General features: G+C 64.5%; 99 protein-coding genes and 1 riboswitch (2 of these 100 only partly in view). Of the genes, 44 read left to right on the forward strand and 55 right to left on the reverse strand.

Annotation, left to right across the window (positions count from 1 at the left end; translation table 11 throughout):
• From YU3_RS0100830 to YU3_RS0100845, 4 genes are all read right to left on the reverse strand, one after another.
• Window positions 1-24: the 5' portion of a fumarylacetoacetate hydrolase family protein gene (locus tag YU3_RS0100830; protein WP_027164440.1), read on the reverse strand. Its footprint begins 852 nt before the window's first position; the window shows 24 of its 876 coding nt (coding positions 1-24); it begins with the start codon at window positions 22-24; the stop codon falls past the left edge of the window.
• Window positions 25-262: 238 nt separating this feature from the next.
• The gene (gene hpaD / locus YU3_RS0100835) at window positions 263-1,243 is read right to left on the reverse strand and encodes a 3,4-dihydroxyphenylacetate 2,3-dioxygenase (protein ID WP_027164441.1); all 981 of its coding nucleotides are present in this window, start codon (window positions 1,241-1,243) and stop codon (window positions 263-265) included.
• A 12-nt stretch (window positions 1,244-1,255) separates the two neighbouring features.
• On the reverse strand, window positions 1,256-2,773 hold the full coding sequence (gene hpaE / locus YU3_RS0100840; RefSeq protein ID WP_027164442.1) for a 5-carboxymethyl-2-hydroxymuconate semialdehyde dehydrogenase: 1,518 nt from the start codon (window positions 2,771-2,773) through the stop codon (window positions 1,256-1,258).
• Between the two features lie 48 nt (window positions 2,774-2,821).
• On the reverse strand, window positions 2,822-3,208 hold the full coding sequence (locus tag YU3_RS0100845; protein WP_027164443.1) for a 5-carboxymethyl-2-hydroxymuconate Delta-isomerase: 387 nt from the start codon (window positions 3,206-3,208) through the stop codon (window positions 2,822-2,824).
• A gap of 224 nt (window positions 3,209-3,432) precedes the next feature.
• Here YU3_RS0100845 and hpaR point away from each other — a divergent pair, with 224 nt between their 5' ends.
• A complete protein-coding gene (hpaR, locus tag YU3_RS0100850) occupies window positions 3,433-3,837 on the forward strand; it encodes a homoprotocatechuate degradation operon regulator HpaR (RefSeq protein ID WP_245273386.1) in 405 nt (134 codons plus the stop codon).
• Between the two features lie 182 nt (window positions 3,838-4,019).
• Here the strand turns inward: hpaR and YU3_RS0100855 are convergent, their stop codons facing one another.
• Window positions 4,020-4,529, reverse strand: a complete 510-nt coding sequence (locus tag YU3_RS0100855) for a flavin reductase (protein WP_027164445.1) — start codon at window positions 4,527-4,529, stop codon at window positions 4,020-4,022.
• Window positions 4,530-4,541: 12 nt separating this feature from the next.
• A complete protein-coding gene (locus YU3_RS0100860; RefSeq protein WP_027164446.1) occupies window positions 4,542-6,086 on the reverse strand; it encodes a 4-hydroxyphenylacetate 3-hydroxylase N-terminal domain-containing protein in 1,545 nt (514 codons plus the stop codon).
• Between the two features lie 94 nt (window positions 6,087-6,180).
• Between YU3_RS0100860 and YU3_RS0100865 the strand changes: the two genes are divergently transcribed.
• Entirely contained in the window at window positions 6,181-7,059 is an 879-nt protein-coding gene (locus YU3_RS0100865) for a helix-turn-helix domain-containing protein (protein WP_027164447.1), read from the forward strand.
• 47 nt (window positions 7,060-7,106) lie between these two features.
• Here YU3_RS0100865 and YU3_RS0100870 read toward each other — a convergent pair whose 3' ends face one another.
• From YU3_RS0100870 to YU3_RS0100885, 4 genes are read right to left on the reverse strand one after another with little or no spacing between them, the layout of a single operon-like run.
• Window positions 7,107-8,465 carry an aminotransferase class III-fold pyridoxal phosphate-dependent enzyme gene (locus tag YU3_RS0100870; RefSeq protein WP_027164448.1) on the reverse strand — a complete coding sequence of 453 codons (1,359 nt, stop codon included), beginning with the start codon at window positions 8,463-8,465 and terminating at the stop codon, window positions 7,107-7,109.
• Window positions 8,466-8,488: 23 nt separating this feature from the next.
• Entirely contained in the window at window positions 8,489-9,154 is a 666-nt protein-coding gene (locus tag YU3_RS0100875; protein ID WP_027164449.1) for an HAD-IA family hydrolase, read from the reverse strand.
• Window positions 9,151-10,404, reverse strand: coding sequence for a Tm-1-like ATP-binding domain-containing protein (locus YU3_RS0100880; protein WP_027164450.1), 1,254 nt, complete (start codon window positions 10,402-10,404; stop codon window positions 9,151-9,153). The genes YU3_RS0100875 and YU3_RS0100880 overlap by 4 nt, the downstream gene beginning before the upstream one ends.
• Window positions 10,405-10,431: 27 nt before the next feature.
• Window positions 10,432-11,196 (reverse strand): IclR family transcriptional regulator, encoded by a 765-nt coding sequence (locus tag YU3_RS0100885; RefSeq protein WP_027164451.1) that lies wholly within the window; start codon window positions 11,194-11,196, stop codon window positions 10,432-10,434.
• Window positions 11,197-11,362: 166 nt separating this feature from the next.
• Between YU3_RS0100885 and YU3_RS0100890 the strand changes: the two genes are divergently transcribed.
• The 3 genes from YU3_RS0100890 to YU3_RS0100900 are packed head-to-tail and all read left to right on the forward strand — an operon-like array spanning window position 11,363 to window position 14,686.
• Window positions 11,363-12,820: an APC family permease gene (locus tag YU3_RS0100890; RefSeq protein ID WP_198021623.1), complete on the forward strand. Its 1,458-nt coding sequence runs from the start codon at window positions 11,363-11,365 to the stop codon at window positions 12,818-12,820.
• Window positions 12,821-12,875: 55 nt separating this feature from the next.
• A complete protein-coding gene (locus YU3_RS0100895) occupies window positions 12,876-13,193 on the forward strand; it encodes a cytochrome P450 (protein WP_027164453.1) in 318 nt (105 codons plus the stop codon).
• A gap of 2 nt (window positions 13,194-13,195) precedes the next feature.
• The gene (locus tag YU3_RS0100900; protein ID WP_036257611.1) at window positions 13,196-14,686 is read left to right on the forward strand and encodes an aldehyde dehydrogenase; all 1,491 of its coding nucleotides are present in this window, start codon (window positions 13,196-13,198) and stop codon (window positions 14,684-14,686) included.
• On the opposite strand, the gene YU3_RS0100905 is transcribed toward YU3_RS0100900, so the two are convergent.
• Complete coding sequence (locus YU3_RS0100905) at window positions 14,683-16,266, reverse strand: GMC family oxidoreductase N-terminal domain-containing protein (protein WP_027164455.1); 1,584 nt, start codon at window positions 16,264-16,266, stop codon at window positions 14,683-14,685. The two genes, YU3_RS0100900 and YU3_RS0100905, sit on opposite strands and share 4 nt — an antisense overlap.
• Before the next feature lie 4 nt (window positions 16,267-16,270).
• Window positions 16,271-17,773 carry an aldehyde dehydrogenase family protein gene (locus YU3_RS0100910; RefSeq protein WP_084507883.1) on the reverse strand — a complete coding sequence of 501 codons (1,503 nt, stop codon included), beginning with the start codon at window positions 17,771-17,773 and terminating at the stop codon, window positions 16,271-16,273.
• Window positions 17,774-17,976: 203 nt separating this feature from the next.
• Here YU3_RS0100910 and YU3_RS0100915 point away from each other — a divergent pair, with 203 nt between their 5' ends.
• The 10 genes from YU3_RS0100915 (at window position 17,977) to YU3_RS0100960 (ending at window position 26,420) form a co-directional block, all read left to right on the forward strand.
• A complete protein-coding gene (locus YU3_RS0100915) occupies window positions 17,977-18,873 on the forward strand; it encodes a hypothetical protein (RefSeq protein WP_027164457.1) in 897 nt (298 codons plus the stop codon).
• A gap of 38 nt (window positions 18,874-18,911) precedes the next feature.
• Window positions 18,912-19,499, forward strand: coding sequence for a YceI family protein (locus YU3_RS0100920; protein ID WP_027164458.1), 588 nt, complete (start codon window positions 18,912-18,914; stop codon window positions 19,497-19,499).
• Between the two features lie 185 nt (window positions 19,500-19,684).
• Window positions 19,685-20,473, forward strand: coding sequence for an SDR family oxidoreductase (locus YU3_RS0100925; RefSeq protein WP_027164459.1), 789 nt, complete (start codon window positions 19,685-19,687; stop codon window positions 20,471-20,473).
• 13 nt (window positions 20,474-20,486) lie between these two features.
• The gene (locus YU3_RS0100930) at window positions 20,487-21,281 is read left to right on the forward strand and encodes a MoaF C-terminal domain-containing protein (protein ID WP_027164460.1); all 795 of its coding nucleotides are present in this window, start codon (window positions 20,487-20,489) and stop codon (window positions 21,279-21,281) included.
• Between the two features lie 17 nt (window positions 21,282-21,298).
• Window positions 21,299-21,691 carry a nuclear transport factor 2 family protein gene (locus YU3_RS0100935; RefSeq protein ID WP_027164461.1) on the forward strand — a complete coding sequence of 131 codons (393 nt, stop codon included), beginning with the start codon at window positions 21,299-21,301 and terminating at the stop codon, window positions 21,689-21,691.
• A gap of 69 nt (window positions 21,692-21,760) precedes the next feature.
• Complete coding sequence (locus YU3_RS0100940; RefSeq protein ID WP_027164462.1) at window positions 21,761-22,969, forward strand: amino acid ABC transporter substrate-binding protein; 1,209 nt, start codon at window positions 21,761-21,763, stop codon at window positions 22,967-22,969.
• 153 nt (window positions 22,970-23,122) lie between these two features.
• Window positions 23,123-23,842 carry an ABC transporter ATP-binding protein gene (locus YU3_RS0100945; RefSeq protein WP_245273388.1) on the forward strand — a complete coding sequence of 240 codons (720 nt, stop codon included), beginning with the start codon at window positions 23,123-23,125 and terminating at the stop codon, window positions 23,840-23,842.
• The gene (locus YU3_RS0100950; protein ID WP_027164464.1) at window positions 23,835-24,545 is read left to right on the forward strand and encodes an ABC transporter ATP-binding protein; all 711 of its coding nucleotides are present in this window, start codon (window positions 23,835-23,837) and stop codon (window positions 24,543-24,545) included. Before YU3_RS0100945 ends, YU3_RS0100950 begins: the two co-directional genes overlap by 8 nt.
• Window positions 24,546-24,549: 4 nt before the next feature.
• Complete coding sequence (locus YU3_RS0100955; RefSeq protein WP_027164465.1) at window positions 24,550-25,443, forward strand: branched-chain amino acid ABC transporter permease; 894 nt, start codon at window positions 24,550-24,552, stop codon at window positions 25,441-25,443.
• 5 nt (window positions 25,444-25,448) lie between these two features.
• Entirely contained in the window at window positions 25,449-26,420 is a 972-nt protein-coding gene (locus YU3_RS0100960; RefSeq protein WP_027164466.1) for a branched-chain amino acid ABC transporter permease, read from the forward strand.
• 3 nt (window positions 26,421-26,423) lie between these two features.
• On the opposite strand, the gene YU3_RS0100965 is transcribed toward YU3_RS0100960, so the two are convergent.
• A complete protein-coding gene (locus tag YU3_RS0100965; RefSeq protein WP_027164467.1) occupies window positions 26,424-27,326 on the reverse strand; it encodes a LysR family transcriptional regulator in 903 nt (300 codons plus the stop codon).
• A 100-nt stretch (window positions 27,327-27,426) separates the two neighbouring features.
• Between YU3_RS0100965 and YU3_RS0100970 the strand changes: the two genes are divergently transcribed.
• The 5 genes from YU3_RS0100970 (at window position 27,427) to ssuD (ending at window position 32,640) form a co-directional block, all read left to right on the forward strand.
• Window positions 27,427-28,413, forward strand: a complete 987-nt coding sequence (locus YU3_RS0100970) for a zinc-dependent alcohol dehydrogenase family protein (protein ID WP_027164468.1) — start codon at window positions 27,427-27,429, stop codon at window positions 28,411-28,413.
• A 309-nt stretch (window positions 28,414-28,722) separates the two neighbouring features.
• Window positions 28,723-29,730 (forward strand): taurine ABC transporter substrate-binding protein, encoded by a 1,008-nt coding sequence (tauA, locus tag YU3_RS0100975; RefSeq protein WP_027164469.1) that lies wholly within the window; start codon window positions 28,723-28,725, stop codon window positions 29,728-29,730.
• Window positions 29,731-29,798: 68 nt separating this feature from the next.
• Complete coding sequence (locus tag YU3_RS0100980) at window positions 29,799-30,593, forward strand: ABC transporter ATP-binding protein (RefSeq protein ID WP_027164470.1); 795 nt, start codon at window positions 29,799-29,801, stop codon at window positions 30,591-30,593.
• The gene (locus tag YU3_RS0100985) at window positions 30,590-31,438 is read left to right on the forward strand and encodes an ABC transporter permease subunit (RefSeq protein WP_027164471.1); all 849 of its coding nucleotides are present in this window, start codon (window positions 30,590-30,592) and stop codon (window positions 31,436-31,438) included. Before YU3_RS0100980 ends, YU3_RS0100985 begins: the two co-directional genes overlap by 4 nt.
• A gap of 44 nt (window positions 31,439-31,482) precedes the next feature.
• The gene (ssuD, locus tag YU3_RS0100990) at window positions 31,483-32,640 is read left to right on the forward strand and encodes an FMNH2-dependent alkanesulfonate monooxygenase (protein WP_027164472.1); all 1,158 of its coding nucleotides are present in this window, start codon (window positions 31,483-31,485) and stop codon (window positions 32,638-32,640) included.
• 66 nt (window positions 32,641-32,706) lie between these two features.
• Here ssuD and YU3_RS0100995 read toward each other — a convergent pair whose 3' ends face one another.
• The 3 genes from YU3_RS0100995 to YU3_RS0101010 all read right to left on the reverse strand — a co-directional run bounded on the left by YU3_RS0100995 (window position 32,707) and on the right by YU3_RS0101010 (window position 38,474).
• Complete coding sequence (locus tag YU3_RS0100995; RefSeq protein WP_027164473.1) at window positions 32,707-33,654, reverse strand: helix-turn-helix domain-containing protein; 948 nt, start codon at window positions 33,652-33,654, stop codon at window positions 32,707-32,709.
• Between the two features lie 191 nt (window positions 33,655-33,845).
• Window positions 33,846-37,250 (reverse strand): acyl-[ACP]--phospholipid O-acyltransferase, encoded by a 3,405-nt coding sequence (locus tag YU3_RS0101000; protein ID WP_027164474.1) that lies wholly within the window; start codon window positions 37,248-37,250, stop codon window positions 33,846-33,848.
• A 477-nt stretch (window positions 37,251-37,727) separates the two neighbouring features.
• Window positions 37,728-38,474, reverse strand: coding sequence for an IclR family transcriptional regulator (locus YU3_RS0101010; RefSeq protein ID WP_027164475.1), 747 nt, complete (start codon window positions 38,472-38,474; stop codon window positions 37,728-37,730).
• Window positions 38,475-38,632: 158 nt separating this feature from the next.
• Here YU3_RS0101010 and YU3_RS0101015 point away from each other — a divergent pair, with 158 nt between their 5' ends.
• From YU3_RS0101015 to YU3_RS0101055, 9 genes are all read left to right on the forward strand, one after another.
• A complete protein-coding gene (locus tag YU3_RS0101015) occupies window positions 38,633-40,027 on the forward strand; it encodes a transaminase (RefSeq protein WP_084507886.1) in 1,395 nt (464 codons plus the stop codon).
• Window positions 40,028-40,029: 2 nt separating this feature from the next.
• Window positions 40,030-40,827, forward strand: a complete 798-nt coding sequence (locus tag YU3_RS0101020; RefSeq protein WP_036257623.1) for an SDR family oxidoreductase — start codon at window positions 40,030-40,032, stop codon at window positions 40,825-40,827.
• Window positions 40,824-41,594, forward strand: a complete 771-nt coding sequence (locus YU3_RS0101025; protein WP_027164478.1) for an SDR family oxidoreductase — start codon at window positions 40,824-40,826, stop codon at window positions 41,592-41,594. Before YU3_RS0101020 ends, YU3_RS0101025 begins: the two co-directional genes overlap by 4 nt.
• Window positions 41,595-41,660: 66 nt before the next feature.
• Window positions 41,661-43,325: an amidohydrolase gene (locus YU3_RS0101030; RefSeq protein WP_027164479.1), complete on the forward strand. Its 1,665-nt coding sequence runs from the start codon at window positions 41,661-41,663 to the stop codon at window positions 43,323-43,325.
• Window positions 43,312-44,397 carry a GTP-binding protein gene (locus YU3_RS0101035; RefSeq protein ID WP_027164480.1) on the forward strand — a complete coding sequence of 362 codons (1,086 nt, stop codon included), beginning with the start codon at window positions 43,312-43,314 and terminating at the stop codon, window positions 44,395-44,397. The genes YU3_RS0101030 and YU3_RS0101035 overlap by 14 nt, the downstream gene beginning before the upstream one ends.
• Window positions 44,398-44,431: 34 nt before the next feature.
• On the forward strand, window positions 44,432-45,616 hold the full coding sequence (locus YU3_RS0101040) for an ABC transporter substrate-binding protein (RefSeq protein ID WP_245273389.1): 1,185 nt from the start codon (window positions 44,432-44,434) through the stop codon (window positions 45,614-45,616).
• A gap of 60 nt (window positions 45,617-45,676) precedes the next feature.
• The gene (locus tag YU3_RS0101045; protein ID WP_027164482.1) at window positions 45,677-46,546 is read left to right on the forward strand and encodes a branched-chain amino acid ABC transporter permease; all 870 of its coding nucleotides are present in this window, start codon (window positions 45,677-45,679) and stop codon (window positions 46,544-46,546) included.
• The gene (locus tag YU3_RS0101050; RefSeq protein ID WP_027164483.1) at window positions 46,533-48,251 is read left to right on the forward strand and encodes an ATP-binding cassette domain-containing protein; all 1,719 of its coding nucleotides are present in this window, start codon (window positions 46,533-46,535) and stop codon (window positions 48,249-48,251) included. Before YU3_RS0101045 ends, YU3_RS0101050 begins: the two co-directional genes overlap by 14 nt.
• Window positions 48,248-48,961 (forward strand): ABC transporter ATP-binding protein, encoded by a 714-nt coding sequence (locus YU3_RS0101055; protein WP_027164484.1) that lies wholly within the window; start codon window positions 48,248-48,250, stop codon window positions 48,959-48,961. The genes YU3_RS0101050 and YU3_RS0101055 overlap by 4 nt, the downstream gene beginning before the upstream one ends.
• Before the next feature lie 5 nt (window positions 48,962-48,966).
• Here the strand turns inward: YU3_RS0101055 and YU3_RS0101060 are convergent, their stop codons facing one another.
• The 10 genes from YU3_RS0101060 to mtnK all read right to left on the reverse strand — a co-directional run bounded on the left by YU3_RS0101060 (window position 48,967) and on the right by mtnK (window position 59,771).
• Window positions 48,967-49,668, reverse strand: coding sequence for an MgtC/SapB family protein (locus tag YU3_RS0101060; protein WP_245273390.1), 702 nt, complete (start codon window positions 49,666-49,668; stop codon window positions 48,967-48,969).
• A gap of 237 nt (window positions 49,669-49,905) precedes the next feature.
• Window positions 49,906-50,064 (reverse strand): hypothetical protein, encoded by a 159-nt coding sequence (locus tag YU3_RS0101065; protein WP_027164486.1) that lies wholly within the window; start codon window positions 50,062-50,064, stop codon window positions 49,906-49,908.
• A 135-nt stretch (window positions 50,065-50,199) separates the two neighbouring features.
• Window positions 50,200-51,264, reverse strand: a complete 1,065-nt coding sequence (gene fba / locus YU3_RS0101070; RefSeq protein WP_027164487.1) for a class II fructose-bisphosphate aldolase — start codon at window positions 51,262-51,264, stop codon at window positions 50,200-50,202.
• 184 nt (window positions 51,265-51,448) lie between these two features.
• The gene (locus YU3_RS0101075) at window positions 51,449-51,916 is read right to left on the reverse strand and encodes a 6,7-dimethyl-8-ribityllumazine synthase (RefSeq protein ID WP_027164488.1); all 468 of its coding nucleotides are present in this window, start codon (window positions 51,914-51,916) and stop codon (window positions 51,449-51,451) included.
• A 77-nt stretch (window positions 51,917-51,993) separates the two neighbouring features.
• Window positions 51,994-52,139: riboswitch (FMN riboswitch) on the reverse strand.
• 126 nt (window positions 52,140-52,265) lie between these two features.
• The gene (locus tag YU3_RS0101080) at window positions 52,266-54,554 is read right to left on the reverse strand and encodes a xanthine dehydrogenase family protein molybdopterin-binding subunit (protein ID WP_027164489.1); all 2,289 of its coding nucleotides are present in this window, start codon (window positions 54,552-54,554) and stop codon (window positions 52,266-52,268) included.
• A gap of 9 nt (window positions 54,555-54,563) precedes the next feature.
• On the reverse strand, window positions 54,564-55,550 hold the full coding sequence (locus tag YU3_RS0101085; protein ID WP_027164490.1) for a xanthine dehydrogenase family protein subunit M: 987 nt from the start codon (window positions 55,548-55,550) through the stop codon (window positions 54,564-54,566).
• A 3-nt stretch (window positions 55,551-55,553) separates the two neighbouring features.
• Window positions 55,554-56,213 (reverse strand): 2Fe-2S iron-sulfur cluster-binding protein, encoded by a 660-nt coding sequence (locus YU3_RS0101090; protein WP_027164491.1) that lies wholly within the window; start codon window positions 56,211-56,213, stop codon window positions 55,554-55,556.
• A gap of 134 nt (window positions 56,214-56,347) precedes the next feature.
• Window positions 56,348-57,232 (reverse strand): AraC family transcriptional regulator, encoded by an 885-nt coding sequence (locus tag YU3_RS0101095; RefSeq protein WP_027164492.1) that lies wholly within the window; start codon window positions 57,230-57,232, stop codon window positions 56,348-56,350.
• 179 nt (window positions 57,233-57,411) lie between these two features.
• Complete coding sequence (gene mtnA / locus YU3_RS0101100) at window positions 57,412-58,506, reverse strand: S-methyl-5-thioribose-1-phosphate isomerase (protein ID WP_027164493.1); 1,095 nt, start codon at window positions 58,504-58,506, stop codon at window positions 57,412-57,414.
• On the reverse strand, window positions 58,503-59,771 hold the full coding sequence (gene mtnK / locus YU3_RS0101105; protein WP_027164494.1) for an S-methyl-5-thioribose kinase: 1,269 nt from the start codon (window positions 59,769-59,771) through the stop codon (window positions 58,503-58,505). Before mtnK ends, mtnA begins: the two co-directional genes overlap by 4 nt.
• A gap of 136 nt (window positions 59,772-59,907) precedes the next feature.
• Between mtnK and YU3_RS0101110 the strand changes: the two genes are divergently transcribed.
• From YU3_RS0101110 to YU3_RS0101125, 3 genes are all read left to right on the forward strand, one after another.
• On the forward strand, window positions 59,908-61,419 hold the full coding sequence (locus tag YU3_RS0101110; RefSeq protein ID WP_027164495.1) for a sugar ABC transporter ATP-binding protein: 1,512 nt from the start codon (window positions 59,908-59,910) through the stop codon (window positions 61,417-61,419).
• A gap of 173 nt (window positions 61,420-61,592) precedes the next feature.
• Window positions 61,593-62,585 carry an ABC transporter permease gene (locus YU3_RS0101120; protein ID WP_027164496.1) on the forward strand — a complete coding sequence of 331 codons (993 nt, stop codon included), beginning with the start codon at window positions 61,593-61,595 and terminating at the stop codon, window positions 62,583-62,585.
• Window positions 62,586-62,624: 39 nt separating this feature from the next.
• Window positions 62,625-63,677 (forward strand): substrate-binding domain-containing protein, encoded by a 1,053-nt coding sequence (locus YU3_RS0101125; protein ID WP_027164497.1) that lies wholly within the window; start codon window positions 62,625-62,627, stop codon window positions 63,675-63,677.
• Between the two features lie 76 nt (window positions 63,678-63,753).
• Here the strand turns inward: YU3_RS0101125 and YU3_RS0101130 are convergent, their stop codons facing one another.
• A complete protein-coding gene (locus YU3_RS0101130) occupies window positions 63,754-63,945 on the reverse strand; it encodes a DUF1127 domain-containing protein (protein WP_198021628.1) in 192 nt (63 codons plus the stop codon).
• A 170-nt stretch (window positions 63,946-64,115) separates the two neighbouring features.
• Here YU3_RS0101130 and YU3_RS0101135 point away from each other — a divergent pair, with 170 nt between their 5' ends.
• A complete protein-coding gene (locus tag YU3_RS0101135) occupies window positions 64,116-65,633 on the forward strand; it encodes a winged helix-turn-helix domain-containing protein (protein ID WP_027164499.1) in 1,518 nt (505 codons plus the stop codon).
• A gap of 13 nt (window positions 65,634-65,646) precedes the next feature.
• On the opposite strand, the gene YU3_RS0101140 is transcribed toward YU3_RS0101135, so the two are convergent.
• From YU3_RS0101140 to YU3_RS0101150, 3 genes are all read right to left on the reverse strand, one after another.
• A complete protein-coding gene (locus YU3_RS0101140; protein ID WP_036257631.1) occupies window positions 65,647-66,711 on the reverse strand; it encodes a D-alanine--D-alanine ligase family protein in 1,065 nt (354 codons plus the stop codon).
• 222 nt (window positions 66,712-66,933) lie between these two features.
• Window positions 66,934-68,988, reverse strand: a complete 2,055-nt coding sequence (locus tag YU3_RS0101145) for a bifunctional aldolase/short-chain dehydrogenase (protein WP_027164501.1) — start codon at window positions 68,986-68,988, stop codon at window positions 66,934-66,936.
• Between the two features lie 87 nt (window positions 68,989-69,075).
• A complete protein-coding gene (locus YU3_RS0101150; RefSeq protein WP_027164502.1) occupies window positions 69,076-70,044 on the reverse strand; it encodes a sugar-binding transcriptional regulator in 969 nt (322 codons plus the stop codon).
• Window positions 70,045-70,248: 204 nt separating this feature from the next.
• On the opposite strand from YU3_RS0101150, the gene YU3_RS0101155 reads away from it, so the two are divergent.
• The 5 genes from YU3_RS0101155 (at window position 70,249) to YU3_RS0101180 (ending at window position 79,171) form a co-directional block, all read left to right on the forward strand.
• Complete coding sequence (locus YU3_RS0101155; protein WP_027164503.1) at window positions 70,249-71,889, forward strand: acyl-CoA synthetase; 1,641 nt, start codon at window positions 70,249-70,251, stop codon at window positions 71,887-71,889.
• A 448-nt stretch (window positions 71,890-72,337) separates the two neighbouring features.
• Window positions 72,338-72,943 (forward strand): TetR family transcriptional regulator, encoded by a 606-nt coding sequence (locus tag YU3_RS0101160; protein WP_027164504.1) that lies wholly within the window; start codon window positions 72,338-72,340, stop codon window positions 72,941-72,943.
• Between the two features lie 54 nt (window positions 72,944-72,997).
• Window positions 72,998-74,164, forward strand: a complete 1,167-nt coding sequence (locus tag YU3_RS0101165) for an efflux RND transporter periplasmic adaptor subunit (protein ID WP_051333809.1) — start codon at window positions 72,998-73,000, stop codon at window positions 74,162-74,164.
• A gap of 312 nt (window positions 74,165-74,476) precedes the next feature.
• A complete protein-coding gene (locus YU3_RS0101170; protein WP_027164506.1) occupies window positions 74,477-77,629 on the forward strand; it encodes an efflux RND transporter permease subunit in 3,153 nt (1,050 codons plus the stop codon).
• A gap of 192 nt (window positions 77,630-77,821) precedes the next feature.
• Window positions 77,822-79,171: an LLM class flavin-dependent oxidoreductase gene (locus YU3_RS0101180; protein ID WP_027164507.1), complete on the forward strand. Its 1,350-nt coding sequence runs from the start codon at window positions 77,822-77,824 to the stop codon at window positions 79,169-79,171.
• A 73-nt stretch (window positions 79,172-79,244) separates the two neighbouring features.
• On the opposite strand, the gene YU3_RS0101185 is transcribed toward YU3_RS0101180, so the two are convergent.
• From YU3_RS0101185 to YU3_RS0101260, 16 genes are all read right to left on the reverse strand, one after another.
• Window positions 79,245-80,954: an APC family permease gene (locus YU3_RS0101185; protein ID WP_027164508.1), complete on the reverse strand. Its 1,710-nt coding sequence runs from the start codon at window positions 80,952-80,954 to the stop codon at window positions 79,245-79,247.
• Between the two features lie 248 nt (window positions 80,955-81,202).
• Window positions 81,203-83,572 (reverse strand): aminomethyltransferase family protein, encoded by a 2,370-nt coding sequence (locus tag YU3_RS0101190; RefSeq protein ID WP_027164509.1) that lies wholly within the window; start codon window positions 83,570-83,572, stop codon window positions 81,203-81,205.
• Between the two features lie 134 nt (window positions 83,573-83,706).
• Window positions 83,707-84,330, reverse strand: a complete 624-nt coding sequence (locus YU3_RS0101195; protein WP_027164510.1) for a sarcosine oxidase subunit gamma — start codon at window positions 84,328-84,330, stop codon at window positions 83,707-83,709.
• Entirely contained in the window at window positions 84,323-87,304 is a 2,982-nt protein-coding gene (locus tag YU3_RS0101200; RefSeq protein ID WP_027164511.1) for a sarcosine oxidase subunit alpha, read from the reverse strand. The genes YU3_RS0101195 and YU3_RS0101200 overlap by 8 nt, the downstream gene beginning before the upstream one ends.
• The gene (locus YU3_RS0101205; protein WP_027164512.1) at window positions 87,304-87,579 is read right to left on the reverse strand and encodes a sarcosine oxidase subunit delta; all 276 of its coding nucleotides are present in this window, start codon (window positions 87,577-87,579) and stop codon (window positions 87,304-87,306) included. The genes YU3_RS0101200 and YU3_RS0101205 overlap by 1 nt, the downstream gene beginning before the upstream one ends.
• 16 nt (window positions 87,580-87,595) lie before the next feature.
• Window positions 87,596-88,849 carry a sarcosine oxidase subunit beta family protein gene (locus YU3_RS0101210; protein WP_027164513.1) on the reverse strand — a complete coding sequence of 418 codons (1,254 nt, stop codon included), beginning with the start codon at window positions 88,847-88,849 and terminating at the stop codon, window positions 87,596-87,598.
• Window positions 88,850-88,884: 35 nt separating this feature from the next.
• A complete protein-coding gene (gene glnT / locus YU3_RS0101215; RefSeq protein WP_027164514.1) occupies window positions 88,885-90,192 on the reverse strand; it encodes a type III glutamate--ammonia ligase in 1,308 nt (435 codons plus the stop codon).
• Between the two features lie 34 nt (window positions 90,193-90,226).
• On the reverse strand, window positions 90,227-91,555 hold the full coding sequence (locus YU3_RS0101220) for an FMN-binding glutamate synthase family protein (RefSeq protein ID WP_027164515.1): 1,329 nt from the start codon (window positions 91,553-91,555) through the stop codon (window positions 90,227-90,229).
• A gap of 6 nt (window positions 91,556-91,561) precedes the next feature.
• Window positions 91,562-92,293, reverse strand: coding sequence for a GXGXG domain-containing protein (locus YU3_RS0101225; protein ID WP_027164516.1), 732 nt, complete (start codon window positions 92,291-92,293; stop codon window positions 91,562-91,564).
• A 4-nt stretch (window positions 92,294-92,297) separates the two neighbouring features.
• Entirely contained in the window at window positions 92,298-93,194 is an 897-nt protein-coding gene (locus YU3_RS0101230; protein ID WP_027164517.1) for a glutamine amidotransferase family protein, read from the reverse strand.
• An 86-nt stretch (window positions 93,195-93,280) separates the two neighbouring features.
• Entirely contained in the window at window positions 93,281-93,610 is a 330-nt protein-coding gene (locus tag YU3_RS0101235) for a hypothetical protein (protein WP_027164518.1), read from the reverse strand.
• Window positions 93,607-94,296 (reverse strand): hypothetical protein, encoded by a 690-nt coding sequence (locus YU3_RS0101240; RefSeq protein WP_027164519.1) that lies wholly within the window; start codon window positions 94,294-94,296, stop codon window positions 93,607-93,609. The genes YU3_RS0101235 and YU3_RS0101240 overlap by 4 nt, the downstream gene beginning before the upstream one ends.
• Window positions 94,297-94,342: 46 nt before the next feature.
• Window positions 94,343-95,749, reverse strand: coding sequence for an APC family permease (locus YU3_RS0101245; protein WP_027164520.1), 1,407 nt, complete (start codon window positions 95,747-95,749; stop codon window positions 94,343-94,345).
• A 12-nt stretch (window positions 95,750-95,761) separates the two neighbouring features.
• Window positions 95,762-95,923: a hypothetical protein gene (locus YU3_RS40340; RefSeq protein ID WP_027164521.1), complete on the reverse strand. Its 162-nt coding sequence runs from the start codon at window positions 95,921-95,923 to the stop codon at window positions 95,762-95,764.
• A 25-nt stretch (window positions 95,924-95,948) separates the two neighbouring features.
• On the reverse strand, window positions 95,949-96,326 hold the full coding sequence (locus YU3_RS0101255) for a hypothetical protein (RefSeq protein WP_027164522.1): 378 nt from the start codon (window positions 96,324-96,326) through the stop codon (window positions 95,949-95,951).
• Window positions 96,327-96,337: 11 nt separating this feature from the next.
• Window positions 96,338-96,625: a hypothetical protein gene (locus YU3_RS0101260; protein ID WP_027164523.1), complete on the reverse strand. Its 288-nt coding sequence runs from the start codon at window positions 96,623-96,625 to the stop codon at window positions 96,338-96,340.
• Between the two features lie 296 nt (window positions 96,626-96,921).
• Here YU3_RS0101260 and YU3_RS0101265 point away from each other — a divergent pair, with 296 nt between their 5' ends.
• From YU3_RS0101265 to YU3_RS0101280, 4 genes are read left to right on the forward strand one after another with little or no spacing between them, the layout of a single operon-like run.
• Window positions 96,922-98,055 (forward strand): aminomethyltransferase family protein, encoded by a 1,134-nt coding sequence (locus tag YU3_RS0101265; protein WP_027164524.1) that lies wholly within the window; start codon window positions 96,922-96,924, stop codon window positions 98,053-98,055.
• A gap of 44 nt (window positions 98,056-98,099) precedes the next feature.
• Window positions 98,100-98,696 carry a dimethylamine monooxygenase subunit DmmA family protein gene (locus YU3_RS0101270; protein ID WP_027164525.1) on the forward strand — a complete coding sequence of 199 codons (597 nt, stop codon included), beginning with the start codon at window positions 98,100-98,102 and terminating at the stop codon, window positions 98,694-98,696.
• Window positions 98,693-99,658: a PDR/VanB family oxidoreductase gene (locus tag YU3_RS0101275; protein ID WP_027164526.1), complete on the forward strand. Its 966-nt coding sequence runs from the start codon at window positions 98,693-98,695 to the stop codon at window positions 99,656-99,658. Before YU3_RS0101270 ends, YU3_RS0101275 begins: the two co-directional genes overlap by 4 nt.
• A gap of 9 nt (window positions 99,659-99,667) precedes the next feature.
• Entirely contained in the window at window positions 99,668-100,708 is a 1,041-nt protein-coding gene (locus tag YU3_RS0101280; protein ID WP_027164527.1) for a DUF3445 domain-containing protein, read from the forward strand.
• Window positions 100,709-100,859: 151 nt separating this feature from the next.
• On the opposite strand, the gene YU3_RS0101285 is transcribed toward YU3_RS0101280, so the two are convergent.
• The gene (locus tag YU3_RS0101285) at window positions 100,860-101,582 is read right to left on the reverse strand and encodes an XRE family transcriptional regulator (RefSeq protein ID WP_027164528.1); all 723 of its coding nucleotides are present in this window, start codon (window positions 101,580-101,582) and stop codon (window positions 100,860-100,862) included.
• Between the two features lie 251 nt (window positions 101,583-101,833).
• Here YU3_RS0101285 and YU3_RS0101290 point away from each other — a divergent pair, with 251 nt between their 5' ends.
• Window positions 101,834-103,192, forward strand: coding sequence for an NAD(P)/FAD-dependent oxidoreductase (locus YU3_RS0101290; protein WP_027164529.1), 1,359 nt, complete (start codon window positions 101,834-101,836; stop codon window positions 103,190-103,192).
• A gap of 83 nt (window positions 103,193-103,275) precedes the next feature.
• Here YU3_RS0101290 and YU3_RS0101295 read toward each other — a convergent pair whose 3' ends face one another.
• The 3 genes from YU3_RS0101295 to YU3_RS0101305 all read right to left on the reverse strand — a co-directional run bounded on the left by YU3_RS0101295 (window position 103,276) and on the right by YU3_RS0101305 (window position 106,794).
• Complete coding sequence (locus YU3_RS0101295; RefSeq protein WP_027164530.1) at window positions 103,276-104,040, reverse strand: SDR family oxidoreductase; 765 nt, start codon at window positions 104,038-104,040, stop codon at window positions 103,276-103,278.
• 91 nt (window positions 104,041-104,131) lie between these two features.
• Window positions 104,132-104,929 carry a DUF427 domain-containing protein gene (locus YU3_RS0101300; protein WP_027164531.1) on the reverse strand — a complete coding sequence of 266 codons (798 nt, stop codon included), beginning with the start codon at window positions 104,927-104,929 and terminating at the stop codon, window positions 104,132-104,134.
• Window positions 104,930-105,135: 206 nt separating this feature from the next.
• Complete coding sequence (locus YU3_RS0101305) at window positions 105,136-106,794, reverse strand: ABC transporter substrate-binding protein (protein WP_027164532.1); 1,659 nt, start codon at window positions 106,792-106,794, stop codon at window positions 105,136-105,138.
• Between the two features lie 126 nt (window positions 106,795-106,920).
• Here YU3_RS0101305 and YU3_RS0101310 point away from each other — a divergent pair, with 126 nt between their 5' ends.
• Window positions 106,921-107,832, forward strand: coding sequence for a LysR family transcriptional regulator (locus tag YU3_RS0101310; protein ID WP_027164533.1), 912 nt, complete (start codon window positions 106,921-106,923; stop codon window positions 107,830-107,832).
• 6 nt (window positions 107,833-107,838) lie between these two features.
• Here the strand turns inward: YU3_RS0101310 and YU3_RS0101315 are convergent, their stop codons facing one another.
• From YU3_RS0101315 to YU3_RS0101335, 5 genes are all read right to left on the reverse strand, one after another.
• Complete coding sequence (locus YU3_RS0101315) at window positions 107,839-109,872, reverse strand: ABC transporter ATP-binding protein (RefSeq protein ID WP_027164534.1); 2,034 nt, start codon at window positions 109,870-109,872, stop codon at window positions 107,839-107,841.
• The gene (locus YU3_RS0101320) at window positions 109,865-110,755 is read right to left on the reverse strand and encodes an ABC transporter permease (RefSeq protein WP_027164535.1); all 891 of its coding nucleotides are present in this window, start codon (window positions 110,753-110,755) and stop codon (window positions 109,865-109,867) included. The genes YU3_RS0101315 and YU3_RS0101320 overlap by 8 nt, the downstream gene beginning before the upstream one ends.
• On the reverse strand, window positions 110,752-111,705 hold the full coding sequence (locus YU3_RS0101325) for an ABC transporter permease (RefSeq protein ID WP_156913276.1): 954 nt from the start codon (window positions 111,703-111,705) through the stop codon (window positions 110,752-110,754). The genes YU3_RS0101320 and YU3_RS0101325 overlap by 4 nt, the downstream gene beginning before the upstream one ends.
• Before the next feature lie 70 nt (window positions 111,706-111,775).
• Entirely contained in the window at window positions 111,776-113,440 is a 1,665-nt protein-coding gene (locus tag YU3_RS0101330) for an ABC transporter substrate-binding protein (RefSeq protein WP_027164537.1), read from the reverse strand.
• 251 nt (window positions 113,441-113,691) lie between these two features.
• Window positions 113,692-114,786, reverse strand: the 3' portion of a protein-coding gene (locus tag YU3_RS0101335; protein WP_027164538.1) for a mandelate racemase/muconate lactonizing enzyme family protein. The gene runs 90 nt beyond the window's last position; only the last 1,095 of its 1,185 coding nucleotides appear in the window; the start codon falls outside the window, past its right edge; its stop codon occupies window positions 113,692-113,694.

The raw sequence follows: 114,786 nt of genomic DNA on the forward strand, positions 1-114,786 counted from the left end.
GGTGGCGAGCCGTGCCGCGCTCATGCTGACATTCCGGTTCTATTGGCCAACCGGAAACGTCGAGTTCTACGGCGCCCCCCTCTGTCCTGCCGGACATCTCCCCCTTGAGGGGGGAGATTGGCTAGCCGCGCAGTCGGCGCTTGTCTTGCAACGTTGAAAGTTGGCGAGAGTCGGCGTGACATCTGATCTCCCCCCTTGAGGGGGAGATGTCCGGCAGGACAGAGAGGGGGGTGACGGAACGCGGACATCTCCCAACAGCCCGTCAAGGCGCCACGATCGGCGAGGCCGCCAGATCCGACTTTCGCGGCTCAACACCCGCAAACACGCTGCCTTCCTCGAACCAGCTTCGTGGCGCCGGCGCGCCCCACAGCGTCTGGCGCTGCGGGTCTTTCAGATCCCATTTGATCGGCTCCAGATCCGGATCGACCGTCTGGTAGTCCGAGCAATAGATCTCGATGCGATGATTGTCGGGATCGCGGATGTAGAGGAAGAAGGCGTTGGAGATGCCGTGCCGTCCAGGCCCGCGCTCGATATTGCCGACATAGCCGGTGGTCGCCATCAGGTCGAGCAGGTCGATGATGTTGAGCGGCGTCGGCACCCAGAAGGCAACGTGGTGCAGACGCGGGCCGAGGCCATTGGTGAACGCGATGTCGTGGACCCCGCCCTTGCGGTGCATCCAGGCCGCCCAGAACCTTCCCGTCTCGGCATCCTCGGTATACTCGGTCACACGGAAGCCCAGCGCGTTGTAGAAGTCCACCGATTCATCGACGTTGGGCGAGAAGCAGTTGAAGTGGTCGATGCGCAGCGGCTTCACACCCTTGTATAAAGCGTATTTCTGGTGGATCGGCGCCAGCCGCTCCATCCTGGAATAGAATTCGAGCGGGATGCCGTGCGGGTCGCGGGTGCGGAAGGTGCGCGACTGGTAGGGCCGTTCGACCCATTCCACCGGCAGGCCTTTGCCTTTGAAGAAATGCTCTGCCTTGTCGAGGTCCTCATCCGAAAAAACCTTGAAGCCGAGGTCGCGCGCTTCGGGTGTCGTCGCCTTGCGCAGCACGATGCAGTGATGGCCGCGCTCTTCCATGGCGCGCAGGTAGATGGCGCCGCTGGTCTCGTCGGTCACCTGAAGGCCCAGCGTATCGACATAGAACGCGCGGGATTTCGCCAAATCCGTCACAGCCAGCTCGACATGGCTGAGCCGCACGACGTTGAAGGCGGGGTAGAGGTTGGGTTGGGGCAGGGCCATTTGTGTCTCCGCTCAGCCGCCGAGCTTCTGGATCGAATGCGGCGCCGTGGCGAACGCGATGTTCTTGGTTTCCATGTAGAAGTCGAACGACCAGTCGCCGCCGTCGCGGCCGATGCCCGAGCTTTTCACCCCGCCGAACGGCGTCGGCAAATGCCGCACATTCTCCGAGTTCACCCAGATCATGCCGGCGTCGAGCGCGTCGGTGAAGCGCAAGGCGCGGGTGACGTTGGAGGTCCACAGATAACCGGTGAGCCCGTATTGCGTATCGTTGGCAAGCGCCAGTGCCTCGGCCTCGTCCTTGAACGGAATGGCGGTGAGAACCGGACCGAAGATCTCCTCCTGCGCGATGCGCATCTTGTTGGTGGCGCCGACGAACAGCGTTGGGCTGATATAGCAGCCACCGCCCGGCCCGGCGAACTTGCCGCCGCCGGCGGCAACCACCGCGCCTTCCGATTTGCCGATCTCGATGTACGACAGAACCTTCTCCTCATGCACCGGATGGATCAGCGGGCCGACCACGGTCTCGGGATCGAGCGGATGGCCGATCCTGATGCGCCTGGCTTTCTCCGCCACCAGATCGGTGAACTTGTCGTGCACGGAAGCCTCGACCAGCAGGCGCGACGACGAGGTGCAGCGCTCGCCGTTCAGCGAATAGATCATGAAGACGGCGGCATCGGCCGCACGCTCCAGATCGGCGTCGGCGAAGACGATCACAGGGTTCTTGCCGCCGAGCTCGAAATGCACGCGCTTCAGCGTTTCAGCGCCCTGGCGCATGATCATCGAGCCGGTGCGGCTTTCGCCGACGAAGCCGATCGCCTTGATATCCGGATGTTCGGTCAGCGCGCGCCCGGCATCCTCGCCAAAGCCGTTGACCAGATTCCACACCCCTTTGGGGAGGCCCACTTCCTCGGCGATCTCGACCAGCAGCCGCGCCGTCAGCGGCGACAGCTCCGCCGGCTTGTGGACGATGGTGCAGCCGGCAGCGAGCGCCGGCGCTATCTTCCAGGTCGACAGCATGAAGGGCGTGTTCCACGGCGTGATCACGCCGACCGGGCCGATCGGCACACGCGTCGTCATGTTGACCTGGTTCGGCGCCCTCAGCGATCGGCCGTCGCGGGCTTCCGGCGCGCGGTCGGCATAGAAACGGAAATTCTCGGCGCCGCGCAGCGCCGCCTTGGCCATGAACTTGAGCGACTGGCCGGTGTCCATGCATTCGACAAAGGCGATCTCCTCGGCGCGCGCCACGATGGCGTCGGCAATTTTGTGCAGCAGCTTCTTGCGCGCGTCGCCGGAGATCGCGGCCCAATCCTTGAAGGCGGCCTTCGCCGCCTTGGCGGCGCGGTCGATGTCGACGGCCTTGCCGCGCGCAATGGCTGCTATCGGCTTGAGGTCGACGGGCGAAAGCGTTTCGAAGGTCGAGCCGTCTGCCGAAGGTACCGCTTCGCCGCCGATCTGGTTGAGGACGCCATCCTTCCGGAAACGTTCAAGATAGGCCTCGGCTTTTCTCAGATTGTCGTCCAGTGCCGCCATGGGTTCTTCCTGTTGATTGCTTGCCGCGTCCGTTCCTTGCCGCGATGCTTACTTGCCCCGCAGGCGCGGATGGATGGCATTCTTCTTCCAGCTCAGCTCGGCGTCGATTTCGCGGATCTCCAGCGACAGCGCGAAATGCGGCGTGGCGAACAGCGATGAAAGATGCTCGGTGACCGCTGCGAAGATCGCCTCGCCGGCGCTTTTCTTTTCTTGCGCGCCGCGGCCCTTGCCGATGCGGAAATTCATGTCGATGAAGCCGTTCTCAGGCAGCCGGTCCGCGATCGCATAGGCTTCGGCGCGAAAGGCCCGCACCCTCACCGCGCCCGGTTCGAACAGCCCGGTTTCGAGGATGGTGCGTGATACCAGCGCGCAAAGCTCGGTCATGTCGACCTTCGCGTCGAGATTCGCCGAATATTCGATCGCCATGTGCGGCAAGGGTTTCCTCCGCCGGCGTCGCCGGTCTTTGTAATTAACATGTGAATTACATCTTGACGGCCGAATGTCAAGCGTCGTTCTCTATGCGGATATAGCTTCCGGGGGTGGGATTGCCGCTCTCGGCAAAATCGCGGATATAGCCTTAACATTGCCGCGAGTCGTACTGGATTGGATTTTTCGGAGACCTGACTTTGCTACCGCCCAGCACCCGCCGCTCTTTGCCCATGGCCCTGCTTCGCGCTCGCGAGGTGATCATGGCGCATTTCCGGCCGATGCTTGCCCGGCACGACATCACCGAGCAGCAGTGGCGCGTGCTGCGCGTTCTCGCCGAAACCGGGCCGCTGGAGGCAACCGAGCTCGCCAACCGCGCCTCGATCCTGCCGCCGAGCCTCACCCGCATCATCAAGGCGATGGAGGAGCGGGAGTTCATCACCCGCAACAAGGTCAAGGATGACGGACGCCGCGCGCTGCTCGCCATCAGCCCGGCCGGCCTGGCGCTGATCGAGGAGCTTTCGCCCGAGCGCACCGCCATCTACGAGGCGATCGAGAAGCGGTATGGCGCCGAAGAGCACGAGCGTTTGCTCGACATGCTGGAGAGCCTGATCCAGTCGGAGTCGACTGAGGGCTGAGCGCTTTCCCTTCTCCCCTTATGGGAGAAGGTGGCCGAGCGAAGCTCGGTCGGATGAGGGGTGCTCCAGCTTGGCGACAAGTGTGAAATCGTCATCGCCTCATTCCTTCCAACATCCCTCATCCGTCTCAGCGCTGCGCGCCGATCCACCTTCTCCCACAAGGGGAGAAGTTGGAGTCGCGCTCACCCTCCAAAGCTGCCCAGCGCGCTCGGCTGCATGTAGTTTCGCCCGACATAGAGCAGCGCCGCCTCGTCGCTGCCGTGGCGGATGTCGACGACGCGGCCGAACATCACATTGTGCGTGCCGACCTTGTTCACCGCGCCGATCTCGCAATCGAAGCTGACGATGGCGTCGAGCAGCGCCGGCATGCCGGATGGCATGGTCTGCCAGCGCGCGGCATTGTAGCGCTCGGCCATGTCGCGGATGGTGCCGGCGAACTTTGCCGCCAGATGCATATGCGACTGGGTCAGCACGTTGACGCAGAAGCGTTTATTATCGAGGAACATCGCGGTCTGTGCCGAACGTTCGTTCATGCACACAAGCAGCGTCGGCGGATCGTCGGAAACGCTGCACATGGCGGTCGCGGTGAAGCCGCCGCGTCCCGCCGGACCATCCGTGGTGACGATGTTGACCGGCGCGCACACCCGCGCCATGGCCTCGCGGAATTCCAGCCTCGCGACTTGCGTCTCCATCGCCAGCCTCCGTCAGTTGGGCTGGGTCGAGAGGGGCGGCAGCCAGGTGTCTCCGGTCCAGCCCTTTTCGTCGTAGTCGGCCATGCATTGGTCGACGAGTTCTTCCATCTGCTTCAGCCGGCCGCCGCGCTCGGCGCCTTTCAGCACCTGCAGCCGCACCTCTTCCGGCGCGCCGGCATAGTTGAGCTCGTAGAGCGCGTGACGGCCGCCGAATTCGGTGCCGGTCGCGTCCCACAACAGCTTCATGATCTTGATGCGCTTGATGTGGCCCATGTCGTTGGAGCCGCGCACATATTGGGCAAGGTACTTGTTGATTTCGGGATTGTCGAAATCCTTGGCCGAGGAGGGAAGGTAGATCAGGCCCGAGGCGACCACCCGACGCACCGTGTCGATGACGCGCGGATAGGCCTCCGACATGAAGGTGCGGTAGGCGAGCGCGGCCTCGAGGTTGGGCAACACCGCGCCGTTGGCCCACGGAATGGGATTGTGCGCCATCGCGTTGGAAAAGCTCCAGAACATGTGGCGCAGCGCAATCACCTCGCCAAGTGCCGCCTGGTTGCCGCGGAAGGCGTCGCCGCCGGTTGCGCGCAGCGCCTTGGCGAGCAGGCCGGCGAGGAAGTCGAGCTTGACGGCAAAGCGGGTGCAGCCCTGGAAGCAATAGCCGTGCATGAAGCCCGACGCCGGATGGAAGGACAGGATTTTTTGCGCATCGCGCAGCACAAGAACGTCCTCCCAGGGGATGAAGACGTTGTCGAGCACCAGGATCGCGTCGTTCTCGTCGAAGCGCGACGACAGCGGATAGTCGAAGGGATGGCCGACCGTGTTGGCAGTCTGCTCATAGGAGACGCGGCAGAACATCTTTATGCCGGGCGCATTCATCGGTACGATGAACATCACCGACAACGACGGATCCTCGGTGACCGTCGCGGAGCTCTGCGCCAGGAAATTGTAGTGGGTGAGCGCCGATGACGTCGCCACCACCTTGGCGCCCGACACCCAGATACCGGCATCGTTCTCCTTGGTGATATGCACAAACACGTCCTTGACCTGCTCGGCCGGCTTGTGCCGGTCGATCGGCGGATTGACGATGGCATGGTTCATGAACAGGACCGCTTCCTGGGCGCGTTTGTGCCAGGCGCGCGCATTGTCCTTGAATGGCCCGTACCATTCGGCGTTGGCGCCGAGCGTGTTCATCAGCGCCGCCTTGTAGTCCGCGGTTCGGCCCATCCAGCCATAGGTCATGCGCGCCCAATGCGCGATCGCGCTCTGCTGTTGGGCAAGCTCGGCGGCGGAATGGGCGACGCGGAAATATTTGTGCGTGTAGCCGCCTGAGCCGGTATCGGTCGGCGAGGTCAGCACCGGCTGCTGGTTGGGATCATGCAGCGCATCGTAAAGGCGCGCCAGCGAGCGCGCCGAATTGCGCATCGCCGGATGGCTGGTGACGTCGGCGATCCGCTCGCCATTGATATAGACCTCGCGCCCGTCGCGCAGGCTCGCCAGATATTCGGCGCCGGTGAACGGCCGCGACTTGTCGGTCCGGAAATCTTCCGATCGCATCATGATCCTCCCTTGACGATCGGAGAGTAGCCGGACGCGTCACAATGGTTTATGGACGAAAGGGCAAAACTGATTGGACTTTTTCCGGCATTTCATGAGCCAGACCGCCATCCCGGAATTCTTCGTTTACGGCGAGCCGGCGCGAGCGCTCGACGTCGGTTTCCTGCATGTCGAGACCGTGCAGGCCCGCGCCTCCGTGCATCGCGGCCAGGTTATGGCGCACAAGCACCCACAGATGGCGCAGATCACCTTCTGGACGAGCGGGCAGGGTATCTATCGGATCGAGGACAGGACCTGGAGTTTTTCGGCACCGACCGTGAGCTTCATGCCGAGCGGCGTGGTGCACGGATTCGATATCGAGCCGGGCACCGACGCCATCGTCGTTTCGGTTGCGGACTCAGCGCTTGGGGTCATCGCCGAGCACTCAGCCCTGCCGCTCGACCAGCCTGTCTTCGTCACCGGACGGGGCGAGACGGCGCTTTGGCAGAGACTTGGCGAGACAATTGCAATGATCCAGGCCGAATATGCCGAGGTCCAGGCCGGCGCGGAAAAGATCCTGCCGCCGTTGGTCGCGGTGGCATTGTCGCACATCGCCCGGCTCGACGCGCAATCGCATGCGGTGACGGTGCCGGCGACGGTGGCACTGGGAGGGCGGCTGAAGCGTCTGATCGACCGCCATTTTCGCGACGACTGGCCGGTCGAGCGCTACGCCGAGGAACTCGGCACCACCAGGCACCTGCTCGACAAGGCGGCGCACCAGGCGCTGGGTTCCGGCGTGCGCCAGGCGATCGGCGAAAGGCGCCTGGTCGAGGCCAAGCGCCTGCTGCTTTTCACCATCCGCACGGTCGAGGATATCGCCTACGAAACCGGCTTCAACGATCCGGCCTATTTCTCGCGCTTCTTCCGCCAGGCCGTTGGCCGGTCGCCGGCGGCGTGGCGGAAAGAGCGACTGGCAGTAGGCAGTAGGGCGTAGGGCTTTTCTTTCCTTACCCTATTGCCTACTGCCTAATCCCTATTCCCTTAGGCTGCGGCAGCAGCCATCAACCCCGCATCCAACCCCTCCGCGATCTTCGCGACATCGGCGGCCGTGATGATCAGCGGCGGCGACAGGATGATGGTGTTGCCGGAGACACGCAGCATGACGCCCGCGCCATAGGCGCCGTCCGCGACGGCCGCCATCGTCTTCTTGTCGGCAGGCTTCTTGGCGGCGCGATCCGAGACCAGTTCGAGTGCCGCCATCAGGCCCTGATAACGCACGTCGCCGACCAGCTCGTGCTTTGCCTTCAGCGCCTCCAGCGCCTTGCCGAGCTCGACGCCGCGTGCCGCTGCATTTTCGTTGACGGCAAGCCGCTTGGTCTCGGCGAGCGTCGCAAGCCCCGCCGCGCAGCCGACGGGATGGCCGGAATAGGTGTAGCCGTGGCCGATCGAGCCGAAGCTCGTCTTGTCGGCCTCGAAGGCATCGGCGACCTTGGCGCCGATCAGTGCAGCACCGAGCGGGAAATATCCTGACGTGACCGCCTTGGCGATGGTCATGAAATCCGGCTTCGTGTTGGAGAGCCGTGAGCCCGACCAGGCACCGGTGCGGCCGAAGCCGGTCACCACCTCGTCGGCGATCAAAAGGATGTCGTGGCGGTCGCAGATCGCCCGCACCATCGGCATGAAGCTTTCATGCGGGACGATGACGCCGCCGGCGCCGAGCACCGGCTCCATGATGAAGGCGGCGATCGTGTCGGCGCCTTGGAAGGCGATCTCTTCCTCGATCGCCCGCGCGCAGAGTTTCGCCAGCTTCGCGGGATCGGTCTCGTCGAACGGATTGCGATAGGTCATCGGCGCCGGCGTGTGGAAGACGCCGGGCAGCAGCGGCTCGTAGTTGCGGCGGAAATTGGCGTTGCCGTTGACCGAGGCACCGCCGAAATGCGTGCCGTGATAACCCTTCTTCAGCGCCAGGAATTTCGTGCGGTCGCCCTGGCCGCGGATCTTCCAGTATTGGCGCGCAAGCCTGAGCGCCGTCTCGACCGAGTCCGAACCGCCCGAGGTGAAGAAGGTTCGCACCATGCCCTCCGGCGCGAACCATTCGGTGAGCTCATAGGCGAGCTCGATCGACGGTCCGGTCGAGGTGCCGCGAAAGCCTGAGTAATAGGGCAGGGCATCGAGCTGTGCGGCCATCGCCTTCTTGATCGGATCGCAGCTGTAGCCGAGGTTGACGTTCCACAGGCCCCCGACGGCGTCGAGCACAGTGCGGCCTTCGGCATCGGTGACCGAGACGCCTTCGCCCTTCATGATGATCTTTGGCGGCGTCGCCCGCATTTCTGCCGGATGCGCCATCGGATGCCAGATCGGCTTGGCGTTGTTTTCGGCGAGGAAGTTGATGTCACGCATCGGGAGGGACTCCGGTTTTCCGATTATGAGAGCGCCAGGCCGAAATGGCCCAGCGCCTCGGCATAGCTTCGCGCCGGCTGGGCGACGTCGAAATGAACGGTGAGCATGCCGGCGGCACGCGCGCCGTCGACATTGCGCTTCTGGTCGTCGACGAAGACGCAGGCTTCGAGCGGCAGCTTCAACGCCTCGCCGACCATCGCATAGGCGCGGCGGTCCGGCTTGAGGACCTTGGTATAGGTCGCGTCGACGATCGTCTCGAACAGCTTGAGCAGCGGCAGCCGCTCACGGAAGGACCCGCCGTAGAACAGGTCGAGCTCGTTGGACAGGATGGCGAGCCGCATGCCGGCTTCATGCGCGATACGGATCGCTCGCTCGGCCTCGGCCCGCACCACCGCCTGCGGGTCGGCGCCGCGAGCCCGTTGCACGAAGGTCGACATGTCCTGCCAGTCTTCGCCGGCCAACTGGCCGACTTCGCGCGTGCGCGTCCTCCAATAGTCACGCTCGCTGATTTCGTCGGCCTGCATCGAGCGCCAGAGCGCGTCGGAGGCCGGGTCGAACGGGCCGCGCCAGTCGAGCGTGCCAGGCTCGAGCCCGAGCGCCTGCTCGGTCAGCGCATGCGTCTCGAACAGCGTGCGGGTGACGACGCCGCCGAAGTCGAGCACCAGCGCCTCTGGCGATCGCCCGCTCATGCGGCCTGCCTGCGGCCGGGCGGAACGATGCCTTCGGTCACCCAGCGATCGAAGATCTCCAGCGCCTTGGCGCTGAAGGCGGCATCGTTGATGTGACCGGCGATCTCGTGCAACTCCGCATTGGCAGGCACGCGTGCCCGCATCTCCTCGACAAAGGCGGACAGCGCCTCCGGCTCGTAGAGCGGCTCGCCTTCCTGGTCCCATTGCTGGATTCCGCCGGCGGGCAGGATGAAGGCCGTTGGGCCGGTCGCGGCGGCGAGCTTCTCGCCGATGGCGCGGGCAATTTCCCTGCGTGTCGCGCCGTCCGAGGTGACCGAGGCAAGCAGGCGGTTGTGCGCGTGATAGGGCCGTTCGGTGAAGCGGGAAGGGACGGCCTGCCATGTCGGAAAATCGACCATGTCGATGGCGCCGGGCGCGACGATCTGCGGGATGCCTTGCCGGCCGGCATTCTCCAGCCGGTCGGTGCCGGAATTCACCACCGAGCCGGTGAGCTGGTTGGCAAGCTCCTGCAGGCTGAAATCCAGCACGGCGACGAAACCCTTCTGCGCCGCGATCGCCTCCAGCGCCCGCCCGCCCATGCCCGTGGTGTGGAAGACGATGACCTCATAGCCGCGCTTTTCCAGCTCCGGCTTCAGCGTCACCATATAGTTCAGGCAGCTTTTGCCGAGCGAGCTCATGCCGATCCGAGGTCTTGCCTCGTCCGGCTTGACGACTGCCCGCGCGGCCCCCACCACGGCGCCGCTGGCCTGCGACAGCACCGCCTTGCAGGCGCTGTTGAGGCCATAGAGGCCGCCGGCCCACAGGATCATCATCAGGTCGGTGGCGATGCGCTCCGGCGGCAAGAGATGCGAATAGGCGATCGTCGAGACGACGAATTTCGGCACGCCGAGCGGCAGCGCCAGTGCGACATCGAGCGCCAGGTCGGTGCCCATCGAGCCGCCCAGCGCGATGAAGCCGTCGATCCCGCCCTTGTCGTGCAAAGCGCGCGCAAGCCGCGCCGCACCCAGCGCCATCAGCGTCATCGCGGTATTCTCATCGCCGCTGGCGATGATCGCCTCGATCGTCGTGTCGGCGGCCTTAGCCACGGCATGCCGGTCGTGCTCCGGTCTGTAGGGCGGATCGCCAAGCACGCTGACGTCCATCATCACGGCAACGCCGCCGACCGCCTCGATGCGCTCGCGCATGAACATCAGCTCGTCGGCCTTGGTATCGCCGGTGCCGATAACCAGGATTCGGCGTTTCTCCTCCACGTCAGTCTCCCTGCTGTGATGTTGTTGCTAAGCGCGTTTGCGGCCCGGCAGGCCGCCGAAAAGCCGCTCGCTGATGTCGCGCGCCGCCACCGCGACGCCGGCGCCGTGGCGCTCGATGTCGCCCGTGTGGACGCGCACCCTGGGCGCAGCGACCGCGATGGTGCCGATGGCGAAGCCGTCAGCGCCGAGGATGGGCGCGGCGACGCTGAGCACGCCTTCCTCATAACCTTGCGAGCCGGTCGAGTGGCCGCGCGCGCGGGCGGCGGCGATATGCTCGGCGAGCGTTCCCGCATCGCCGATGGTGTGAGGCGTGAACGCCGGCAGCGGCCCAGCAAGAATCGCCTCGCGGATGCGCTCCTCGCTGAACGCCAGGAAGGCGATGCCGGAGGCCGTCGCATGCATCGGCAGCACGTCGCCGAGCTGCACGCTGACCCGGTTGGCCTTGGCCGATTCGACGACGTGGACGGTAATCAGGCCGCGCTTTGAATATTCCGAGAGATGCACGGTCTCGCCGGTCGCCGCTGCCAGCGCCTCGACCACCGGCGCTGCTATGCGCAGGAACGGAAACTGCGCTTCGCGCATCAGCGCCAGCCGCGCGATGCCGGCGCCCAGACGGTAGAGCCGCGTGGTTTCGTCCTGCTCCACCAGTCCATGCGCAATCAGGGACACCAGCAGCCGGCGTGTCGTCGCCTTGTCGAAACAGGCGCGCCTGGCGAGATCGGCAAGCGCCGTCTCGGGCGCGCCGCTGCCCAGTATTTCCAGCAGCGAAACGGCTTTGGCCACCGTGCTCATCGCGTCTCCGTTCCTCCGTCAGATACTTAACGTGCGAATTAACTTGACAGCAAGTCGATTCCTTTGCAAGTCTAATATCGAAATGCCGTTGCAAATAGTGAAATGCACATTGGCCCTCTCAGAAGGCCCTCGGCATCTCAGGGACACTTGGTTTCCGCAGCGCGGAATGGAGGGAAAAATGACGACAGTTGAAGCCGGTGTAGTGAACCGGCTGAGGAAGAACAGCCTTGGCGTCGGCGCCATCACCTTCATGGTGATCTCGGCGGCCGCACCGCTCACGGCCGTTGCCGGCGGCACGCCGCTCGGCATGCTGATGGGTAACGGCGCCGGCTTTGCCGGCACCTATCTGATCGTGACGCTTCTGCTGCTCCTGTTCGCGGTTGGCTATGTCGCCATGTCACGCCACATCGGCAATGCCGGCGCCTTCTACGCCTATGCCGCGCGCGGCCTCGGCGGCTTTGCTGGCGGCGCCGTCGCGCTGATCGCGATCCTCTCCTACAACGCCATGCAGATCGGCGTCATGGGCCTGCTGGGTGCGGCCACTTCCGGCCTGTTTGCCGGCTGGGGCATCAATCTCCCCTGGTGGGTGTGGAGCTTCATCGCCATCGCCATAGTCGCCGTGCTCGGCTACCGCCAGGTCGACCTGTCGGCCAAGATCCTGACGGTGCTGGTGCTTGCCGAATATATCGTCGTGCTGATCCTCGACCTCACCATCCTCAAGACCGGTGGAGACAGCGGTCTGTCGGCCGCGCCCTTCAGCTGGAGCCAGATCGCCAGCGGCGCGCCGGCGATCGCCATCCTGTTCTGCTTCGCCGCCTTCATCGGCTTCGAGGCGACGACGATCTATGCCGAGGAGGCGCGCGACCCCAAGGTGACCATTCCGCGCGCCACCTATTTCTCCGTCATCCTGATCGGCCTGTTCTACATGGCCACCGCCTGGCTGATGGCGGTCGGCGCCGGCGTCGACAAGCTCTTGCCATCGCTGCAGGCTTTGCAGGACCCGACCACCTTCCTGTTCGGCCTCTCCGACCGCTACGCCGGAACGCTGCTCACGCACGCCATGAGCATCCTCTTTGTCTCGAGCCTGTTCGCCGGAGTGCTGGCGTTCCACAACGCGGTCGCCCGCTACATCTACGTCTCCGGCCGCGAGAAGCTTCTGCCGCAGTCGATCGGCGTGACGCATTCGGCGCATCAAAGCCCGCATGTCGCCTCGGTGATCCAGACCGTGCTTGCGGCGGTCGTCGTCGGGCTCTTCGCTGCGCTAGGCCTCGACCCGGTGCTGGCGCTGTTTTCCTGGCTCACCAACGTCGCCACGCTCGGCGTCATCGTGATGATGGCGGTGGCCTCGCTCGCCGTGGTGATGTACTTCCGCGCCAATCCATCCGCCCAGGAGAACGCGCTGAAGACCGCCATCCTGCCGGGGCTGACCTTCATCGCCTTCGTCGTCATCATCTACCTGATCGTCATCAATTTCGGCAGCCTGTCGGGTGCGGGCGGCTTCCTCGGTGTGTTCCTGCCGGCGCTGGTGCTGATCGCGGCCGTGGTCGGACTGCTGCTGGCGAGCGGGTTGAAGAGCCGGGATCCGGTCGCCTTCCAAAATCTCGGTCTGCCGCTGAAGGATTGATGGACAGACGGGGCGGCGGCGACGCCGCCCCTTCCCAACCAACGGGAGCAGCGGCATGAGCTTTGCCGATGATATCACGGTCGAGGCGCTGGAGGCCGATCCCTATCCGATCTACGCTGAGTTGCGGCGCAGCGCCCCGGTCGCCTTCGTGCCGGCGGTCAACCTCAGAAACGAGGGCAACCACGCCGCCTTCGGCTTCGGCCATCATTTCTGTTCGGGCCGCTTCTTCGCGCGCGAGCAGATGTGCCTTGCGGTACGATTGCTGCTGGAGCGTTTTCCCGACCTGCGGCTCGTGCCGGGCAGGGAGCCGGTCTTCCGCGGCTGGGAGTTCCGCGCGCCGGCGACACTTCATATAGCCTATGGAGCAGACTGATAATGATCAACCAGGAGACCATCGACACGCTGCGCAAGGCCGAGGTCGGCGCGCGGCGCCTGTTCATCGATGGCGCCCATGCGGATGCCGAAAGCGGCGCAAGCCTGCAGGTGATCTCTCCGATCGACGGCCGTCCCTTCGCCAGCATCGCCGACGGCGGCGCCGTCGATGTCGATCGCGCGGTGGCCTCGGCGCGCAAGGCGTTCGCCAAGGGCTCCTGGTCGCGCGCCGCACCCGCCTTCCGCAAGAAGGTGCTGCTGAAATTCGCCGAGCTGGTCGAAAAGCACGCGCTGGAGCTTGCGGTGCTCGGCGTGCGCGACAACGGCACAGAAATCGGCATGGCCTACAAGGCCGAGCCGCTCTCTGCAGCCGGCACCATCCGCTACTACGCCGAGGCGATAGACAAGGTCTATGGCGAGATCGCGCCGACGGCCGACAATGTGCTCGGGCTGATCCACAAGGAGCCGCTCGGCGTCGTCGGCGTGATCGTGCCGTGGAATTTCCCGCTGATGATCGGCGCCTGGAAGATCGCGCCGGCTTTGGCCGCCGGCAACGCGATTGTCGTCAAGCCGCCGGAGATCGCCTCGCTGACATTGCTGCGTCTGGCGGAGCTTGCTGTCGAGGCCGGGCTGCCGGGGGGCGTCTTCAACGTGGTCACCGGCCGCGGTTCCGTCGCTGGCGAGGCGCTCGGCCTGCACATGGATGTCGATGCCATCGCCTTTACCGGCTCGGGTCCGGTCGGCCGCCGCCTGCTCGAATATGCCGCGCGTTCCAATCTCAAGCGCGTCTTCCTCGAGCTTGGCGGCAAGTCGCCCAACATCGTCTTTGCCGATGCGCCGGACCTGAAGCAGGCGGCGGTCGTCTCGGCCAACGGCATCTTCCGCAATTCCGGTCAGGTCTGCGTCGCCGGCTCGCGGCTGCTGGTCCAGGCCTCGGTCTATGACCGCTTCATGGACGAGCTTCTGAAAGCAACCACGAAGCTGAAGGTCGGCGATCCGCTCGGCCTCTCGAGCGACGTCGGCGCGGTGTCGAGCGCCGAGCAGCTGACCAAGAATCTCGGCTTTGTCGCCAAAGCCTCGGAGGAGGGCGCCCGTCTGGTCACCGGCGGTGAGCGGATCCTGACGGAGACAGGCGGCAGCTACATGGCGCCGACGATCTTCGAGAATGTGACCGAGAAAATGCAGCTAGCCCGCGAGGAGGTGTTCGGGCCGGTGCTCGGTGTCATGCGTTTCGAGACCGAGGAAGAGGCCGTTCGCCTTGCCAATGCGACCGTCTATGGTCTTGCGTCGGCGGTGTGGACATCGAACCTGTCGACAGCGCACCGCATGGTGCGCGCCATCAACGCCGGTGTCGTCCACGTCAACACCTATGGCGGCGCCGACATCACGGTGCCGCTCGGCGGCTTCAAGCAGTCCGGCTTCGGCCGCGACAAGTCGCTCCACGCCATCGAGAAATACACCGACCTCAAGACGGCATGGATTTCACTGGGCTAACCCAGGATGAAGTCCGCGCAGCGGTCGCCGATCATGATTGCCGGCGCGTTGGTGTTGCCGCTGGTGAGCCGCGGCATGATCGAGGCATCGGCGATGCGCAGGCGCGGCACGCCGCGCGCGCGAAGCTGCGGATCGACCACCGCATCGTCGTCCGTTCCCATCCGGCAGGTGCCGCACGGGTGGTAGACGGTCTTGGCGTGGCGGAGGATGTGATCGGTGATCGCCTCGTCGCCGAGGTTGTCGGCCTTGCCGGGCGCAAGCTCCTCGGCAACGACCTCGCGCAGCGCCGGCTGGCGCAGGATCGCGCGGGCGACCTTCATCCCCGCCAGCAACAGCGCGAGATCCTCGGCGTGCGACAGGAAACCCGTGGTGAAGCGGATCGGGTCGCGTGCGTTGGCGGAGCGTAGCCGTACCGAGCCGCGCGACTTGGGCCGCAGCACGCACGGGTTCAGCTCCATCCCGTGGCGCTCGACCGAGCCGTGCTCGGCGTTCTCGATCATCACCGGCAGCACATGGAATTGCACATCGGGCCGGCCGTCGCCATCGGTGTCGAAGAAGCCGCCGCTCTCTACGACGTTGGAGGTCAGCAAGCCGCGACGGAACAAGAGATATTCGATGCCGTGCCGCAGCGCCTTGAAGCCGCGGTCCTCGCCGAGCAGCGAGACCGGCTTGCGGGTTAGCGCGTAGAGGGGGGCTGCGACATGATCCTGCAGATCCTGGCCGACCGCCGGCATGTCGCGGATGACGGGAATGCCCATCTCCGCCAGATGCGCGGCCGGGCCGAGACCGGACAGCATCATCAGCTTTGGCGTCGCCAGCGCGCCGGTGGCGAGGATCACTTCCGCTCTCACCGAAACCGTATGGGTCTGGCCGTCTGGCGTCATGTAGGACAGTCCGCTCGCGGCGCCGTTCTCCAGCGTCAGTCCGGTCACCAGCGCGTCGGTGACGACCTTGAGATTGGCGTCGCCGGCGAGCGGTCGCAAAAACACCTTGGCCGCCGACTGACGCTCGCCATTGGCCGTCGTCGTCTGGTAAAAGCCGACGCCCTCCTGCCGCTCGCCGTTGAAGTCGTCATTGAAACGGTGGCCGGCCTGCTGCGCCGCGCGCACATAGGCGAGCGATAGCGGATGTCTGTAGCACGGGTCGGCGACCGGCAGCGGACCTTCGGTGCCATGCCGATCGCCGGCCAGGCGCTCGTTGCGCTCCAGCCGCCTGTAGACGGGAAGCACGTCGTCCCAGCCCCAGCCTGGACAGCCGAGATCGCGCCAGCCGTCATAGTCTTCCGGCTGACCGCGGATGTAGAGCATGGCGTTGATCGAGGACCCGCCGCCGAGAGTGCGCCCCTGCGGGATAGGCAGCGAGCGGCCCCCGACGCTGGGCTCCGGCTCCGACTGGTAGATCCAGCTGCGCGCCGTGCCGATCACCTTGGCGAAGGTGGCGGGCATATCGATGAAGCGCGTGTTATCGGCCGGGCCGGCCTCAACGACCAGCACGCGCTTGCCGGCCGCGACCAGCCGGTTTGCCACCGTGCAGCCGGCCGATCCGGCGCCGGCGACGATATAGTCGTAGACCTCCGTCATCTGGTCAGGCGTAGCGCATGATGGCGGTCTTGGTTTCGAGGTAGCCCTCGATCGCCGCGCGGCCATGCTCACGGCCGATGCCGGACTGCTTGAAGCCGCCGAAGGGGGCGGCCGGGTCGAGCGTGTTGTGCGAGTTCACCCACACTGTGCCGGCCTTGAGGCCGTGGATCGCCGTCATCGCCTTGCCCATGTCGCGGGTCCAGATCGAGGCCGACAGGCCGTAGCGCGTGTCGTTGGCGACGCGGATTGCCTCGTCGAGGTCGGCGACAGGCATTGCCGCCACGACCGGCCCGAACACCTCCTCGCGCACGATCTCCATGTCCGGTTTCACATGATGCAGGATGGTCGGCGCGACATAATGGCCCCTGGTCGGCACCGGCCGCGCGCCGCTCACCCGTTCGACGCCCGCCGCCAGGCTGCGTTCGACAAAACCCTGCACGCTGTTGCGATGCTTGGCAGAGACCAGCGGATTGATCTGCGCTTCGGCGTCGCGGCCGGCGCCCATCGTCATGCCGTCGGCGATCTCGGCCAGCCGCGACAGCGTGCGGTCATAGATCGACTTCTCGATCAGCAGCCTGGCCGCCGAAGTGCAGACCTGGCCCTGGTTGAAGAACATGCCGAGCCCGGCGAGCAGCGGCTCGATGCCGTCTTCCATGTCGGCCAACAGGATCATCGGCGACTTGGAACCAAGCTCCAGCGTGAAGCGAGCGACACGGTCGACCGCGGCGTGGCCGACGCGTTTTCCCACCTCTGTCGAGCCGGTGAAGGTCAGCTTGTCGATGCCGGGATGGCAGATCAGCGCCTCGCCGGTGACGGCGCCGCTGCCGGTGACGATGTTGACGACGCCGGGTGGAAAGCCCGCCGCCTCGATCAGCTCGGCGAGCCTCAGCAGGCCAAGCGGCGTTTCCTGCGGCGGCTTGAGCACGATCGTGCAGCCGCAGGCCAGCGCCGGCGCGATCTTCCACATGCCGATCAGCAGCGGAAAATTCCACGGCACGATGGCGCCGACCACGCCGACCGGCTCCATCACCGTCATCGCGTGGTGCTTGGCGCCAGGTGGCACCGGAATCGAGACCTGGAAGGTCGAGCCTTCGATCTTGGTTGCCCAACCCGCGTAATAGCGCAGCCAGTCGACGGTGCCGCCGGCGCTCAGCATGCGGGCGACGCCCAGCGACTTGCCGTTCTCGACGCTCTCGATCTCGGCCAGCAGATCGGCGTCGGCCTCGACCAGATCGGCGAGCTTCAGCATCAGATTCTGACGATCGACAGGGCGCATCGATGCCCATGGCCCTTCGAGCGCCGCGCGTGCCGCGCGCACCGCCTGGTCGACAAGCTCCGGGCCGCTCTCGGGCACATGCGCGACGATCTCACCGGAGGCGGAATCGTCGACGGCAAGACCTTCGCCCGTAAGACCCTCGACAAAACGCCCGTTGATGAAAGGCCGGTGTGGGCGCGACAGGAATGCGGCGGCAGCCGCGCTGATCGGCGGCACGGTTCTCTCGTTCACGCCATCCTCCTCGAATGCTGACGTTCAATTTCCCGGAGGGTTATGGAGCGCGCTTACCCCCTTCAAGCCGCCATTGGCGCGAGTGCGCTCTCAGTCAAAACAAAGTTCCCGCTCGGACAAGACGGCCCGCCTTTGGCCAATCAAGATCGCACATGAGATCGGCCACGCCGGCACGTCTCGACGGTCCTGGAGGGTGGCAACGATTGAGCGCGGTTCTCGGCAATCCGATGGTCACCACGGCCGCGCTGCCGCTGCTGCTCGGCATCGCGCTTGCCTTGCTTGCACGTTTCGCCTTGCCGGCCGCGTCGCCGGTGCTGGCGCTGTTCTGGGCAGCGCTGCTCCTGTTCTTCTACTGGGACACGCTTGGTCCGCCGGTCATGCCGCCGGTCGCCGCCAGCCAGAAGCTGATCTATCTCGCTTTTGCCGGTATCGTTGTCGGCCTGCTGCCCGGGCGTATGCTGGGCCGCGGAACAGGTTTTCTCGCCGCCATCGCTTTTGCGGCGGCCTTCCTGTGGCTCGGTTGGCGGCGCCTTGCAGGCGGCTCGCTCGACCTTCAGATGATCGCCGCGCTGGCCGTCGGGCTGTCGATGCTGATCGGCGCCGCGATGCTTACCGCGCAGCAACCTTCGCCGTCGCCGCCCGCGGAAGAGCCGTTCCTGGCACCGGCGGCGGTGCTCGCTCTGTCGCTCTCCGGCGCCATCGTCTCGGTGCTCGGCGCATCTCTGGTCACTGGGCAACTGCTCGGCTCGATTGCCGCGCTGATCGGCGGCTGGTGCCTCGTGCAGTATCTCGCGACGCTGCGCGGCGGCGCAGCCACCTTATGGAGCGAAGGCGTCGAATTCCTGCTGCTCTACGCTGCGGCTACGGTGCTGATCCAGGTGGCGCTGCTGGCGCCCAAGGCCAATCCCGCCGCGCTCGTCCTTTCATCCCTGCCGCCGATTGCGGCCGTGCTCGTGCGCGGCCGGCTGCAAAGCCTGCTTCCCGGTGCGCGGCCTTTGCGGCCGCTCGTTGCCGGCATCCTGATCGCCGCTCCGGCGATGCTGGCCATCGTGACGGCGATCGTCTGGGCGCCGCATGGGGCCGCCCTCGGCTTTTCCTGAGCCAAATCCAACAACAACCAACGACAGGGAGAAAACATGTGAGGACGAGAAACCTGATTGCCGCGCTCGCTTTTGCCGGCGCATCCATGCTGGCCGCGGCGGCTCATGCCGACAACTTCGAAATCGACGGCCAGCATGCCTGGATCACCTTCACCATCAAGCACGGCATCTACGGCATCGCCCATGGCCAGTTCGACGGTGTCAAGGGCGCGATCGTCATGGACAAGGCCGATGTCACCAAAAGCAGCGTCAAGGCGGAGCTCGACGTCGGTTCGGTCCATACCGCTTTCGACCAGCGCGACAGCGACCTGAAAGGGCCGGACTTCTTCAACGCCGCCGAGTTCCCGACGATCAGCTTCGAAAGCACCAAGGTCGAGAAAGTCGACGACAAGACCGGCAAGGTCACCGGCAATCTCACCATCAGCGGTGTCAGCAAGGAAGTGACGCTCGACGTCCAACTGCTCAACGAAGCGCCGGCGCCGTGGGACGCGACGCTGACCAAGGCCGCTTTCAGCGCGACCGGAAAGGTGAGCGCTGCGGACTTCCCGATGGCAAAGGCCGCTGACGGGTTCGGCCTCGGGCCTGAGGTCGACATCGTCATCGATATCGAGGCGGTGAAGAAATAGGCCGCCGCGAGCCAAGCGCATGATGCCGCGCGGCAAAGGTCGCGCGGCACACCCAGGAAGAGCGGTGAAGTGCGCGCTCAGTCAAAACAAAGTTCCCGCTCGGACAAGACGGACCGAGCTGGTCGTCGCAAACTCCGCATCGAAGATCAGCGGCATTTGGGCCTCGTGCCCTTGAGGACGGCAGCATGAGATTTTCGGGCAAGACGGCATTCATCACCGGCGGCGGCACCGGCATAGGCGCGGCGGTCGCCAGGCGCATGGCCTCTGATGGCGCCAAGGTGGTGCTGATGGGCCGGCGGCGCGAGCCGCTCGAGGCCGTGACCCGGGACATTGGCGGACTGGTCGTGCAGGGCGATGCCGCCGATGCCAAAGCGGTGCGTGCCGCCCTTGCCGAGATTCATGAAAAGATAGGGCCGGTCGATATTTTGGTCGCCAATGCCGGCGGTCACGGCGTCGGCCCGACCGTGACGATGAGCGATGAGACCTGGGCGCTGGCGACGCGCACCAATCTCGACACTGCCTTCGTCTGCGCCCGCGAATGCCTGCCCGATCTCATCGCGCGCAAAGGCAACATCGTCGTCGTCGCCTCGATCGCCGGCCTGTTCGCCGGGCCGGCGGCGGCGGGCTACGTCACAATGAAGCATGCCTGCGTCGGCTTCGGCAAATCGCTGGCGCGCGACTATGGCCGCCAGGGGGTGCGCACCAACATCATCTGCCCAGGCTGGGTGGCGACCGCCATGGCCGATGAGCAGATGCAGGTGGTCGTGGACAAGCATGGGCTTGGCTCGATCGAGGAGGCCTACAGGCTTGTCACCAAGGACGTGCCGCTAGGCCGCCCGGCGACGCCGGAGGAGGTCTCGAACGTCATCTGCTTCGTCGCTTCCGCCGAGGCGGCCATGATGAACGGTTCGATCCTGACTGTGGACGGCGGCGCCACCGTAGTCGACCTGCCGACCCTCGCATTTGTCGATTGATTTGGAGATGGCGATGAACGACCAGAACAGACCCGCCGACTGGAAGCACTTCGACGACTTCGCCGCCGGCATCGCCACCAACAGGCTGCCGACGACCGGCGCGTTGCGCGGGCAGACGTTCAAGATCACGCTGAAGGCCGGCCGTGTCATCGACCTCGCCTTCACCGCCGCCGACACAGTGGCCTGGAGCGAAGGCAGCGAGGCCGGCGCCGACTGGTACGAGGCGCTCGAGGTGGCGCCCGGCGTCTTCTTCATCAACATGACCTTCGTCGCCAGGCCGGCAGAGGACGAGGCCTTCATCGTCGACATCAGGACGCGGCGCGTGCTGTCGGTGCGCGAGCGGGTGCGCGAGCCTGGCGAAGCGCCGGGCGAACCGCGCGTGGCGCAGGTTTATTCCGCCGGCGTGCTGGGCGATCCAGCCGTGCCGCCAACGGGCCACGAGCCGGCACCGACGCGCGACCTGATCGGGCTCACCGCGCACTACACCTACAGCCCCAACCATGTCTACGAGCATATCTATCTCAGCTCGCAGCGCTACGCCTGGCAGAACCTCGTCGGTGTCCAGCGGGGCCATGGCGACGTCGATCTCGCCACCACCTGGAAGTTCGCCGAGAACCTCTATGTCTTCGGCTTCCGCGAGTTCATCATCCCGGTCGCATCGCTGTTCTTCTACAACTGGGACACCATGCGCTCGACCGGCAAGTTCCTCGGCGTGACCAGCCAGGGCAAGGTCGAGAACAAACCCGCCGGCGCCTTCATCGAGAAGAAATCCAGGGCCGTCTACGACCAGGGCCAGGAGCCCGTGTGAGCGTTGGGATCAGCATCATGAGCAACAAGAACTACGACGCCATCAAGGCTCACTATGCCGGTTCCGACGCCAAGGACCTGGCGGCGATGATGGCACCGATCACCGGCAGCACCGCCTGGACCGAGATGGCCGGCTTTCCCTATGCCGGCACCTATGTCGGCCCCGATGCCGTCATCGCCGGCGTCTTCAAGCGCATCGGCGAAGACTGGGACGGCTACACTTTCGCGCTGGAGAAACTGGTCGATGGCGGCGCCACCATCGTCGGCATCGGCACCTATTCGGGCACCTACAAAAGGACCGGCAAGCCGATGACCGCGCGTGTGGTCCATGTATGGGAAATGCGCGACGGCAAGGCCGTCAGTTTCGAACAGTTCACCGACACCAAGCTGGTCGCGGACGCCATGGGCTGATGCATTGGCACGAGTGAATGCGGGCCTCGCCTCGGGAGGGTCGGCCTGATGAAAACCTGGGAGGATGGAATGGAAATCAGTCTGAAGGGAATGCTGGCCGGCCTGTTGCTGTCCTCGGCACTCGGCCTTGGCGGCACGTTTGTTGCCAATGCCGCCGGCGACGAGATCGTCATCGGCGCGCCGATCTCCTTGACCGGGCCGCTCGCCGGCGACGGCAAGGAGCAGAAATGGGCCTATGAGCAGGCCGTCGCCGACATCAACAAGGCGGGCGGCATCATGGTGAAATCCGCCGGCAAGAAGTTGCCGGTCAGGCTGGTCGTCGCCGACGACGAAAGCTCCGAAGGCAAGGTCGCTTCGGCGCTGGAAAACCTGATCAAGGTGCAGAAGGTAGACGCGCTGCTGTCGACCCATTCCGGGCCGATGAACATCGCCGGCGCCATCGTCGCGGAGAAATACAAGAAGTTCTACATGATCACGACGGCCTTCCCCTTCGAGTGGCAGCCGTTGAAGCTCAAATACTCGGCGCTGTTCTTCTTCCATCCGGGACCCGGCGCGGAAGTGCCGTTCCAGATCTGGGACAAGCTGCCGGCCGACGAGAAGCCGAAGCATCCGGCGCTGGTCTCGGAAGACTCGCCCGACGGCAAGGGTTTCGGCGGCGCTTTCGAGGCAGCGGCCAAGAAATACGGCTACAGCTTCGCCGTCGACGACCCCTGGGCGATCGGCGCCACCGACTATTCGGCGCTGGTCACCAAGCTCAAGGCCGCCGACGTCGACGCCATGCTGGTCTTCGGCTCGCCGGCCGACACCATCACGCTGCTCAGGCAAATGAAGGAACTCGGCTTCTCCGTGCCCTACTTGCATGGCTGGAAGGGCACCTGGACCGGCGAGTTCCATGAGGCGCTCGGACCCGACTCCGACTACATCCTGACCGACGGCTTCTGGTCGGCGAGCTATCCTTACAAGGGCGCGAAAGAGCTCGGCGACCGCTACGAGGCCGAGTTCAAGAAGGACTCGGTCACCGTCGGCGCCTTCTACGCCAATGCGCAGGTGCTGGCGCAGGCCATCGAGAAGGCCGGCAGCACCGATGCCACCGCCATCCACGATGCGATCTTCGGCCAAGAGTTCAAGGACACGGTGGTCGGCGACCTGAAGTTCGACGACACCGGCTTCGCGCTGATCCCCAGCGTCGCCACCCAGTGGTGGCAAGGCAAGCACCAGCTCATCTATCCCGACGGCAACTGGACCTACAAGCCGGCCCCCACCTGGGACAAGCGCTGAACGACAGATGCGGTGGAAGCGGCGGGCGTCTGATTGCGAAGCCAGGCGCCCGTTCGCTTCCTGCCAGATCGGTTGGCGATAGGCGGTTTGAGTGCCTAATCCTTTGTGCATCTGCTGGAAGGAAACAGAAACACAATGCAGGCGGATGGGATCTTGCTGCGCCTCGAGGCGGTCAAGAAGCGCTTCGGCGGGCTTGTCGTTCTCGACAACATCGATATCGCGGTCGGCGGCAACGAGCTGATCGGCCTGATCGGCCCCAACGGCGCCGGCAAGTCGACGCTCTTCAACGTGATCACCGCCATCTACGCGCCGACGGAGGGGAGGGTGTCCTTTCGCGGCACGGACATCACCGGCATTGCGCCCCACCGCATCTCAAGGCTGGGCATCGCCCGCACCTTCCAGCTCGTGCGGACTTTTCTGACGATGACCACCTTCGAAAACGTCATGGTCGGCGCCGTCTATGGGGCAGGGGGCCGGGTCAAGCATGCCACCGAGGCGGCGAACGCCGCGCTCGAACTGGTCGGCCTCACCGCTAGGCGCGACATGCGCACCGCGCATATGACGCTGTCCGACCGCCGCATGCTGGAGATCGCGCGGGCTGTCGCCTCCGATCCGGCGCTGCTTCTGCTCGACGAGCCGATGGCCGGCCTAAACCCGACCGAAATCCAGCGCATGGTCGACGTCATCCGCCGTGTTCGTAGCGAGAAGGGTATCTCGATGCTGTGGGTCGAGCACAAGGTCGACGCCATCATGAAAGTCTGCAGCCGCGTCATCGTGCTCGACCACGGCGAGAAGATCGCCGACGGCACGCCGCGCGAAGTCACGCAAAACCGCAAAGTCATCGAGGCCTATCTTGGCGAACCGGCTGCTTGAAATAAGCGATCTCGAGGTCGCCTATGGCGACGTCGGCGCGCTGTGGGGCGTGTCGCTCCATGTCGATCCCGGCACGATCGTCGCGCTTGTCGGCGCCAACGGTGCCGGCAAGACGACGCTGCTCAGGACCGTTTCCGGCTTGCTCAGGCCGAAGGCGGGCGACATCCGCGTGTCAGGCCGGTCACTGGTCGGCAAGGCGCCGCAGGAGATCGCCCGCATGGGCATCGCGCATGTGCCGGAAGGACGCGGCCTGTTCCGCCAGATGACGGTGCTGGAAAATCTCGAGCTCGGCGCTTTCCAGCCCAGGGCCCGGCCGCGGACGAAGCAGCTGCTTGAGAAAGCCTACACGCTGTTCCCGCGCCTGAAGGAACGCGCGCAGCAGAAGGCCGGCTCGCTCTCCGGCGGTGAGCAGCAGATGCTGGCGATCGCGCGCGCCACCATGTCGGAGCCGTCGCTGCTCATCCTCGACGAGCCGTCGCTGGGTCTCAGCCCGCTCGTCGTGCAGCAGATGTTTTCGCTCATCCAGACCTTGCACGGCCAGGGCGTCACCATCCTGCTCGTCGAGCAGAACATCCATCAGGCGCTGAAGGTCGCCGACTACGCCTTCGTGCTGCAGACCGGCTCGCTCGCCATGCAGGGCACCGGCGCCGAGCTGATCGCCGATCCGGAAATCCAGAAGGCCTATATGGGCGTGTTGGAGTAGAAAAATGTTCAATCTCCCGCCACCCGAGATCCTGCTTCAGCTCTCGCTCAACGGCGCGCTTGGCGGCGCCATGTATGGCGTCGCCGCGGTGGGCTTGAGCCTCATCTTCGGCACCATGCGACTGATCTTCCTCGCCCAGGGCGCGATGATCATCCTGGCCGCCTATTTCGTGCGGGCACTGTTCTACGGCCTCGGCATCGACCCGTTCCTGTCGCTCTTGATTGTCGTGCCGGTCGGGCTCGTCGTCGGCTGGCTGATCTATCAGGGCTTGTTCCGCAAGGCCGCCGCCGAGGAAGACCGCAACGTCTCGCTGCTCATCGCTGTCGGCCTGATGTTCCTGGTGCAGAACCTGATGACGGTGATCTGGGGCGGCAACACGGCTGGTGTCGTCACGTCCTACACCGCGACCGGAATCGAACTGCTTGGCGTGCGCACCTCTTTCACCCGTTCGATGGGCTTCCTGATTGCTCTCGCCGGCACCGGGCTGGTGATGCTCTTCTTGCGCAAGACGATTGTCGGCAAGGCGGTGCGCGCCGCCTCGGAGGACATGGACGCCGCGACTTTGATGGGCATCAGCCCGCACCGTGTCAACGCTATTGCCTTCGCCATCGGCATCTCGCTGGCAGGCGCGGCCGGCGTCGCCGTGGCGACGACCTTTCCGTTCAACCCCTTCGCCGGTTTCATCTTCAGCCTGAAGGCTTTGGTGGCGCTGGCGCTCGGCGGCATCGGCAATGTCACCGGCGCTTTAGCCGGCGGCATCCTGCTTGGCCTGATCGAGGCCTATGTCCAGTTCTTCATCTCGGGCGGCTGGACCAATGCCATCGCCTACGGTGTGTTCCTATTGGTGCTGATGTTCAAGCCGGAGGGCCTGTTCAGCCGTCCCTACAAGAAGGCATGAGAGCGATGAGCCGAGCCTTGCAATGGATCGCCGTTCTTGTGGTCGCGGCACTGGCGCTGCTGCCCTTCGTGCCCGGCGCGGTCGACGCCTATTATTTCTCCTTCCTGTTCTTCGTCTTCCTCTACGCCATCATGGCGCAGAGCTGGAACCTGGTCGCCGGCTATGGTGGCCAGATCAGCCTCGGCAGCCACGCCTTCTTCGGGCTCGGCGCCTACACCACTGCCATCCTGTGGAGCGGCAATTACCTCTGGGGCTCGCTCTATGATGCGCATCCCGGCATGTATTATTTCGATCCGGTCACGATGCTGTTCGGCGGGCTTGTCGCGGCTGTCGCCGCGGTCTTTATCGGCCTGCCGCTCCTGTCGAAACTCCACGGCGACTATTTCGCGCTTGGCACGCTCGGCTTCGGCGAGATCGTCAAGGTGCTCTTCGTCAATGGCGGCGACTTCACCGGCGGCGCCTTTGGCATCGTGGCGCCCGCGAGCGCTTTCGACACGTTGCGCCCGCATTACTGGGTCGCGCTCGGCCTGATGGTCGCCACCGCTTTAGCCATCCGGGCGCTGATGCGATCGCGCTACGGATTGGCACTGATTGCCGTGCGCGACGACGAGATGGCGGCGTCGGCCAACGGTATCGACACGCTCAAGGTCAAGGTCGCCGCCTTCGCCGGCAGCGCCTTCATCGCCGGTGTCGCCGGCAGCCTTTACACCTACTACATCTTCCATGTCGGCCCGGACTCGGTGTTCGACCTCGACTGGATGCTCTTGCCCTTGATGATGACCGTGGTCGGCGGCACCGGCACGCTGCTTGGTCCCATCCTCGGCGCGCTGGTGATGTATGCGGTGTTCGACCTCGCCCGCATCGTGGTGCCCGACTACCACCCGGTGATTTCGGGGCTGACGATTATCCTGGCGATGCTGTTCCTGCCGAAGGGGATGATGCGGCTCGGTGTGATGCAGCGCCGGAAATCCGCGTAAAAGCTAGCTCATCATCTTTGGCAGGTCGGCCGCCAGCGCGTCGACGGCCAGCCGTACCTTCAGCGGCAGATGCGGTGTCTGCAGCCAGAGCGCGTGGCAGTCGTAAAGATGGTCGGGCTGTTGAGGCAGCACCCGCATCAGTGTGCCGGCCTCGATGCGCTGGCGCACCAGCCAGTATGGCAGCCAGGCGAGGCCCATGCCGTCGGTTGCCGCATCGGCGATGGCGTCGAGGTCGTCGAGCCGCAGCCTGCCGGCCGGAACGATCTCGGCGACCGAACCGTCGTCGCGCGGGAACAGCCAGGGCTGCAGCGCCTGGCCGAGCCGCCTGTAGATAATCGCTTGATGGCCGGCAATGTCTTCCAGACCGGCCGGCTGGCCGAATGCCTCGGTATAGGCAGGCGACGCACACACGATCATGCGCTGGCGCGCGACACGCCGTGCGATGATGCCGGCCCTGTCATCCAGCATTCCGGTTCGGATCGCCATATCGAAGCCGTCCTCGACAAGGTCGGCGAAACGATCGCTGAGCGACAGGTCGAGCTCCAGCGTCGGATAGCGCCGGGCGAGCTCGAGCAGGATCGGCGTGACGCAATGGCGGCCGAAATGCGTTGGCATCGTCACGCGCAGCCTTCCGCGCGGCTCGGACAGTTGGTCGGCCGCCAACGCGTCGGCCGCTTGCGCCTCCGCCAGCACGATCCGGCAGCGCTCGTAATAGGCGCGCCCGAAATCGGTCAGGCTCTGCCGGCGCGTCGTGCGGTTGAGCAATCGCATGCCGAGCCGTTCCTCGAGGAAGCGGACATGCTTGCCGACCATCGGCCCTGACAAATCGAGCGCCGCCGCGGCAGCCGCGAACGAACCGAAATCGACTGCCTTGAGGAACACTTCCATGCTTTCGAGGCGATCCATATTCAAAACCACACGTTTCGACTGTTCTGCTTGCTGAGCGATTTATCGCTTTCGGATCGCATCGCATAGTCCATTCCATCGAAATGATTTGGAGTTCATGATGACAAGGCTTGTTCGCTTTCACCGCCACGGCGGGCCGGAGGTGCTGCGCATCGAGGATGTCGAGGTGCCTCCGCCAGGTCCGGGCGAGGTGCGGATCAGCGTCAAGGCACTGGGCTTGAACCGTGCCGAAGCCTCGATGCGCAACGGCGCCTACATCGAGACACCGTTGCTGCCGTCAGGTCTCGGCCTCGAAGCGGCTGGCATCGTCGACGCGGTCGGCGCCGGTGTGGAAGCCTTCGCGCCGGGCGATGCCGTCAGCATCATTCCGCCGCGCCAGATGGCGCGCTGGCCGGCCTATGGCGAGCTCGCCACCTTTCCGGCAGAACTCGTCGTCAAGCATCCGTCATCGCTTACCTTCGAAGCCGCCGCCGCGACATGGATGCAATACCTCACCGCCTATGGCGCGCTGGTCGATATCGCTCGTCTCGGCCCTGACGAGCCCGTCGTCATCACCGCCGCGTCGAGCAGCGTCGGGCTGGCCGCCATCCAGATCGCCAACTTGATCGGCGCTGTGCCGATCGCGGTTACCCGGACGTCGGCCAAGAAAGCGGCGCTGCTCGACGTCGGCGCGGCGCATGTGGTGGCCTTGGCCGAGGAGGATATCGAAGCGAGGTTGAGAGAGATCGCGCCGCAGGGAGTGCGCGTCGTCCTCGACCCGGTCGGCGGCCCGATCTTCATGCCGCTGACGGCCTCGATGGCACGCGGCGGCATCCTCCTCGAATATGGCGGCCTCAGCCCCGAGCCGACGCCGTTCCCGCTTTTCGATGTGCTGGCAAAAACGCTGACGCTGCGGGGCTATCTCGTCCACGAAATCACCGGTGACGCTGCCCGGCTGGAAGCCGCCAAGGCTTTCATCCTCGACGGCCTCGCATCGGGTGCGCTGAAGCCGATTGTCGCGAGGACGTTCCCGTTCGAGCAGATCGTCGAGGCACATCGCTTCCTGGAATCGGGCGAGCAGTTCGGCAAGATCGTGGTGACGCTTTGACCGCTCGCCACCATCGAAGTGCAGGCACACTTGTCCGGTCAGCCCGCCTGTGACGCGGCTGGAGTTGGACGAAGAACCCCGGCGGCCTGAGGTCATAGGCGGAGTTCTGCTGCTGGCCTCCCGCTCTTGCCGGCCGAATGATCCTTGCGGCAAGAGCCCAGCGGACCAGGGGAATGTTTTTACCCATGGACAGGCTTTCGCAATTTCATTCCTGTCTATGTCTATAAAATAAGTGAACTTTAATCCGAGCCCCGCTGGACAGGGCTGGCAATCGAGGCCGTGGCCTCCGTTCAAAAGGATTGAGTTCACATGCGAAACCTGATTTCCGCCGTCCTTGTCGGATTTGCCGTGGCGGCAACTTCCGCAGTCGCGCATGCCGACGACAAGAAAGTTGTCATCGCCTACCAGACCGGCGCCAATCCCTACAATCTCGGCATCGCCAATGGCGATCTTGCCAAGAGAACCGGCTGGAATATCGAATTCCGTCGCTTCAATTCCGGCGCCGACATCTTCGCGGCCATTGCATCGGGCGACGTCCAGGTCGGCGATGTCGGCTCGAGCCCGTTTGCCGCAGCCGTCAGCAGGGGCATCGACGTGAAGGCGTTCTATATTTCCTCGGTCTCCCGCGACGGCGAGGCGTTGGTGGTCCGGCCTGACATCAAGTCGCCGGCGGACCTGCGGGGCAAGAAGCTCGCCGCGGCGCCGGTATCGACAGACCACTACCAGCTTCTCGCCGTCCTCAAGCAGGAAGGCATTTCCGAGAAGGAAACCCAGGTCATCGCCATCCCCCAACCCGAGATCGTCGCAGCCTGGAAACGGGGCGACATCGACGGTGCGTTCGTGTGGGACCCGGCGCTGTCCGAACTCAAGAAGGACGGCAAGGTCCTGCTTACGGCCGGCCAGGTAGCCGATCGCGGCGCGCCGACCTTCGGCGCGTTGGTTGCGACCGGCGAGTTCGCCAAGGCCAATCCCGACTTCCTCGGCCAGTATGTCCGGCTGATCGACGGCTACAACACGGCCTACCTGACCAATCCGGCCGCCTGGGGACCGGAGTCGGAGAACGCCAAGTTGATCGCCAAATTGCAGGGCGGCACGCCGGCCCAGAATTCCGAGCAATTGAAGACGACGGTCGTACCGCCGCTCGACGACCAGGTTTCCGACAAATGGCTCGGTGGCGGGGACAAGAGCGCCGTTGCGAAAATCCTCAAGGACACCGCTGGCTTCCTGAAAGACCAGCACAAGATTACCGCCGTCAAGGACAGCTACGCCGCATTCGCCGATCCGCAATACGCGGACGTGGCCAAGGCGTCGAACTAGAGATCGCTGAAGACGCTCGGTTCCGGCTGGCGGAAATTCCGCCGGCCGGATAGCTCCGGAGAATTCCCATGCTTCGAATTCGCGATGCCAGCGTCACGTTCCCGGCCTCAGACGGCCAGGAAGTCCACGCGCTCGACCGCATCTCGCTGGACATTGCTCCAGACACCATCGTCGTCGCCGTTGGCGCTTCCGGGTGCGGCAAGTCGACCTTGCTCAATGCGATCGCCGGCTTCCTGCCACTCACCGAAGGCACGATCACATTGGACGGACAAGAGATCGAAGCGCCTGGCGGTGATCGCGGCGTCGTCTTTCAGAAAGACACCTTGCTGCCTTGGGCCAACGTCCTGGACAACGTTGCGCTCGGGCTGAAATACCAGGGCCTGCCGCGTGGCGAGCGCCGCGAGCGGTCAAGACGTCTGCTGGAACTGGTCGGGCTTGCCGACTTCGCCGAAAAACCGCCTTACGAATTGTCCGGCGGCATGCACCAGCGTGTTGGAATTGCAAGAGCGCTGGCCACCGATCCCAAGATATTGCTCATGGACGAGCCGTTCGGCGCGCTTGACAGCCTGACGCGCGAGACAATGCAGCAGCTTCTGGCTTCGATCTGGGCGAAGACGGGCAAGCAGATATTCTTCATCACCCATTCAATCGAGGAAGCGCTCATTCTTGGCACGACCATCGTCGTGATGTCGCCCCGGCCGGGCCGCATCGTTGCCCGGTTCGATACCGGCTTCGTCCGCGATTTCGCTGAGAGCGGCGATATCGGGCCGATCCAGTCCCACCCGCGATTCATCGAATTGCGGCAGGAAATCCGCTCGCTCATCCACAAGCCGGAAGATGTCCGCAAAGGAACCTTGCAATGACGCTTGCCGCCAATTCCCAAACGTCCTTTCCGGCCGCTGCGAACCCGCGTGCGCCCTCCGCTCGGCCACGCCGAGCCAAATCGACCGACACGCTCGGCATCAGCCTGGTCACCCTGGCGTCGCTGATTGCGTTGTGGTTCCTCGCCGCGCATTTCGGCTGGGCGTCGTCGCTTTTCCTGCCGTCGCCGGCGGAAGTGCTGACCCAGTTCAGCGCCGTTGCGGCCGACGGCTACGCCAATGGAACGCTGCTCAACCACACAATGGCAAGCCTTGGCCGCATCGCGACGGCGCTTGCGGCCGGCATCGTGGTCGGCATTCCGCTCGGCCTGCTGATGGGGCTCAACCGCTGGGTGAAGGGTATCTTCAGCGTCCCGATCGATCTTTACTGGGGCCTGCCGCCCTTGGCATATCTGCCGCTTCTGATCATCTGGCTTGGAATCGGCGAGACCTCGAAGATCGTGCTGCTCTCGCTATCGACCTTCGCGCCGATCTGCTTTGCCGCGCAGGCTGGTGTCCGGTCGGTCCCCGCTGAACGGATAAATGCCGCGCTGTCGCTCGGCGCCAATCGGCTGCAGCTGTTCACCAGCATCATTCTGCCTTCCGCGTTGCCGGAGATCATGACCGGCTTGCGGATTGCGATAGGCGCCGGATTGTCCACGCTCGTCGCGGCCGAACTGATCGCGGCCCAGTCCGGCCTTGGCTACATGATCATGTCGGCGGCCAATTTCCTCGCCACCGACGTCGTTTTCGTCGGTCTCATCGTCATCGCCGCGCTCGCTTTTGCCTTCACCAGCGGCATGCGCTGGCTGGAGCACCGCCTCGTCCCATGGAAAGGCAAGCTCTGAAGCTCGCCGGCCAAAACGTTCCGCGTCTTTCAAAGGAGAATCCGATGTCCAGCAATACTCGTCCGCTCGACCTCTACTGGTATCTGCCGACCCACGGCGACGGGCCGTATCTCGGCACGGATGAGCGGCACCGCCCGGCGACCTTCGGATATCTCAGGGAGATCGCGCACGCGGCCGACCGGCTGGGGTTCAAGGGCGTCCTCCTGCCCACCGGAACGCGGTGCGAGGACGCCTGGATCGTGGCGGCCGGGCTGATCCCGCTTACCGAACGGCTTAAGTTCCTGGTCGCGCTCCGGCCGGGCAGCGGAACGCCGGCCCTTTTTGCGCGCCATGCGGCAACGCTCGACCGCATCTCCGAGGGCCGTGTCCTGCTCAATGTCGTCACCGGTGCGGACCCGGCCGATCTCGCCGGCGATGGCAACACGCTCGGCCATGACGAACGCTATGCGCAGACCGATGAGTTCCTGACCATCTGGCGGCGGATCCTTTCGGGGGAACCTGCCGATTTCGACGGCAAGTACTTGTCCGCCCACGGCACCGACATTTCCTTCCCCCCGGTCCAGCGGCCCCATCCGCCACTCTGGTTCGGAGGCTCTTCCGACGCCGGCATCGCGGTCGCGGCCAAGCATGTCGATGCCTATCTGAGCTGGGGCGAGCCGGTCGACCAGCTTGCCGAAAAGATCGGGCGGGTCAGGGAGGCTGCCGCGGCGCAGGGTCGAACGATCCGCTTCGGTCTTCGCATTCACGTGATCGTTCGCGAAACCGAAGAAGAGGCATGGGCCGCCGCCGATCGGCTGATCAGCCACGTCACCGATGACCTGATCGCCGAAGCCCAGAACGGATTCGTTCACATTTCGGAATCGGTTGGGCAAAAGCGCATGTCGGCGCTGCATCAGGGTCTGCGCGATCGATTGGTCATCGGTCCGAATCTGTGGGCGGGACCGGGGTTGGTGCGCGGCGGCGCTGGAACGGCTCTTGTCGGCAATCCCGACAATGTTGCCGCGCGCATTCGCGAATACCAGGAGATCGGCATTGAAACCATCATCGCGTCCGGCTACCCGCATTTGGAAGAGGCGTTCAACGTGGCCGAACTGCTTTTCCCCAGGCTCGGACTGAGAGGCGAAGACACGCCTGCGGAGCGCAACTGGGACGTCGAGTTCGGGCGCGGCGTGCGGCCGAAGGCCGTTGCGTCGGCCTCGTGAATATCGAGGCCGGCAACAAGAGGGAAGGTTGCTCTATCGAGGGTTATGAACGCGCCGGTATGAGGCCTAATGCACCACCGTCCGCACCCTCTCCCGCAACTCCCTCGGTGCCACGTCATACTTGCTCTTGAAGGCCCGCGAGAAATGCGCGCTCGAATTGAACCCGCAGGCAAAGGCGATTTCAGAAATCGAAGCTGAGGCGCGTGCGGGGGAGAGCAATTCCTCCTTGCTGCGCTCCAGCCGTCTGTCCCAGACGAAGCGTTCGAGCGTCACGCCCTCGCCCTCGAAGGCGCGATGGAGATAGCGGCGCGAGCAGCCCATATGGCGGGCAATATCCTCGGCCGACAGGTTGGAGCGAGCGAGGTTGGCGTCGACATAGGCGACGATGCGCTCGCGCAGCGCTTCCAGCGGCGAGCGGCGGAATTCCGGCGCCATCGGCTTCGCCTGGATCAGCCCGTTGACAAGCTGGATCAGGCTTTCGCCGACGCGGCGGCAGCCGGCTTCGTCGAGCTTATGCGCTTCGCCGATCGCCATCTGCATCAGGCCGGACACGATATGGGTCAGGCTGTCGCCCTCGCCGGGCAGAGGTACAGGCGCCAGAAGGCGCGCCAGCGTCTCGTCGCCGAAGGTCGAGCGCGGCACCTGCAGGATGAGCTGGTCGACATCGGAAAGGTTCTGCAGCGAATAGGCGCGCACCGGGTCGTAGATGATCGCCGCGCGCGGACCGAGGTCTATCGCCGTCTGCTGCTGCTCGAAGCGGCTGCGGCCCTTGAGTTGCATCAGGATCTTGATCGCGTCGGGATCGAAGCTGCGCCAGAAGGTGCGGTCGTTGACGACCAGATGCGACTTGGCCCTGATTTCGGACAAGCGGCAGGAACCCAGATTGACCGACACCAGCTTCGGCAGCGACGGCGCCTCGCCGCGCGAAAAGCGCTGGGTGATCGGGCCGAACAGCATCCGCGACGCGGACAGGAAGGCTTCGCCGTCGGCGACGCTCACATGGTGGCCGTACATCGTTTCCTCCTCCGGTTCATGATCGGGAAGATCATGCCTAAACCAGAATTCCCGTCTTCGCGGGATTGAGACGCAACGGCGGAGCCGATGCAACCGGAAAGGAAGTTAACATGCTAACCATCTCTCCCGCAATGGCGGAGATGGGCAATGAACAGGCCGGCATCTGGCGCCGGCCCGCTCATATGTTCGGGCTAGGCGGCCTTGACCTTCAGCTCTTCCTCGCCGCGCACCATCCTGGCCACGCCGGCGAAGTCGAGCTTGCCGGAACCGAGCACCGGCACCTTTGGCACGACGCGCACTTCGGCCGGCACCATCAGGTCCATGGCGCCGTTCGCCTTGGCGAAGGCGAGGAACTCCGCGCGGTTGGCGTTGGCCGCCTCGGTGATGAGGATCAGCTTCTCGCCCTTGCGCGCGTCCGGCATGGTGGCGACGGCCGACAGCGAGCCCTTCCAGAGTTCGCCGGCCAGCGCCTCGACCGCCGCCAGCGAGACCATCTCGCCTGCGATCTTAGCGAAGCGCTTGGCGCGGCCGCGGATCGAGATGAAGCCCGCATCGTCGACGGTGACGACGTCGCCGGTGTCGTGCCAGCCGTCGGCCAGCGGCTCGATCACGCCCGGATTCTCGGCGCGCAGGTAGCCGGCCATGACATTGGGGCCGCGCACGAAAAGCCGCCCGCCCTCGTCGACGCCGGGTACCGGCTCCAGGCGATACTCCATGCCGGGCATGATTTTGCCGACGCTGCCCGACTTGTTGTACATCGGCGTATTGATGGCGATCACCGGCGCGGTCTCGGTCACGCCGTAGCCTTCCAGGATGCGCAGGCCGAACTTCTCCATATAGGTCGTGCGCGTCGCGGCCTTGACCGGCTCGGCGCCGGCGAAGCAGTAGCGCACCGAGCGGAAGTCGTAGGGATGCGCCGTGCGGGCATAACCCGAAAGGAACGTATCGGTGCCGAAGATGATCGTCGCGTTCGACGCATAGATCAGTTCCGGCACGATGCGGTAGTGCAGCGGCGAGGGGTAGAAATAGACCGGCACGCCCGAGATCAACGGCAGCACCGTGCCCGCCGTCATGCCGAAGGAGTGGAAGATCGGCAGCACGTTGAACACCTTGTCGCCCGAGTGGAAGTCGATGCGCGAGGCGGCCTGGGCGGCATTGGCCAGGATGTTGCGGTGGGTGAGCACCACGCCCTTCGGCGTACCTTCGGAACCCGAGGTGAACAGGATCGCGGCCGCATCGTCGGCCTTGCGCGCCACCCGTGGCGTCGACTTGCGCAACAGGCCGAGCAGCTTGTCCTTGAGGCCGATCGTGGCGCGCAGATCGTCGAGCCAAACGATGTCGACCGAACGGCCGATCTCCTCGACCACCAGCCCGAGCTTTGCCTGTTCGACGAAGGCGCGGGAGGTCAGCACGGTGCGCACCTCGGCCGCCTTGCAGGCCGACAGGATGTTGGCCGCACCGGCGGTGAAGTTGATCATCGCCGGCACTTTGCCGGCCGACATGACACCGAGAAGTGCTGCGCAGGCACCGTTGGCGTTGGGCAGCATGATGCCCAGCGTCTGCTGTCCGGCATAGAGATGCTCGAACTTCTCGCCCAGCACCGCGGCGGCCGTCAGCAGCTTGCCGTAGCTCAGCGAGCCGGTGACCGGATCCTGTACGGCAAGCTCCTTCATGCCGCGTTCGTGCGCGGTCTCGATGATTTTCTCCAGCACCGTCTTGTCGATGTCCTGGGTGCGGAAGACGAGGTCCGACATCACCTGGTAGAGTGCGGAGCCCGCCGCGGCGCGGCGCTGGCGGCCCCTCAGGTCCTGCGGAACTTCGAGCTTCACCGGCTCCAGGATGGTCACCTTGACCTTCGGGAACAGGCGGCGGCGCACATGCTGCGAGGTCAGCCGCGAGAAGTAGCTCTTCTCCAGCCCTTCGATGCGCACCGGCACCACCATCGATCCAGTCTTGTCGGCAACCATGGCGGCGCCGTCATAGACCTTCATCAGGCCGCCGGTGACGGTGATGCGTCCCTCCGGGAAGATGACCAGCGGATCGCCGCCCTGCACGATCTTGATCAGCGTGCGGGTCGACATCGGCTTCGCCGGATTGAGCGGCAGCGCGCGGGCAAGCTTCATGAACGGCTTCATCCACCAGGCCTGTGCGATCGTGTAGTCGATGGCGAAGACCGGTTCCTCGTCGGTCAGCGTCAGCGCCAGCGGACCGTCGAGGAAGCTGACATGGTTGAGCGCCAGGATCGGCGCCTTGCCGGCGGCCTTGAGGTTGTCCAGTCCCTCGACCTCCAGGCGCAGGAAGGCGCGGAACAGGATCGAGACGAAATCGCGAAAGGGGTTGGTCGGAAGGTATTTCAGCATCAGCCAGGCGGCGATCGCGTTGGCCGCGACGAGGCCGAACAGGATGCCCGCGATGGAGACGCCAGCCGCCTGGATCGCCGCGACGAGGATGCCGCCGACGGTCATGAAGCCGGCATTGACGATGCTCACAGCGGCAACGACGCGGGCGCGGCGCGCCTCGGGCGACCAGGCCTGCACGGCGGCGAAGGTCGGCACCACCAGGAAGGCAGCCGCGATGGCCATGCCGGCCAGGTCGATGGCGACACGCATGGTGTTCGGCCCGGCGAAGAAGGCGGCAAGCGTCTCCGCCTTGGGCGAGGGCTGCATGCTCCAGATGGTCCAGGCGAGGTGCAGGCCGAACAGCGCGAGCAGCGCCGTGCCGACCGGCGCGGGGAGCAGCACCATACGGCCCTGCGACATCCACGCCGCGATGGCCGAGCCGATGGCGATCGAGACGGCGAACACCGCGAGATAGGCGGTGACGGCGATCTCGTTGCCGCCGAGCGAATCCTTGATCAGCGCCGGCAGAATCGAAAGCACGATGGCACCGACCAGCCAGAACCAGGAGGTCATCAGGCCGGCGCGCCAGATGCGCGTGTCCGTGCGCAAGTCGGCGACCTGGCGCCAGGTCGAGCGGAAGATGTTCTTGTCGATGGTGAGATTGGGAGCGGCCGAGCCGGTGGACGGGATGTAGCGGCTGACGAACCAGCAGCCGACGGCCAGCGCCATCATGATCGGCCCGAACACCCAAACGCCGATGCCGTCGGCCGAAACGACGCCGCCGGCGATGGTGCCGCCGAGGATCGCGGCGAAGGTGGCCGACTCGATCCAGGCGTTGGCCTTGGGCAGTTCCTTGCGCTCGAGGTGATCCGGCAGGATGCCGTATTTGATCGGTCCGAACAGCGCCGAGATGGTGCCGAACATCAGCAGCGCCGTCATCAGCACGGGAATAGACGACAGCGCGATGCCGACGACGGCGACTGCGGCCGCGGCGATCTCAGTGAATTTCAGCCGGCGCGCGATCAGCGCCTTGTCGAAGCGGTCGGCGATCTCGCCGCCCAGCGCCGAAAGCAGCAGGAAGGGCGCCATGAAGACGGCGCCCGCCAGCGTCACCAGAGACGCTGCCTGATCGGCCGCCAGCGTGAACAGTATGAGGAACACCAGCGTGTTCTTCAGGAAATTGTCGTTGAAGGCCGAGAGGAATTGCGTCCAGAAGAGAGGCGCGAAGCGCCGCGACATCATGAGATGGTTGTTCATGGCAATTTCCATTGGGCAAGGCCATCCGGAGATCCAACTGGACGGACGCTTGCGCGGTTTGAGCCTTGTTTATCGGGAAGCGGTTAAACTTCGTTACTGCGGTTCAATCCAACCCATTTGTTTCTTGTTCTTGGCGCCTCGCATCTGTCGTCCGCGATCGGCCTCCAGCTTTTCCAGGCATTCGAATATTTGCGGGCATGGTTGTCGGCTGGCATCGATATGATCCTTTCGTTTCAGGCTTAGTGTGGCTCGGCGAAGGCTTGTTTCAGGCCGGATACAATTGGCCGGGTTGGCCTTTCCTCTTCGCCGACGGTTGCGTGATAGGTCGGCACTTCTCCATGAACACTGTTCACAATGCGCACAATAGCACATCGTGAACGACGTTCAAGAAGAAAAATGAACGATGTTCACAAGCCGAGTGCGTAGGTTAAAAATGCCCAAAACAGGGCCAAGCGGCTTCGAGCGACGTAGCGCGTCTCACGCCTCGCCGGTCAGCCGCGCCGAGATCATCCTTGCCGCCTTGACCGCCGCCTCGCCCTGGCTTCCCGCTACCGCGTCGTCGATGCGCGAAACAGGCGAGGCCACCGCCAGCGTGCCGACCGGCTGGCCGTCGGCGCCGAGGATCGCGGCGCCGATGCTGTGCACGCCTTCCTCATAGCCCTGGGCGCTGCGCGAATAGCCGCGCGAGGCGGCAAGCGCGATGGCTTTCACCAGATCGTCCGGCTGCGTCATCGTGAACGAGGTGAAGGCCGGCAGCGGCTTTTCGAGATAGGCGCTGACCGCTTCCAGGCGTGATGCGGCAAGGAAGGCGATGCCCGACGCCGTGCCGTGCAGCGGCAGCACCTGGCCGACATCGACATTGACGCGGTTTGCCTTGGCCGACAGCTCGACATGGAGCGTCAGCAGTGCGCCGGCGCTGAACTCCGACAGATGCACCGTCTCGCCGGTCTCGAGCGACAGTTCGCGGATGACGGGAGCCGCGAGGCGCACGAAGGGAAAATGCGCATCGCGGATGCGGGCCAGCCGCGACAGGCCGGCGCCCAACCGATAGCGGCGGCTCCGCGGCTCCTGCTCGATCAGCCGGTGCTCGCTGAGCGCCATCAAAAGGCGCCTCACGGTCGCCTTGTCGAGGCCGGCGCGGCGGGCGAGGTCGGAGAGCCCGATGTCCGGCTCATGAAGCGTGAACAACTCCAGCAACGACACCGCCTTGCCCACCGTGCTCATAGCGCATTCTCCGAGATACTTCGCATGTGAATTAACTTGACAGGCGTCATTCCTGCCTTCAGTGTGTCTATAACATACAAAATGTCGGTTCAAATAGTGAACCGACTTGGGAACGGTTCAGCGCCCCGGAACTTGCGCGCCAGGGAGAGTTCAGCGCCGTGACGGCCGCCAGCAAGACTGCATTGCAACCAGCAACGATCGAAGACCTGCTTGACCGCGAGCAGGCGCGGTTCCTCGACATCCATCCGCGCTCGGCCGCGGCCTGGGAAGAGGGCAAGAAGCACTTCCTCTATGGCGGGCCGTCGCATTGGATGCGGCGCTGGGCCGGCGGCTTCCCGGTCTATGCCGCTTCGGCCAGCGGCGCGCATATTAGCGACATCGACGGGCACGACTATGTCGACTTCGCGCTTGGCGACACGGGCGGCATGTGCGGCCATGCGCCCGAGGCGGTGACGCGTGCGGCGCTCCGCCAATTGCAGAACGGCACGACCATGATGCTGCCCACCGAGGACAGCCTCTGGGTCGGCGCCGAACTTACACGCCGCTTCGGCCTGCCTTACTGGACGCTAACCACGTCGGCCACCGACGCCAATCGCGGCGCCATCCGCATTGCGCGCATGATCACCGGCCGCCCCAAGGTGCTGGTCTTTTCCGGCTGCTATCACGGCGGCGTCGAGGAGGCGCATGTCGAGATCCGCGACGGCAAGATCGGCATGCGCAACATGATCCACCCGAACGGCGTCGACCATTCGGCCGTGTCTCGGGTGGTCGAGTTCAATGACGTCGCGGCGCTGGAGGAGGCGCTTTCGCATGGCGACGTCGCCTGCGTCTTGACCGAGCCGCTGATGACCAATTTCGGCATGATCCCGGTCGCCGAGGGTTTTCACACGGCACTTCGCGAGATCACCCGACGCACCGGCACGGTGCTGATCATCGACGAGACGCACACCATCTCCAGCGGCCCCGGCGGCTACACCGCGCTGCACGGGCTGAAGCCGGACATGCTGGTCGCCGGCAAGGCGATCGCCGGCGGCATTCCGGCCGGCGTCTTCGGCGTCTCGCAGGCGATTGCCGAACGGCTGTGGAAGATCGTGCCGATGGTCAATCCCCGCGTGCGCCAGTCGGCGCATCTCGGCATCGGCGGCACGCTGGCCGGCAACGCGCTCTCCGTCGCCACCATGCGCGCGGTGCTGGAAGAAGTGCTGACGCAGGCCAATTTCGAGCGGATGATCGCCAACGCCACGCGCCTTGCCGAAGCCGCCTGGGGCATCATCCGCGCTAACAACCTGCCCTGGCATGTGACGCAGGTCGGCGCCCGCGCCGAGATCATGTTCATGCCGAACCCGCCGCGCAGCGGCGCCGACGTCATTGCCGGCCGGCGCGGCGACCTCGAGACGCTTTTGCACGCCTTCTACATGAACGAAGGCATCTTGGTGACGCCCTTCCACACCATGTTCCTGATGTGCCCGGCAACCTCGGCGGCCGATGTCGACCGCCACACCGAAGTTTTCGGCCGCTTCGTCGAACTCGTCCGCAGCGCGGGCGTCGTCTGAGGATGGCGAAGCCGTTCGACCTCACGGGCAAGGTGGCGCTGGTGATCGGCGGCGGGCGCGGCATCGGCGCCGCCATCGTCACGCGCTTTGCCGAGGCTGGCGCCTCGGTGATGATCGCCAATCGGACGCTCGATGTCGCGCAGGCGCTTGGCGCCGAGCTATCCGCGCGCGGCCTTTCCGCCCGCGCTGTTGCGCTTGCCGGGCTGGATCGTACCACGCTGCACGCACTCGTCGGCGATGCCGTGCGCCAATCCGGCCGGCTCGACATCGTCGTTCACAATGCTGGCGGTTGCCCCTGGGCGCCGGTCGAGGAGCTCGACGAGGACAAGCTGGAAGAGGCGCTTTCGGTCAACCTCAAAGCCTGCTTCTGGCTGGCGCAGGCGGCGGCCCCGGCGATGCGCGCCAACGGCTTCGGCCGCATCCTTGTCACCTCGTCGGTCTCGGCGCGGGTCGCGATGGCCGGTGGCGCGCACTATTCGGCGGCCAAGGCCGGCGTCAACGCCTTCATCCGCGGCGCTGCCTTCGAATTCGCGCGCGACGGCATCACCGTCAACGGCGTCGAGCCCGGCTTCATCGCCAAGCCCGGGCGCGGCACGATGAGCAAGCCGGAGGTGGCGGACCGGCTCGGCCAATTCATCCCCATGGGCCATCTCGGCGAGGCCGACGACATCGCCTATGCCATGCTCTACCTCGCCTCCGAGCAGGCGAAATACACCACGGGCCAGACCATCGTCGTCGATGGCGGCTCCACCGTGCCGGAGACCGGCTATGCCGTCGAGCGGCACTGGGGGCTCGCATGAGCCGCCTTGAAGGCCGCACGGCCCTGGTGACGGGTGCCGCCACCGGCATGGGCCGGGCCACCGCCGAACTGTTCGGCCGCCACGGTGCCAAGGTCGTCGCCTTTGGCCATGGCGGGGACGTGCTGGAGGACGCCGCGAAGGCAAGCGGCGGCACCGCGATGCGCGGCGACATCACCAATGCCGCGGACATCGCCCGCGCCGTCGATGCCTGCGAGGGCCGGCTCGACATTGTCGTCAACGCCGCCGGCGTGATGATCCTCGACGAGCCGGAAACGCTGAGCGACGAGACCTGGGCGAAGAGTTTTGCCGTCAATGTCACCGGCGCCATGATGATCTGCCGCGCGGCATTGCCGCTGCTCAAGGCGCGCGGCGGCGCGATCGTCAACATCGCCTCGGTCGGCGCCTTCAATGCCAGCGGCCAGAACGCCGCCTATTCGGCAAGCAAGGCGGCGCTCGTGTCCTACACGCGCTCGCTCGCCTTCGCGCATGGCCCCGACGGCATCCGCGCCAACGCCGTCGCGCCCGGATGGGTGCGCACACCGATGAGCGTCTACGAGATGAAAGTCGCGGCCGCCGCCAATGGCTCGACGCCCGACGACGAATTCAAGGCGCTGACCAATCGCATCGCGCTGCGCCGTGTCGCCGAACCGCGAGAGATCGCCTCCTGCTGCCTTTTCCTTGCGTCGGACGAAGCGTCCTTCGTCACCGGCGCGGTGCTGGTGGCAGACGGCGGCGGCCGCGCGCCGACACAGAACAGGGCGGTGTGACGTGACTTGAAGTTTTGCCCGTTGTGCGGCGTGAGGGCGCCGGCCAACGGGAGAGGAGGAGAGAGAATGCCCGACAGAAGTGCCGACCTGGTTTTCATCAATGGCCGCATCTACACGCTCGACCGCAAGCGGCCCTGGGCCTCGGCCGTTGCGGTCAAGGGCGGACGCATCGTCACCGTCGGCGAGGCGGCCGATGTCGCCGCGCTGACAGGCGCTGCCACCCGCGTCGTCGACCTTGAGGGCGCGATGATGATGCCGGGGATCGTCGACGTGCATGCGCATCTGATGATGGGCGGCCAGGCCGAGCTCTTCGAGTTGCGCTTCCCGCCGACGGCGAGCTTCGAGACGCTGATCGCGCGCGTCGGCGAGGCTGCGGCCAAGGCGCCGGAAGGATCCTGGATCATCGGCGGCCAGTGGGGCAGCGACCTTTTGCCGAAGCTCAACCGGCTTGAAGCGCTGGCGGCGCTCGACCGGGTGAGCCAGGGTCGGCCGGTGATGCTGCGTGACGACACCTATCACAACCGCTGGGTCAATTCGCAGGCATTGAGTCTTGCCGGCCTTTCCGCTTCGTCGCCAGATCCGCAGAAGGGCTCGATCGGCCGCGATCCGGCGACCGGCGCGCTGACCGGCATGATGATCGAATCCGCGGCCGGCATCGTCGAGCGCACCATCGCGCAATCCGGCCATTATACGCAGGAGATGGACCGCGCCGCGATGGCGCGCTCGATCGCGACGCTGAATTCTTATGGCGTCACCGCTTTCCTCGACGCCGCCGCCATGCAGCCGATCCTTGCGGCCCTGAAAGGCCTCGACGATCGCGGCGAGCTCACTGCCTGGTCTGTCTCGGCCATGCCGGCGGTCGAGCCATCCTTCATGTTCGGCATAGCCGGCGACGAATTGATCGCCTTGCGCGAGCAGTATCGCGGCGCCCACGCCAAGCCGGATTTCGTGAAGATCTTCCTCGACGGCGTGCCCGGTGCTCGCACTGCCGCCTTCCACGAGCCCTACACCAACGACCCCGTGCTCGGCTGCTGCTTCCGCGGCTCGACCATCGTCACCGTGCCGGAGCTGATCCGCTGGGTCGGCAAATGCGAAAAGCTCGGCCTCGGCGTGAAGATCCACTGCGCCGGCGATGCCGCAGTCAGCCAGGCGCTCGACGCCATCGACGTCGTGCGCTCCTTCAACGGCCTGACCAAGCTCAAGCATCACATCGCGCACGCGAGCTACATCGCGCCGGACGACATCGCCCGCTTCGCCGAGCTTGGGGTCGTCGCCGACCTCTCGCCGTTCCTGTGGTATCCGACGAGCTTCCTCGAGGGCCATAAGCAGACGATGGGCGAGGCGCGCGCTCTGCGCTTCTGGCCGAACAGGGATCTGCTCGCAGCCGGTGCGTTGCTTGCCGGCGGTTCGGACTGGCCGGTCATGCCCAATCCCGATCCGTGGGATGGCATCGAGGGCTTGGTGACGCGCCGCAACCCGAGCGGCGCGTTTCCCGGCGCCGCACTTTGGCCGGAGCAGGCGATCGATGTCGCCACGGCGCTCGAGATATTCACCATCAATTCGGCGCGAGCCATCGGCCTCGCCGACACTGTCGGCTCGATCGAGATCGGCAAGTCGGCCGACCTCATCGTGCTTGATCGCAACGTGCTGGAGACGCGGGCCGAGGACCTCGCCGATACCAAGGTGCTGACGACATATTTCGAGGGGAGGGTAGTCTATGAGCGCGCCTGATCCTTCAAGCGATGCGAGGGTCCCGGTAACTGTGCTCACCGGCTTCCTCGGCAGCGGCAAGACTACGGTGCTCAACCGTCTGCTGCGCCGGCCCTCGTTTGCCGGCGCCGCCGTCATCGTCAACGAGTTCGGCGCCGTCGGCCTCGACCATCTGCTGATCGAGGCGAGTGAGGAGCAGTTCACGCTTCTCGACAATGGCTGCGTCTGCTGCACGGTGCGCGGCGATCTGGTCGCCACGCTGAAGGAACTCGCCCGCAGGAGCGTAGTCGGCGAAACGCCACCGCTCTCCCACGCGATCATCGAAACGACCGGTCTCGCCGACCCAGCGCCGATCCTGCATACGCTGATGGCCGAAGCCGAGCTCATGGCTCGCTTTCGCATCGGCAGTGTGGTCACTACCGTTGATGCGGTGAATGGCGCGGCGACTCTCGACCGTCACCCGGAAGCCGCCAAGCAGGTCGCCGTTGCTGACCATCTGCTGATCACCAAGACCGACCTGGTGTCGGGCAACGCGTTGAACGATCTGCGGCACCGGCTTGAACATCTCGCGCCGGCTGTCGAGCAGACCGTTGCCCGCAACGGCAAGCTGGACCTTGAGTTGCTGGCGAACCCGCGCGCCGATGCCGCGTCGGACGTTGTCCATGTAGCCGCGCGGCTCGAAGCGGCCGCGCATCATGAGCATGATTGCGGGCCAGACTGCCATCATCACGATCACGATGCGCATCGCCACCACGGCATCCACTCCTTCAGCTTCGTTATCGACGAGCCCGTCGAGTGGGGCGCCTTCGCCCGCTGGCTCGACTATGTCGCGGCGCTGAAGGGCGAGGACCTGCTGCGCTTCAAGGGCCTGGTGCATGTCACGGATGAGCCGGAACGCCCGCTTGTCCTGCATGGCGTGCAGCACGTCTTTCATCCGCCGGCGCGGCTCGACCGCTGGCCATCGGCGGACCGCCGCACCCGGCTGGTGTTCATCGTCCGCAACATCGAGCGCGAGACCATCGCCCGCACGCTGGTGAAGTTCGCGGCAATCGACGCCGCCAGCATCGCTTCGCCGGCGCTCGCCGCTGCCTGAAACCGAAACGCGTGACAAAAATGGGAGCATGAACATGCATTGGAAATTGAGACTGCTCGCGGCGGCATTTGCCGGCATCGGGCTTGCCGCCATGGCCGGCACGGCTTCCGCCGCCGGCCCAACCTGCAAGGACGGCGCGATCAAGGTCGGCGCCGTGTCGACCGTCACTGGCCCGGCCGATTTCTCGGAAGTGCCGAAAGCGACACAGGCCGCCTTCGATGCGGTGAACGCCGCCGGCGGCATCAATGGCTGCAAGATCGACTACACGATCGCCGACGACAAGGCCGACCCGGCGGTCGCCGCGCAAGCCGCGCGCGACCTGATCGACAACAAGGAGGCGGTGGCGCTGGTCGGCTCGGCGAGCCTGCTCGACTGCGCCGTCAACTCGGCTACCTACAGCCGCAAGAAGATCCTGTCCGTCCAGGGTCTCGGCGTCGACGCCGCCTGCTTCTCCTCGCCCAACGTCGCGCCCGTCAATGTCGGCCCCTACACGCTCTCGACGGCCATGGCCTACTACGCCACCAATGAGCTGAAGACGAAGAAGCTCTGCGCCTTCTTCATCATCATCGGCGGCACGCAGGAGGCCTACAAGAAGGCGATCGGGAACTGGGAGAAGATCAGCGCTCAGAAGATCCACTTGATCGACCTGACGCTGCCCTTCCAGGGTGACCTCACGCCCTATGTCATCAAGGCGCGCGACGCCGGCTGCGACGCGGTGCTGACCAACCAGGTCGAGCCCCAGGTGGTGCAGCTGATCAAGACGGTCGATGCGCAGAAGATCACCGGCATCAACTGGCTGTTCCTGGCGCCCGGCTACACCGAGCAGGTCGCCAAGGCGCTGGCCGACACCAAGCAGCCGATCTATGTCGGCACCGAGTGGGAGCCCTACACCGAGAAGAGCTCGGCCGCCAACGCGCAGTGGATTGCCGACATGCAGAAGGCGAACCGGCCGCTCACCGCCTTCTCGCAGGGCGGCTACCTCGCCGCGGAGTTGTTCCTCAAGGTGGTCGCCTCGATAGACGGCGAGGTCACGCGCGAAAGCGTGGCCAAGGCGCTGCACGACATGCAGCCGCTCACCAACCCGCTGGCTGGCTCGCCTTACGTGTTCGGCAAGGCCAAGACGCATTCGCCGATGCAGGCCACCAAGGTGATGAAGCTCGAGAACGGCGCCTGGAAGGTCGAGACGCCGGACTGGGTGATGCTGCCGCAGGCGAAGTGACGGTCGCTTAAACCGGACGGCGCGGCTGTTGCCGCGCTGTCCTCCGGACAGGGATATCTGATGAACGCATTGCTCACATCCGCAGTGGCGGGACTGACGGCCGGAGGCACCTATGCCCTTCTCGGCGTCTGCGCCGTCTTCACCTACCGGCTCGTTGCGGTGGTGAACTTCACCGGAGCCGCGATTGGCACCGCCGGAACGTTCGTGCTGATCGCGCTGTTCGAGGCTGGCTTTCCCATCTGGCCGTCGGTGCTGGCGGGGATCGCGGCGGGCACGCTGACCGGCGTCGCAGTCGGCTACATCATGACCAGGTGGTTCGGCGAGGCGGGCGCCTCGACCAAGGCGGCGGTGACAGTGGCGCTGCTTGTCGGCCTGATGGCCGTCGGACTGCGCCTCACAGGCGGCCAGCATCCGCACAACATGCCGGAGCTGTTGCCGGGTTCCGCCTTCCGCCTCGCCGGCGTCGAGGTGACGATCGCCTCGGTGCTCACTATCGGACTGGCGGTGCTGTTCACCATCCTGTCCGACCTCTTCCTCAATCGCACCAAGGTCGGCCTCAATCTGCGCGCATTGGCCGACAGGCCGATGGCGGCCGAGTTGCTCGGCGTGCGCGTGCAGCTCCTGTCGCTGCTGGTGTGGGGCATGACAGGCGCCTTCACCACCTTCGCGCTGATGATCATCGCGCCGCAGCGCTCGCCGAATTTCATGACGCTCAGCCTGCTGGTGGTGCCGGCGCTCGCGGCAGCGCTGGTCGGTGCCTTCCGCAGCTTCTGGTGGACGCTCGCCGGCGGCATTGCGCTCGGCATCGTCGAGGGCCTGGCGAGCTCCATCGACTCCATCAGCCAGTACCGCAGCGCCATTCCGTTCCTGGTGGTGCTCGCCGTCCTCCTGTGGTCGCAACGGGAGGCCCGTTGGGATGAAGCGCGCTAGTCTTCGAGCCTCGCTCGTCATCATCGTCGTGGCGCTCATCGCTGGCTCTGCCGCCTATGCCGGCCTGCTGCCTTCCTATTGGGTGTTCCTTGGCACCTCGGTGCTGATCACCGGCGTAGCGCTGCAGAGCCTTGGTCTCGTCGCCGGCCGCACCGGCATGATCGCGCTTTGCCAGATGTCGTTCACCGGCGTCGGCGCCTGGACGGTTGGCTACCTGAACATTGCCGAAGCGCCCGGCGGCCTGCCCATCTGGATACTGGTCGGCGGCCTGGCGGCGGTGCCGTTCGGCGTCGCCATCGGCCTGCCGGCGCTGAGGCTGCGCGGTATCAATCTCGCCATCGTCACGCTGTCCTTCGCCACCGCCTTCGACACCATCCTGGCCACCATGACCTATCCCGGCCAGACCGACTTCCTGCAGGTGCCGCGGCCGGAACTGTTCGACAGCGACGAAGGCTATTTCGTCTTCGTGCTGCTGTTCTATGTGGCGATTGCCGTCGCGCTCGAGATCATCAGCCGCACGCGCCTCGGCGCCTCCTGGCTGGCCGTACGTCACTCGGAACGCGCCGCCGCCGCGCATGGCGTCAGCATCGCCACCGCCAAGCTCTCGGCCTTCGCCATCAGCGCCTTCGTCGCGGGCATTTCGGGCGGTCTGCTCGCCGGCTATCTCGGCACGCTGGTCGCCGAGAATTTCAGCATGATGCAGTCGCTCTCGCTTTATGCCGTGTCGGTGATGGCCGGCGCGCATTTTGCCGAGGGCGCGATCATCGGCGGCCTGCTCGTCGTCATGTTTCCCGAACTTCTGCGCCGCCTGGATTGGCCGCAGGATATCGGCAACGTGTTCTTCGCCATCGGCGCTACCCAGGCGCTGGCGTCCGGCGAGACGATGAGCCAGACATTCCGGCGCCAGTTCCGCAAGCTGCTGCCGGCGCCCGCGCCGAAGGCCGGCGATGCTACCGGTCAGAACCTGCCGAAGGCGGTTGAGCGCACAGCGGGTCCCGCGCTGACCATCGAGGGGCTCACCGTCCGCTATGGCAGCGTCGTTGCGTTGAACAATGTCAGCCTGAAGGTCGCGGCGGGGACCGTTGCTGGGCTGATCGGTCCGAACGGCGCCGGCAAATCGACCTTCATCGACGCCGTCGCCGGATTCCTGTCGTCCTATCAGGGCAGTGTCCGGCTGGGTAACAAGCCGCTCGAAGGCGTGCCGGCGCATCAGCGCGCCCGCGTGGGCGTGCGCCGCACCTGGCAGACCAACCGCATCGCGCCGGAGCTGACCGTCGGCGGCTATCTGGCGCTCGCGGCCAAGGGCCTGTCGGCAGGCGAGACCAAGGCGGTGCTCGATTGGCTGGACTGTCCGCACCCCGATACGCTGATGGCTTCGGTCGATGCCGGCACCAGGCGGCTGCTCGATGTCGCGGGTGTCGTCGCCGCCCGGCCCGCCGTGGTGCTGCTCGACGAGCCAGCCGCTGGCCAGTCGCATGAGGAGACGCTGCGGCTCGGCCAGCGCATCGCCGAAATCCCGAAACTGTTCGGTTCCGCGGTGCTGCTCGTCGAGCACGACATGGACTTGGTGCGGGCGGTCTGCTCGGAGGTCACTGTGCTCGATTTCGGCCAGGTCATCGCCGCCGGTCCGCCGGCCAGGGTGCTCAGCGAGCGCGCGGTGAAGAAAGCCTATCTCGGCATCGAGGAAGAGAGCGTGGCGGCATGAGCAGGTTCGTCGTTTCCAACCTGTCGATCAATCGCGCCGAGCTGCCTGTCGTCACCTCGGTCGATCTCGTCGCCGAGAGCGCCGCAATCAGCGTAGTGCTCGGCGCCAATGGCGCCGGCAAGACGACGCTGCTCGAAGGCCTGTCGGGCATCATCCCGGTCGCCGGCGGCACCATCGCGGTCGACGGCCGTGAGCTGCAGAAGGCCCGGCCAGGCGCCCGCTCGCGCGAAGGCCTCGCCCATGTCGAGCAGGGCCGCACGGTTTTTCGCCAGCTGACAACGGAGGAGAATTTGCGCGTCAGCCTGCATGCTGGCGCCGATATCGCGGAAGCCTATGCGCTGTTTCCCGAGCTGGTGCAGCGCCGCCACGTGAAGGCGAGCCTGCTGTCCGGCGGCGAGCAGCAGATGCTGGTGATCGCGCGGTCGCTGCTTACCCGGCCGAAGGTGCTGCTGATCGACGAGATGTCGGCCGGTCTCGCCCCGGTCATCGTCACGCGCCTGATGGCGGCCGTGCGCAAGCTCGCCGACGACGGTTTGGCGGTCGTGCTGGTAGAGCAGTTCGCAGCACTTGCGCTGTCGATCGGCAACCGCGCCTATGTCATGCGCCGCGGCCGCATCGTCTATGACGGCGACTGCGCGAAGCTGCGGCAATCGCCGGACGAGCTGCATCGGCTTTATCTCGGCGGAGCGGAGTTGGCCGGCACGTCTTGATCGGCTCAGGACGGCTTTTCACCGATCACTTCGAACCGCTCGACTTCGCAATGCTCGCCGACCAGCGCCAGCACGTCGGTTGAAGGCGCGTTCGCGTCCGGCTGCTTCCATTGGACCATGAAGGAAAACACAAAGCGTTCACGGTCGGTGTCGTGTTCCATGCCGACGAAGCGCGAAGTATAACCGAGTGGGCGCACCATGGCCTGGAGGTCGGGCGGCGAAGCCTTCGGCCATGCGACCGACAGGATCGCCGTGTGGTCGCGCGGGATCTTGAGGTCGACCCATTTCAGCGCCTGCAATGTCACCAGGGTCAGCACTGTCGCGATGGCGCCCAGACCGAACTGGCCGCCGCCGAAGGCCAGCCCGATCATCGTCATGATCCACATGGTGGCGGCGGTGGTGACGCCGGTGACAAGGTCGCCGCGCCGCAGTATGGCGCCGCCGCCGATGAAGCCGACGCCGGTTAGCACGCCGAGCGGAAACCGCATCACATCCATGCGCACGAACGAATCCGGTCCCTTCCCGGAGATGTCGAGCAGCATGTTGGCCTGAACCATGGCCACACAGGCCGCCAAACCGACCAGTATGGTCGTCCGCAGCCCGGCCGAATGGCCGCGCGCCTCGCGGTTCAAGCCAATAACGAAACCCGCCAGTAGCGTCAGCAGCAGCCGCGCGACGAAATCCGGCCAGGTCGGATGAAGCGGCATGTCACAGCAGAGCGGCTCAAACATCGGTTACCAGCGCGGAGCGGAAAGCCGCGCCTCGATTGCGTCTGAGACGTTCAACTGACCGGGCTAAGGATAGTTCCTTGGCTCCCCAATGCATGTCGCTCAGAAGTGTGCAGCGGTTCTGGGACAACGACATGCATCAAAACAAGGACGTAAAGCGCGTCGCCTGAATCCGTTTCAGCGCGACGCGCTTTAGCCATCCGCAGCGGATAGTCATCAATGGGCGGCGAGGCTGACCAGCAGCGCCAGCACCACGATGCCCACCAGCCCTGCGATGAAGATGATGCGCTGCGCGCGCGTATGCAGGATGATCTCGCCCTGACGGGCATTCTGACCGGAAAAGACCGGCCCTTCGCTGTCGCGATCCTTGCTCATGATTTGCTCCTTCCCTTTGAACGGGCCCGGAAGGTCTCTGAGCAAGAACCAATTTGTCGGCGTGAAGTTCCGCCGCGTTTCGGTGGGACGGGTTGCCCGCGACCGGTTTTCGTGCCGGTCGCGGGAGGTATGGCCTCAGCCGAATTTCGGGTCGAGACTGCCCGATTTGTAACGCTTGGCCATATCCGCCAAGGGAATCGGCTTGATCTTCGGCGCGTTGCCCGCGGTGCCGAACTGCTCGAAGCGCTCCTTGCAGAGCTCCCTCATCGCCGCCATGGCCGGCGTCAGATATTTGCGCGGATCGAACTCCGACGGGTTCTCGGTCAGAACCTTGCGGATGGCGCCGGTCAGCGCCATGCGGTTGTCGGTGTCGATGTTGATCTTGCGCACGCCATGCTTGATGCCGCGCTGGATTTCCTCCACGGGCACCCCCCAGGTCGGCTTCATCTGGCCGCCATATTTGTTGATGATCTCCTGCAATTCCTCCGGCACCGAGGACGAGCCGTGCATGACGAGATGCATGTTGGGCAGCCGACGGTGGATCTCCTCGATCACGTTCATCGCCAGCACCGCGCCGTCGGGTTTGCGCGAGAATTTGTAGGCGCCATGGCTGGTGCCCATGGCGACCGCCAGCGCATCGACATGGGTGTCCTTGACGAACTCGACCGCCTGCACCGGATCGGTCAGCAACTGGTCGTGGCTGATCGCGCCTTCGACGCCGTGGCCGTCTTCCTGCTCGCCGCCGCCGCTTTCCAGCGAGCCGAGCACGCCGATCTCGCCTTCCACCGAAACGCCGCCCCAATGCGCCATGTCGACGACGCGGCGCGTGATGCCGGAATTATAGGCATAGTCGGCCGGGGACTTGCCGTCTTCCTTCAGCGAGCCGTCCATCATCACCGAGGTGAAGCCGTATTGGATCGCGGTGACGCAGGTCGCTTCATTGTTGCCGTGGTCGAGATGCATGCAGACCGGGATGTCGGGATGGATCTCGACCAGCGCGTCGATCAGCTTGGCCAGCACGACGTCATTGGCGTAGGCGCGCGCCCCGCGGCTGGCCTGCAGGATGACCGGCGACTTGGTCTCCTCGGCCGCCTCCATGATGGCGAGGCCCTGTTCCATGTTGTTCATGTTGAAGGCAGGCACGCCATAGCCATGTTCGGCGGCATGGTCGAGCAATTGTCTCAGTGTGATGCGAGCCAACGAATAGTCTCCCGTATCTGGTTCGAACCCGTGTTTGAAAAGGCCGCCCGGCGTCGGGCGGCCTCGCTGCTTCTGGCCGGAATTCCGCCCGACCGCAACCACTTGCGGCCTCGGCCATTGCAATTCTCATTGCAGCCCTGAAATCCAAATCGGTTTAGTTCCGGCACGCCACCCCGAGGGGGTTTTAGGCCGCGATCTGTTCGCGCGCGGCCAGGATCTGCACGCAGGCATTGGCCGCCTCCTTGCCTTTGACCCTGAAATGCTCGTGGAAGAAGCGGTGATGCTCGGCGCTCTCGTGGTAGTTGTGCGGCGTCAGAACGGCCGACAGCACCGGCACGCCGGTCGCAAGCTGAACATTCATCATGCCGTCGATGACGGCGCTTGCCACGAAGTCATGCCTGTAGATGCCGCCATCAACGACGAAAGCGGTGCCGAGGATCGCCGAATAGCGCCCGGTCTCGGCGAGCGTCTTGGCGTGCAGCGGGATTTCATAGGCGCCCGGAACGTCGAAGACCTCGACGGCAAAGCCGCCAATCGCGGCAAGCTCCGCCTCGAACGCCGCCACGCACTGGTCGACGATGTCGGCATGCCAGCGCGCGCGAATGACGGCGATGCGGTGGGTTTCATAGTCTTTTGGGGAATGCTGATTCATGGGTCCTTCCTTCCGTTTCGAACCAGAATCAGGACGCACGACGCAAAACCCGGCCCGCATGCGCGGACCGTCCTTGCGTACGTTCTCTTCCATCCGGACTGTAACCGTCGGCTCCGGAATTGCACCGGATCTGCTGACCCTCCCGTTTGCGGGGAGGCGCTCGCGGGCTTGGGCCGAAACCCTTACCGCCGGTGGGGACTTTCACCCCGCCCTGAGAACATTGACGCGGGTTTTATGGAAGGGCCGGATAACGCTGTCAACCACCGTCGTCGCCAATGGTGCGGAGATAGATTGCCATCCGTTCCAACTTGGTCCGCCAGTGGAAAAGGAGGAGCGGCAATTTGCATTGTCAAATGGCGATCAGTGGCAAGGCCGGCAGCACCTTGTCCAAGGTGATTGGAAATTCACGCACTCGCACTCCGGTCGCGTTGTAAATGGCGTTGGCGACGGCAGCCCCCGCACCGCAGACGCCGAGTTCGCCGAGACCCTTCGCGCCAAGTGGATTGGCTTTGTCGTCATGCTGCTCAAGGAAGACGACCTCCATCGCGGGGACGTCGCCATTGACCGGCACATGATACTCGGCAAGATCATGATTGACGAAGTGGCCGTAGCGCGGGTCGAGGACCGTCTGCTCCATCAAAGCCGCGCCGATCCCCCAGATCATGCCGCCGATGATTTGCGAACGCGCGGTCTTGGCATTGAGGATACGGCCCGCGCCGATCACAGCCAGCATCCGGCTCATGCGGATCTCACCGGTATCGCAATCGACGGCGACCTCGACGAAATGCGCTCCATAGGAATGCTGCGAAAAGGCCTTGTATGACTGGGTGGTGGCGCCTGCGGCCACGGAGCCTTCAGCCTCGAAACCGTCGGGAGCGGTCATCCGGATGAGATCGGCCAGGCTCGCCGACCGCTGGCCAATCCTGACTTCGCTGTTGGCAAAGCTTGCCTCGGTGGCGTTCGCGCCACGTAACGGTGAGGCTTCGTTCGAATGCGCCGCGGCAAGGATCCGTTCCTTAAGGACGCTGCACGCGTCATGCAGTGCCGAACCCGCGCTCGCTGCGCCCCAGGAACCGCCGGAGCCGGCGGTGCGCGGGAAGCGGCTGTCGCCGAGTTCCATCTTGATGGACGAGATCGGCACGCCGAGGCTCTCGGCGGCGATCTGGGTCAGGATCGTATAGGTGCCGGTCCCAATATCGGTCATGTCGAGCCGCGCCGTCACCAGACCGTCCCGGTCGATCGCCACTCGCGCTGCCGCCGCGCCGATATAGTTCGGACGGATCGCCGCCGCCATGCCGCAGCCGATGAGCTTGCGACCTTCTCGGGTGCGGCCCGGCGTCGGGTTTCTCCGCTCCCAACCGAAACGTCGGGCGCCTTCCTCCATGCAGGCGACAAGATTGCGGGTGGAGAACGGCACTTCCCGCTCGGGATCCTGTGCCGGTTCGTTACGGATCCTAAGTTCGATCGGATCCACGCCGACCCGCTCGGCGAGCTCATCCATGGCGCATTCGAAAGCCAGCATGCCGGGCGCTTCGCCGGGCGAGCGCATCCATTCGCCGCGGTTGATGTCCATCGGAACCAGGCGATGGCGGGTGAGGCGGTTCGGCGCGGCATAGAGCGAGCGCGCAAAAACCGCCGTTTGTTCGCAGTACTCCTCGAAGCTGGACGTTGCGGACCAGACATCGTGCGCCATCCCGGTGAGCCGCCCGTCGGTGTCCGCGCCGAGACGTACCTGTTGGATCATCTCTGCGCGGTGACCGGCATTGGCAAACATCTGTTGGCGCGTCAGCGCGATCTTCACGGGGCGCTGCAGGACCTGCGCTGCAAGCGCGGCCAGGATCGTATCGGCATGGGCAATCAACTTGGAGCCGAAGCCTCCGCCGATAAAGGGGCTCACGATGCGCACACGCTCGAGCGGCATGCGAAGCGTGCTGGCGACGCCTGCCCGGAAGTTCGCGAGAGTCTGCGCCGATGTATGGATTGTCAGATCGTCGCCTGACCAGGCGGCGAGCGTCGCATGCGGCTCCATCGGATTGTGATGTTCGAAGGGCGTCCGGTAAGTGGTATCTATCTTGACCGGGGCGGTCGTAAAGGCGCTCTCGAAGTCGCCGACCACGCTGTCGGTCTCGAACCCGGCATTTGTCCGCTTTGGTGCATAGGCGTCGGCCTTATGCCCCGTTAAATCGTAGAGGCCCGGCTCCTTGTCGTAGCGTACTCTGATGAGGCCCGCAGCAGCGCGTGCCGCCTCGAACGTCTCCGCAACGACCAGCGCGACGGGCTCGTCGTAATATCGCACCCTATCGCTGTTGAGCGCGGGCCGGGCGCGCGTGAAGACCTCCGGCACCGTCGGCGTGACCGTCGGGCCGAATTCCGGCTGGGCTGGCGCATTGCGGTGCGTCATAATGAGCAGCACTGCCGGCGCCCGTTCGGCTTCGGCCGTGTCGATCTCGGCGATGCGCCCCTTAGCGACCGCGGCACCGAGAACATAGCCATAGGCTGTACCTTCCAGCACATTCTCGTAGGCGTAGGTGGCATTGCCCGTCACTTTGAGCGGACCGTCGATGCGGTCGATCGGGCGTCCGATGACGCCATTGCGTGTTTCTGGAGGGCGGGTCCCGGAGGTCGTCGTCTCTGTCATCGCATCACCTCATGCACCTTTGATGGCAGTAGCGAGTGTGTGCCGCACCGTCCGTTTCGCCAGTGGGATCTTGAAGTCATTGGCGCCATGCCCGACCGCTCCGGCGAGCGCGGCCTCCGCCGCGTCGTTAAGGACGCCCTCGGCCGCCGCCGCTCCTGCGAGCCCGCGCTCCGTCTCCGTCGCGCGCCAGGGCTTCGCTGCCACGCCCCCCATGGCGATCCGAGCGCTTCGGATACGATCGCCGCTTTTCTCGACGATTGCCGCCACCGACACCAACGCGAAGGCGTAGGAGGCACGGTCGCGCACCTTGCGGTAGACTTGCCGGCCAGGTGGCGGGGGCGGCAGGGTAACCGCGGTGATCATTTCACCATGGTCGAGAACGGTTTCCACGTGGGGCATTGTCCCGGGCAATCGATGGAAATCGCGGATCGGGATGCCCCGGACCTCGCCGTCCGGCGAGACCGTCTCGATGCTGGCGTCGAGCCCCGACATGGCGACAGCCATGTCCGAAGGATGGACCGCGATGCAGGCTTCGCTGGTGCCGAGTATAGCGTGCATGCGATTGAAGCCCTGAAGCGCCGCGCAGCCCGAACCCGGCTCGCGCTTGTTGCATGGCATGTGACGGTCGTAGAAATACGGGCAGCGCGTTCGCTGCAGCAGATTGCCGCTGGTCGAGGCCTTGTTGCGTATCTGGCCAGACGCTCCTGCCAGCAGCGCTTGCGTGAGCATCGGGTAGCGTGACCTCACAAGCGGGTCGGCGGCGAGATCGCTGTTGCGGACCTGGGCACCGACCCGAAGCCCGCCTGCCGCCGTCTCCTCGATCCGGTCGAGCGGCAGCCGGCTGATGTCGACGAGATGCGCCGGCCGCTCGATCTCGAGCTTCATCAGGTCGAGCAGGTTGGTGCCGCCGCTGATGAACTTCGCGTCCGGCCGGGCCGCAACCGCGGCCGCCGCTTGTTGGGCATTTGCCGCACGTTCATAGGTGAAGGACTGCATTGCTCATGCCTCCCCGGCCGCATCGCGGATTGCAGCGACAATGTTCGGATAGGCGGCACAACGGCAGATATTGCCGCTCATCCGCTCGCGGATCTCGGCATCGGTGAGGGCGACGGAAGCCACCGCCACGTCGGCGCTCGCATGGCTCGGCCAGCCGGCCCCAGCCTCGCCCAGCATACCGACCGCGGAGCAGATCTGGCCCGGCGTGCAGTAGCCGCACTGGAAACCATCGCGGGCGATGAAGGCGGCCTGGACCGGATGCAGCCGGTCGCCCTCGGCAAGGCCCTCGATCGTCGTGATCTCGTCGTCTTCATGCATCGCAGCAAGTGTCAGGCAGGAATTGATCCGGCGCCCGTCGACGAGCACCGTGCATGCACCGCACTGGCCGTGGTCGCAGCCCTTCTTCGAGCCGGTGAGGCCGAGATGGTTGCGCAGGGCGTCGAGCAGCGTCGTTCGCGGGTCGAGCTCGACGGCAAGATCCTTCGCGTTGATCCGCAACGACATCGGCATCGTCGGTACCGGCGTGGCCGATGCCGCCGCAGTGACGGTGTCGGCAGGCTCGGCGCTGACCGGTATCCCGGCAGCCAGCAGCAGCCCGGTCGCCACGCCACCCTCCAACACGGTTCGACGCGTCGGCCCCTTCCTATTGTCTGTCTTGGCCATGCATGATCTCCCGTCGCAATGAAAAGAACGCAAGACGGCAACTTGCCCCGATGGCGAAACGTCGGGTTTGTCACTCATCGTCCTGGAGATGGGGGTGCGGGCGGCCGCTTTCTTTCAAGAAATCGGCGGCAATATCAGAATTCGGGAGAAGAATTCACCCGATAGGCACGAGGTGTCATGCCCCTGAGACGCCGGAACGTCGTAGTGAAATGGCTCTGGCTTGAAAAGCCGACCCGAAAGGCAATGGTACCGATCGACAAGCCCGTTTCGCGCAGCAGCGCCTCGGCTCGCCGCACACGTTCCTCGATCACGTAGGCATATGGTGCAAGGCCGGTCGTCGCTTTGAAGCGGCGCGCAAAACTGTCGACAGCCATGTCCGCGACGGCTGCCAGCTCGCTTAGCGAAATGTCCGAATTCACACGTGCGTCGATGTAATCCCGGACTCGACCAAACGCGCGACGGCTGAGACAGCCGTGACGTACAGACGGATGTTGCTCCCTGTTTAGGTTGGCTAGACGGAGGCTGACGAGGACAACCAGATGCTCGACATAGGCAGTGTCCGGCTTGTGACCGAGTGCCATCTCGTCGCGAAGCGAACTCAGCAGCGTGGCGATGACCGCGTCTTTCCTGTTCACCAGGATCGGCAGGTTCCTAAGCCGTTCGCATCCTGGAAGCCTGACATCGGGATCGATCCACAGGGCTGAATAGGAGAGGTCTACATCGCGATAGAAACCCTGCCGCTCCGCGTCCGCGGGGACGAAGGTGAGGGCTCCGGGACGGTCCATTCCGTCATACAAGGATTTTGCCTCGTGCCGGATCGATGTATGGGAAGTTCCGCCTTCCTCGGTCAGAACGACCAGATGGTGAGGGGCTGTCCAGCGGAGTTCCGCCTCTCGGCACGCCCACCGCCGGTTGTCGAAGACGATCGAGGAGTTGACCCATGACGCGGTTTGCATGGGCACCGACTTCTCGTCCTGGCTCCGAACCCGTCCGTCGCCAAGTAGCGGTCTGAATGACATCGGCATCCCGCTTCTTCGCTCGCGGGGCCATGGCAGACCCGCGCTCAAGCGTTGTGTGGTCCCGCCGCTACGCGTACGGCGGTCCATCTGGGGTAGGCAGCGCGCGTTTTAAACCGCGCTGCGTTCAAGAAATCGTGAGATCAGTCAAATCCAGCGCCTGGTTACACGTCGAAAGCCGATCACCCGCGCTCCGGAAACATCGCCTTCAACCCCTCGCGCGAGGCCTTGGCCACGCCGCGCTCGGTGATCAACCCGGTGACCAGCCGCGCCGGCGTCACATCAAACGCCGGGTTGGCCGCCGGTGTCGCATCGGGCGACACGCGCACCTGCGTAATCTTGCCATCTGCCGTCTTGCCCCAGACCAGCGACACCTCGTCGCCGGAGCGCTCCTCGATCGGGATTTCCGCCAGGCCATCGGCCACCGTCCAGTCGATGGTGGGCGAGGGGAGCGCGACATAGAAGGGCACGTCATTGTCGGCGGCGGCTAAAGCCTTGAGATAGGTGCCGATCTTGTTGCAGACGTCGCCATTGGCGGTGGTGCGGTCGGTGCCGACGATCACCATGTCGATGTCGCCACGCTGCATCAGATGGCCGCCGGCATTGTCGACGATCAGCGTGTGCGGCACGCCATGGCCGGCCATCTCCCAGGCGGTCAGCTGGGCGCCCTGATTGCGCGGCCGCGTCTCGTCGACATAGACATGCACGGGAATGCCGGCCTCCGTCGCCAGATAGATCGGCGCGGTGGCGGTGCCGTAGTCGACCGTCGCCAACCAGCCGGCATTGCAATGGGTGAGGATGTTGACGGTCTCGCCCGGCTGCTTGCGCGCAGCGATCTCCTTGATGATGGCAAGCCCGTTCTCGCCGATGGCGCGATTCAGCCCGACATCCTCGTCGGCGATTTCGGCGGCGCGCCGGTAAGCCGCCTCCGGGCGCTCGCCCGGCGCGAGCGGCTTGAGAAAACGCCGCATCTCGTCCAGCGCCCAGCGCAGATTGATCGCCGTCGGCCGTGTCTTGTGCAGCGTCTCCCACACCGCGTCGAGCGCTTCGTCCGACGCGTCTTCCCTCATCTGGATGGCGACGCCGTAGGCGGCGGTGACGCCGATCAGCGGCGCGCCGCGCACCCACATGTCGCGGATCGCGGTGGCGATGCCGGCGACAGTTCCGATCGTCTCGACGCGAAATTCATGCGGCAGCCAGCGCTGGTCGATGATCTCGACCGACCGCTTGTCGTCGCTGAGCCAGATGGTGCGATAATGGCGTTCGCCGACGTTCAAAGGCTCTTCTCCTGTTCGATCAGCGCGGCGAGGGTGTTGACCTCATCGATGCTGTGGATCTGGCGCCGGTTGACGGCGATGTGGCGGCCGAAGCGCAAAGCCTTGGCCTCACATCTGGCGCGCAGATCTTGATCGGCAATGGTCTCGAAATCGGCATTGTGGGCGAGGCCGAGAATGCGCCGGTGCACCTCGATGCCGGCGAAGCCGAGCAGGTCGGTCCAGATACCGGAAAGCATGTGGCCGAGCGCCTGTTCGGCACCGAGCAGGTCGCCCTGATCCTCGAACAAGCTCCTCTGGTAAAGCATGCCGCTGCGCTCGGCGCGCCACAGATGCGAGAACTCGGCACGGAACACGGCCCAGGTTTCGACCGTGACACCGAGCAGATAGGCGCGCATCGAGTCGCGGCTGCCTTTCTCCTCATGGCCGCGCTGCGAGAAGAAGGCCATCCAGAAATTGGCGAGCAGCATGCCGACATCGAAGGCGATCGGACCGTAAAAGGCGAACTCCGGATCGATCATCCGGGTCTCTGTGTCGGTGACCATGATCGAACCGGAATGCAGGTCGCCGTGCAGCAGCGTCTCGGCATTGGCGGCGAAGAGATGTTTCAGCCGCTGCGCCTCGACCTTGAGGTCGCGGTCGGCGCGCAGTTCGGCCACCAGTCCGTCGAGCTGCGGGCTGGTGTGCCGGTTCATTTTGGCGTCGAAATAGGGATCGGAGAACACCAGGTTCTCGGTGATGTCGCAGAGCTCGACATTGTCAGCGAACAGCGCGAGATCGGCTTTGCGCTCTTTCGTCACCATCGACAGGTCGGAGCCGCGGAACAGCGTGCGCGCCATGAACAGGCCGATATCGCGCGCGATGTTCGGCAGTTCGCGGCCGTCGATCAGCGCGCGCCGCAGGATGATGTGCGGCGGCGCCAGATATTCCATCACGATCAGCGCCTGCGTCTCGTCGAAGTGGTAGATTTCCGGCACCGAACCGGGCGCGCGCGCCTGTTGCCTGGTCAGCGCGTGATACTCGAAGAAAGAACGCTTCAGCGGCAGTGGCCAGCTGTCGCCGACCAGCCGCACATAAGGCAGCGCCTGTTTCACCACCGCCGCGCCCTTGTCGCCCTCGACGATGAAGACGAGGTTGAGATTGCCGTCGCCGACCTCGCGTACCTTCCAGCGGCTGGCGTCCTTGCCGATGCGCTCGGTCAGCGCCGTGGTCTCGCCAAGGCGCTTCGGCAGCGTCTCCACCGACAATGCTTCGAACTTCCCGGTCATTCTCTCCCTCCTGCGCGTGGTTTCCGACGATAGCGGAGCCGCGGCGGTGGGGCCAAGCTAGGAAGCGCTCTGGCAAATGTCAATCGTGTTGACAATTGCCGAATGAGCCCATAGCGTCACGGTCAGGGAGGAACGAATGGGCGCAGATGCCGTGTTCCGTGTGGAGGGCCTGAGGAAATCCTTTGGCCAGAACGAGGTGCTTGGCGGCATCTCGCTCGACCTCTTTGCCGGCGAGGTCACCGTGCTGATGGGCGCCAACGGCGCCGGCAAGTCCACTCTGGTCAAGATCGTCAGCGGCGTCTATTCGCACGGCGGCGGCACGATGCAGCTCGCCGGCAAGGCCTTCGACCCGCAGACCCCCGCCGAAGCCATCCGCGCCGGCGTCGTCACCGTGCATCAGAACATCAATGACGGCGTGGTGGCCGATCTCGATGTCGCTACCAATTTGACGCTCGACCGGCTGAGCGGCAAGGGCGCGTCGTTGCTGTTCAAGCCGCGCAACGTCCGCGCTGAGGCCAAGGCCGTCGCCGACCGCATGGGGCTTGCCATCGACCTTAAGGCGCGCGTCGCCGATCTCGCGCTGGCCGACCGCCAGATGGTGGCGATTGCCCGCGCCTTGGCGCACCAACCCAAGGTCTTGATACTCGACGAGCCGACCTCCTCGCTGTCGAGCGCCGAGGCCGACCGGCTGTTCGCGCTGATCGACAGGCTGCGCGCGCAGGGCGTCGCCATCCTCTACATCTCGCATCGCATGTCCGACATCAGGCAGCTTGCCGACCGCATCGTCTCGATGCGTGACGGCGCCGTCTCCGGCGTCTTCGACCGCAAGCCGCTCGACTATGAGGGCGCCGTCAACGCCATGCTCGGCCGCAAGATCCACCTTGACCGGGTGGTCGCGAGAAGCTCGGCCCAAGCCGTCTTCACCGCCGAAAGCTTGCGGATCGCGCCAGGCGCGAAGCCGATCTCGATGACTCTGGGCACCGGCGAGGTGGTGGCGATCACCGGCCTGGTCGGCGTCGGCAAGACGGCTTTGGCAGAAACGCTGTTCGGCGTGCGCCGACCGCTCGCCGGCACCATGCATATGGACGGCAAGCCCTATGCGCCGCGATCGGCGCGCGAGGCCATTGCTGCTGGCGCCTTCCTCGTCGCCAAGGATCGCGCCGCCAGCGGCATCGTCGGCGGCTTCAATATCGAACGCAACATCAGCCTGCCGTTCCTGAAACGCATGTCCGGTTTCGGCGTGATGAAGAAGCGCGCCGAGCGCGCTGTCGCACGCCGCCAGATCGACGAGCTCGGCATCGTCTGCCGGTCGGAGAAGGACGAGCTTTCCGCGCTTTCCGGCGGCAACCAGCAGAAGGTGATGGTGGCGCGCTGGATGTCGCAGGCCTCGCGGCTCTTCATCCTCGACGAGCCGTTTCAGGGCGTCGACATTTCGGCGCGGCGCGACATCGCCGCCAAGCTGAGGGCCAGCGCCGACGGCCGCGCGACACTGATCTTCGTTACCGAGATCGACGAGGCGCTGGAGACCGCCGACCGCATCCTGGTGATGTCTGAACACACGATCGTGGGCGAGCATCGGAACGCCGATGTCGACCTCGACCGGCTGCTGGCGGAAGTGGCCGGCGGACCGCTTCACAGCGCGGCGTGAGGTCTAATGCATGTCGCCCAAAAGTGCACAGCGGTTTTTGGGAAAACGACATGCATCAATACAGAGACTTAAAGCGCGTCGCGCGAATCCGTTTCGACGCGACGCGCTTTAAGATTTGCATGGAGTGGAGTTGGAATGAACTTTTGTCGGACAGCCGCGCGGCGGGGCGCTGAATGATGCGCGACTATGCCATCCGCTACGGCTTCATCGTCCTGCTGGTCGGGCTCATCGCCTATTTCGCGATCGCAGCCGACGGTTTCGTTTCGCCGCAAAGTGCCGTCTTCATCTTCCAGTCGGTGGCCATCACCGGCGTTCTGGCGCTGGGCGTCACTGCGACTCTGGTCGTCGGCGGTTTCGATCTCTCGATCGGCTCGGTCGCCACCAGCGCCATGATGGCGGCCTCCTACGCCATGGTGGTGCTAGAGCAGAATGCGATCGTTGCCGTCATCGCCTGCCTAGTCATCGGCGTCATCGTCGGCCTGATCAATGGCTGGCTGATTGTCTATATGCGCGTGCCCGACCTGCTCGCCACGCTCGGCATGATGTTCCTGCTGCTTGGGCTGCAACGCATTCCGACCGAAGGGCGCTCGATCGCGACCGGCATGACGATGCCCGACGGTTCGGTCGCCAACGGCAAGTTCTCGGAAGCCTTCCTGGCGCTCGGCCGTCACCGCATCGACTTCTTCATCCCGAACCTGATCCCGGTTTCAGTCGTCGTGCTCATCGTGCTCGCGGTGCTGATCTGGTTCTTTCTCGAATACACCCGCTTCGGCCGCATGATGTACGCGGTCGGCAGCAACGAGAGGGCCGCCGAACTCGCCGGAGCGCCTGTCAAGGCATACAAAATCTGGGCCTATGTCATTTCGGGAGTTTTTGCCTCGATCGGCGGGATTTTACTCGCTGCCCGGCTTGGACGCGGCGACATCGCCTCGGGTAATAATCTGCTGCTCGACGCTGTCGCCGCGGCGCTTATCGGCTACGCGGTGCTCGGCGCCGCCAAGCCCAACGCCTTCGGCACGGCCGTCGGCGCGGTGTTCGTCGGCGTCCTGCTGCAAGGCCTGACGATGATGAACGCCCCTTACTACACGCAGGATTTCGTCAAGGGCGCGGTGCTTGTCGTCGCCCTTGTCTTCACCTTCGCCCTTTCCGGCAGGGGCAAGAGATAGTTTCGACCGGGGCATTGAGACAAAACGGAGGAAAACAAAGTGAGCATCACAAGAAGACTTTTGGGAAAGGCGGCATTCGGCCTCGCCGGCGCGGCGCTGCTGATGCAGGGGACGGCATTGGCGGCGGACCGCCCGGCGCCGTTCGACAAGCCGGGCGTCAAGATCGCGCTGGTGCGCTATCTGTCGACCGGTGACTTCTTCCAGGCCTACCTCTCCGGCGTCGAGGCGCAGGCCAAGGCGCTCGGCGTCGACCTGCGCGTGCTGGACAGCCGTCAGGACGCGGCGCTTCAGGCCGACATGGTCGACCAGGCGATCGCGCTCGGCGTGCAAGGCATCATCATCCAGCACGGCCTGACCGAATCGATGAAGGATGCCGCCCAGCGCGCGGTCGACGCCGGCATCAAGGTCGTCGCCTTCGACGTCAATGTCGAGAACCCGAAGATCCCGCAGGTCGAGCAGTCCGACCGCGACCTGGCCAAGCTCGCGCTCGAGCAGGCTGTGAAGGACAACGGCGAGAGCTGGAAGGCCGGCTATGTCTATGTCGCCGGCATCGCCCCGCTCGACCGCCGCAACGAGACCTGGGTGGATGTGAAGAAGAAATATTCGGGCATCAGCGAGGTCGCCATGTTCGGCACGCTCGACAACCCGATCGCCAACTCCGTCGCCAACCAGGCGCGCTCGGTGCTGCAGGCGCATCCCGACATCAAGGTGATGTTCGCGCCCTATGACGAGTTCGCCAAGGGCGTGAAGATCGCGGTCGACGAGGCGGGGCTCAACAAGGGCATCAAAATCTACTCGGCCGACATCTCGACCTCGGACATCGCCGCGATGCGCGAGCCGGACAGTGCCTGGGCGGCGACGGCCGCCACCAACCCGGCCGTGGTCGGCCAGGTCTCGGTGCGCGCGCTGGCGCAACTGCTCGCCGGCGAGGATCCCGGCCACAACGTCATCGTGCCGCCGACGCTGATCACCCAGAAGGAGCTTGTCGACAAGGACATCAAGAACATGGAAGACCTGTCGGCCAAGCTGCCGCAGTTCGCCCATGCCGATGTCGCCATGCCGGCCTGGATGCCGAATCCGAACGCCAAGTAGGGTTTAGCGAATTGCAAAAAAGAAAGAGCGGCTCGAGGGCCGCTCTTTTCGTCTTGGCCTCTTCCAATTCTGCGACTTAGCGTTGCCAGAAGGGGAGTTTGGCGATCTCCGCTTCGACCTGGCTTCTGGTCATGCCGATATCGTCGATCAGATGCGGATTGTCCGCCGCCATGCGCTTGAGCTCGAAACGAAAGTAGGCCCGCTCGCGGCGTGCCGCAACGAAGCTACGCAACGCCGCCAGGCTGTAGCGTCGACGGCCTGCTTCCATTGCCGGTGCCGGCAGACACGTGGAAGGCGCAAAAGTATCGTTCATGGCAACCTCCATCGAATGAGGGTTCCTGAGCCCTCGGCCTGATTGAGATCGCAGTCTGCCGTAGGTGGACGGCGGCGTAATTAAGCCCTCCCAAATAGTTCTCAAAACTTCCAAATCGGCTATAGATGCGCCGCATGCAGGGATCGCGCTTTGCCTTTGGACCGTTCGTGCTTGATCCAGGCGCGGGAACGCTGCTTCGGGGCGATGTCCCCGTCGCCGCCGGTCATCGTGGGCTGAAACTGCTCGAGGCCCTCGTCGCGCGTCCAGGCGAAATCCTGGCCAAGGCCGAGTTGATGGACGCCGCCTGGCCTGGCATGGCCGTCGAGGAAGGCAATCTCACCGTACAGATCGCGCAGCTCAGGAAGCTGCTTGGTCCGGCGACCGGTGGCGGCGAGTGGATCGCCACCGTGCCGCGCGTCGGCTATCGCTTCACGGGCGCTATAGAAAAGCTCGAGGGCACGCAGCAAAGGCCTTTGCCGCTGCCCGACAAGCCGTCTGTCGCCGTGCTGCCTTTCGTCGCCTTCGGCAACGACCCCGAGCAGGAGTCCTTCGCGGACGGCTTGACCGAGGACCTGATCACTGACCTGTCGAGGATGCCCGGCCTGTTCGTCATCGCCCGCAACTCGGTGTTCGCCTACAAGGGCAGGGCGATGGATGTGCGCATGATCGCCAGGGATCTGGGCGTGCGCTACCTGCTGGAAGGCAGCGCGAGGCGTGCCGCCGGGCGCGTGCGCATCAACGCGCAGCTGGTCGATGCGTTAAGCGGCGAGCATCTTTGGGCGGAGCGCTTCGATCGCAGCCTCGAAGACATCTTCGCCGTCCAGGACGAGGTGACGGCCAAGATCGTCGAAGCGCTGCTTGGCCGGTTGCGCACGCTGCCGGTCCGCAATCGGCCCAGGAATCTTGAGGCTTATGATCTGTGCGTGCGGGCGCGCAGGCTGATCGACGATTCGCCGCAGACGGCGCGCGAAGCGCATCTGATGCTGACGCGCGCGATCTCGCTCGATCCGCAATACGCCGAGGCCTATCGCTGGCTCGCCATGAACCACTGGATGGGCTGGGTGCATTGGGGCGAACCCATTGAACCGAACCGCAGTGTCGCTTTGGAACTGGCGCGCAAGGCTGTCGCGATCGATCCCAACGATGCCGGTTGCCGCTGGGTGCTGGCCAATCTGCTTGCCTATGAACGCGATTTCGACCAGTCCGACGCGGAATTCGCCAAGGCGATCGAGCTCGACCCGAACGAGGCCGATACCTGGGCGACATTGTCCGACATCGCGGTCCTGGCCGGGCGCGTCGAGGAAAGCCTTGAGCACATTCGCAAGGCGTTCCGGCTGAACCCGTATCCGCCGAGCTGGTACTATCTGACACTGGGCGCGGCGCAATATGCGGCCCGCGAATACGAAGCCGCCGTCGAGACGCTTCGCCGGGACGAGACTTATCGCACCAGCTCACGCCGTTTCCTGGCGGCAAGCCTTGCCCAGCTCGGCCGGCTTGACGAGGCGCGCGCGGAGGTAGAGCTGTTCCTCGTCGCCAACCCCCATTTCACGACCCGGCACTGGGTCTGGACCGAGCCGTTCCGCGACGACGCGGTGCTCGAGCATTTCGTCGACGGCTTCCGCAAAGCGGGCCTGCCGGAGTAAAGTCGGCGTAGCCTCACCGGCCGGCGCGTGCCAACCCATGCTCCACCAGGCGGTCGATGACCTCCGGGTAGCTGACGCCGCTAGCCGCCATCGCCTTGGCGTACATGCTGATATTGGTGAAGCCGGGGATGGTGTTGAGCTCGTTGATCAAGAACGTCATGTCCGGCATCAGGAAGAAATCGACGCGGGCCATGGCGTCGCAACCGAGCGCTCTGAACGCCATTGCCGCCGTGTCGCGCATGGCAGCCTCGACCTCCGGCGGCAGGTCCGCCGGCACGACCAGCGTTGCGCCGTCCGCGTCGATGTATTTGGCGTTGTAGTTGTAGAAACCGTGGCTTTCCGCCGGCACGATCTCGCCGGGCCGCGAGACGAAAAGTTCGCCCGCGGGGCTCTCCAGCACGCTGTATTCGATCTCGCGGCCGCGAACGAATTCTTCCGCGAGGAGCTTGCGGTCATGCTGGAAGGCCTCCGCCAGGGCCCGGTCGAATTCCTGGCTGGCATTGACCTTCGCAACGCCGACCGACGAGCCCTGCCGCGCCGGCTTGATGAACAGTGGCAGGCCGAGTTGCTCTTCCAGTTCGGCAAGCGAAGGCGCCACATCTTCATCGATGGTCACCGAGCGTGCGACGGGCAGTCCGGCCGCCTTCAGCAGCCGCTTGGCGATGTCCTTGTCAAGGGCCGTGGCCGAGCCGAGGATGCCGCAGCCGGCGAGCGGCACGCGCGCCACTTCGGCCAATCCCTGCACTGCGCCGTCCTCGCCATGCAGGCCGTGCAGCACCGGAAACAGGATATCGATGGCGGGGAGGTCGTGGGGCGCGCCGCTGGCAGGGATCGCGAGCATTCGTCCGAGCCCGCCGGGCGCCAGGCAGAGCTCTGTGCCGGTTGACGGTGTCATCAGCGCACCGTTCCCGAAGCGGCTCAGCAGCCATTGCCCTTCGCGGGTGACGAAGATCGGCACGGCGTCGTATTTCGCCGGATCCAGCGCCTGCATGACATTGGCCGCTGAAAGCAGCGACACCTCATGCTCGGCGGAACGCCCGCCGAAGAGTACGCCGATACGAAGTCTTTTTACGGGCATCGACAACTCCACCAATGATCGGGGTTGGAGCTCGCATGCGAAACACCAGGCATCCCCCTCAACCTTCGGAGTAGTAGGCGAAGGATTGGAGTGGGACTTTGACCGGTTGCAGCAGTTTTTCAGCAGAAGCGCGAAAGGCGCTCCGTTCTGAGAGGCGTCAACGCGAGGAGATCGAGCGGTTCGTCGTTTTCGTAAAACGATGAACCGCTCCAATGGTACTCGTCAGCGCAGCGCCGCCGCGATGTTGCCGCCGTCAACGGTCGTTACGTCGGCGGTGGTGCGTTCGGCCAGCGCCTGGTGCAGGAAGGCCTGCGCGACGTCGTCGGCCGTCACTTCCTGTCCAAGCAGGTTGCCGGACATGTATTCCTTCTCCGACACGCCGCGCGCGCCGGACCGGCTGGCTATCATTGCGTCGGTCAGAAGCCCGGAGCGGATGCGGTCGGCATTCACCGCATTGGAGCGGATGCCGTGCGCGCCATAGTCCAGCGCATACTGCCGCGACAGGAACAGTGTCGCTGCCTTCGGGATGCCGTAGGCTCCGAATTTCGGGCCAGGATTGATCGCCTGCTTTGAGGTGTTGAAGAGCAGCACGCCGCCGGTGCCCTGTTCCAGCATGATGCGCACCGCATTCTGCGCCGCCGACTGGTGGGCGAAGAAGTTGAGCTCGAAGCTCTTGCGCAGCGTGGCGTCGTCGAGCTCGCCGATGCGGCCTTCCCAGGCGGCGCCGGCATTGGAGACCAGGATGTCGACGCCGCCATAGACCGCCACCGCCATGTCGAAGGCGGCGCGCATCTCGGCCGGGTTGGTGATGTCGGCGCCGATGCCGATCGAATTGTTGCCGGCGGCCTTCGCCGCGTCCGCGGCCTTCACAGGGTCGAGGTCGACGACCACGGCATGGGCGCCATTGGCGGCGAAAAGCTTGGCGGTCGCCGCACCGATGGCGCCGGCGCCACCGGTGATGAGCACCACCTGGCCGGTCAGCGGCTTAGGCTTGTTCGAGGCGAGCTTGGCCTGTTCCAGCGACCAGTATTCGAGCGGGAACAGATCGGCCTTGGACAGCGGATGGAAATGGCCGATCGCCTCGGCGCCACGCACCGCCTCGATCCACATCTCGCCGACATCGGAGGCGATCTTGGCATCCTTCAGCGTGCGGCCATGGCCGAACATGCCGAGACCCGGCACCAGCGTCAGGCGCGGCATCGGGTCGAGCATGGTGCGCTTGACATCGTCCAGCGCGTCATTGGTCTCGAAATAGGCGCGGTAGTCGTTGGCGAAGGCCGCGACATGGCTCTTGAGGACGGCCTTGTAGTCGCCGAGCTTGTCGGCGTCGGGCGCGGGCACGGCCATCGGTCCGGTCTTGATGCGGATCGAAAGATCCGGGGTCGAAACGCCGCGGCCGGCATAGTCGGCGATCTTCGCCGAATTGATGAAATCGACGATCGCGTCCGAGGTGCGGAAGTCGCTGATCATGCGGTCGAAGCGGCCTTCGCCGCGCGCCACGGCCACGGCGCCGCGCAGCGTCGGCGCGATGTCGCCCGGCTTGGCAAGCTTTGCCGGCAGCGCAGCCTTGGCCGCCTGCGGCTTGCCGTTGTTGGCGACATAATCCTCGGCCACATTCACGTAGTGGATCATGCGGTCATAGGCCTGCCTGGCATCGTCGCCGAAGGTGAAGATGCCGTGCTTGTCGAGGATCAGCCCTTCGACTTGTCGGTCGGCGTCGAAAACTTCCGCCGCGACCTTGGCGAGGTCGAAGCCCGGCTTGATGTAGGGCACATAGCCCATCTTGTCGCCGAACACGGTCTTGATCAGCGGTTTGCTGTCTTCCTGATCGACGATGGCGAGGATCGCGGTCGAATGCGTGTGGTCGACGAAACGGTGCGGCAGGAAGGCGTGCAGCAGCGTCTCGACCGACGGATTGGGGGAGGCGGGATCGATCAGGTTGGAGCGCTGCAGCGACACCATGTCCTCGTCGGAAAGCTTGTCCAGTCCGCGCGCCTTGATGAGCGCGCCCATCTTCACCGCCGGCAGGCCTTGCGGCTCGATGACGGCCATGTCCCAGCCGCTGCCCTTGACGCACAGCACATCCCATTCGTCTCCGACTAGGTCGGTGGCCTTGGTCTTGCAGGAAGTGTTGCCGCCGCCATGCAGCACCAGCCGCGGCTCGCCGCCGAGCAGACGGGTCGTGTAGACGCGTAGCGCAAGGTCCCGGCCGACACCCTTCTTGGCGTGGTCGGCAACCATCTTTTCCGCGTCGGCGTCGTTCCAAAGGTTCTTCATGTCGTTGCGTCCAGTTCCGTCTTTTTTGCTGCTCATGAACAGAAAGCCGCGACGTCTTCATGACAGAGGCGGCGAAGGGTGGGTTTTCTAGGATGCTTTTTTGCCGGCTACTGCTGCCGCGTGCTCGAGCAGGCGCTCGGCCATATGGGCGCCGATCACCAGATGCGTGCAGAGTCCGCCGGCGATTGCCGAAAGCAACGGCTCGAACTTCGTATCTTCCTGCACCACCATCAGCCGCTTCTCTATGGCGCGCAGCGAGGCGAGCTCGGCGGAGATGACGCGCCGGTTGTAGCTGCAGTCGAGCACCTCGCCGCTGGCGTCGATGATCTGCCCGGCGATCACGCCGGCCGCGCCTTGGCTACGCAACGCTTCCATCTCGGCGGCCGTCAGTGCGCCGCATTTCACCAGATGGCTGTCAGCATCGACCGCGCCGACGGAATAGAGCGCGAGATCGCAGTCGGCGACGCCGGCCAGCTGGTCGCGGATTACTGGTTCCGCGCGCAGCCCTTGCGCCAGTTCTTCCGTCGACAGCACCAGCGGCGCGTAGAAATTGAGGCCCTTGGCGTTCAGCCGCCGCGCGATTTCCATTGTGCACTGGTCGGGCCGGTAGGAATAGGGCGCGCCGAGATTGCCGCAGAGCTGCACCACGGTGACGTCCTGCAGGTCGGCATAGGACATGATGTCGGCGATGGTGTAGACGGTGCGGCCCCAGGCGACGCCGATGCGGTCGCCTTTTTTGACAAGCTCGAGAAAGACGCTTGCCGCCAGCACCGCAATATCGGTCGAAGGGTCCGCGAGATAGGCGTTCTCCGGCGCGATCCAGACGGCGTCGAGCTTGAACGCGTCTTCCACCCTGCGCGCCATGATGTCGTTGGTGAAAAGCTGTGTCGAGGTCGAGATGTTGACGATGCCGGTCTCGCGCGCCTTGCGCAGATACATCGCGACCGATGCCCGCGAAATGTTGAGCTGGCTCGCCACTTCGTCCTGGCGAAGGCCGTGGGCATAATAAAGCCAGGCGGCCTTGTGGATGAGCTGTTCTGCCGGTCTGATCGCCATGCCGTCTCCTCGGCTGACATTAGTCACGGCTCTCGACAAAAGTCAAATTTGGATATGTGGCCATCGATCGTCTCGCAACACGGCTCAATACGGATCGCCATTCCACCAAGCCGGCGCAGCATAGCATTTTCAGCCATGCGAGGGGGATAGCGTGACGGCATGCTCAGGGTTAGAAGGTTCGAAAAGGACTTTGGGGAGAACGGGATGGCCAATCCCTACGAACAGGATCTCGACAGGAACGCCGCCAACCACCAGCCGCTGACGCCGCTGACTTATCTTGAGCGCGCGGCCAAGACTTATCCCGACCACATCGCCATCATCCATGGCAGCCAGCGCATCACCTACCGTGATTTCTGGCGCCGCTCGCTGAGGCTCGCCTCGGCGCTTTCGAAGCGCGGCATCGGCAAGGGCGATACGGTGACGGTGATGCTGTCCAACACGCCGCCGATGCTGGAAGCCCATTTCGGCGTGCCGATGACCAAGGCGGTGCTGCATTCACTGAACACCCGCCTCGACGCTGCCGTCATCGCTTTCCAGCTCGACCATGCCGACACCAAGGTGCTGATCGTCGACCGGGAATTCTCCGGCGTCGTCAAGGAAGCGCTGGCGCAGGCCAAGGCCAAGCCTTCGGTCATCGACTATGACGATCCGGACTACGCCGCCGATGCCCCCTATCCGAAGGGCGATCGCATAGGCACGCTCGACTATGAGGATTTTCTCGCCGGCGGCGACGAGGCTTTCGCCTGGTCGATGCCCGATGACGAATGGGACGCCATCTCGCTCAACTACACCTCGGGCACGACAGGCAATCCGAAGGGCGTCGTGTACCATCATCGGGGCGCGGCGCTGATGGCCTACACCAACACCATCCATGCCGGCATGGCCAAGCACGCGGTCTATTTGTGGTCGTTACCCATGTTCCACTGCAACGGCTGGTGCTTCCCCTGGACTTTAGCCGTGCAGGCCGGCACCCATGTCTGCCTGCGCTGGGTGCGGGCGAAGCCGATGTATGACGCGATCGCCGACCACGGCGTCACCCATCTCTGCGGCGCGCCGGTCATCATGTCGGTGCTGATCAACGCCAGGGACGAGGACAAGCGCGAGTTCCCGCAGACCGTCACCTTCAACACCGCGGCCGCGCCGCCGCCGGAGTCCGTGTTGTCCGGCATGGCTGACGCCGGCTTTGCCGTCACCCATCTCTACGGCCTGACCGAGACCTACGGCCCGGCCGTCGTCAACGAATGGCACAACGAATGGGACGCGCTGGACAAGGGGCCAAGGACGGCGAGGAAGGCGCGCCAGGGCGTGCGCTATGCCGCGCTTGAGGGGCTGACGGTGATGAACCCGGAAACGATGGCGGAGACACCGGCCGACGGCAAGACCATCGGCGAGGTCATGTTCCGCGGCAACATCGTCATGAAGGGCTATCTGAAGAACAGGAAAGCCACCGACGAAGCCTTCGCCGGCGGCTGGTTCCATTCCGGCGATCTTGGCGTCATGCATCCCGACGGCTACATCCAGCTCAAGGACCGTTCCAAGGACATCATTATCTCGGGCGGCGAGAACATCTCGTCCATCGAGGTCGAGGAAGCGCTCTACAAGCATCCGTCGGTCGCCTCCTGCGGTGTCGTCGCGCGAGCGGACGAGAAATGGGGCGAGGTTCCGGTCGCCTATGTCGAGCTGAAGCCCGGCAAGACGGCGACTGAGGCGGAGATCATCGAGCATTGTCGAGGGTTGCTGGCACGCTTCAAAGTTCCGAAGTCGGTGGTGTTTGCCGAAATCCCGAAGACCTCGACGGGCAAGATCCAGAAGTTTCGACTACGCGAGATGGCGAAGGCGGTTTAGCTGCACCGCGACTCTTGCTATCTCCTCGGCGATTTGCCGCAGACCTTCGGGACTTCGTCATCCTAGGGTGGAGCAGTCGCAAAGCGACGTCGCGGAAACCCTAGGATACATGCCGTGACCTCGCGGTCGTGCTCCAACGCTTGAAAATGTATTGTTGCAAGCGATAGGTCGTATATCGGCGTAACTTCTTGATCTGCCTTCGTTCTTCGGCCGACGTCACGGGAATGGATCCCAGGGTCTGCGCGCGTCGCTACACTCCTTGCTCCGCCCGTGGATGACGACGGCACAGGCGCCAGTGCCCAATCGCTGACGTCGTTCATCCACCCTTGCGACTGTCACCATCTGTCACCATTTTGTACGCGTACGTCGATTTCGCGTTGACTCCTCCCTCCTTTCGCTTTACGAGTGACGAAAATCGAAATTCGTCATTTGTAAAAACGAAAGCGCCATGTCAGAAGCCGCCCACATCGTGGCAGACCCCGCCAGACAGGAGAATGTGACCCGCATTCTCGACTGCGCCGAGCGCCTGTTCCGCCATTACGGTTACGGCAAGACCAACGTTGCCGACATCGCTCGCGAGCTCGGCATGTCGCCGGCCAACATCTACCGCTTCTTTGCCTCCAAGGTCGAAATCCACCAAGCCGTCTGCGGCCGCATGCTCGGCGCCAGCTACAAGATGGCCTATGAGATCATGCACCTGCCGGTCAGCGCCGAGGAACGGCTGCGCCGCTACATCCATGCCCAGTACAAGATGACGCTGGAGGTCATGCTCGACCAGGAGAAGGTTCACGAGATGGTCATCGTGGCGCTGGAGCGCGACTGGGGTGTCATCGACAAGCATGTCAACAGCATCCACGACCTCTTCGCCGAGGTGATCCGAGAGGGCATCGAGGCCGGCGAGTTCAGGGAGCAGGATCCGGAGACGGCCTCGCGCTGCTTCGGTGCCGCCACCGTCATTCTCTGCCATCCGCAAATGGTGGCGCAGTGCCTCGCCAAGACCAATCGGGCGATGCCCGACGAGCTTATCGACTACGCTATCAGAGCCTTGAAATAGAAGCTGTCCGCCGGGTGCCGGCCGACAAATCATCTCCAGTTCGGGAGTGCTAAGGTGTCTTTGTCCAGTTCCATCCTCCGCAAGCTGCCGGCCGCCGGCCTCCCGGTCGTCGGCATTGTCGTCGCGACGCTCGGCCTCGCCGGCTGCAGCCAGGAGAAAGCCGAGGTCGTCCAGGAAGTCGCCCGGCCGGTGAAGGTGGTCGAGATCGGTGAGGCGCAGACGTCTCGCCAGCTCGATTATTCCGGCTCGGTGCGCGCCCGCACTGAGATGAACCTTGGCTTCCGCATCGCCGGCAAGGTCACCGAGCGTCTGGTCGACATCGGCCAGCATGTGAATGCAGGCGACGTGCTCGCCCGTGTCGATCCTATCGACTACGAACTGTCGGTGAAGAGCGCGCAGGCGAGCCTTGACGCCGCCGAACGCCAGGTCGAAACCGTCGATCTCGCCAAGAAGCGCGCCGAGCAGCTCTATGCCAAGAACTTCGCGCCGAAGTCCCAGCTCGATCAGGCGACGCTGACCTACGACCAGGCGGTCGCGACCCGCGATGCGGCCCGTTCGACGCTGGCGCAGGCGCAGAACCAGGTCCAATATACCGGCCTCAAGGCCAGTCAGGCCGGCATCGTCACCACCGTTTCCGCCGATGTCGGACAGGTGGTCGGCGCCGGCACACCCGTCATGACCGTCGCCGTCGACGGAGAAAAGGAAGTGTCGATCGCGGTGCCGGAGATGGACATCGCCGGCTTCCGCCCGGGCAAGGAAGTCAAGGCGAGCTTCTGGTCGGACGACGGGCTGACGCTTGACGGCAAGGTCCGTGAAGTCGCCGGCAGCGCCGACCCGCAGTCGCGCACCTTCGCGGTCCGGGTGTCGCTGCCCAACGACCCCCGCGTTCTGCTCGGCATGACTGCCAATGTCGAGGCGACCGTCGACAGCAAGGCGCAACTTGTGTCGATCCCGCTGACCGCGATGGCGCAGAAGGACGGCAAGCAGATCGTCTGGACGGTCGATCGCGCCTCCGACACCGTGCATCTGCGCCCGATCAAGGTCGCCAATTTCACCGCCGACGGCGTAACCGTGGCCGACGGCCTGAAACAGGGCGATATCGTGATCGCGGCCGGCACCCAGTTCATGACCGAAAACCTGAAGGTCAAGCTTTCGGGCGACGCCGCTCAGCAATCCGCCTCGGCGGAGGATAACGTCGCCACCACGAGCAGCCTGCACTGATGCCTGTCGCCCAAAAATGCGAAGCGGTTTTTGGAAAAACGACATGGATCGAACCAAGCCTGAAGTCAGGCGCGACAGACGCCTTTCCCGCTCTCGCTGCATGCGCCGCGAGCCGGGGAGGGCCTGAGTTTCCGGGCGGCGGACGCCCGATCGTGAGATGCCGGCATGTTGGCTCCCCCCGCAGCAGTGCCGCGTCCCCCGCGATTTGCGAGTCTCTCTCCGCTTGAGGGGTCTCGCCGCCCGGAAGCCCACCGAACTTAAAAGCAGCATGCCAGGCGTGCCTTGCCCGATCAATTGGACTGGACTTGTGCCATGACCACCACCGACAGCAGCACTGAAAAGCGGCCCTTCAATCTTTCGCGCTGGGCGATCGGACATCCGAGCATCGCGCGGTTCCTGTTCGGCCTGATCATTCTGGCCGGCGCGCTCGGCCTGATGCGCATGGGCCAGAAGGAAGACCCCGATTTCACCTTCCGCGTCATGGTGGTGCAGGCGACCTGGCCCGGCGCCTCGATCCAGGACATGGAAGACCAGGTCGTCAACAAGATCGAGCGCAAGCTGCAGGAAACGCCGCATCTCGATTTCGTCCGCTCCTACACTCGCGCCGGCAGTGCCATCATCACCTTGCAGGTCAAGGGCGACACCAATACCGAGGAGGTGAAGGACGCCTTCTACCAGGTGCGCAAGAAGGTCGGCGACATCGCCAATGAATTGCCGCAAGGCCTGCTCGGCCCGTATTTCAACGACGAGTTCGGCGACACCTTCATCACGCTGCATTCGATCAGCGGCGACGGCTTCACCTATCCGGAGCTGAAGAAGTTCGCCATCCAGGCGCGCGACATGCTGTTGACGACGCCGGGCGTCGAGAAGGCAGTCATCATCGGCGACCAGCCGGAGAAGATCTATATCGACGTCTCGTCCAAGGCGCTGGCCGAACGCGGCCTGACCATTGTCGATCTGCAGAATGCCGTCAAAGGGCAGAACGCCGTCGATCCGGCGGGCTCCGTCGACACCGGCCTGCGCTCGGTGCGCATCTCGGTCGAGGGCGACGTCACCAAGGCCGCCGACATCCGTGAACTGAGGCTGCGCTCCGGCAACCAGGTGACGCGGCTCGGCGACATCGCCACCGTCTCTTCCGGCCTCGAGGATCCCTACGAGCGCAAATATCGCTTCAACGGCCACGAGAGCGTCCAGGTCGGCGTCGTCATGGCCAAGGGTTTCAACGTCAGGGACGTCGGCAAGGATGTCGAGGCGACCTACCAGCGCTTCGAGGCAGGGCTGCCCTACGGCGTCGCTGTCGACCAGATTTCCGACCAGCCGCAGGTCGTCAAGGACGCGGTGAGCGAGTTCATGGAGGCGCTCGGCGAAGCGCTGCTGATCGTGCTTGCCGTCTCGCTCCTGTCGATCGGCTGGCGCTCGGGTCTGGTGATCGCCATCGCCATCCCGCTGGTTTTAGCCGCCACCTTCGCCATCATGTACGAGATCGGCATCGACCTGCAGCGCATCTCGCTCGGCGCGTTGATCATCGCGCTTGGCCTGTTGGTCGACGACGCCATGATCGTCGTCGAGATGATGGAGCGAAAGCTCGAGGAAGGGCTGGTCAAGATCGAAGCGGCGAGCTTCGCCTATAGCTCGACTGCCTTCCCGATGCTCACCGGCACGCTGATCACCACGGCGGGCTTCATCCCGGTCGGCTTCGCCGCCTCCACCGCGGGCGAGTATGTGCGCACGCTGTTCTATGTCGTCGGCATCGCGCTCATCGTATCGTGGTTCGTCGCGGTCTATTTCACGCCGTGGCTAGGCTACATGATCCTGAAGCAGCGCAAGCACGCCGGCACCCATCACGATGCCTTCGACACGCGCTTCTACCACCGGCTGCGCGCGACGGTCGCCTGGGCCGTGCGCCACCGCATCATCGTGCTGGTGGCAACGCTCATGACCTTCGCCACCAGCCTATGGGCCTTCCAGTTCATTCCGCAGAACTTCTTCCCGCAGTCCTCGCGGCCGGAAATCCTGGTCGACCTCTGGCTGCCGGAAGGCACCTCGATCAAGGAGGTCGAAAGCCAGGCCAAGGCGCTGGAAGCCAAGATGATGGACGATCCCGACAAGCGCTTCATCGCCACCTATATCGGCGAAGGCGCGCCACGCTTCTTCCTGCCGCTCGACCAGCAGCTTCGCAACCCGAACTTCGCCCAGCTCCTGGTGATGGCCAAGGACGAGCCGGCGCGCGAGCGGCTGATCGTCAAGATGCGCAAGATCCTGGCGCAGGATTTCCCCTCGATCCGCGGCAAGGTCGACCGCCTGTTCCTCGGCCCGCCCACGGGCTGGCCGGTGCAGATGCGCGTCATGGGTCCCGACCGCCAGGAGGTGCGCCGCATCGCCGACGAGGTGAAGGCGAAGTTCCAGGCCAACCCCCTGCTCGGCGCCATCCATGACGACTGGCTGGAACCTGTGCCGGCGATGAAGCTGGTGATCGATCAGGATCGTGCCCGGGCGCTCGGCGTCACCTCGCAGCGCATCCGCCAGATGCTGCAGGCCACCATGTCCGGCGCGCCGCTCGACGACTTCCGCGACGGCGAGGAGACGGTCTCGATCGTCGCCCGCGAGCCGGAGGCGACCCGTCATCTGCTCTCCTCGGTGGACTCCGTCTACATCCCGACCGACTTCGGCGGCTCGGTGCCGCTGTCGCAGGTGGCCAAGGTGGTGCCTGTGATGGAGCAGGGCGTCGAATGGCGGCGCGACCGCCTGCCGACGATCAGCGTGCGCGCCACGCTGCCGGACGGCGTGCAGTCGAACGACGTCGTCACCAAGATGTACAACGACATGAAGAGCCTGCGTGACGGTCTCGCCCCCGGCTACCAGATCGAGATCCAGGGTGGCGCGGAGGATTCGGCGGAAAGCCAGGCCTCGATCGCCGCCAAGGCGCCGATCATGCTCGCCATCATCGTCGTGCTCTTGATGGTTCAGCTGCAACATTTCGGCAAGGCGATGCTGGTGCTGGCCACCGGTCCGCTCGGCATCATCGGTGCCGCGGCCGCACTGTTGATCAGCGGAGCGCCGTTCGGCTTCGTCGCCATCCTCGGCGTCATCGCGCTGCTCGGCATCATCATGCGCAACTCGATCATCCTGGTCGACCAGATCGATCAGGATATCGCCAGGGGCATGGAGCGATCGGAGGCGATCATCGGCGCTGCCGTGCGCCGCTTCCGGCCGATCATGCTGACGGCGATGACGGCGGTTCTGGCGCTGATCCCGATCTCGCGCGCCGTCTTCTGGGGGCCGCTGGCTTACGCCATGATGGGCGGCATCCTGGTCGCCACCGTGCTCACCATCCTGGTGCTGCCGGCCGGCTACGCGCTGTTCTTCGGCCGCGAACCCAAGAAGGCGAAGACCGACGAGCAGGCGCCCGAGCCGGAGAAGGTCGAAGGCATCGAACGGCCGCAACTGGCGTTGGCTGCGGAATAAAAGGTGGCAACCTCGGATCATCCGCCATCGACGAAGGCCGGTGGCGGATGATCCACGTCATAGGCCGCGCCAGGCGAAAAATGCTCCGCGGCAAGGCTTCCGCAAAACAGAATTCCTTTCCAGCAGCGCAATGCAGGCCGATCCTGCGCCGATATCGGAGCGGCAACGCTCGTCATCGCTGGATCATTGCCCATGTCAGAACAAAAGCAATTGCGCCTCGGCGCCTTCATGCGCCCCGTCAGTCTTCACACCGGCGCCTGGCGCTATCCGGGCGCTTATCCCGACGCCAACTTCAACTTCGCGCATCTGAAGCGTTTCGCGCAGACGCTGGAGGCGGCGAAGTTCGACGCCTTCTTCATGGCCGACCATCTGGCCGTGCTCAACATGCCGATCGAGGCGCTGCGGCGCAGCCATACGGTGACGTCCTTCGAGCCGTTCACGCTGCTGTCGGCGCTGGCCGCCGTCACCGATCATATCGGCCTGGTCGCCACCGCATCGACCACCTTCGACGCGCCCTATCACATCGCCCGCCGTTTCGCTTCGCTGGACCATATCAGCGGCGGCCGCGCCGGCTGGAACATCGTCACGACCTCCAATCCCGACGCCGCGCAGAATTTCGGCCTCGACGAGCATGTCGAGCATGACGAGCGCTACCACAGGGCGCGCGAATTCTACGATGTCGTCACAGGGCTGTGGGACAGCTTCGCCGACGACGCCTTCATTCGCGACGCCGAAAGCGGGCTCTACTTCGACCCCTCGAAACTGCATGTGCTCAACCATAAGAGCGAGTACCTGTCGGTGCGCGGGCCTCTTAACATCGCCCGGCCCATCCAGGGCTGGCCGGTCATCGTCCAGGCCGGCGCCTCGGAAGCGGGGCGGCAATTGGCGGCTGAGACTGCCGAGGTGATTTTCGCCGCTCATGGCGATCTCGCGGCCGGCCAGCGCTTCTTTGCCGACGTCAAAGGCCGGGCGCAAAAACTTGGCCGCGCGCGCGACGACATCAAGATCCTGCCCGGCGCCTTCGTCATCGTCGGCGACAGCGTCGAGGAAGCGCGGGCCAAGCGGGCGAAGCTCGACAGCCTGGTCTACTACGAGAGCGGCATCGCCTCGCTATCGATCGCGCTCGGCCACGATGCGTCGGGTTTCGATCCGGACGGCCCGTTGCCGGACATTCCGGAAACCAACGCCAGCAAAAGCAGCCGCGAGCGCGTCATTGAGCTGGCGCGGACGGAGAGCCTCACCGTCCGCCAACTCGCCCAGCGGCTCGGCGGCTATTCGGGCCTCGCTTTCGTCGGGACGGCCAAGACCATCGCGGACGAGATGGAGGAATGGCTCCTTGCCGAAGGCTCCGATGGCTTCAACATCATGTTTCCCTACCTTCCCGCCGGCCTCGACGATTTCGTCGAGAAGGTTGTACCGGAGCTGCAGCGCCGAGGCATCTTCAGGCGGCAATATGAAGGATCGACGCTGCGCGAGAATCTCGGCCTGAAACGGCCGCCCAACCGGTTCTTCGAACAAGCGGCGGTCCGCAAGGCAGGTTGATGCCGGGATCGAGAAGATCGGCAAAAGAAGACGGGCGCGCCGAGGCGCGCCCGTCTTATTTCAGGCTGTCGTGTCAGATGACGAACACCCAGTTGGCGATCAGCATCACCACCACGCCGGCGATCAGCGTCAGGTAGGGCAGCACGCCTGCCTTCTTGACCGAAAGGTCGGCTCCCGCCATGCCAAGGTCCGCCAGCATGTGTTCAGGGAATTTGCCGCCGTCCTGGATGTAATGACGGAACCAGAACACCGGGATGATCAGCGCCGCGGTGATCAGGCCGGCCCATAGCGCCATCGGGTTCCACACCTTGGCGCCGGCGCCCATGAAGATCGCATTGACATAGGCGAAGATCGCCCCAATCCCCAGGAGCCACGACGGCGCCTTCCAGGGTCGGACGATATGGCCGTTGTCGATGCGGTGGATCCATCCGGCGTTGAGGTTGAGGAAGTTGAAGATGATGTAGCCGCAGTTCGACACGGCGAGGATGAAGAAGAAGCTCGTCGCGTCGGCCGAAGCGATGGCCAGCACGATCAAGTTGAAGACGAGGTCTGTCCACATGGCGCGGGTCGGCGCCCCGTGCTCGTTGACATGGCTGAGATAGCGCGGCAGCCAGCCGTCGACAGAACCCTGGTAGAGCGTGCGCGAGGAGCCGGCCATCGCCGTCATGATGCACAGCACCAGCGCCAGGATCATCAGCATCACCAGCAGGCTGTGGATCAGACTGCCGCCGCCGACCATGCCGGCTAGCGCGTCGGCGACGCCCGAGCCGTCGACAATCGGCGTCGCCAGCATGCCGTTCAGGCCCAGCACGCCTTGGAAGGTGAAGGGCACGAGGATGAAGAGCAGCATGCAGAGCAGGCCGGAGTAGAAGATGGCCTTGAAGGTGTCGGTGCCGGGGTTCTTGAACTCCGACGTATAGCAGACCGCGGTCTCGAAGCCGTAGGTCGACCAGGCCGCGATGAACATGCCGCCGAGCGCCAGTGTCCAGCCAGCGATGTTCCAGGAGCCGGGGTCGGGTGCGTAGGCGGCGGCCAGCGGTACCAGCGGCGAGAAATTCGCCCAGTCGATCTGGCCGGTGAAGATCGGCACGACGCCGACGATCAGCATCGGTATGATGACCAAAAGGCCGATATATTTCTGCACATTGGCCGTGCCGAGGATGCCGCGATGTTGGATCGAGAAGATGACCAGCATCAGCACCGCGCCGATGAAGAAGGTGGCGTTGAAGGTGAAGGACACCGGGCCCAGCGTGTGGCCCCACAGCGACCAGGTGCGGATGGCGGGCGTCGCGGCCGCGGTCACCGCGGCGATGGCATCGGCCGGAGCAGTCCCGACATGCGCCGCGATGTAGGCGACCACTTCCGGCGAAGTCTCGCCGAAGATCGGCACTGGCGCCAGCGCGTTGAGGATATAGGCGGCGGCGATCGAACAGCCGAGCGACAGCACTGGCGACCAGGCGAACCAGTTGCACCACACCGACAGCGGCGCGATGAACTTCGAATAGCGCAGCCAGGCCGTGGCGCCGTAGATCGAGGCGCCGCCGGACTTGTTCGGGAACAACCCCGCGATCTCGGCATAGGTGAAGGACTGCAGGAAACCCATGATCATGGACACAGTCCAGATCAGGAAGGCGAGTTTCCCGGTCGTGCCGGCAATACCGCCGATCGAGAACAGGACCAGTGCTGGAACGCCGCTTGCCACCCAGAAGGCGCCACGCCAGTCGATATGCCTGAGCAGCTTGCTTTCGGCAGGCTGCTCAAGGGCAGTGCTTATCGTGCTCATATCTTGTGTCTTCCCCTTTTTCTATTCCCCGCCGGCGACGCTTCGGCTCTCGCGAAGCTTGCTCCCCGGCAAATCATCGTCCGCTGTCGTGTTTCCACTCAGTCGTATTTTTTTCTTAAGAGTGAAGATTGATCCGACGCGCTTTCGCGTCAAGCGTTTTGTGGATGTCGTGCACATCAGGTTTGCGAAACATCGATCCACCCGCCGCCGGCGGGCGGCGGCGGGGGCAGATCTGCGCTGGGAGGCGATCAGGAACGCGGCCTGGTCTTCTGCGGATCGTAGTGGGCAAAGGCCACGACGCGCGCCGGCAGCCGCTTGGCATGGCCGTCGAGCTTGCCGATCTCGACCTCCGTTCCGATCTCGGCATGGGTGACGTCGAGCCTCGCCAGCGCGATCGTCTTGCCGAGCAACGGCGAGCGCATGCCGGAGGTGACGACGCCTATCTGGGCGCGGCCGACATGGACGCAGTCGCCATGGCCGACGGTGACATTGGCATCGATGTCGAGCCCGACAAGCTTGTGCTGCGGATGCTCCTTGCGCCGGATCAGCGCCGCGCGGCCGATGAAGTCGTCGGCCTTGGTCTTGAGCGGCACGGTAAAGCCGATGCCGGCCTCGAACGGATCGGTCTGGTCGGAGAACTCGTAACCGGCGAAGATCAGCCCGGCCTCGATGCGCACCATGTCGAGCCCCTGCAGGCCCATCGGCTTCAGCCCATGCGGCTGGCCGGCTTCCCAGATCGCGTCGAACACTTTTTCGGCGTCGCGCGGATGGCACCAGACCTCATAGCCGAGTTCTCCGGTATAGCCGGTGCGCGAGACGACGACCGGAACGCCGTTGCCGCCGCCGATGCGGGCGACCGCGAAACGGAACCATTCGAGCTCGCCGATCGAGGGCTGCACCGGCGAGGTCCAGACGACCTCCTTGAGGATGTCGCGGCTCTTCGGCCCTTGTACGGCGATGTTGTGCATCTGGTCGGTGGAGGAGCGCACCAGCACGTTGAGGCCGAGCTTGTTGGCGGTCTCACGCAGCCATTCGCCGGAAAGATCGTCGCCGCCGACCCAGCGGAAATTGTCCTTGCCGAGCCGCAGCAGCGTGCCGTCGTCGATCATGCCGCCATGCTCGTAGCACATCGCCGAATAGACGACCTGGCCGACGCCGAGCTTCTTGACGTCGCGGGTCAGCGTGTATTGCAGCAGCGCTTCGGCATCCGGTCCGGTGACTTCGAACTTGCGCAGCGGCGAAAGGTCCATGATCACCGCCGCCTGCCGGCAGGCCCAGTATTCGGCGATCGGCCCTTCCTTGGCGAAGGAATTGGCGAGCCAGTAGCCCCGGTATTCGACGAAGTCGCGCGTGTGCTTGGCAAAGCTCGAATGAAAGGCTGTCTCGCGGGTCATTTTCGGTTCCGAGTCGGGCTTCGTGCGTCTGGCGATCGCTCGCGAGAATTTATGCTGGCCGGAATAGCTGCGCACATGGATGTCGGTCAGGTCCCAGCCATTGGCGGGCGTGGTGTCGTCCGGGCAGGCCGAGGACACGCAGACGATGTCGGTCAGGGCCCTCAAGAGCACATAGTCGCCCGGACGCGACCAGGGCTCGTCCGACACCATCACGCCATGCGCGTCGATTGCCGTGTTGAAGAAGAAGTTGATCGCCATCCAGCCGGCGCGGGGCGTGACACCCTTGTCGGCGAGCGCCTTGTTGAAATTCTCCGAGCAGTTGACGTGGCCGGGATAGCCGATGTCGTCATAGTATTTGGCGGCGCAGGCGAGCGCGAAGGCATCGTGCCGCCCGCAAGTGTCCTGCACCACCTCGACCAGCGGCTCCATGTCCTGGTCGTAGTATTTCGAGTGCAGGCCGGGCATCGGATAGCTCGATCCCATCAGCGTGCGGGTCGTCGTCACATCGAGCGGCAGGTCGCGTCCCTTGTCCAGCTTGCGCGCCGAAAAGCACTGGAAGTCCGTGCATTGCCGGCCATCGACGTCGATGATCTGCAGATAGTCGCCGGCCTTGACGAAATAGGATTCCGCCGTCGCCGAATGCACCCGGAAGTCAAGCACCGGATCGGCGAGCGGATCGGCAAGCTGCGATCTCGTCTTCAGCCGGATCGTGGCGCGGCGCACCATCACGGTGAGCGGTGTCGCGGTGTTGTGGCCGTCGACCAGCATCGGTCCACCGGGGGCCGCGATCAGCAGCGCGCCGTCGCGCTGGACCGCAAAACTCTGCTCGGTGCCGGCGGGCGTGGCGCCGCCGAACACGCGCACGGCCATCGGCTGGTCGAGCTGCACCTGGCGGCGTTGCAGGGCAAGGCGCACTGCCGAGAGGCTGTCGTCGCCTTCGGCCAGCAGCGCCTTGATGCCAGCCGCGTTGCTGTTGGACCGCTCGCCGAAAATGCCGGGATCGGTGACGCCGGATTTGTCCCAGGCCAGCAGCTCGCATGGCTGACCGCCCTCGACATTGGTCACGCTGACGCTGTCGCCGGCCTCGACGTCGATCAGCACCGCACCATTGCCATGCACGGTGTAGCGTTCCACGCCCGGCGGCAGGCTGATCTGGCCGGGTCTCAGGATCAGGCTCGGACGCGGCGGTCCGGACAGGACGCCAGGGTAGGGCGACTGGCTCATCTCAAACCCTCCTCCGAGCGAGAAACAAGTTTGCCTGTGTGTAAAATTATTTTAGCAGCAAGAATAGCAGCGCGATGGCGTTTGGCAAGCACTGGCTCCCCCTTGCCCCTGTGGGAGAAGGGAAGGGCGTACCGCTACGCCAGTTCCTCGGAATGGCTGATTGTCACGCCATACTCCGCGGCCGAGTCGAGAATCGTATGCCACAGGCTCTCGGCGAAGGTCCCGAACACCAGCAGATTGAACACGGCCTGTCCGTCGCGATCATTATTCCGCCACAGCGTGACGCTGGTGTGATCCATCGACGTTGCCGCCGCCGCGCCTACACCGAACACATCGGGATGAAGATCGATCGAGGAGACCTTGGCGAGCATCGCGCGCGCCTTCTCTCCGGAGACGCTGATCAGCACCCGCGCATGCGACTGATCGGAAAGCGAAGCCGATCCGGTAAAGACAGGCGCCAGCGCGTCAATCCCGTGCTTGCCACCTTTCGACAGGACAAGAAACTGATCCGGTCCGGACCAGATCAGCGTGGCGTCGGACGTGCCGACCGCCTTGCGCGTTTCCGGCGCGGCGATACCGAAGCGCGCCTTCGCGGCCTTCGCCATCTCACCGGCCTTGCCGCGCCGCGCCATCACCTGGACGAGGTCGAAATTGCGGATCTCGGTCAGCGACACGCCGGCATCGCCTTGCGCGCCGTAAGCGCCGGCGACCAGCGCGCGGTCCAGCGGGCTGCGGACGTCCCAGGAAAAATCAGCCACGCTGGCGCCCTCCATCCGGATCGTAGAAGACGGAATTGCAGAGCTCGACATCGTAGTCCTCGCCGCGCAGCGGGTCATGCGCCTGCACGATCTCGCCGATGCGCTCGCGGCCGCGTTCGACGAGGCCGAGCCCGATCCACTGGTCGAGCACCGGCGAGAAGCAGACCGAGGTGACATAGCCCTGGTCGTTGTCGGGGCCGGGTGTCTCGCCCTTCGGAACGATATGCGCGCCGGAGCGCAGGCGCCGCGCCTTGTCCGTCGGCTTGATGCCGACGACCACCTGCCGGTTCGGCGCCACCAGCGCCTCGCGGCCGGCCATCACGCGGCCGATGAAATCTTTCTTGGTCGACATCATCTTGCCGAGGCCGAGATCGGCCGCCGTGGTCGTGCCGTTGAGCTCCGGCCCGGCGACATGGCCTTTTTCGATGCGCATCACGCCGAGCGCCTCGGTGCCGTAAGGCGTCACGCCGAACGGTTTGCCGGCAATCATCAGATTGCGCGCCATGGCCTCGCCGTAACGCGCGGGCACCGAAATCTCGAACGCCATCTCGCCGGAAAACGAGATGCGGAACAGCCTGGCCTTCAGGCCGCCGCGCAGCTTGACCGCGCGCGCGCCCATGAACGGAAAACCTTCGTTCGACAGGTCTTCCGCCGGATCGACGATTTCCTTCAAGAGATCGCGGGCCTTCGGCCCGGCGATGGAGAATTGCGCCCACTGGTCGGAGACCGAGGTTAGCTGCACATCGAGTTCAGGGAACAGCACCTGCCGGCAGAATTCGAGATGCTGCATCACCAGTCCGGCTTTCGCCGTGGTGGTGGTGAGGAAGTAGTGGTCCTCGGCCAGACGCGAGGTCGTGCCGTCGTCATAGACGATGCCGTCCTCGCGCAGCATTAGCCCGTAGCGCGCCTTGCCGACGGCGAGACTGGAGAAGGCATTGATGTAGACGCGGTCGAGGAAGGCGCCGGCGTCGGGGCCGTGCACGTCGATCTTGCCGAGCGTCGAGACATCGCAGAAGCCGACACCGCCGCGCACCGCCTTGACCTCGCGGGTGACCGATTCCAGCCAGTCCTTCTCGCCCGCGCGGGGGTACCACTGCGCGCGTTTCCATAAGCCGGTGTCGACGAAGATCGCGCCCTGTTCGGCCGCCCAGTGATGCGATGGCGTCAATCGCGTCGCGTGGAAATTCTCGTCGCGGTGGTGGCCGGCGAAGGCGCCGATGGCGACAGGCACATAGGGTGGCCGGTAGATGGTCGTGCCGGTCTCGGGAATGGACTTGCCGCTCACCGCAGCCATGATGGCGAGGCCGGCGACATTGGATGTCTTGCCCTGGTCGGTCGCCATGCCAAGCGTCGTATAGCGCTTCAGGTGCTCGACCGATTGAAAACCCTCGCGCTGCGCCAACTCGACATCGGATGCGGTGACGTCATGCTGCTGGTCGACGAAGGCCTTGCCCTTGCCCGCGACATGCCAGACCGGCATCAGCGAAAAGGCCTCGTCGTTGGCGACCGGCATCGAGCCTGTGCTGCCGCTGCGCCCGGCATCGCGCGCTGCGGCGGCACCTGCCTCGAACCCTTCGCGCAGGCAGGCGCCAAGTCCGAAGGCGCCGTTCGCCGCACCCGCCGCGATCATGCCGGGCGGCGCGCCGTCCGGCACGAAGGCGGCGATGTCGTCGCGCCATTTCGGCCGGCCGCGGTGGTAGGAGGTGAGGCCGACCGCCGGATTCCAGCCGCCGGAGACCGCAAGCCCGTCGGCCTCGACCTCGGCGCGCGCGCCGCCGGTCAGCGAGACGGAAATCTTGCGCACGCCGTTCTTGCCGCCGTCGACGCCGTTGACGGAGCCATGCAGCACGGGGAAGCCGCCTTTGCTGGCAAGCGAGCGATGGGCTGGCGAAACGTCCGGCCGCGCATCGATCACCGCCGCCACCTGAAGTCCGGCGGCGATCGCCGTTTCGGCTGTCCGCCAGCCGTCCTCATTGTTGGTGAAGAGCGCGATCCGCCTGGACGGCGTGGCGGCGTAGCGGTTGATGTAGCTGCGCATGGCCGACGCCATCATCACGCCCGGCGTGTCGTTGCCGGCAAAGACTATGGGGCGTTCGATCGAACCGGCCGCGACGACACAGCGCTTGGCGACGATGCGCCATAGCCGCTGGCGCACCTGATGCTCCGGCGGCACCGGCAGATGGTCGTTGACGCGCTCGATCGCGCCATAGGTGCCGCCGTCATAGACACCGAATAGCGTCGTGCGGGTCATGATGCGCACATCTGGCATCGCCGTCAGTTCGGCAACCGCGCGTGCAACCCATTCGGCGGCCGGCAATCCGTCGATCGTGCCGCCATCGGCAAGCAGGCGTCCGCCGAGGACGAAATCCTCTTCGCACAGGATGACACGGGCACCGCCGCGGCCGGCCGCAAGGGCAGCGGCCAGGCCAGCCGGACCCGAGCCCGCGATCACCACGTCGCAATGCGCCCAGGCCTTGTCATAGTGATCGGGATCGGGAAGGCCCGCGGCGCGGCCGAGGCCCGCGGCGCGCCGGATCGCCGGTTCGTAGATCGCTTCCCAGAACTTCGCCGGCCACATGAAGGTCTTGTAGTAGAAGCCGGCGACGAAGATCGGCGCGAACAGCTGGTTGACCGCCATCACGTCGAAATTGAGCGACGGCCAGCGATTCTGGCTGGCGGCATCCAGGCCCTCATAGAGCTCGGCCGTCGTCGCCTTGGTGTTCGGCTCGCGCCTGGCGCCGCTGCGCAGCTCGACCAGGGCGTTGGGTTCCTCCGAACCGGCAGTGAGTATTCCACGCGGACGATGGTATTTGAACGAGCGGCCGACCAGCCTGACACCATTGGCGACCAGCGCGGAAGCCAGCGTGTCGCCCTTGAAGCCGAAGAAGGTCTTGCCGTCGAAGCGGAAGCTGATCTCTTCCGAGCGGTCGACGAGACCGCCGGCAGCCAGTCGGTTTGCCTGATTGCCGCGCATCACGCACCAACCTTGGCGGCGCCGGCGCCCGCCGCCGGCTCGACAGCCGAAATCTCATGCGTCAGCGTGTTGCGCGTGACCTTCAGCCAGGCCCGGCAGCCGCCGCCATGGTACCAGTGCTCGCTCATCACGCCGGCGATATTGTCGCGCAGGTAGACGTAATCGTAGACGGCGTCCTCGCCGGCATCGGCCGCGGGGCGTTGCGGCTTGGCATCGCCGAGATAGGTGAACTCGCCGAGTTCGCGTTCGCCGCAAAAGGGACAGACTATGCGCATCGTGTTGCGGCCGCTTTCAATGCAGGTTCGGTTGGGCGCCCTGGCCCTTCTCGTCGATCATGGCGCCGCGCTGGAAGCGGTCCAGGCGGAACAGCGCCGCCTCCTTGTGCGACTCGTCGCGGGCCAGCAGATGGGCGAAGACCAAGCCCGAGCCCGGCGTCGCCTTGAAGCCGCCATAGCACCAGCCGGCGTTGATATAGAGGCCGTCGACCGGGCTCTTGTCGATGATCGGCGTGCCGTCCATCGACATGTCCATGATGCCGCCCCACTGGCGCAGGAGCCGGACGCGGCCGATCATCGGGATCAGCGCCATGCCGCCTTCGCAGACATCCTCCACGACCGGCAGATTGCCGCGCTGCGCATAGGAATTGTAGCCGTCGATGTCGCCGCCGAAGACCAGCCCGCCCTTGTCGGACTGGCTGACATAGAAGTGTCCGGCGCCGAAGGTCATGACGTTGGGCAGCAGCGGCTTGATCGCCTCCGACACGAAGGCCTGCAGCACATGGCTCTCGATCGGCAGACGCAAGCCGGCCATCGCTGCGACGCGTGACGAGGAGCCCGCCACCGCCATGCCGACCTTGCCGGCGCCGATCTTGCCGCGCGAGGTCTCGACGCCGGTCACCTTGCCGTTGGCGTCGCGCGTGAAGCCGGTGACCTCGCAGTTCTGGATGATGTCGACGCCGAGCTCGCTGGCCGCATGCGCATAGCCCCAGACCACGGCGTCGTGCCGCGCCGTGCCGCCGCGCCGCTGCAGCAGCCCGCCTTGCACAGGGAAACGGGCATGGTCGAAGTTCAGGAACGGCATCATCTTCTTGAGCGCTGCCTGGTCGAGCAGTTCGGCATCGATGCCGTTGATGCGCATGGTGTTGCCGCGCCGCGCATAGGCATCGCGCTGCGCGTCGGAGTGATAGAGATTGATGACGCCGCGCTGGCTGACCATCGCGTTGTAATTCAAGTCCTGCTCCATCCGCTCCCAAAGCTTCATCGACAATTCGTAGAAGCCGGTGTTGCCGGGCAGGCCGTAATTGGAGCGGATGATGGTTGTGTTGCGGCCGGCATTGCCTGAGCCGATCCAGCCCTTTTCCAGCACCGCGACGTTGCGGATGCCGAATTCGCTGGCCAGGAACCAGGCCGTCGCCAGCCCGTGGCCGCCGCCGCCGATGATCACCACATCATAGCGGTCCTTGGGCGCGGCGTCGCGCCAGGTCGGCTTCCAATTCTTGTGGCCGGAGAGAGCGGCGCGGGCGAGCGAGAAGATCGAATATTTCATCAGTTCATTCCGAGGTCGCTCGCACCGCCGAGGATCTAGATATCCAGCGTGTGGTCGCGCTCCCATTGCGTGAAGTGCGAAGCATAGGAATTCCATTCCTGTTGCTTCAGCTTTAGATATGCCGACGAAAATTCCTCACCCAGCGCCGCCTTGAGCGATTTGTCCTTGTCGAACTCGCGCAGCGCGTCGAGCAGGTTGAGCGGCAGTTTCGGCGCATCCGTCACGGTATGGCCGAACTGGTACATGTCGATGTCGTAGCGCTTGCCGGGATCGGCCTTCGAGCGGATGCCGTCGAGGCCGGCGGCGATGATGACGGCCTGCAGCAGATATGGGTTGGCCGCGCCGTCGGGAAGGCGCAGTTCGAAGCGGCCGGGGCCCGGCACGCGCACCATGTGGGTGCGGTTGTTGCCGGTCCAGGTCACCGTGTTCGGCGCCCAGGTGGCGCCCGAAATGGTGCGCGGGGCGTTGATGCGCTTGTAGGAATTCACCGTCGGATTGGTGATCGCGGCAAGCGCTGAGGCATGTTTCATGATGCCGCCGAGGAAGTTCTTGCCCTTGGCCGAGAGGCCGAGCTCCATCGCATTGTCGGCAAAGACATTGGTCTTGCCGGTCTCGTCCCACACCGAGATGTGGGCATGGCAGCCATTGCCGGTCAGGCCCTGGAACGGCTTCGGCATGAAAGTCGCGCGGAGACCATGCTTCTCCGCGATCGACTTGACCATGAACTTGAAGAACGAGTGCTTGTCGGCGGTCGCCAGCGCGTGGTCGAAGGACCAGTTCATCTCGAACTGGCCGTTGGCGTCCTCATGGTCGTTCTGATACGGGCCCCAGCCCAGCGCCAGCATATGGTCGCAGATCTCGGCGATGACATCGTAGCGGCGCATCACCGCCTGCTGGTCGTAGCAGGGCTTCGAGGCGGTGTCGTATTGGTCGGAGATCGCGCTGCCGTCCGGCGAGATCAGGAAGAACTCCGCCTCGACGCCGGTCTTCACATGCATGCCGTCGCGGGCGGCCTCGCTGATCAGCCGCTTCAGCGTGTTGCGCGGCGCCTGGTCGACTTCCTTGTCGTCCATGATGCAGTTGGCGGCGACCCAGGCGACGTCCTTCTTCCACGGCAACTGGATCACCGAAGCCGGATCCGGTACCGCCAGCATGTCCGGATGCGCCGGCGTCAGGTCGAGCCATGTCGCGAAACCGGCAAAGCCCGCGCCGTCCTTCTGCATGTCGGCGATCGCCTGCGCCGGTACCAGCTTGGCGCGTTGGCCGCTGAACAGGTCGGTGTAGGAGATCATGAAATATTTGACGCCGTTCTCCTTGGCGAATGCGGCGAGATCGTTCCCCATTATAATTCCTCGCAGTGGTGTTTTTGCTGATGTCTTAGAAGCCGTTCTTCCCGGGTATCCAGTTGGTGCCGGCTAAAGGCACGCCGGCCATGGCGGCGGCCTCGATCGAGAGCGCGACGAGATCCTCAGGCTCGAGATTGTGCAGGCTGTTCTTGCCGCACGCGCGGGCAATCGTCTGCGCTTCGAGAGTCATCACCTTGAGGTAGTTGGCGAGCCGCCGTCCGGCCGCGACCGGGTCGACCCGCTTCATCAACTCAGGGTCCTGCGTGGTGATGCCGGCGGGATCGCGTCCCTCGTGCCAGTCGTCATAGGCGCCGGCGGTGGTGCCGAGCGCGTTGTAGTCCGCCTCCCAGCGCGGGTCGTTGTCGCCGAGCGCGACCAGTGCCGCCGTGCCGATCGATACCGCGTCGACGCCGAGCGCCAGCGCCTTGGCGACGTCGGCGCCGTTGCGAATGCCGCCGGAGACGATCAACTGCACCTTGCGGTGCATGCCGAGGTCCTGCAGCGCCTGCACCGCCGGCCTGATGCAGGCAAGCGTCGGCTGGCCGACATTCTCGATGAACACTTCCTGGGTCGCCGCCGTGCCGCCCTGCATGCCGTCGACCACGACGACGTCGGCGCCGGCCTTCACCGCGAGCGCCGTGTCGTAATAGGGCCGCGCCCCCCCGACCTTGACGTAGATCGGCTTTTCCCAGTCGGTGATCTCGCGCAGCTCGAGGATCTTGATCTCGAGATCGTCCGGCCCGGTCCAGTCGGGATGGCGCGAGGCCGAGCGCTGGTCGATGCCTTTGGGCAGCGTGCGCATCTCGGCGACGCGGTCGGAGATCTTCTGGCCAAGCAGCATGCCGCCGCCACCGGGCTTGGCGCCCTGGCCGACGACGACTTCGATGGCGTCGGCGCGGCGCAGGTCGCGCGGGTTCATGCCGTAGCGCGATGGCAGGTACTGATAGACCAGCGTCTTGGAATGGCCGCGCTCTTCCTCGGTCATGCCGCCGTCGCCGGTCGTGGTCGAGGTGCCGGAAAGCGTGGCGCCGCGCCCGAGCGCTTCCTTGGCCGGGCCGGAGAGCGAGCCAAAGCTCATGCCGGCAATCGTGATCGGGATCTTCAGCTCGATCGGCTTCTTGGCATGGCGCGAGCCCAGCACCACCGAGGTATCGCAGCGCTCGCGATAGCCTTCGAGCGGATAGCGCGAGATCGAGGCGCCGAGGAACAAAAGATCGTCGAAATGCGGCAGCTTGCGCTTGGCGCCGGCGCCACGGATATCATAGATGCCGGTCGCCGCCGCACGGCGGATTTCGGAAAGCGTGTAGTCGTCGAAGGTTGCGGATTTGCGCGGCGTCGTCGGCGGGTTGCGGTAGGTCATCTTGCCTCAATACGCGTCGGCGTTGTCGATATTGAAATTGTAGAGTTTTCGAGCCGAACCGTAGCGCTTGAACTCCGATGCCTTGACGCCGGTGACGCCGGCCTTGTCGAGCAGGCCCTGCAGCAACTCGATGTGCTCGGGCCGCATCTCCTTGGCGATGCAGTCGGCGCCGAGGCTCTCCACCTTGCCGCGCACGAAGAGCCGCGCCTCATAGATGGAATCGCCCAGCGCGTCGCCGGCGTCGCCCAGCACCACAAGATTGCCGGACTGCGCCATGAAGGCCGACATGTGGCCGATATTGCCGTGCACGACGATGTCGATGCCTTTCATCGAGATGCCGCAGCGCGACGAGGCGTTGCCCTCGATGACCAACAGCCCGCCACGGCCGGTGGCGCCGGCATACTGGCTGGCGTCGCCCTTGATGACGATCGAGCCCGACATCATGTTCTCGCCGACGCCGGGGCCGGCCGAGCCGTGCACGGTGATCGCGGCGCCGTCATTCATGCCGGCGCAGTAATAGCCGACGCTGCCGCGCACATCGATGGTGACCGGCTGGTCGACGCCGACGGCGACGGAATGGCTGCCCCTTGGGTGAAGCACTTCCCAGGCCGTCTCGTTCGAGCCGGGCGTGAGCTTGTGCAGCGCCTGGTTCAATTCGCGCAGCGAGTGCTCGGAAAGGTCGAAGACCCTCGCGTGGCCTTGCTCGCGCTCGGCCTTCGACATTGTGGTTGCCGGCATCAGCTCAATGCTCCCAGAAATAGACGGTTGCGGGCTCCGGTTCCCAGACCCGCGCATTGTCGATGCCGGGCAGCTTGGTGAGCGCACGATATTCCGAGCCGAAGGCGACATACTGGTCGGTCTCGGCCATCACGGCGGGCTTGCAGGCAATCGGATCGCGCACCACGCCGAAGCCGTTCTTGGTGCCGACGACGAAGGTGAAGAAGCCGTCGAGATCGGAGAGCGTGCCTTCCAGCGCCTCGCCGAGATTCTTGCCGTGCGCCATCCGGTTGGAAAGATAGGCGGCCGCCACCTCGGTGTCGTTCTCGGTCTCGAAGGTCATGCCGTCGCGGATCAGTTCGCGGCGCACATTGTTGTGGTTGGACAGCGAGCCATTATGCACGAGGCACTGGTCGGCGCCGGTCGAGAAGGGATGCGCGCCCATCGTGGTCACCGCCGATTCCGTCGCCATGCGGGTGTGGCCGATGCCGTGCGTGCCGGTCATCGCGCGCACCTCGAAGCGATCGACGACGGCTTCCGGCAGGCCGACTTCCTTGTAGATTTCCACAGCCTCGCCCGCGCCCATGATGCGGACGTCCGGCCGCAATGTCTGCAGCGCCTCGCGCGCGGCATCGACCTTGTCAGGCGCGGTCCGGATCACGGCATGGGTGGACTTCGCGGCAAGACTGACCGGCGCGCCGATCGCCTTGGCGAGCTCGACGTCGAGGCCGCGGAAATCGCGCTCCGGCCTGGCCGACTGAATGGTGATCTTGGTTTCATTCTTGGAAGAGGCGCCGTAGATGGCGATGCCGGCGCTGTCCGGACCGCGGTCGCTGAGCGACACCAGCATCTCCGACAGCATCGCGCCGAGCTTCGGCTCCAGCGCCTTGTCCTTCAAGAAAAGTCCGACGATTCCACACATACCCGCCTCCGACGTTTTTTGGCTCTCAGATGATGTACCCAATGAGTTCGCCAAATTCAATTGGTATGAAAGAAATTTTCCTGTCGTTATATATTCGACGGCGCATCGCCTTGGCCACTATCGCCGTCGGGGCGCTCCTTGTGAACCCAGACCGCATGACGGACGCGCGCGATCTTGTAGGCGTCGAGGATCGAGAAGGCATAGATAAGGAAAGCGCCGGCGTGGCGGCCGATGAAGCTGGCGTCGGCCGGCGCCAGCTTGGTCGTTATCCAACCAAGGATCACCATGAAGAACAGGAATTGCAGGCCGCGTACCGGCAAGCCGAGCATGACATGGCCGCTTGCCGGCAAAACGATCGCCGCGCCGAGCACGAGATACGGATTTGCGGGCGCAGGCATGTCGGTCCTGTCGGTCATGCGGCCTGCCGTTCGCGCTGGTTGATCGCATCGCGGAGCCCGCACGCCACCGAGAGCAGCCTTTCGATCAAGGCGGCATCGATGACGGCATCGCCGAACGCGGCCTGCCGGAACACGCCGTAGCGTGCGCGCTCGGCCTCGGCCAGCAGCCAGACGATGCGAACGCCCTTCGGCGTGATCAGCAATTCCTTGGCGCGGCCTTCGGCAAAAATGTCGGTATGCGCGGCGATCAGATCCTGCGGAAAGGCGACGCCCTTGCGGTCGGTCTTGAGCACCGCATCAGCGGGAAAGCCGAGCACCTTAGGCAGCGTGTGCGCAAGGTGGTCGAAATTGGAAAATGTCGTCGCCGAATTTGGCCGCATCATCATGTCGAAAACACCCGGCACCGCGACCGGCTCGGTGATCGAAACGGCGAGCCAGCGCGTCGGCAGCTTTCGCGTCGCCAGCGTGTCGACGATGGTGCGCAGCTGAACGCGCTGACCGTTCCAGGAGCCGGCCCAGGTGACGACACCGGCCGTGCCGTCGGAAATGTCGGTGGCATCTGGAATGACGCTGCGAACGCTCGCCGTGTCAGCGGCCAAAGCTGCCTTTGTCCTGTTGCGGCCGGCGCGCGCGAGCCAAGCGACATGGGCGACGACGCTCAATGCGATCGCCCCGGTAAGCAACACTGACGTCAGTTCGGACATTTCGGTACGCCATGGCCCGCCACGAATAGGCGGGCCTTTACTCCACTCAATAACCCTGCGGCTTCGGCCACGGCATGGAGAACTGATCGCCGCGCCGCACGAACTTGTAGCGGTAGAAGTGGAACCATAGCGAAATCAGGAAATAGAAGACGGTCATCGCGATCAACTGCGAGCCGAAGCCGAGGAAGATAGCGAAGAAAGTCACCATGCACAGGCAGAACAGGACGATCGCCGGCAGCGGATGGAAGGGGTGCGTGTAGCCGCGGCGGATCGTGCCCAACGGCCACTTCCTGCGGAACATCATGATGTTGATGCTCATGAAGGTGTATTGCAGCACGCCCGACAGGATCGAGAAGGTGATCGCCTGGTTGAGGTCGGCGATGAAGGCGAAGGCCAGCGCGATCGGCAGCAGGAACAGGATCGAGCGGTAGGGCGTGCGGTACTTCGGATGCACCGCCGAGAACCAGCTCGGCAGATAGCGGTCGCGGCCGAGCGAGAACCAGGCGCGCGCCGCGTCGTTGATGCAGCCATTGGCTGAGGCAAGTGCTGCCAGCAGCGTCGCGATGAACAACAGGTTTTCCAAGAGCGGGCTGCCGGTCAATTTGCCGGCGTCCCACAACGGATAATAGGTGATGCCAAGATATTCCCAGGGCATCAGCGAGGCGCAGACATACCAGGTCATCGCCGCGGCGATCAGAAGCGTGATCATGCCGGCCATGGTGCCGTAGGGCAGGGAGCGTGCCGGCGAGCGCACTTCCTCGGCCGCCTGGGTCGTACCCTCGATGCCGAGATAATACCAGATGCCGAACTGGAAGGCGGCGATCACGCCGATCCAGCCATAGGGCAGCGCATTGCCGGGGGTCACCAGCTCGTTGAGCTTCAGCACCGCGCCTTGCGTCCACGGGCTGACGGAAAAGAACAGGATCACGATCGAGACATAGGCGATCGCGGTGATGACGAAGTTGACGTTGAGCGTCATCAGCACGCCGCGATAGTTGAGCCAGGCGAGCACGACGATGGTGGCGGCGATGAAGGAGTTGTGCGTCAGTCCTTCGACGCCGGCCTTGGCGACGATCGTGTCGCCCAGCAGGATCGCGTCCGAGACTTCGAGCATGGTGTAGGCAAACACCAGGAACAGCGCGACGTTGAAGGCCATCAGCGGCCCGACGATGTGCTTGGCCTGCGCGTACTGGCCGCCGGCGGCGGCGACTGTGGACGTCACCTCCGAGTCGATCATCGCGACCGAGGTGTAGAGCAGCCCTACGATCCAGCAGACGATCAGCGCTGCTAGCGCGCCGCCCTTGTCGGCGGAAAAATTCCAGCCGGTGAACTCGCCGACCAGCACGATGCCGACGCCGAGCGCCCAGACATGGGCGGGGCCGAGCACGCGAAGCAGCGAAACCCTGTCGCCGTGGATCGTCGTCGTTTGTCCCGTATCAACCGCAGCCGTCATATCAGTCCCCACTCAGATCCGGTGCTTTTCGGAAACGGCTTCAAGCTCGCCTTCGCGAGACGAGGTCAGCACGTCCTCGGAATAGGTCGTGTCGACCTTGAACCAGTCGTAGAGCATCCACAGCGCCAGCACGACCGAGATGCCCCAGCAAACGTAAGACAGTCCCATCCACATGGTGTTTTCCCCTGTCGTCGAAGGTCTATTTGTCGTCGAACTTCTCGTTGATGACCTCGCGATATTCGCGATCGGAGGCACGGAACAGGAAGACGAAATAGGCGATCAGCACGACCGCCATGATGATCAGCGTCGGCCAGTCGATGATGTAATGGAAGCGGTTCTGGATGATGTCGTGCGCGGTCTCCGGCGTGTAGCCGAGCTTCTCCCAGATCGAGGCCATGGTCGCGTTCTGGCCGAGCGCGTCCCAGGTCTTGGCGTCGAGCGGGTCGATTGACTTCGCCGCCCCGGCGAAGCCGAGCTTCAGCGGCAGCCAAAGCGCCACGAAAATAGCGACCACCACGACCGCGATGTCGAAGACCTGTCCGGCCTTGCTCTGCTCCGGCGGGATATAGCGGGCCATGGTTTCTCCCTTCAGGATTGACGGTTGCGGGCCGCGTCGGCGTTCTTGATGTCGAGCCCGTAGATGAAGTCCTTGTCTTCCTTGTAGTGGTTGATCATGGCCAGGATCGCCGCGGTGTTGAAGATCAGCACGGCTGCGGCTGCGACCGCCACCACGATCTTGATCCCGCTGTCGGGAATGTATGGCCATGTCATCAGGAGGACGAAGAGGATCGTCGCCCACAGGCAGACGATCAGGAGCACGGATCCGCGCACGTCGGAACGGTACAGCGCTTCGATGCGCTGCTGCAGGTCGGACATCGGTTTTCCCCTTCTGGCGACGTCCGGCCTCGAAAGCGGCCGGGCGTCCCACTCTTTCAACAGAGTGAAATTTTTTTCATAAATTCCGTCCGATCTCCGGAATTGTCAAGTCGGATTTACACACCGTGAACCGTTTGTTTCAGGTCAAGAAATTTGCCTGACAATGAAATTATTTGCTTCAAGGGGATTGCAGGGCTTCGCCGTTTGCGGTCAATATTCGACTAAGCTCCGCCGCCAAGCAGGAGCAGGGAACAGCAACGACCCTAAAGCGACTTAATCGCACGGAGGACGATCGGATGACGGCATCCTGGAGATTCTCGACCCTGGCGGATCGCCATCGCGCGCTCGGCTCGAAACTCGAGGACTGGAGCGGCATGGGCACCGCCTGGACCTACGACAAGGACGCCGACGAGGAATATATCGCGATCCGCACCAAGGCCGGTCTGATGGACGTGTCCGGCCTGAAGAAGGTCCACATCACCGGGCCGCACGCCTCGCATCTCATCGACCTCGCCACCACGCGCGATGTGGAAAAAATCTATCCCGGCAAATCGGCCTATGCCTGCATGCTGAACGAGGCCGGAAAGTTTACCGACGACTGCATCCTCTACCGTACCGGTCCGAACTCGTGGATGGTCGTGCACGGCTCCGGCACCGGCCACGAGGAGCTGCAGCGTGCTTCGGTTGGGCGTGACGTGTCGCTGCGCTTCGACGACAATCTGCACGACCTTTCGCTGCAGGGTCCGACGGCGGTCGACTATCTGGCCAAGCACGTGCCGGGCATCCGCGACCTCAACTACTTCCATCACATGCAAACGCAGCTCTTCGGCTTCCCGGTGATGATCTCGCGCACCGGCTACACAGGCGAGCGCGGCTACGAGATCTTCTGCCGCGGCCAGGATGCCGGCACGATCTGGGACCGGATCCTCGACGAGGGCAAGAGCGCCGGCATCATCCCGTGCCGCTTCACCACGCTCGATATGCTGCGGGTCGAGAGCTACCTGCTCTTCTACCCCTACGATAATTCGCAGAAATATCCGTTCGAGAACGAAGGCCCCGGCGACACGCTGTGGGAGCTCGGCCTCGATTTCACCGTCAGCCCGGGCAAGACCGGTTTTCGCGGCGCCGAGGAGCATTACCGGCTGAAGGGCAAGGAACGCTTCAAGATCTATGGCGTGCTGCTCGACGGCAAGGAGCCGGCGGACGAAGGCGCGCCGGTCTATCGCGACGGCAGACAAGTCGGCGTGGTGACCTGCGCCATGTATTCGCCGCTGGTCGAGAAATCGATGGGCATCGCCCGGCTCGACGTCGACTGCGCCGCCAAGGACACCAAGCTTGAGATCCGCAACAAGAGCGGTTCCATCAAGGCGACGGCGCAGCCCTTGCCGTTCGACGATCCGAAGAAGACCAAGCGCACCGCCAAGGGTTGAGGCATCATCAACAACCGGGAGGGGTTCGAGGGCACTAAGAGAGAATGGCAGCCAAGACGATCATCAGCCGACCCATCTACGGGACCCTGTCTCCGCAGCCCGGCAAGCATCATCTCTTCATCGCCGATGCCGAAGGCGCGCTCGCGATAACAGACATGGCCGGCAAGGCTCCGTCCGGCTTTTTCGATGGTGCGGAAATCGTCTTCATTCCAAGCCCCGAGAGCAAGCACATCGCGGCCCTCGAAGCGCTGAAGCCGATGCAGCTCCATGTCGCGCCTTCCTTCGCCAGCCTGCTGCCGCGGCTGAAGCAGACGTTGACCAACGCGCATATGGGCCTGCGCGTCTATCTTGCCGGCACCGAGGGCCTGATCGGCCAGGCCATGCAGGTAGCGCTCGAAGCTGGCATCGACCACACCTCCATCGAGACCGAGCATCGCGGCTCGCTGGCGCGGCGCATGCAATGCGTGCACTGCAAGGGCATCACCGAGAACGTGACGACGCAGCCGGCTACTTGTTCGCATTGCGGGCTGCTCCTCCTGGTGCGCGATCACTATTCGCGCCGGCTGGCCGCCTTCCAGGGCGTGTGCATCAACGCCGAGGATCGCTCCGAGATACCTCCGATCGAGGAGGCCTTCCCATGAGCACCGGCACCACCAAGCTCGACGTCGTCGTCAGCGACGTCGTTCCCGTCAACGATCTCGTCACCCGCTTCCATTTCCGCCGCCGCGACGGCGAGCTGTTGCCGACCTTTTCGGGCGGTGCCCATGTCGTGGTCGAGATGCGCGACGGCGACCGCACCAGGCTCAATCCCTATTCGCTGATGGGCTCGCCGCTCGACACGCGCGAATACACGATATCGGTGCGTCGCGACGATGTCGGCCGCGGCGGCTCGCTGTTCATGCACCGGCAGGTCAAGCCCGGCCTCGAAATGGTGATCAGCTATCCGGTCAACCTGTTCTCGCTCGATCTCAGGGCCAGGAAACATCTGATGCTGGCCGGCGGCATCGGCATCACGCCCTTCATGGCGCAGACCGCGCAACTGGCAGGCGCCGGCGGCAATTTCGAATTGCACTACACCTGCCGCACGGCTTCGCTGGGCACCTATGCCGATTTGCTGCGAGAGCGCTACGGCAACCGCGTCAGGCTCTATCACGACGACCGCGAGGAGCGCATCGATCTCGAGCGGCTGTTGTCCTCGCAGCCGCTCGGCACGCATCTCTACGTCTGCGGCCCGGCCGGCATGATCAACTGGGTGCGTGGTCGCGCGGCGGCACTCGGCTGGCCGCCCGAAACCGTACATTTCGAGCATTTCGCGGCGCCCCAGCCGGGCGCGCCCTTCGATGTGACCTTGGCCGTCAGCGGCAAGACGATCCATGTCGGCGAGCAGCAGAGCCTGCTCGAAGCGATCGAGGCCGCCGGCGTCGACCCGCCCTATCTGTGCCGCGGCGGCGTCTGCGGCCAGTGCGAGACCAATGTGATCTCGTATGACGGCAAGTTCATCCACAACGATCACTGGCTGAGCGAGGAAGACCACCGTTCCGGCTGCAAGATCATGCCTTGCGTCTCGCGCTTCGAGGGCAAGTCGCTGGTCCTGGAAAGATAGGAGGCGAGCATGGGCATCACCTTTCGCAAGGAAACGTTTCGCGACGACTTCACCTTCAAGAACAGCCCGGAGCACATCAGGCGCTTTCCGTTCCCGTTCAACGAAGACGCCTACATGTACGCGGTCAACATCGAGCCGCATGTCGTCGGGCCGAAGGGCAGCGTGCTGGAAAACCTGATCGACGTGGACGAGCACTATGTCGCCGAGATGCAGGATCGCGCTTTGGTCCTGGCCGAGGATCCGCTGCGCTGCCAGTCGCTGCCGCATATGACCTTGGCCGGCTGGGACCTGCTCGAGCTTCTGATGGAACAGCAGGCGCTCGGCTATCCCGAGCATTTCACGCTTGAGCGAGACGGCGACCGCTGGCACTGGATCAACCGGCCGCTCGGCATCGACGACACCTTCACCTTCGGCGACACCTCGACGTTGCCTTACGGCCCGATGGAATACATCACCCGGCAGAGCCAGGGCGATTTCTGCATCCTCGACCAGCGCGACGGCAATCTGTGGATGGATGCCGGCATGGTCACCACCCAGGCCGACTGGTCGCTCGATTTCGATATCGGCATGAATTTCTTCGAATGGCACGCGCCGGTGCCGCTGGCGCATGAGAAGGGGATTTTCGTCAGGGCGTTGAAATTCCTCACCAACATCCAGCAGGGCAAGCCGGCCAGGCGGCTCAACTGGACGATGACCATCAACCCGCGCCTCGACACCAGCCCTGAGAATTATCACAAATGGGGTCCCGACCGCGCTACCGTCACGCCGGAGAATGTCGGCGACAAGGTGCATCTGCGCGTCGAATTGCAAAGCTTCTGGCGGCTGCCTCGCTCCAACGGCATCGTCTTCCCGATCCGCTGCTACCTGATCAAGATGGACGAACTGGTCACGCAGCCGAAATGGGCCCGCCGCCTGCACCGCGTCATCCGCGACTTGCCGGAGGAACTCGCCACCTACAAAGGCTTGACCCGCTATCGCCCGACGCTGGTCGAGTGGCTGTCCAAGCTCGATGACGGGAGTGCGACTTCACCCGGTTTCGGGCCGGACTGACTCTGAAGACTTGGGTTCCTCGCCACCGCCAGAGGCGGGGAAGAGGTGGCCGCGAAGCGGACGGAGAGAGGGCCTTCGTAGGGCGCTCCCTCTCCGTCTCGGCTTCGCCGAGCCACCTCTCCCCACTTCGTGAGGCGAGGAACCAAGTGCTTCAACCCGCGCTGTTTTGCGGATAGCAGATAATCGACAGATACCGCATCGGCAGCTTTGTCAGCTCCTCCGGTCCGTGCGGCGCGTCGGCGTCGAAGAACAGGCTGTCGCCCGGCTTCATCGGATAGAGATTGTTGCCGTGGCGGTAAATGACCTCGCCTTCGAGCATGTAGAGGAATTCCATGCCCGCATGCTGGAAGGTCGGGAACACGTCCGAATTCTCGGTCAGCGTGATGAGATAGGGCTCGACGACGACGCCGCTGGTGTTGGCGCCGATATGGCCGAGCAGGTTGTACTGATGCCCTGCGCGCGTGCCGCGCCGCTCGACATCGACGCCTTCGCCGGCCTTCACGAAGACGGCGCTGTGCTCTTCCTCGAAGCGCCGGAAGAAGGCGGTAACTGGAACGCCCAGCGCCCTCGACAGCGCCTGCAGCGTCGTCAGCGACGGCGAGGTTATGCCGTTTTCGATCTTCGACAGCATGCCGAGCGAAATGTCGGTGGCGGCGGCGAGATCGGCGACGGTAATGCCGAGCTTCTTGCGGAAAGCCCGCACTTCATGCCCGATCGCCACTTCCAAAACTTTTTCGCGCGTGTCGCGGATGGCATGCGGGTCTTGCATCAGCGGCGTGCGGATCGTGCGCCCGTCCGCCAAAACAGGCTTCGACGGCGCCTTGCTCTTGATCGCCGCATCGGTGGGCCTGGTACCAGAAGTCTTGTTTGCCATGTCGCCCCCGATTCACGCGGATTTATTTCACTCAAGGTGAACTTATTCGGTCGCGATACAGGAGCGCAACCGCCACCGCAAGCCATCGGGTGTCGCAGGGCATAAACGCACCGCCACCACCTTTGCGCACAAAAACCATTTCGCGCAAACGCCGTTGCCGCAGATGTTTGTTGACAGCACCGAGGACCCAATTAGTGTCACTGTCAGTGAAATTTGTTTCGCTGGGGAAATCAAAAAAGAGGAGGCCCTCCATGAAATCTCGTGTCGCCGTCATTGGAGCCGGACCGTCTGGCCTGGCGCAGCTCAGGGCCTTCAAGTCGGCCGCCGACAAGGGCGCCGAGATCCCGGAAATCGTCTGCTTCGAAAAGCAGAGCGACTGGGGCGGCCTGTGGAACTACACCTGGCGCACCGGCCTCGACGAACATGGCGATCCGGTGCACGGCTCGATGTACCGCTATCTGTGGTCGAACGGCCCGAAGGAATGTCTCGAATTCGCCGACTACACGTTCGAGGAGCATTTCGGCCGGCCGATCGCCTCCTATCCGCCGCGCGCCGTGCTATGGGATTACATCAAGGGCCGCGTCGAGAAATCGGGCCTGCGCGAATGGGTGCGGTTCAACAGCCCGGTGCGCATGGTGACCTTTTCCGACGAGACGAAGAAATTCACCGTCACCGCGCATGACCGCACCAACGACGTGACCTACTCGGAAGAGTTCGACAATGTCGTCGTCGCGTCGGGGCATTTCTCGGTGCCCAACGTGCCGTTCTTTGAAGGTTTTCCCACCTTCAACGGCCGCATCCTGCACAGCCATGATTTCCGCGACGCCATGGAGTTCAAGGGCAAGGACATATTGATCATCGGCCGTTCCTATTCGGCCGAGGACATCGGTTCGCAATGCTACAAATACGGCGCGAAATCTATCACCTCCAGCTATCGCTCCAAGCCGATGGGCTTCAAATGGCCGGAGAACTGGAAGGAAGTGCCGCTTCTGCAGAAGGTCGTCGGCAAGACGGCGCATTTCAAGGACGGCACCACCAAGGACGTCGACGCCATCATCCTGTGCACTGGCTACCTGCATTCCTTCCCGTTCCTGACCGACGACCTCAAGCTCAAGACCGCCAACCGCATGTGGCCGCTCGATCTCTATGAAGGCGTCGTCTGGGAGAAGAATCCGAAGCTGTTCTACATCGGCATGCAGGACCAGTTCTACACATTCAACATGTTCGACGCGCAGGCCTGGTACGCGCGCGACGTCATCATGGGCCGCATCAAGCTGCCTTCCGCCGAGGCGATGGCCGAGCATGGCGCCAAGTGGCGGGCGCGCGAGGAGACGCTGGAGGACGCCGAGCAGATGATCTGGTTCCAGGGCGACTACACCAAGGAGCTGATGGACCAGACCGACTATCCGGGCTTCGACGTCGAGGCGGTCAACCACACCTTCATGGAGTGGGAGCACCACAAGATGGAAAACATCATGACCTTCCGCGACAACGCCTATCGCTCGCTGATGACCGGCACGATGGCGCCGGTCCACCACACGCCCTGGCTGCAGGCGTTGGACGATTCGATGGAGAGCTATCTCGAGGTGAAAGGCGTGGCGGCCGAGTAGCGGCTCGGTTCACACGACGCTTCTGTCGTGAAACGGTCAACGGATCGGGTGTCCCACCGGACACCATCAGGCGACGTTTCGTTCTACCAGCAGACGTAGCCGCCGTCGACGATCAGGTCGAGGCCCGTGACGAAGCTTGACGCACGGCTGGCCAGGAATACGGTCGGCCCGACCAATTCTTCCGGTGCCGCCATGCGACCCATCGGCGTGTCGCGTTTGAAGATCTTTATTTCCTCCGCCACCTCGGGCCGCTTGTTCATCGGCGTCAGCGTGTAGCCCGGGCTGACGACATTGACGCGCAAGCCGCGGTCCGCCCATTCCATGGCGAGGCTCTTCGACATGTGTATGACGGCGGCCTTGGAGGAGTTGTAATGCGCCTGCGTCAGTCCCCGGTTGACGATGGTGCCCGACATGGAAGCAATGTTGATTATGGATCCTGTGCTTCGAGACAGCATGACACGCGCTTCTGCCTGACAGGACAAAAATACGCCCGCGACATTGACGTCGTGCACCTTGCGCCATTTTTCCAGCGACATGGTCTCGGCCGCTTCCGAGCCGGCGATGCCGGCATTGTTGACGGCGACAGTCAGTGCGCCGAGTTCGGCTTCGGCACGATCGATCGCCGTTGCGAGATCGCTTTCGGAAGTGACGGTGCCAATCAGCACCAACGCTTTCCTGCCAAGCTCCGTGATCCTTTGAGCGGTTTCCTCAAGCCCGCCCTTGGACGCATGGCCGAAGCAAGCGACGTCGGCGCCAGCTTCAGCCAGGCCGATCGCGATTGCCTGGCCGATACCGCTGCCGGCGCCGGTGACCAGCGCGACGCCGCCATCCAGGCTGAAAAGATCCATTGCTTGCCCTCCCTTGTTCCAGGCAGGGTATGCGCTGAACCGCGCCTCGATCAAGTCGTGCCGATGCCGGTGGGTTCGGCGTCGTGCAGGCTCAGAAATACCCGTCCGACGCCGCCGTCGCTTCCTTCGGGATTTCCACCCCGTCGACCAGGATCTTGTCGACCAGCTCGTGGTGGAAGCAGACCAGCCCCTTGATGCGCTCGGCCTCATGCACCGGCTCGGGATAGTACCAGACGAGATTCTCGTGCCGCTTCTTGGGCGTCGTCACATGGTAGTAGTTGGAGATGCCCTTGTATGGGCAGCGCGAGATGTAGCGGCTGGGTGAAAACATATCGAGCCGCGTATCCGAGATCGGCAGGTAGTGGCGCACCGGGTGCCCTGTCTCGAACAGGAACACGCCGCGCCGTGAATCGGCCACCTGCTCGCCGTCGAGGATCACCTGGACGCGCCGCGACGAAGGCAGGCAGTCGACGCGGCGGAACGGGTCGCGGGCGTGGACGAAGATTTCCTCGTCCTCTTCATACCAGTGCGTCATCTTCGGCCAATAGAAGGAGATGTAGTCGGCGATCGGCGGACAGCCCTTGACGGGATCGAGGTAGCGCCAGGCGCCGTCCTCGACCAGGGTGATGCCGGTGTTGAGCGAGTAGTGCGTGGCCACGCCCTTGAACGGGTCTTCCGTCACTGTCCTGCTCGGCAGCAGGAACTCCTCGCGCACGTCGCTCATCGGGAAGTAATAGACCGGCAGATGATCGCTCTCCTGGAACACCAGCGCCTTGGTGGTGTCGGCAACGATCATCGACCCTACCTGCACGCGCAGCCGCTTGGGCGAGGGCATGGTGAAGGCGACATAGCCCGGTTCGAACTCATACTGCACGATATTGTCGAGCACCGGGAAATGCGGCCCGCGGCCGCGCAGATGGGGCTTGCGAATGGTTGTCGTCCTCTTCTCGTCGTTTGCGACTAGAGCATGATGCCGAAAAGTGTGAAGCGGTTTTCGGACGACATCATGCTCTATCTCTTTGATTTTAGAGCCGGACAATTTCAGGTCGGCCCGACCTGAAATTGTCCGGCTCGGGCTCTTGCGCGCAACCATGGTCATGAGGCCACCGATACGCGGTCGAGCAGCAGGCCGGCGGCGATAGGCGGCAGGCCCGTCACGTTCTTGCGCACCGGCACCAGAAGGTCCGGGAAATAGCTGAAGATCACCGGTGTCTCGTCAAGCAGCAGCTTCTGGATGTCGGAAGCGGCCTTGCGCTGCGCGTCGAGGTCGAGCGCCTTGAGATAGCCGGTGACCAGCCCGTCATAGGTCGCGTTCTTGAAATGCGCCGCGTTCCACGGACCGTCGCTGACCAGTGGGCTTTTCAGGAACACGTTCGGCACGCTGCGATGCGCGTAGTCGGTGATGCCGAGCGGGCTGTCCAGCCAGTCCGACTGACCGAACACCGCCTTGCCGTAATATTTGTCCTGGTCCTCGATGTTGAGCGAGATGCGGGCGCCGATCTCCTTGGCGAAGTTCTGGAACAGCTGCGCATAACCAGGAATGTCGGAATAGCGCAGCGTCGTCAGCGTCATGTCGAAGCCGTTGGCGAGCCCCGCCGCCTCCATCAACTGCTTGGCCTTGGCGATGTCCTGCGTGCGCTGCGCCACCGACTTGTCGGTGGCCGGGAAGGCCGGTGCGAACGGGCTGTCATTGCCGGTGGCCGCCATGCCGCGGCAGAGACCGTCGACCAGCTTGGAACGGTCGATGCACAGCGCCAGCGCCTGGCGCACGCGCTTGTCGGTGAACGGCGCCATGTCGCAGCGCATATGGAGCTGGCGATGCGCGGTCGAGGCGACGCGCAGCATGGTGATGTCGGGGTTGCCCAGCACCACCTGGCTGACGTCGAGCGGGATGGCGTCGAGCACGTCCACCTCGCCCGCCTGCAGCGCCAGGATACGCGGCTGCACATCCCCATAGAACTTGAATTCGAGCCGGTCGGGCAGCGCCTTCTCGCCCCAATAGTCGGGGTTGCGCACGAAGCTCGCGCCGACCTTCGGCGTATAGCTTTCGAGCCGGAACGGCCCGGTGCCTTCGAAGGTCTTTTCGTAGTCGCCCTTGTAGCTCGCCGGCAGGATGACGGCGTTGTAGTTGTCGATCGACACCGAATAGGGGAAGCTGCCGTTCGGCGCATCGAGGTGGAATTCGACGGTGTGGTCGTCGACCTTGCGCGTGCCGCCCTTCGACAGCAGGCCCTTGAATACCGACAGCGCGTTGGACGTGCCGCTCGGATCGGCAAGCCGATCGAAGGTCGCCACGACGTCGTCGGCCTTGAAGTCTTCGCCATTGTGGAATTTCACGCCCTTGCGCAGCTTGAAAGTCCAGACGCTGCCGTCGGTGTTGGGCGACCAGCTCTCCGCCAGCACCGGTTTTAGTGTGAGGTCCGGCTGCGTGATGCAGAGAAATTCCGCGGTCTGGAAGACCAGCTGATAGCTGCCGCTGTCATAGAAGGTGACCGGGTCGATGGCGCCGCCGGGCACGGCAATGCCGGCACGCACCGTACCGCCGGGCTTGCCTTCGGCGCGCGCCTGCGGAGCGCCGAGGCCGACCGCCGAAGTGATGCCGCCGAGGAAGGGCAGCGACAGGCCGAGAGCGCTGCCATGGCGCAGGAACTCCCGCCTGCCGATCCTGCCGGCGAGCAATTCATCGATAGCGGAATTTTCGATTGCGCTGAGAGACTTGCGAGCGGCGTCGATGGTCCTGAAATGCTTCGGCATGCCTGCATTCCTCGCTTCTTGTTGATATGCCGCCATTTAGGTCACTGTTGACCGCAGCCGGAAAGCGATATTTTTTGATTGCAGCCATCGGAATTTTCGATGGCGATCAACGGAAGGCAGCTAGCCATGGACACCGAGAATCTGCGTAGTTTCCTGGAGGTCGCTACGCATGGCAGCTTCACCGTCGCGGCCAATCGGCTGAATCTCGCACAGTCCACCGTCAGCGCGCGCATTCGCGGTCTGGAAGAGCAGCTGGGCCGCAAGCTGTTCGTCCGCGACAGCGACGGCGTCACGCTGACGCCGGCCGGCCGGCAGTTCCTGCCGCATGCCTCGACGATCACCCGTACCTGGGAGCAATCGCGGCAGGACATCGCGGTTCCCGATGGCTACGAGACGCTGCTCAGGCTGACCGCGCCTGCCTATCTTTGGGACAGCATAACCTCGCCCTGGATCAGCTGGATGCGGCAGAGGCGGCCGAATGTGGCGCTGCGGCTGGAAGGCAGTTTCCCGGATCTGGCGGTCGACCAGATAGCCGAAGGCCTGCTCGACATCTGTATCCTTTACCTGCCGAAACCTCATCCGGGCATCGTTTATGAGACGCTGGCGGTCGATCAGGTGGTGCTCGTCCAGCACACCGGGCAGCCAGGATCGTGGACCGACAACTACATCCTGATGGATTGGGGGCTGGAGTTCCGCATCGAGCACGATCGTGCCTTTGCCGGTGTCGTCAAGCCCGCCATCTCGGCAGGGCTGGTGTTCATCGGGCTGCAGCATGTCCTGTCGCAGAAGGCGGCCGCCTACCTGCCGCTCAGCGCGGTGAGCGCGCATATCGAGCGCGGCGAGCTGAAGCGCGTCGAAGGCACGCCCGTGTTCCAGCGCCCGATCTACCTTGCCTACCCTGCCAACCCGGCGTCGTCCGACGCTCTCGACATTGCGCTGAAAGGCCTGCGCCTGTTGGTCAGGGACTGGTCGGACGCCAGCGGCTTTGCCGAGGGTGATCGCGCTCTCGGCATGGCGGATGCGCTCCACGCGCCTTGATCGCGGTTACGCCGGCTCCACGGTCTTTGGCCTCTGCAGCCGTGCCAGTTCGGCATAAGGGATATGGCAGCGGATTGTGTGGCCCGGCTGGGCCTCGGTGAGTTCCGGCTCCTGCGTCTCGCAGATGGCGCCGATCTTGCGCGGGCAGCGCGTGTGGAAGACGCAGCCCGTCGGCGGGTTGGCGGCGCTCGGGATTTCGCCGTCGAGGCGGATGCGTCCGGTCTCGGTCCGGTCGAGCTTGGGTACGGCCGACAACAGCGCTTCGGTGTAGGGATGGTGCGGGCCGGAGAAGACCGCTTCCGACGGTCCGAACTCCATGATGCGGCCGAGATAGAGCACGGCGATCTTGTCGGAGAGATAGCGCACCACGCCGAGGTCGTGCGAGATGAAGATGTAGCTGACATCCTGCTTCGTCTGCAGGTCGGCCAGAAGGTTGAGGATCGCCGCCTGCACCGACACGTCGAGCGCCGAGGTCGGCTCGTCGCACACGACGATGCGCGGGTCGCCGGCGAAGGCGCGCGCGATCGCCACGCGCTGCTTCAGCCCGCCCGAGAGCTGCCGCGGCTTGACCGCCAGATGCCGGTCGGTGAGCCGCACCGAGCGGACAAGCTCTTCGAGGCGCGTGTCCAGCGTCTTGCCGGTGAGCCCGCCCAGCCGCTTCAAGGCGCGGCTGAGGATGTGCCGGATCGAATGCGAGCGGTTGAGCGCGGAGTCCGGATTCTGGAAGACGATCTGCACCGCCTTGACCTGGTCTTCCGAGCGGCTGGCAAGCCGTGGCGCGAGCTTCTTGCCTTCGAGCTCGATCGAGCCGCCGTCGTCCGGCGGCACCAGGCCGAGCAGCAGCCTGGCGAAGGTCGTCTTGCCGCTGCCGGATTCGCCGACCAGGCCCAATGTCTCGCCGGGCCTCAGGCTGACCGAGACATCCTTCACTGCCCTCAGAGGACGGCCATGGCTGGCATAGGTCTTGTTCAGCCCCTCGACCTGCAGCACCGGCGGCGCATGGCTGGGTGCTGCGGCTGGAACGTCGGCGGGCGTGGCGCGCGGCAGCTCCTGCGCCTTGTCGTGGTAGTGGCAGCGTGACAGGCGGCCATCGCCGAGCTCATAGAGCGGCGGCGGCTCTGCGCGGCATCGTTCGGTCGCCAGCGCGCAGCGGTCGGCGAAGGCGCAGCCGACGATGTTGGCGCCGATGCCGGGCAGGAAACCGGGGATGGTGTCGAGCCGGCCCTGGTCCTTGCGCTGGCCGCCGCGCGGCAGGCAGCGCAGCAGCGCCACGGTGTAGGGGTGGCGCGGATCGTTGAAGACGTCCTTGGTCGAGCCTTCCTCCACCAGCATGCCGGCATAGAGCACGCCGACGCGGTCGCACATGTTGGCGACGACGGCGAGGTTGTGGCTGATGAACAGGATCGAGGCCGACAGCTCGCGCCGTAATTGCCCGATCAGGTCGAGCACCTCGGCTTCGACTGTGGCGTCGAGGCCCGTGGTCGGCTCGTCGAGGATCAGCATCGAAGGGTCGTTGGCTAAGGCCATGGCGATCGCCACCCGCTGCTGCATGCCGCCGGAAAGCTGGTGCGGATAGCGCTGCATGACGCTGGCCGGATCGGAGATGCGCACAAGGTTCAGCATGGCGGTCGCCTTGTCGGCGGCCGCCTTTCCCGAAACGCCGGCGAGCTCGAAGATCTCGGTGAGCTGGCGGCCGATGCGCAGCGACGGGTTCAGCGCCTTGCCGGGGTCCTGATAGACCATCGAGACGCTTTCGGCGCGGGCGCGCCGCAGCGCCTCGGCGTCGAGCTTCATGATATCCTTGCCGTCGAGCGCGATCGAGCCGCCGGTGATCGAGCCGTTGCGCGGCAGATAGCGCACCACCGAAAGCGCCACGGTCGACTTGCCGCAGCCGGATTCGCCGACAAGCCCGTAGGCCTCGCCGGCCTTGACGGTCAGGTTGACGTTGCGCAGCACCGCGCGGTTGCGGCGGCCAACGCGATAGGCGACCGAAAGGTCCTTCAGTTCGAGCGCGTTGGCGGCTTGCCTGGGTTCAGTCATTGAACGCTCCATGCACGCCGTCGGCCACCAGGTTGACGCCGATTACCAGCGAGGCGATGGCCAGGGCATCGAACAGCACCGTCCACCAGAAGCCGCCGCCGATCATGCCGTAATTGGAGGAGATCGACAGGCCCCAGTCGGGCGAGGGCGGCTGGATGCCGAAGCCCATGAAGGAGAGCGTGGCGACGGCGAAGATGGCATAGCCCAGCCGAACCGTCGTCTCGACCAGGATCGGCGGGATGACGTTGGGCAGGATTTCGACGAACATCGTATGCAGTGCCCCTTCGTGGCGCAGCTTTGCCGCCGCGACGTAGTCGAGCTCGCGTTCGGCAAGCACCGCCGAGCGCACAGTGCGGGCGATGATCGGCGCGAAGCTCAGGCCAATGACGACGATGACGGTCACCTTCGAGGTGCCGAGCGCGACGATGGCAAGCAGCGCGATGATCACCACCGGTATCGCCATGAAGGCTTCCAGCACGCGGCTGATGACATCGTCGACGATGCCGCGGAAATAACCGATGACGAGGCCGAGCGCGGTGCCGGCGATGGTCGCCAGGATGGTTGCCAGCGGCGCCACGGTCAGGATGTCGCGCGAGCCGACAATGACGCGCGAGAACACGTCGCGGCCAAGCTGGTCGGTGCCGAACCAGTGATCGGCCGCCGGCGGCGTAAGCGCGTTGATGATGTCGCTTGCCAGCGGGTCGTAGGGGACGAAGTGCTGGCCGAACAGCGCGCAGACGACCCAGAACAGCAGGATGAAAAGCCCGGTCAGGAAGGTGCCGGACCTCGCCAGCGAATGCAGCACCTCGCCCCAGGGGCTGCGCCCCGCGGTGTCGGGTGCGGAGGGCGCCGGCATGCCGACGGGCGTGTCGGTTGCGCTCATTGCTCTGCCCCCAGCCGTATGCGCGGATTGAGCACGGAATAGAGGAAGTCGGCGACCAAGGTCGCCACCGCGTAGACGATGCCGATGGTGAGGATGCCGGCCTCCAGCATCGGAAAGTCCTTGCCGCGCGCGGCGGTGAAGATCAGCGAGCCGATGCCCTGGTAGCGGAACAGTGTCTCGATCACGACCAGGCCGCCGATGAGATAGCCGGTCTGGGTGGCGATCACGGTGATGGTCGGCAGCAGCGCGTTGCGCAGCACATGGCGCCAGATCACCGTGCGCCACGGTAGGCCCTTGAGCACCGCGGTGCGCGTATAGTCGGAATCGAGCGCCTCAATCATGCCGGACCGTGCCATGCGCGCGATATAGCCGAACAGCACCAAAAACAGCGGCAGCGAGGGCAGGATAAGATAATAGATCTGGGTGAAGAAGCCGGCGCCCTTCGGCCAGGCGGCGGCGATCGGCAGCCAGCGCAGCCAGACCCCGAAGATCAGGATCAGGATGATACCGGTGACGAACTCCGGCAGCACCGTCACCGACAGGCCGCCAAGGCTGATGATGCGGTCGAGCGGGCGGTTGAGGTTGAGCGCCGCGACAACGCCGCCGAGGATGCCGATCGGCACCACCAGAACGAAGGCGATCAGCGCCAGTTTCATCGAATTGCCGAGCGCATCGACAACGAAGGGCGCCACCGGCGCGCGGAAGACGTAGGACGTGCCCATGTCGCCGTGCAGGAAGTTCCAGATCCAGCTTCCGTACTGGACGAGCAGCGGCCGGTCGACGCCAAGCGAATGGTTGAGCGCATCGACCGCGCGCTGGTCGGCGAACGGCCCGAGGATGGCCCGCCCTACATTGCCGGGCAGCACCTGGCCGCCGAGGAACACCATGACGCTGAGCAAAAACAGCGTGACGAGCGACAGAGCCAGGCGCCGGACGAGGAAGACGAGGATGGCGAATACTCCTATTGAAGCCGGCTCTCCGTGGACAGCCGGCTGTTAGGGATAAGCTTGTTCGCTCGCGTCAGGCCTTCGAAGCCTTCTCGAGGAACAATTGCGACATGGCGGTGGGCTGCACGCCCGCCACGCCTTTCGCCGTCGCCGTCAGGTAGTCGTAGAAATAGCCGAAGATCACAGGCGTTTCCTCGAGCAGCAGCTTCTGGATCTTGCCGGCGTCGGCTTTCTGCGCCTCGAGGTCGAGGGCCCCGATATAGCTTGCCGCGAGCTGGTCGTAGTCCTTGTTCTTGAAGTGGGCGGCATTCCAGGTGCCATCGCTCTTCAAGGGTGCCGCCAGGTAGACATTGGGAACGCCGCGGTGGCCGTAATCGGTGATGCCCATCGCCGAATCCAGCCAGTTCGACTTGCCGAACACGGCATCGCCGTAATAGGCGCCCTGGTCGAGGATGTTGAGCTCAAGCTCGATGCCGATTTCCTTGACCCAGTTCTGGATGAGCTGGGCGTATTCCGGGATTTCCAGATAGCGCTCAGTGGTCAGCGTCATCTTGAAGCCCTGCGCGAGGCCGGCCGCCTCCATCAACTGCTTGGCCTGGGCGATGTCCTGCTTGCGCTGCGGCACGCTGGTGTCGGTCGAGGGGTAGACCGCCGCGAACGGGCTGTCATTGCCGAGCGCTGCGCGTCCCTTCATCAGGCCGGCGGCCAGTTTCTCGCGGTCGAGGCAGAGCGCGATGGCGCGGCGCACGCGAGCGTCCTTCGTCGGGCCCTCGTCGCAGTGCATATGCAGTTGCTGATGCGCCGACGACTTCAGGCTGATGATGTCGACATTCGGATCGTTGAGAACGGCGACGCCCGCCAGCACCGGCATCTGGTTGATGATATCGATCTGGCCGCCCTGCAGCGCCAGGATCTGCGGCTGGATGTCGGTGAAGAAAGTGAATTCGGTGCGATCCGGCAAGGCCTTGTCGCCCCAGTAGTCGTCATTGCGCACGAAGGAGGCGCCGACCTTGGGAGTGTATTTTTCGATCTTGAACGGTCCGGTGCCGTCGAAGCTCTTCTCGTAGTCCCCCTTATAGCTCGCCGGGATGATGACGGCGTTGTAGTTGTCGGACGACACCATGTAGGGGAAGTTGCCGTTCGGCGCGTCGAGATGGAATTCGACGGTGTAGTCGTCGACCTTCTTCGTGTTGCCCTTCTGCAGGATGCCGGTGAACACCGACAGCGCGTTGGACGAGTTGGCCGGATCGGCGAGCCGGTCGATGCTGGCGGCCACGTCGTCGGCCTTCATCTCGCCGCCTGAGTGGAATTTCACGCCCTTGCGCAGCTTGAAGGTCCACACCGTGCCGTCGGTGTTCGGCGACCAGCTTTCAGCCAGCGCCGGCTTCAGCACCAGGTCGGTGCCGTCGACGCAGAGGAATTCGGCCACCTGCTGCATGACAAGCAGGCCGCCGGCGTCCGCGATGGTGACCGGATCGATCGCCGCTGCCGGCACGCTGCTGCCGACGCGGATGGTGGCGCCCGCCGCACCGGCGGCACGAGCGAGCGAGGGCGCGGCGCCGAAGCCGGCCGCCATGCCGATGCGGCCGAGCAGCGGCAGCGACAGGCCGAGCAGGCTGCCGTGGCGCACGAATTCGCGGCGGCTGACGCGGCCGTCGATCAGGCCGTCGATGAGGTGATTTTCGAGTGGCGTGCGGCTGCGCCGGATGAGATCGAGAATGCGGTAGTTCTTGCTCATGGGTCTAAGCCCTTTCCCCAGTTGTTGTGGTTGGCGAGTGCATTCCATTTGACAAGTTCCGTGGAGTTCTCCTGTCCCGGCACTCATCAGTATTGGTCGATGGACTGTAGCATGCGGTTCCGACCGGTCCATCCGCTGGTTGAAGCCGGAAAGTCAGATTTTCTTGATGCATTGTCTGCCAGCCAGGCGACTGGGTCGAACCCGTGGCCACCCTTTTTCTCGATATGTCCTGCTTGCTTTTCGGTATCCTCCTAGCTCAGCGGCAGTCTGCGGTAAGTCCCGGGCTTTTCCGGGGCGTGATATTTGTTGCAGGGTCCATCCTCGACGAAGTCGCGATGGCAGGCGGCGAGCTTGTCCTGCGACAGCGTGACTCCGAGGCCGTGCCCCTCCGGCACGCCCACGACGTTGTTTTTCGGGGCGAACGGGCCTTCCTCGATGATGTCCATCGGCTGCATGCGAAACAGCGACTGGTTGGGTTCCCTGATCCAGCCGAGCGCGGCGCACAGATGCAGGTAGCAGGCGCTGCCGATGCCGGTGTCGCCGCTGTAGCACCAGTAATCGATGCCGGCATGCTCACAGGCGCCGACGAAGCGCAGCATGCGGTTTATGCCGCCATGCGCCGTCGGATTGCCGACGAAGGCGTCCGGCACTTTCAGCTCCATGGCGCGGGCAATGTCGATATTGTGGGTCGAGAACGGGATCGAGCTGTGGCGGCGCAATTCCCGCATCTCCTCGATCGTCGCCACCGGATCCTCCCAATTGCGCACGCCAAGCTCTTCCAGCGGCCGCGCCAGCTGCCTGGCAGTGGCCAGCGAATAGGCCTGGTTGGAATCGATGCGGATCATCGCATCGTCGCCCAGTTTTTTGCGGATCAGCTCGACCATCTTCAGCGACAGCTTCGGATCCTGCGTCGAGAACTTGCCCTCGAAGAAGGTCGTGCCATGGCGCTCGTGCAATTCGACGCAATAGTCGGCGACTTCTTCCGGCGACTTCTCGCCCTTGACCTTCGCTCCATCGCCACGCAGCGAAAAATAATCGGTGAAGGGGATCTCCTTGCGCACCGCACCGCCGAGCAATTGGTAGAGCGGCTGCTTCCAGGCCTTGCCGCGCAGGTCCCACAGCGCCATCTCGACGGCGCCGAAGGCCATGACGCGCGTGCGGTCGTTGATCGACTGCACGCCGCTCCAGAAGGGCAGGCACACTTCCTCCGCGCCGGCGATGTCGAAGGCATCGCGGCCGGCGAGCCTTGGCGCCAGCAGGTCGTTGATGACGGCCGCGGCGCCCGGCGTCGGCGCCTCGCCGATACCGACAAGCCCGTCCTCGGTCTCGACCTCGACGATGGTCGG

This window comes from Mesorhizobium sp. WSM3224 (assembly GCF_000427725.1).
Lineage (GTDB): Bacteria > Pseudomonadota > Alphaproteobacteria > Rhizobiales > Rhizobiaceae > Mesorhizobium.

Excerpts from the sequence above, each read along its gene's own strand:
- YU3_RS0101235 (WP_027164518.1), bottom strand. The coding sequence starts at position 93,610 with ATGACCGACAGGACCGACATGCCTGCGCCCGCAAATCCGTATCTCGTG.
- YU3_RS0101080 (WP_027164489.1), bottom strand. The coding sequence starts at position 54,554 with ATGACAGAGACGACGACCTCCGGGACCCGCCCTCCAGAAACACGCAAT.
- YU3_RS0101030 (WP_027164479.1), top strand. The coding sequence starts at position 41,661 with ATGCCCGACAGAAGTGCCGACCTGGTTTTCATCAATGGCCGCATCTAC.
- tauA (WP_027164469.1), top strand. The coding sequence starts at position 28,723 with ATGCGAAACCTGATTTCCGCCGTCCTTGTCGGATTTGCCGTGGCGGCA.
- YU3_RS0101205 (WP_027164512.1), bottom strand. The coding sequence starts at position 87,579 with ATGCGCATAGTCTGTCCCTTTTGCGGCGAACGCGAACTCGGCGAGTTC.
- YU3_RS0101020 (WP_036257623.1), top strand. The coding sequence starts at position 40,030 with ATGGCGAAGCCGTTCGACCTCACGGGCAAGGTGGCGCTGGTGATCGGC.
- YU3_RS0101320 (WP_027164535.1), bottom strand. The coding sequence starts at position 110,755 with ATGAGCGCAACCGACACGCCCGTCGGCATGCCGGCGCCCTCCGCACCC.
- YU3_RS0100900 (WP_036257611.1), top strand. The coding sequence starts at position 13,196 with ATGATCAACCAGGAGACCATCGACACGCTGCGCAAGGCCGAGGTCGGC.
- YU3_RS0101140 (WP_036257631.1), bottom strand. The coding sequence starts at position 66,711 with ATGCCCGTAAAAAGACTTCGTATCGGCGTACTCTTCGGCGGGCGTTCC.
- YU3_RS0100970 (WP_027164468.1), top strand. The coding sequence starts at position 27,427 with ATGACAAGGCTTGTTCGCTTTCACCGCCACGGCGGGCCGGAGGTGCTG.
- YU3_RS0101310 (WP_027164533.1), top strand. The coding sequence starts at position 106,921 with ATGGACACCGAGAATCTGCGTAGTTTCCTGGAGGTCGCTACGCATGGC.
- YU3_RS0101025 (WP_027164478.1), top strand. The coding sequence starts at position 40,824 with ATGAGCCGCCTTGAAGGCCGCACGGCCCTGGTGACGGGTGCCGCCACC.
- YU3_RS0101270 (WP_027164525.1), top strand. The coding sequence starts at position 98,100 with ATGGCAGCCAAGACGATCATCAGCCGACCCATCTACGGGACCCTGTCT.
- hpaD (WP_027164441.1), bottom strand. The coding sequence starts at position 1,243 with ATGGCCCTGCCCCAACCCAACCTCTACCCCGCCTTCAACGTCGTGCGG.
- YU3_RS0100985 (WP_027164471.1), top strand. The coding sequence starts at position 30,590 with ATGACGCTTGCCGCCAATTCCCAAACGTCCTTTCCGGCCGCTGCGAAC.
- YU3_RS0100955 (WP_027164465.1), top strand. The coding sequence starts at position 24,550 with ATGTTCAATCTCCCGCCACCCGAGATCCTGCTTCAGCTCTCGCTCAAC.
- YU3_RS0101050 (WP_027164483.1), top strand. The coding sequence starts at position 46,533 with ATGAAGCGCGCTAGTCTTCGAGCCTCGCTCGTCATCATCGTCGTGGCG.
- YU3_RS0101135 (WP_027164499.1), top strand. The coding sequence starts at position 64,116 with ATGCGCCGCATGCAGGGATCGCGCTTTGCCTTTGGACCGTTCGTGCTT.
- YU3_RS0101260 (WP_027164523.1), bottom strand. The coding sequence starts at position 96,625 with ATGTCCGACCTGCAGCAGCGCATCGAAGCGCTGTACCGTTCCGACGTG.
- YU3_RS0101230 (WP_027164517.1), bottom strand. The coding sequence starts at position 93,194 with ATGTGTGGAATCGTCGGACTTTTCTTGAAGGACAAGGCGCTGGAGCCG.
- YU3_RS0101295 (WP_027164530.1), bottom strand. The coding sequence starts at position 104,040 with ATGGATCTTTTCAGCCTGGATGGCGGCGTCGCGCTGGTCACCGGCGCC.
- YU3_RS0100980 (WP_027164470.1), top strand. The coding sequence starts at position 29,799 with ATGCTTCGAATTCGCGATGCCAGCGTCACGTTCCCGGCCTCAGACGGC.
- YU3_RS0101210 (WP_027164513.1), bottom strand. The coding sequence starts at position 88,849 with ATGAAATATTCGATCTTCTCGCTCGCCCGCGCCGCTCTCTCCGGCCAC.
- YU3_RS0101190 (WP_027164509.1), bottom strand. The coding sequence starts at position 83,572 with ATGAGCCAGTCGCCCTACCCTGGCGTCCTGTCCGGACCGCCGCGTCCG.
- YU3_RS0101095 (WP_027164492.1), bottom strand. The coding sequence starts at position 57,232 with ATGTCATTCAGACCGCTACTTGGCGACGGACGGGTTCGGAGCCAGGAC.
- YU3_RS0101280 (WP_027164527.1), top strand. The coding sequence starts at position 99,668 with ATGGGCATCACCTTTCGCAAGGAAACGTTTCGCGACGACTTCACCTTC.
- YU3_RS0101060 (WP_245273390.1), bottom strand. The coding sequence starts at position 49,668 with ATGCCGCTTCATCCGACCTGGCCGGATTTCGTCGCGCGGCTGCTGCTG.
- YU3_RS0101170 (WP_027164506.1), top strand. The coding sequence starts at position 74,477 with ATGACCACCACCGACAGCAGCACTGAAAAGCGGCCCTTCAATCTTTCG.
- YU3_RS0101315 (WP_027164534.1), bottom strand. The coding sequence starts at position 109,872 with ATGACTGAACCCAGGCAAGCCGCCAACGCGCTCGAACTGAAGGACCTT.
- YU3_RS0101285 (WP_027164528.1), bottom strand. The coding sequence starts at position 101,582 with ATGGCAAACAAGACTTCTGGTACCAGGCCCACCGATGCGGCGATCAAG.
- YU3_RS0100925 (WP_027164459.1), top strand. The coding sequence starts at position 19,685 with ATGAGATTTTCGGGCAAGACGGCATTCATCACCGGCGGCGGCACCGGC.
- YU3_RS0101010 (WP_027164475.1), bottom strand. The coding sequence starts at position 38,474 with ATGAGCACGGTGGGCAAGGCGGTGTCGTTGCTGGAGTTGTTCACGCTT.
- YU3_RS0101155 (WP_027164503.1), top strand. The coding sequence starts at position 70,249 with ATGGCCAATCCCTACGAACAGGATCTCGACAGGAACGCCGCCAACCAC.
- YU3_RS0101290 (WP_027164529.1), top strand. The coding sequence starts at position 101,834 with ATGAAATCTCGTGTCGCCGTCATTGGAGCCGGACCGTCTGGCCTGGCG.
- YU3_RS0101055 (WP_027164484.1), top strand. The coding sequence starts at position 48,248 with ATGAGCAGGTTCGTCGTTTCCAACCTGTCGATCAATCGCGCCGAGCTG.
- YU3_RS0100930 (WP_027164460.1), top strand. The coding sequence starts at position 20,487 with ATGAACGACCAGAACAGACCCGCCGACTGGAAGCACTTCGACGACTTC.
- YU3_RS0101275 (WP_027164526.1), top strand. The coding sequence starts at position 98,693 with ATGAGCACCGGCACCACCAAGCTCGACGTCGTCGTCAGCGACGTCGTT.
- YU3_RS0101120 (WP_027164496.1), top strand. The coding sequence starts at position 61,593 with ATGATGCGCGACTATGCCATCCGCTACGGCTTCATCGTCCTGCTGGTC.
- YU3_RS0100965 (WP_027164467.1), bottom strand. The coding sequence starts at position 27,326 with ATGGATCGCCTCGAAAGCATGGAAGTGTTCCTCAAGGCAGTCGATTTC.
- YU3_RS0101245 (WP_027164520.1), bottom strand. The coding sequence starts at position 95,749 with ATGACGGCTGCGGTTGATACGGGACAAACGACGACGATCCACGGCGAC.
- YU3_RS0101255 (WP_027164522.1), bottom strand. The coding sequence starts at position 96,326 with ATGGCCCGCTATATCCCGCCGGAGCAGAGCAAGGCCGGACAGGTCTTC.
- YU3_RS0101040 (WP_245273389.1), top strand. The coding sequence starts at position 44,432 with ATGCATTGGAAATTGAGACTGCTCGCGGCGGCATTTGCCGGCATCGGG.
- YU3_RS40340 (WP_027164521.1), bottom strand. The coding sequence starts at position 95,923 with ATGTGGATGGGACTGTCTTACGTTTGCTGGGGCATCTCGGTCGTGCTG.
- YU3_RS0101225 (WP_027164516.1), bottom strand. The coding sequence starts at position 92,293 with ATGCCGGCAACCACAATGTCGAAGGCCGAGCGCGAGCAAGGCCACGCG.
- YU3_RS0100890 (WP_198021623.1), top strand. The coding sequence starts at position 11,363 with ATGGAGGGAAAAATGACGACAGTTGAAGCCGGTGTAGTGAACCGGCTG.
- YU3_RS0100895 (WP_027164453.1), top strand. The coding sequence starts at position 12,876 with ATGAGCTTTGCCGATGATATCACGGTCGAGGCGCTGGAGGCCGATCCC.
- YU3_RS0101130 (WP_198021628.1), bottom strand. The coding sequence starts at position 63,945 with ATGGAAGCAGGCCGTCGACGCTACAGCCTGGCGGCGTTGCGTAGCTTC.
- YU3_RS0101180 (WP_027164507.1), top strand. The coding sequence starts at position 77,822 with ATGTCAGAACAAAAGCAATTGCGCCTCGGCGCCTTCATGCGCCCCGTC.
- YU3_RS0101220 (WP_027164515.1), bottom strand. The coding sequence starts at position 91,555 with ATGACCTACCGCAACCCGCCGACGACGCCGCGCAAATCCGCAACCTTC.
- YU3_RS0101200 (WP_027164511.1), bottom strand. The coding sequence starts at position 87,304 with ATGCGCGGCAATCAGGCAAACCGACTGGCTGCCGGCGGTCTCGTCGAC.
- YU3_RS0101065 (WP_027164486.1), bottom strand. The coding sequence starts at position 50,064 with ATGAGCAAGGATCGCGACAGCGAAGGGCCGGTCTTTTCCGGTCAGAAT.
- YU3_RS0101145 (WP_027164501.1), bottom strand. The coding sequence starts at position 68,988 with ATGAAGAACCTTTGGAACGACGCCGACGCGGAAAAGATGGTTGCCGAC.
- YU3_RS0101185 (WP_027164508.1), bottom strand. The coding sequence starts at position 80,954 with ATGAGCACGATAAGCACTGCCCTTGAGCAGCCTGCCGAAAGCAAGCTG.
- YU3_RS0100940 (WP_027164462.1), top strand. The coding sequence starts at position 21,761 with ATGGAAATCAGTCTGAAGGGAATGCTGGCCGGCCTGTTGCTGTCCTCG.
- YU3_RS0100995 (WP_027164473.1), bottom strand. The coding sequence starts at position 33,654 with ATGTACGGCCACCATGTGAGCGTCGCCGACGGCGAAGCCTTCCTGTCC.
- YU3_RS0101000 (WP_027164474.1), bottom strand. The coding sequence starts at position 37,250 with ATGAACAACCATCTCATGATGTCGCGGCGCTTCGCGCCTCTCTTCTGG.
- YU3_RS0100855 (WP_027164445.1), bottom strand. The coding sequence starts at position 4,529 with ATGGAGACGCAAGTCGCGAGGCTGGAATTCCGCGAGGCCATGGCGCGG.
- hpaE (WP_027164442.1), bottom strand. The coding sequence starts at position 2,773 with ATGGCGGCACTGGACGACAATCTGAGAAAAGCCGAGGCCTATCTTGAA.
- YU3_RS0101240 (WP_027164519.1), bottom strand. The coding sequence starts at position 94,296 with ATGTCCGAACTGACGTCAGTGTTGCTTACCGGGGCGATCGCATTGAGC.
- YU3_RS0101090 (WP_027164491.1), bottom strand. The coding sequence starts at position 56,213 with ATGGCCAAGACAGACAATAGGAAGGGGCCGACGCGTCGAACCGTGTTG.
- ssuD (WP_027164472.1), top strand. The coding sequence starts at position 31,483 with ATGTCCAGCAATACTCGTCCGCTCGACCTCTACTGGTATCTGCCGACC.
- YU3_RS0101035 (WP_027164480.1), top strand. The coding sequence starts at position 43,312 with ATGAGCGCGCCTGATCCTTCAAGCGATGCGAGGGTCCCGGTAACTGTG.
- YU3_RS0100870 (WP_027164448.1), bottom strand. The coding sequence starts at position 8,465 with ATGCGTGACATCAACTTCCTCGCCGAAAACAACGCCAAGCCGATCTGG.
- glnT (WP_027164514.1), bottom strand. The coding sequence starts at position 90,192 with ATGGGGAACGATCTCGCCGCATTCGCCAAGGAGAACGGCGTCAAATAT.
- YU3_RS0100860 (WP_027164446.1), bottom strand. The coding sequence starts at position 6,086 with ATGCGATCGGAAGATTTCCGGACCGACAAGTCGCGGCCGTTCACCGGC.
- YU3_RS0101085 (WP_027164490.1), bottom strand. The coding sequence starts at position 55,550 with ATGCAGTCCTTCACCTATGAACGTGCGGCAAATGCCCAACAAGCGGCG.
- YU3_RS0100885 (WP_027164451.1), bottom strand. The coding sequence starts at position 11,196 with ATGAGCACGGTGGCCAAAGCCGTTTCGCTGCTGGAAATACTGGGCAGC.
- YU3_RS0100875 (WP_027164449.1), bottom strand. The coding sequence starts at position 9,154 with ATGAGCGGGCGATCGCCAGAGGCGCTGGTGCTCGACTTCGGCGGCGTC.
- YU3_RS0100865 (WP_027164447.1), top strand. The coding sequence starts at position 6,181 with ATGAGCCAGACCGCCATCCCGGAATTCTTCGTTTACGGCGAGCCGGCG.
- YU3_RS0100960 (WP_027164466.1), top strand. The coding sequence starts at position 25,449 with ATGAGCCGAGCCTTGCAATGGATCGCCGTTCTTGTGGTCGCGGCACTG.
- hpaR (WP_245273386.1), top strand. The coding sequence starts at position 3,433 with ATGGCCCTGCTTCGCGCTCGCGAGGTGATCATGGCGCATTTCCGGCCG.
- YU3_RS0100935 (WP_027164461.1), top strand. The coding sequence starts at position 21,299 with ATGAGCAACAAGAACTACGACGCCATCAAGGCTCACTATGCCGGTTCC.
- YU3_RS0101160 (WP_027164504.1), top strand. The coding sequence starts at position 72,338 with ATGTCAGAAGCCGCCCACATCGTGGCAGACCCCGCCAGACAGGAGAAT.
- YU3_RS0101110 (WP_027164495.1), top strand. The coding sequence starts at position 59,908 with ATGGGCGCAGATGCCGTGTTCCGTGTGGAGGGCCTGAGGAAATCCTTT.
- YU3_RS0101075 (WP_027164488.1), bottom strand. The coding sequence starts at position 51,916 with ATGAATCAGCATTCCCCAAAAGACTATGAAACCCACCGCATCGCCGTC.
- YU3_RS0100905 (WP_027164455.1), bottom strand. The coding sequence starts at position 16,266 with ATGACGGAGGTCTACGACTATATCGTCGCCGGCGCCGGATCGGCCGGC.
- mtnK (WP_027164494.1), bottom strand. The coding sequence starts at position 59,771 with ATGACCGGGAAGTTCGAAGCATTGTCGGTGGAGACGCTGCCGAAGCGC.
- YU3_RS0101265 (WP_027164524.1), top strand. The coding sequence starts at position 96,922 with ATGACGGCATCCTGGAGATTCTCGACCCTGGCGGATCGCCATCGCGCG.
- YU3_RS0101330 (WP_027164537.1), bottom strand. The coding sequence starts at position 113,440 with ATGAGCAAGAACTACCGCATTCTCGATCTCATCCGGCGCAGCCGCACG.
- YU3_RS0101150 (WP_027164502.1), bottom strand. The coding sequence starts at position 70,044 with ATGGCGATCAGACCGGCAGAACAGCTCATCCACAAGGCCGCCTGGCTT.
- YU3_RS0101045 (WP_027164482.1), top strand. The coding sequence starts at position 45,677 with ATGAACGCATTGCTCACATCCGCAGTGGCGGGACTGACGGCCGGAGGC.
- YU3_RS0101305 (WP_027164532.1), bottom strand. The coding sequence starts at position 106,794 with ATGCCGAAGCATTTCAGGACCATCGACGCCGCTCGCAAGTCTCTCAGC.